Annotated in this window: 110 protein-coding genes and 2 pseudogenes (2 of these 112 running past the window's edge); 45 read left to right on the plus strand and 67 right to left on the minus strand. The window is 54.8% G+C overall.

Going from position 1 to position 114,582, the window contains the following annotated elements:
- Positions 1-1,065, plus strand: the 3' portion of a protein-coding gene (locus EKL30_RS03825) for an arsenic transporter (RefSeq protein ID WP_126705819.1). It extends 219 nt beyond the left edge of the window; the window shows 1,065 of its 1,284 coding nt (coding positions 220-1,284); the start codon falls outside the window, past its left edge; its stop codon occupies positions 1,063-1,065.
- Positions 1,066-1,101: 36 nt separating this feature from the next.
- Here the strand turns inward: EKL30_RS03825 and EKL30_RS03830 are convergent, their stop codons facing one another.
- A complete protein-coding gene (locus EKL30_RS03830) occupies positions 1,102-2,034 on the minus strand; it encodes a LysR family transcriptional regulator (protein WP_126705820.1) in 933 nt (310 codons plus the stop codon).
- A gap of 218 nt (positions 2,035-2,252) precedes the next feature.
- Here EKL30_RS03830 and EKL30_RS03835 point away from each other — a divergent pair, with 218 nt between their 5' ends.
- Positions 2,253-2,822 carry a YceI family protein gene (locus tag EKL30_RS03835; protein ID WP_126705821.1) on the plus strand — a complete coding sequence of 190 codons (570 nt, stop codon included), beginning with the start codon at positions 2,253-2,255 and terminating at the stop codon, positions 2,820-2,822.
- A 177-nt stretch (positions 2,823-2,999) separates the two neighbouring features.
- On the opposite strand, the gene EKL30_RS03840 is transcribed toward EKL30_RS03835, so the two are convergent.
- From EKL30_RS03840 to EKL30_RS03865, 6 genes are all read right to left on the minus strand, one after another.
- Complete coding sequence (locus EKL30_RS03840) at positions 3,000-3,389, minus strand: cupin domain-containing protein (protein WP_126705822.1); 390 nt, start codon at positions 3,387-3,389, stop codon at positions 3,000-3,002.
- A 133-nt stretch (positions 3,390-3,522) separates the two neighbouring features.
- Positions 3,523-4,119, minus strand: a complete 597-nt coding sequence (locus EKL30_RS03845) for a DUF1404 family protein (protein WP_233582706.1) — start codon at positions 4,117-4,119, stop codon at positions 3,523-3,525.
- A 12-nt stretch (positions 4,120-4,131) separates the two neighbouring features.
- Complete coding sequence (locus EKL30_RS03850; RefSeq protein ID WP_233582708.1) at positions 4,132-4,767, minus strand: SCO family protein; 636 nt, start codon at positions 4,765-4,767, stop codon at positions 4,132-4,134.
- Positions 4,764-5,381, minus strand: a complete 618-nt coding sequence (locus EKL30_RS03855) for a c-type cytochrome (RefSeq protein ID WP_126705824.1) — start codon at positions 5,379-5,381, stop codon at positions 4,764-4,766. The genes EKL30_RS03850 and EKL30_RS03855 overlap by 4 nt, the downstream gene beginning before the upstream one ends.
- Positions 5,359-6,060, minus strand: a complete 702-nt coding sequence (locus EKL30_RS03860; protein WP_233582709.1) for a cbb3-type cytochrome c oxidase subunit II — start codon at positions 6,058-6,060, stop codon at positions 5,359-5,361. The genes EKL30_RS03855 and EKL30_RS03860 overlap by 23 nt, the downstream gene beginning before the upstream one ends.
- 5 nt (positions 6,061-6,065) lie before the next feature.
- Positions 6,066-7,715 (minus strand): cbb3-type cytochrome c oxidase subunit I, encoded by a 1,650-nt coding sequence (locus tag EKL30_RS03865; protein WP_126705825.1) that lies wholly within the window; start codon positions 7,713-7,715, stop codon positions 6,066-6,068.
- A gap of 276 nt (positions 7,716-7,991) precedes the next feature.
- On the opposite strand from EKL30_RS03865, the gene EKL30_RS03870 reads away from it, so the two are divergent.
- Positions 7,992-9,413: a PLP-dependent aminotransferase family protein gene (locus EKL30_RS03870; RefSeq protein WP_126705826.1), complete on the plus strand. Its 1,422-nt coding sequence runs from the start codon at positions 7,992-7,994 to the stop codon at positions 9,411-9,413.
- Between the two features lie 95 nt (positions 9,414-9,508).
- On the opposite strand, the gene bioD is transcribed toward EKL30_RS03870, so the two are convergent.
- From bioD to EKL30_RS18815, 7 genes and pseudogenes are all read right to left on the minus strand, one after another.
- Complete coding sequence (bioD, locus tag EKL30_RS03875) at positions 9,509-10,216, minus strand: dethiobiotin synthase (RefSeq protein ID WP_126705827.1); 708 nt, start codon at positions 10,214-10,216, stop codon at positions 9,509-9,511.
- The gene (bioA, locus tag EKL30_RS19090; RefSeq protein WP_255414661.1) at positions 10,209-11,546 is read right to left on the minus strand and encodes an adenosylmethionine--8-amino-7-oxononanoate transaminase; all 1,338 of its coding nucleotides are present in this window, start codon (positions 11,544-11,546) and stop codon (positions 10,209-10,211) included. The genes bioD and bioA overlap by 8 nt, the downstream gene beginning before the upstream one ends.
- A gap of 60 nt (positions 11,547-11,606) precedes the next feature.
- Positions 11,607-12,824: pseudogene (gene bioF / locus EKL30_RS19095) on the minus strand (8-amino-7-oxononanoate synthase); the annotation flags it as partial.
- A 287-nt stretch (positions 12,825-13,111) separates the two neighbouring features.
- Positions 13,112-13,528 (minus strand): DUF411 domain-containing protein, encoded by a 417-nt coding sequence (locus EKL30_RS03890; RefSeq protein WP_126705830.1) that lies wholly within the window; start codon positions 13,526-13,528, stop codon positions 13,112-13,114.
- Between the two features lie 52 nt (positions 13,529-13,580).
- Positions 13,581-14,066 (minus strand): cytochrome c, encoded by a 486-nt coding sequence (locus EKL30_RS03895; RefSeq protein WP_148105828.1) that lies wholly within the window; start codon positions 14,064-14,066, stop codon positions 13,581-13,583.
- A gap of 2 nt (positions 14,067-14,068) precedes the next feature.
- Positions 14,069-14,557, minus strand: coding sequence for a plastocyanin/azurin family copper-binding protein (locus tag EKL30_RS03900; RefSeq protein WP_126705831.1), 489 nt, complete (start codon positions 14,555-14,557; stop codon positions 14,069-14,071).
- 54 nt (positions 14,558-14,611) lie between these two features.
- Positions 14,612-14,770: a hypothetical protein gene (locus EKL30_RS18815; RefSeq protein ID WP_158618388.1), complete on the minus strand. Its 159-nt coding sequence runs from the start codon at positions 14,768-14,770 to the stop codon at positions 14,612-14,614.
- A 128-nt stretch (positions 14,771-14,898) separates the two neighbouring features.
- Between EKL30_RS18815 and EKL30_RS03905 the strand changes: the two genes are divergently transcribed.
- Positions 14,899-16,200 carry a hemolysin family protein gene (locus EKL30_RS03905; protein ID WP_126705832.1) on the plus strand — a complete coding sequence of 434 codons (1,302 nt, stop codon included), beginning with the start codon at positions 14,899-14,901 and terminating at the stop codon, positions 16,198-16,200.
- Here EKL30_RS03905 and EKL30_RS18820 read toward each other — a convergent pair.
- Together EKL30_RS18820 and EKL30_RS03910 are read right to left on the minus strand one after the other, a co-directional pair.
- Positions 16,179-16,364 (minus strand): hypothetical protein, encoded by a 186-nt coding sequence (locus tag EKL30_RS18820; RefSeq protein WP_158618389.1) that lies wholly within the window; start codon positions 16,362-16,364, stop codon positions 16,179-16,181. The genes EKL30_RS03905 and EKL30_RS18820 overlap by 22 nt on opposite strands.
- Before the next feature lie 93 nt (positions 16,365-16,457).
- Positions 16,458-17,534 carry a DNA-binding protein gene (locus tag EKL30_RS03910; RefSeq protein WP_126705833.1) on the minus strand — a complete coding sequence of 359 codons (1,077 nt, stop codon included), beginning with the start codon at positions 17,532-17,534 and terminating at the stop codon, positions 16,458-16,460.
- A gap of 142 nt (positions 17,535-17,676) precedes the next feature.
- Between EKL30_RS03910 and EKL30_RS03915 the strand changes: the two genes are divergently transcribed.
- Entirely contained in the window at positions 17,677-18,870 is a 1,194-nt protein-coding gene (locus tag EKL30_RS03915; protein ID WP_126705834.1) for a tyrosine-type recombinase/integrase, read from the plus strand.
- A gap of 81 nt (positions 18,871-18,951) precedes the next feature.
- Here the strand turns inward: EKL30_RS03915 and EKL30_RS03920 are convergent, their stop codons facing one another.
- Both EKL30_RS03920 and EKL30_RS03925 read right to left on the minus strand, forming a co-directional pair.
- On the minus strand, positions 18,952-20,241 hold the full coding sequence (locus EKL30_RS03920; protein ID WP_126705835.1) for an NRAMP family divalent metal transporter: 1,290 nt from the start codon (positions 20,239-20,241) through the stop codon (positions 18,952-18,954).
- A gap of 92 nt (positions 20,242-20,333) precedes the next feature.
- Positions 20,334-21,146 carry a zinc-dependent peptidase gene (locus EKL30_RS03925; protein ID WP_126705836.1) on the minus strand — a complete coding sequence of 271 codons (813 nt, stop codon included), beginning with the start codon at positions 21,144-21,146 and terminating at the stop codon, positions 20,334-20,336.
- A gap of 138 nt (positions 21,147-21,284) precedes the next feature.
- Between EKL30_RS03925 and EKL30_RS03930 the strand changes: the two genes are divergently transcribed.
- On the plus strand, positions 21,285-22,631 hold the full coding sequence (locus EKL30_RS03930; RefSeq protein ID WP_126705837.1) for an Nramp family divalent metal transporter: 1,347 nt from the start codon (positions 21,285-21,287) through the stop codon (positions 22,629-22,631).
- A gap of 159 nt (positions 22,632-22,790) precedes the next feature.
- Here the strand turns inward: EKL30_RS03930 and EKL30_RS03935 are convergent, their stop codons facing one another.
- A complete protein-coding gene (locus EKL30_RS03935) occupies positions 22,791-24,443 on the minus strand; it encodes a long-chain-fatty-acid--CoA ligase (protein WP_126705838.1) in 1,653 nt (550 codons plus the stop codon).
- Between the two features lie 60 nt (positions 24,444-24,503).
- On the minus strand, positions 24,504-25,172 hold the full coding sequence (locus EKL30_RS03940) for a GntR family transcriptional regulator (RefSeq protein WP_158618390.1): 669 nt from the start codon (positions 25,170-25,172) through the stop codon (positions 24,504-24,506).
- Between the two features lie 291 nt (positions 25,173-25,463).
- Here EKL30_RS03940 and EKL30_RS03945 point away from each other — a divergent pair, with 291 nt between their 5' ends.
- The 8 genes from EKL30_RS03945 (at position 25,464) to EKL30_RS03980 (ending at position 34,014) form a co-directional block, all read left to right on the plus strand.
- Complete coding sequence (locus EKL30_RS03945; protein WP_126705840.1) at positions 25,464-26,492, plus strand: TRAP transporter substrate-binding protein; 1,029 nt, start codon at positions 25,464-25,466, stop codon at positions 26,490-26,492.
- 128 nt (positions 26,493-26,620) lie between these two features.
- A complete protein-coding gene (locus EKL30_RS03950) occupies positions 26,621-27,106 on the plus strand; it encodes a TRAP transporter small permease subunit (protein WP_126705841.1) in 486 nt (161 codons plus the stop codon).
- Entirely contained in the window at positions 27,096-28,409 is a 1,314-nt protein-coding gene (locus EKL30_RS03955; protein ID WP_126705842.1) for a TRAP transporter large permease subunit, read from the plus strand. The genes EKL30_RS03950 and EKL30_RS03955 overlap by 11 nt, the downstream gene beginning before the upstream one ends.
- Positions 28,410-28,444: 35 nt before the next feature.
- Complete coding sequence (locus EKL30_RS03960; protein ID WP_126705843.1) at positions 28,445-29,776, plus strand: FAD-dependent oxidoreductase; 1,332 nt, start codon at positions 28,445-28,447, stop codon at positions 29,774-29,776.
- A 21-nt stretch (positions 29,777-29,797) separates the two neighbouring features.
- Positions 29,798-30,541 (plus strand): enoyl-CoA hydratase/isomerase family protein, encoded by a 744-nt coding sequence (locus EKL30_RS03965; RefSeq protein WP_126705844.1) that lies wholly within the window; start codon positions 29,798-29,800, stop codon positions 30,539-30,541.
- Positions 30,538-32,121 carry an acyl CoA:acetate/3-ketoacid CoA transferase gene (locus EKL30_RS03970; RefSeq protein ID WP_126705845.1) on the plus strand — a complete coding sequence of 528 codons (1,584 nt, stop codon included), beginning with the start codon at positions 30,538-30,540 and terminating at the stop codon, positions 32,119-32,121. Before EKL30_RS03965 ends, EKL30_RS03970 begins: the two co-directional genes overlap by 4 nt.
- Complete coding sequence (locus tag EKL30_RS03975; RefSeq protein ID WP_126705846.1) at positions 32,114-32,878, plus strand: enoyl-CoA hydratase/isomerase family protein; 765 nt, start codon at positions 32,114-32,116, stop codon at positions 32,876-32,878. The genes EKL30_RS03970 and EKL30_RS03975 overlap by 8 nt, the downstream gene beginning before the upstream one ends.
- The gene (locus EKL30_RS03980) at positions 32,872-34,014 is read left to right on the plus strand and encodes an acyl-CoA dehydrogenase family protein (protein ID WP_126705847.1); all 1,143 of its coding nucleotides are present in this window, start codon (positions 32,872-32,874) and stop codon (positions 34,012-34,014) included. Before EKL30_RS03975 ends, EKL30_RS03980 begins: the two co-directional genes overlap by 7 nt.
- 117 nt (positions 34,015-34,131) lie before the next feature.
- Here EKL30_RS03980 and EKL30_RS03985 read toward each other — a convergent pair whose 3' ends face one another.
- Entirely contained in the window at positions 34,132-35,904 is a 1,773-nt protein-coding gene (locus tag EKL30_RS03985) for a thiamine pyrophosphate-dependent enzyme (RefSeq protein ID WP_126705848.1), read from the minus strand.
- Positions 35,905-36,046: 142 nt separating this feature from the next.
- Here EKL30_RS03985 and imuA point away from each other — a divergent pair, with 142 nt between their 5' ends.
- From imuA to EKL30_RS04020, 7 genes are all read left to right on the plus strand, one after another.
- Positions 36,047-36,757: a translesion DNA synthesis-associated protein ImuA gene (imuA, locus tag EKL30_RS03990; RefSeq protein ID WP_126705849.1), complete on the plus strand. Its 711-nt coding sequence runs from the start codon at positions 36,047-36,049 to the stop codon at positions 36,755-36,757.
- Positions 36,687-38,135 (plus strand): DNA polymerase Y family protein, encoded by a 1,449-nt coding sequence (locus EKL30_RS03995; protein ID WP_126705850.1) that lies wholly within the window; start codon positions 36,687-36,689, stop codon positions 38,133-38,135. Before imuA ends, EKL30_RS03995 begins: the two co-directional genes overlap by 71 nt.
- Positions 38,132-41,290: an error-prone DNA polymerase gene (locus EKL30_RS04000; RefSeq protein WP_126705851.1), complete on the plus strand. Its 3,159-nt coding sequence runs from the start codon at positions 38,132-38,134 to the stop codon at positions 41,288-41,290. The genes EKL30_RS03995 and EKL30_RS04000 overlap by 4 nt, the downstream gene beginning before the upstream one ends.
- A 122-nt stretch (positions 41,291-41,412) precedes the next feature.
- The gene (locus tag EKL30_RS04005) at positions 41,413-42,138 is read left to right on the plus strand and encodes an ABC transporter ATP-binding protein (protein ID WP_199748470.1); all 726 of its coding nucleotides are present in this window, start codon (positions 41,413-41,415) and stop codon (positions 42,136-42,138) included.
- Between the two features lie 2 nt (positions 42,139-42,140).
- Positions 42,141-44,660 carry an FtsX-like permease family protein gene (locus EKL30_RS04010; RefSeq protein ID WP_126705852.1) on the plus strand — a complete coding sequence of 840 codons (2,520 nt, stop codon included), beginning with the start codon at positions 42,141-42,143 and terminating at the stop codon, positions 44,658-44,660.
- Positions 44,660-45,745 (plus strand): lipocalin-like domain-containing protein, encoded by a 1,086-nt coding sequence (locus EKL30_RS04015; protein ID WP_126705853.1) that lies wholly within the window; start codon positions 44,660-44,662, stop codon positions 45,743-45,745. Before EKL30_RS04010 ends, EKL30_RS04015 begins: the two co-directional genes overlap by 1 nt.
- A 111-nt stretch (positions 45,746-45,856) precedes the next feature.
- The gene (locus EKL30_RS04020) at positions 45,857-47,086 is read left to right on the plus strand and encodes an MFS transporter (protein ID WP_126705854.1); all 1,230 of its coding nucleotides are present in this window, start codon (positions 45,857-45,859) and stop codon (positions 47,084-47,086) included.
- 1 nt (position 47,087) lies between these two features.
- On the opposite strand, the gene EKL30_RS04025 is transcribed toward EKL30_RS04020, so the two are convergent.
- Genes EKL30_RS04025 through EKL30_RS18825 form a run of 3 tightly spaced genes read right to left on the minus strand, consistent with a single transcriptional unit; the run spans position 47,088 to position 48,121 of the window.
- Positions 47,088-47,405, minus strand: a complete 318-nt coding sequence (locus tag EKL30_RS04025) for an anti-sigma factor (RefSeq protein ID WP_126705855.1) — start codon at positions 47,403-47,405, stop codon at positions 47,088-47,090.
- Positions 47,402-47,929 carry a sigma-70 family RNA polymerase sigma factor gene (locus EKL30_RS04030; RefSeq protein ID WP_126705856.1) on the minus strand — a complete coding sequence of 176 codons (528 nt, stop codon included), beginning with the start codon at positions 47,927-47,929 and terminating at the stop codon, positions 47,402-47,404. Before EKL30_RS04030 ends, EKL30_RS04025 begins: the two co-directional genes overlap by 4 nt.
- A 36-nt stretch (positions 47,930-47,965) precedes the next feature.
- The gene (locus EKL30_RS18825; RefSeq protein ID WP_158618391.1) at positions 47,966-48,121 is read right to left on the minus strand and encodes a hypothetical protein; all 156 of its coding nucleotides are present in this window, start codon (positions 48,119-48,121) and stop codon (positions 47,966-47,968) included.
- Positions 48,122-48,530: 409 nt separating this feature from the next.
- Here EKL30_RS18825 and EKL30_RS04035 point away from each other — a divergent pair, with 409 nt between their 5' ends.
- Positions 48,531-49,103: an NADPH-dependent FMN reductase gene (locus EKL30_RS04035; RefSeq protein WP_126705857.1), complete on the plus strand. Its 573-nt coding sequence runs from the start codon at positions 48,531-48,533 to the stop codon at positions 49,101-49,103.
- A gap of 5 nt (positions 49,104-49,108) precedes the next feature.
- Here the strand turns inward: EKL30_RS04035 and EKL30_RS04040 are convergent, their stop codons facing one another.
- Positions 49,109-49,585 carry a hemerythrin domain-containing protein gene (locus EKL30_RS04040; protein ID WP_126705858.1) on the minus strand — a complete coding sequence of 159 codons (477 nt, stop codon included), beginning with the start codon at positions 49,583-49,585 and terminating at the stop codon, positions 49,109-49,111.
- Between the two features lie 221 nt (positions 49,586-49,806).
- A complete protein-coding gene (locus EKL30_RS04045) occupies positions 49,807-50,736 on the minus strand; it encodes a hypothetical protein (RefSeq protein ID WP_233582712.1) in 930 nt (309 codons plus the stop codon).
- Between the two features lie 215 nt (positions 50,737-50,951).
- Here EKL30_RS04045 and EKL30_RS04050 point away from each other — a divergent pair, with 215 nt between their 5' ends.
- Positions 50,952-51,506: a thioredoxin domain-containing protein gene (locus tag EKL30_RS04050; protein WP_126705859.1), complete on the plus strand. Its 555-nt coding sequence runs from the start codon at positions 50,952-50,954 to the stop codon at positions 51,504-51,506.
- A gap of 18 nt (positions 51,507-51,524) precedes the next feature.
- Here the strand turns inward: EKL30_RS04050 and trxC are convergent, their stop codons facing one another.
- A complete protein-coding gene (gene trxC / locus EKL30_RS04055) occupies positions 51,525-51,953 on the minus strand; it encodes a thioredoxin TrxC (RefSeq protein WP_126705860.1) in 429 nt (142 codons plus the stop codon).
- Positions 51,954-52,221: 268 nt separating this feature from the next.
- Here trxC and EKL30_RS04060 point away from each other — a divergent pair, with 268 nt between their 5' ends.
- Together EKL30_RS04060 and EKL30_RS04065 are read left to right on the plus strand one after the other, a co-directional pair.
- Positions 52,222-52,425, plus strand: a complete 204-nt coding sequence (locus tag EKL30_RS04060; protein WP_126705861.1) for a hypothetical protein — start codon at positions 52,222-52,224, stop codon at positions 52,423-52,425.
- A gap of 57 nt (positions 52,426-52,482) precedes the next feature.
- Entirely contained in the window at positions 52,483-52,743 is a 261-nt protein-coding gene (locus EKL30_RS04065; protein ID WP_126705862.1) for a DUF378 domain-containing protein, read from the plus strand.
- 28 nt (positions 52,744-52,771) lie between these two features.
- Here the strand turns inward: EKL30_RS04065 and EKL30_RS04070 are convergent, their stop codons facing one another.
- From EKL30_RS04070 to EKL30_RS19100, 9 genes are read right to left on the minus strand one after another with little or no spacing between them, the layout of a single operon-like run.
- Positions 52,772-53,782: a glycosyltransferase gene (locus tag EKL30_RS04070; protein WP_233582713.1), complete on the minus strand. Its 1,011-nt coding sequence runs from the start codon at positions 53,780-53,782 to the stop codon at positions 52,772-52,774.
- Complete coding sequence (locus EKL30_RS04075; protein ID WP_126705863.1) at positions 53,766-54,839, minus strand: glycosyltransferase family 9 protein; 1,074 nt, start codon at positions 54,837-54,839, stop codon at positions 53,766-53,768. Before EKL30_RS04075 ends, EKL30_RS04070 begins: the two co-directional genes overlap by 17 nt.
- Before the next feature lie 2 nt (positions 54,840-54,841).
- Entirely contained in the window at positions 54,842-55,828 is a 987-nt protein-coding gene (locus EKL30_RS04080) for a glycosyltransferase family 2 protein (RefSeq protein ID WP_233582715.1), read from the minus strand.
- Positions 55,825-57,561, minus strand: coding sequence for a carbamoyltransferase C-terminal domain-containing protein (locus EKL30_RS04085; protein ID WP_126705864.1), 1,737 nt, complete (start codon positions 57,559-57,561; stop codon positions 55,825-55,827). Before EKL30_RS04085 ends, EKL30_RS04080 begins: the two co-directional genes overlap by 4 nt.
- Before the next feature lie 18 nt (positions 57,562-57,579).
- Positions 57,580-58,686 carry a glycosyltransferase family 9 protein gene (locus tag EKL30_RS04090; protein WP_126705865.1) on the minus strand — a complete coding sequence of 369 codons (1,107 nt, stop codon included), beginning with the start codon at positions 58,684-58,686 and terminating at the stop codon, positions 57,580-57,582.
- Complete coding sequence (locus tag EKL30_RS04095; protein ID WP_126705866.1) at positions 58,683-59,273, minus strand: HAD-IIIA family hydrolase; 591 nt, start codon at positions 59,271-59,273, stop codon at positions 58,683-58,685. Before EKL30_RS04095 ends, EKL30_RS04090 begins: the two co-directional genes overlap by 4 nt.
- Complete coding sequence (locus tag EKL30_RS04100) at positions 59,264-60,007, minus strand: SDR family oxidoreductase (protein ID WP_126705867.1); 744 nt, start codon at positions 60,005-60,007, stop codon at positions 59,264-59,266. Before EKL30_RS04100 ends, EKL30_RS04095 begins: the two co-directional genes overlap by 10 nt.
- 44 nt (positions 60,008-60,051) lie before the next feature.
- Positions 60,052-61,338, minus strand: a complete 1,287-nt coding sequence (locus tag EKL30_RS04105) for a glycosyltransferase family 1 protein (RefSeq protein WP_126705868.1) — start codon at positions 61,336-61,338, stop codon at positions 60,052-60,054.
- A 2-nt stretch (positions 61,339-61,340) separates the two neighbouring features.
- Positions 61,341-61,724: a BON domain-containing protein gene (locus EKL30_RS19100; RefSeq protein WP_370246212.1), complete on the minus strand. Its 384-nt coding sequence runs from the start codon at positions 61,722-61,724 to the stop codon at positions 61,341-61,343.
- A 42-nt stretch (positions 61,725-61,766) separates the two neighbouring features.
- Here EKL30_RS19100 and EKL30_RS19105 point away from each other — a divergent pair, with 42 nt between their 5' ends.
- Complete coding sequence (locus tag EKL30_RS19105) at positions 61,767-62,024, plus strand: hypothetical protein (RefSeq protein WP_233582805.1); 258 nt, start codon at positions 61,767-61,769, stop codon at positions 62,022-62,024.
- A 506-nt stretch (positions 62,025-62,530) separates the two neighbouring features.
- Complete coding sequence (locus EKL30_RS04115) at positions 62,531-63,934, plus strand: UDP-glucose/GDP-mannose dehydrogenase family protein (protein ID WP_158618392.1); 1,404 nt, start codon at positions 62,531-62,533, stop codon at positions 63,932-63,934.
- On the opposite strand, the gene EKL30_RS04120 is transcribed toward EKL30_RS04115, so the two are convergent.
- The 4 genes from EKL30_RS04120 to EKL30_RS04135 form a co-directional block, all read right to left on the minus strand.
- Positions 63,909-66,674 carry an ATP-binding cassette domain-containing protein gene (locus tag EKL30_RS04120; protein ID WP_126705870.1) on the minus strand — a complete coding sequence of 922 codons (2,766 nt, stop codon included), beginning with the start codon at positions 66,672-66,674 and terminating at the stop codon, positions 63,909-63,911. The genes EKL30_RS04115 and EKL30_RS04120 overlap by 26 nt on opposite strands.
- On the minus strand, positions 66,646-67,188 hold the full coding sequence (locus tag EKL30_RS04125; RefSeq protein ID WP_126706038.1) for a hypothetical protein: 543 nt from the start codon (positions 67,186-67,188) through the stop codon (positions 66,646-66,648). The genes EKL30_RS04120 and EKL30_RS04125 overlap by 29 nt, the downstream gene beginning before the upstream one ends.
- A 50-nt stretch (positions 67,189-67,238) precedes the next feature.
- On the minus strand, positions 67,239-68,258 hold the full coding sequence (locus EKL30_RS04130; protein WP_233582717.1) for a DNA topoisomerase IB: 1,020 nt from the start codon (positions 68,256-68,258) through the stop codon (positions 67,239-67,241).
- Positions 68,259-68,347: 89 nt separating this feature from the next.
- On the minus strand, positions 68,348-68,836 hold the full coding sequence (locus tag EKL30_RS04135; RefSeq protein ID WP_126705872.1) for a DUF421 domain-containing protein: 489 nt from the start codon (positions 68,834-68,836) through the stop codon (positions 68,348-68,350).
- A gap of 333 nt (positions 68,837-69,169) precedes the next feature.
- Between EKL30_RS04135 and EKL30_RS04140 the strand changes: the two genes are divergently transcribed.
- Together EKL30_RS04140 and EKL30_RS04145 are read left to right on the plus strand one after the other, a co-directional pair.
- Complete coding sequence (locus EKL30_RS04140) at positions 69,170-70,219, plus strand: metal-dependent hydrolase (protein WP_126705873.1); 1,050 nt, start codon at positions 69,170-69,172, stop codon at positions 70,217-70,219.
- 27 nt (positions 70,220-70,246) lie between these two features.
- Complete coding sequence (locus EKL30_RS04145) at positions 70,247-72,130, plus strand: monovalent cation:proton antiporter-2 (CPA2) family protein (protein WP_126705874.1); 1,884 nt, start codon at positions 70,247-70,249, stop codon at positions 72,128-72,130.
- 111 nt (positions 72,131-72,241) lie between these two features.
- Here the strand turns inward: EKL30_RS04145 and EKL30_RS04150 are convergent, their stop codons facing one another.
- Positions 72,242-73,411, minus strand: a complete 1,170-nt coding sequence (locus tag EKL30_RS04150; protein ID WP_199748485.1) for a fumarylacetoacetate hydrolase family protein — start codon at positions 73,409-73,411, stop codon at positions 72,242-72,244.
- Positions 73,411-73,680, minus strand: coding sequence for an alpha-hydroxy-acid oxidizing protein (locus tag EKL30_RS19355; protein ID WP_126706039.1), 270 nt, complete (start codon positions 73,678-73,680; stop codon positions 73,411-73,413). The genes EKL30_RS04150 and EKL30_RS19355 overlap by 1 nt, the downstream gene beginning before the upstream one ends.
- Before the next feature lie 76 nt (positions 73,681-73,756).
- Here EKL30_RS19355 and arfB point away from each other — a divergent pair.
- Positions 73,757-74,174: pseudogene (gene arfB / locus EKL30_RS04160) on the plus strand (alternative ribosome rescue aminoacyl-tRNA hydrolase ArfB).
- Positions 74,175-74,236: 62 nt separating this feature from the next.
- Complete coding sequence (locus tag EKL30_RS04165; protein ID WP_126705876.1) at positions 74,237-74,800, plus strand: DUF1415 domain-containing protein; 564 nt, start codon at positions 74,237-74,239, stop codon at positions 74,798-74,800.
- Positions 74,801-74,829: 29 nt separating this feature from the next.
- Here EKL30_RS04165 and EKL30_RS04170 read toward each other — a convergent pair whose 3' ends face one another.
- The 3 genes from EKL30_RS04170 to EKL30_RS04180 all read right to left on the minus strand — a co-directional run bounded on the left by EKL30_RS04170 (position 74,830) and on the right by EKL30_RS04180 (position 77,467).
- The gene (locus EKL30_RS04170; RefSeq protein ID WP_126705877.1) at positions 74,830-75,750 is read right to left on the minus strand and encodes a ZIP family metal transporter; all 921 of its coding nucleotides are present in this window, start codon (positions 75,748-75,750) and stop codon (positions 74,830-74,832) included.
- A gap of 72 nt (positions 75,751-75,822) precedes the next feature.
- Entirely contained in the window at positions 75,823-76,401 is a 579-nt protein-coding gene (locus EKL30_RS04175; RefSeq protein WP_126705878.1) for a YSC84-related protein, read from the minus strand.
- A 133-nt stretch (positions 76,402-76,534) separates the two neighbouring features.
- A complete protein-coding gene (locus tag EKL30_RS04180; RefSeq protein WP_126705879.1) occupies positions 76,535-77,467 on the minus strand; it encodes a glyoxylate/hydroxypyruvate reductase A in 933 nt (310 codons plus the stop codon).
- Between the two features lie 78 nt (positions 77,468-77,545).
- Between EKL30_RS04180 and EKL30_RS04185 the strand changes: the two genes are divergently transcribed.
- The 6 genes from EKL30_RS04185 to EKL30_RS04210 all read left to right on the plus strand — a co-directional run bounded on the left by EKL30_RS04185 (position 77,546) and on the right by EKL30_RS04210 (position 82,111).
- Positions 77,546-78,916, plus strand: coding sequence for an aspartate aminotransferase family protein (locus tag EKL30_RS04185; protein ID WP_126705880.1), 1,371 nt, complete (start codon positions 77,546-77,548; stop codon positions 78,914-78,916).
- On the plus strand, positions 78,909-79,586 hold the full coding sequence (locus tag EKL30_RS04190) for a GntR family transcriptional regulator (RefSeq protein WP_158618393.1): 678 nt from the start codon (positions 78,909-78,911) through the stop codon (positions 79,584-79,586). The genes EKL30_RS04185 and EKL30_RS04190 overlap by 8 nt, the downstream gene beginning before the upstream one ends.
- A 102-nt stretch (positions 79,587-79,688) precedes the next feature.
- On the plus strand, positions 79,689-80,057 hold the full coding sequence (locus EKL30_RS04195) for a hypothetical protein (protein WP_126705882.1): 369 nt from the start codon (positions 79,689-79,691) through the stop codon (positions 80,055-80,057).
- Between the two features lie 161 nt (positions 80,058-80,218).
- Positions 80,219-81,166: a DnaJ C-terminal domain-containing protein gene (locus EKL30_RS04200; RefSeq protein WP_126705883.1), complete on the plus strand. Its 948-nt coding sequence runs from the start codon at positions 80,219-80,221 to the stop codon at positions 81,164-81,166.
- On the plus strand, positions 81,163-81,486 hold the full coding sequence (locus EKL30_RS04205) for a chaperone modulator CbpM (RefSeq protein WP_126705884.1): 324 nt from the start codon (positions 81,163-81,165) through the stop codon (positions 81,484-81,486). The genes EKL30_RS04200 and EKL30_RS04205 overlap by 4 nt, the downstream gene beginning before the upstream one ends.
- Positions 81,487-81,562: 76 nt before the next feature.
- The gene (locus EKL30_RS04210; RefSeq protein WP_126705885.1) at positions 81,563-82,111 is read left to right on the plus strand and encodes an NADPH-dependent FMN reductase; all 549 of its coding nucleotides are present in this window, start codon (positions 81,563-81,565) and stop codon (positions 82,109-82,111) included.
- A gap of 84 nt (positions 82,112-82,195) precedes the next feature.
- On the opposite strand, the gene EKL30_RS04215 is transcribed toward EKL30_RS04210, so the two are convergent.
- Together EKL30_RS04215 and EKL30_RS04220 are read right to left on the minus strand one after the other, a co-directional pair.
- Positions 82,196-82,492: an acylphosphatase gene (locus tag EKL30_RS04215; RefSeq protein ID WP_126705886.1), complete on the minus strand. Its 297-nt coding sequence runs from the start codon at positions 82,490-82,492 to the stop codon at positions 82,196-82,198.
- Positions 82,493-82,539: 47 nt separating this feature from the next.
- The gene (locus tag EKL30_RS04220; RefSeq protein WP_126705887.1) at positions 82,540-84,375 is read right to left on the minus strand and encodes a glycoside hydrolase family 15 protein; all 1,836 of its coding nucleotides are present in this window, start codon (positions 84,373-84,375) and stop codon (positions 82,540-82,542) included.
- A gap of 189 nt (positions 84,376-84,564) precedes the next feature.
- Here EKL30_RS04220 and EKL30_RS04225 point away from each other — a divergent pair, with 189 nt between their 5' ends.
- Positions 84,565-84,990 (plus strand): universal stress protein, encoded by a 426-nt coding sequence (locus tag EKL30_RS04225; protein WP_126705888.1) that lies wholly within the window; start codon positions 84,565-84,567, stop codon positions 84,988-84,990.
- Between the two features lie 34 nt (positions 84,991-85,024).
- Here EKL30_RS04225 and zwf read toward each other — a convergent pair whose 3' ends face one another.
- The 8 genes from zwf to EKL30_RS04265 all read right to left on the minus strand — a co-directional run bounded on the left by zwf (position 85,025) and on the right by EKL30_RS04265 (position 94,342).
- Positions 85,025-86,425, minus strand: a complete 1,401-nt coding sequence (zwf, locus tag EKL30_RS04230) for a glucose-6-phosphate dehydrogenase (protein ID WP_233582719.1) — start codon at positions 86,423-86,425, stop codon at positions 85,025-85,027.
- Positions 86,422-87,444 (minus strand): phosphogluconate dehydrogenase (NAD(+)-dependent, decarboxylating), encoded by a 1,023-nt coding sequence (gene gnd, locus EKL30_RS04235; protein WP_126705889.1) that lies wholly within the window; start codon positions 87,442-87,444, stop codon positions 86,422-86,424. Before gnd ends, zwf begins: the two co-directional genes overlap by 4 nt.
- Before the next feature lie 64 nt (positions 87,445-87,508).
- A complete protein-coding gene (locus EKL30_RS04240) occupies positions 87,509-88,267 on the minus strand; it encodes a slipin family protein (RefSeq protein WP_126705890.1) in 759 nt (252 codons plus the stop codon).
- Between the two features lie 13 nt (positions 88,268-88,280).
- Positions 88,281-89,645 (minus strand): nodulation protein NfeD, encoded by a 1,365-nt coding sequence (locus EKL30_RS04245; protein WP_126705891.1) that lies wholly within the window; start codon positions 89,643-89,645, stop codon positions 88,281-88,283.
- 120 nt (positions 89,646-89,765) lie between these two features.
- Positions 89,766-90,149, minus strand: a complete 384-nt coding sequence (locus EKL30_RS04250; RefSeq protein WP_126705892.1) for a DUF488 domain-containing protein — start codon at positions 90,147-90,149, stop codon at positions 89,766-89,768.
- 47 nt (positions 90,150-90,196) lie between these two features.
- Complete coding sequence (fumC, locus tag EKL30_RS04255) at positions 90,197-91,594, minus strand: class II fumarate hydratase (RefSeq protein ID WP_126705893.1); 1,398 nt, start codon at positions 91,592-91,594, stop codon at positions 90,197-90,199.
- A gap of 87 nt (positions 91,595-91,681) precedes the next feature.
- Positions 91,682-92,707, minus strand: coding sequence for a type I glyceraldehyde-3-phosphate dehydrogenase (locus EKL30_RS04260; RefSeq protein WP_126705894.1), 1,026 nt, complete (start codon positions 92,705-92,707; stop codon positions 91,682-91,684).
- Between the two features lie 78 nt (positions 92,708-92,785).
- The gene (locus EKL30_RS04265; protein WP_126706041.1) at positions 92,786-94,342 is read right to left on the minus strand and encodes a CoA-acylating methylmalonate-semialdehyde dehydrogenase; all 1,557 of its coding nucleotides are present in this window, start codon (positions 94,340-94,342) and stop codon (positions 92,786-92,788) included.
- Positions 94,343-94,471: 129 nt separating this feature from the next.
- On the opposite strand from EKL30_RS04265, the gene EKL30_RS04270 reads away from it, so the two are divergent.
- Positions 94,472-95,398 (plus strand): LysR family transcriptional regulator, encoded by a 927-nt coding sequence (locus tag EKL30_RS04270; protein WP_126705895.1) that lies wholly within the window; start codon positions 94,472-94,474, stop codon positions 95,396-95,398.
- On the opposite strand, the gene EKL30_RS04275 is transcribed toward EKL30_RS04270, so the two are convergent.
- The 3 genes from EKL30_RS04275 to EKL30_RS04285 all read right to left on the minus strand — a co-directional run bounded on the left by EKL30_RS04275 (position 95,388) and on the right by EKL30_RS04285 (position 98,389).
- Entirely contained in the window at positions 95,388-96,167 is a 780-nt protein-coding gene (locus tag EKL30_RS04275) for an SDR family oxidoreductase (RefSeq protein ID WP_126705896.1), read from the minus strand. The two genes, EKL30_RS04270 and EKL30_RS04275, sit on opposite strands and share 11 nt — an antisense overlap.
- A complete protein-coding gene (locus EKL30_RS04280; protein ID WP_126705897.1) occupies positions 96,164-97,339 on the minus strand; it encodes a glycerate kinase in 1,176 nt (391 codons plus the stop codon). The genes EKL30_RS04275 and EKL30_RS04280 overlap by 4 nt, the downstream gene beginning before the upstream one ends.
- A 66-nt stretch (positions 97,340-97,405) precedes the next feature.
- Positions 97,406-98,389, minus strand: coding sequence for a D-2-hydroxyacid dehydrogenase (locus tag EKL30_RS04285; RefSeq protein ID WP_126705898.1), 984 nt, complete (start codon positions 98,387-98,389; stop codon positions 97,406-97,408).
- Positions 98,390-98,505: 116 nt separating this feature from the next.
- Here EKL30_RS04285 and EKL30_RS04290 point away from each other — a divergent pair, with 116 nt between their 5' ends.
- On the plus strand, positions 98,506-100,422 hold the full coding sequence (locus EKL30_RS04290; RefSeq protein ID WP_126705899.1) for a S9 family peptidase: 1,917 nt from the start codon (positions 98,506-98,508) through the stop codon (positions 100,420-100,422).
- A 63-nt stretch (positions 100,423-100,485) separates the two neighbouring features.
- Positions 100,486-101,094: a glutathione S-transferase family protein gene (locus EKL30_RS04295; RefSeq protein WP_126705900.1), complete on the plus strand. Its 609-nt coding sequence runs from the start codon at positions 100,486-100,488 to the stop codon at positions 101,092-101,094.
- Positions 101,095-101,254: 160 nt separating this feature from the next.
- On the opposite strand, the gene EKL30_RS04300 is transcribed toward EKL30_RS04295, so the two are convergent.
- The 6 genes from EKL30_RS04300 to proC all read right to left on the minus strand — a co-directional run bounded on the left by EKL30_RS04300 (position 101,255) and on the right by proC (position 107,234).
- The gene (locus tag EKL30_RS04300) at positions 101,255-101,956 is read right to left on the minus strand and encodes an ABC transporter ATP-binding protein (RefSeq protein ID WP_126705901.1); all 702 of its coding nucleotides are present in this window, start codon (positions 101,954-101,956) and stop codon (positions 101,255-101,257) included.
- Positions 101,957-102,724, minus strand: coding sequence for a high-affinity branched-chain amino acid ABC transporter ATP-binding protein LivG (livG, locus tag EKL30_RS04305; protein ID WP_126705902.1), 768 nt, complete (start codon positions 102,722-102,724; stop codon positions 101,957-101,959). It lies immediately after the preceding gene.
- Positions 102,721-103,950, minus strand: coding sequence for a high-affinity branched-chain amino acid ABC transporter permease LivM (locus EKL30_RS04310; protein ID WP_126705903.1), 1,230 nt, complete (start codon positions 103,948-103,950; stop codon positions 102,721-102,723). Before EKL30_RS04310 ends, livG begins: the two co-directional genes overlap by 4 nt.
- Entirely contained in the window at positions 103,950-104,876 is a 927-nt protein-coding gene (livH, locus tag EKL30_RS04315) for a high-affinity branched-chain amino acid ABC transporter permease LivH (protein WP_126705904.1), read from the minus strand. The genes EKL30_RS04310 and livH overlap by 1 nt, the downstream gene beginning before the upstream one ends.
- 103 nt (positions 104,877-104,979) lie before the next feature.
- Positions 104,980-106,101, minus strand: coding sequence for a high-affinity branched-chain amino acid ABC transporter substrate-binding protein (locus EKL30_RS04320; RefSeq protein WP_126705905.1), 1,122 nt, complete (start codon positions 106,099-106,101; stop codon positions 104,980-104,982).
- Between the two features lie 299 nt (positions 106,102-106,400).
- On the minus strand, positions 106,401-107,234 hold the full coding sequence (gene proC, locus EKL30_RS04325) for a pyrroline-5-carboxylate reductase (protein WP_126705906.1): 834 nt from the start codon (positions 107,232-107,234) through the stop codon (positions 106,401-106,403).
- 166 nt (positions 107,235-107,400) lie between these two features.
- Between proC and ugpB the strand changes: the two genes are divergently transcribed.
- The 4 genes from ugpB (at position 107,401) to EKL30_RS04345 (ending at position 111,767) form a co-directional block, all read left to right on the plus strand.
- On the plus strand, positions 107,401-108,708 hold the full coding sequence (gene ugpB, locus EKL30_RS04330) for a sn-glycerol-3-phosphate ABC transporter substrate-binding protein UgpB (protein WP_126705907.1): 1,308 nt from the start codon (positions 107,401-107,403) through the stop codon (positions 108,706-108,708).
- Between the two features lie 152 nt (positions 108,709-108,860).
- Positions 108,861-109,742, plus strand: coding sequence for a sn-glycerol-3-phosphate ABC transporter permease UgpA (gene ugpA / locus EKL30_RS04335; protein ID WP_126705908.1), 882 nt, complete (start codon positions 108,861-108,863; stop codon positions 109,740-109,742).
- A gap of 31 nt (positions 109,743-109,773) precedes the next feature.
- Complete coding sequence (gene ugpE, locus EKL30_RS04340) at positions 109,774-110,616, plus strand: sn-glycerol-3-phosphate ABC transporter permease UgpE (protein ID WP_126705909.1); 843 nt, start codon at positions 109,774-109,776, stop codon at positions 110,614-110,616.
- Between the two features lie 65 nt (positions 110,617-110,681).
- Positions 110,682-111,767 carry a sn-glycerol-3-phosphate import ATP-binding protein UgpC gene (locus EKL30_RS04345; protein WP_126705910.1) on the plus strand — a complete coding sequence of 362 codons (1,086 nt, stop codon included), beginning with the start codon at positions 110,682-110,684 and terminating at the stop codon, positions 111,765-111,767.
- Between the two features lie 78 nt (positions 111,768-111,845).
- Here EKL30_RS04345 and EKL30_RS04350 read toward each other — a convergent pair whose 3' ends face one another.
- From EKL30_RS04350 to recG, 3 genes are all read right to left on the minus strand, one after another.
- On the minus strand, positions 111,846-112,967 hold the full coding sequence (locus tag EKL30_RS04350) for a branched-chain amino acid ABC transporter substrate-binding protein (protein ID WP_126705911.1): 1,122 nt from the start codon (positions 112,965-112,967) through the stop codon (positions 111,846-111,848).
- A 242-nt stretch (positions 112,968-113,209) separates the two neighbouring features.
- Positions 113,210-114,166: a LysR substrate-binding domain-containing protein gene (locus tag EKL30_RS04355; RefSeq protein WP_126705912.1), complete on the minus strand. Its 957-nt coding sequence runs from the start codon at positions 114,164-114,166 to the stop codon at positions 113,210-113,212.
- Between the two features lie 37 nt (positions 114,167-114,203).
- Positions 114,204-114,582, minus strand: partial view of an ATP-dependent DNA helicase RecG gene (gene recG / locus EKL30_RS04360; protein WP_126706042.1) — the final stretch only. The gene runs 1,673 nt beyond the window's last position; the window shows 379 of its 2,052 coding nt (coding positions 1,674-2,052); the start codon falls outside the window, past its right edge; its stop codon occupies positions 114,204-114,206.

Genomic DNA, 114,582 nt, shown 5'->3' on the forward strand with positions numbered 1-114,582 from the left:
GGCTTTTTCGAGTGGACGGCGCTGCACGTAGCCAGATGGGGCGGCGGGCGTGGTCACCGGCTATTCGCACTCATTATCTTACTGGGGGCAGCGGTTTCCGCCTTCTTTGCCAATGATGGCGCCGCCTTGATCCTGACGCCTATCGTCATGGCTATGCTGTTAGCGTTAGGGTTCAGCCCAGCGGCAACATTGGCGTTCGTCATGGCGGCAGGCTTCATTGCCGACACGGCCAGTCTCCCACTCATTGTGTCCAACCTTGTCAATATCGTTTCCGCGGATTTTTTCAATATCAGCTTTGCGCGGTATGCCGCGGTCATGGTTCCCGTTAATCTCGTTTCAGTCGGGGCCACCTTGCTGGTTTTATCGCTGTATTTTCGCAGCAGTATTCCAGCTCGCTACGACGACAGCCAGCTGAAGCTCCCGAACTCAGCGATTCGCGACCTGTCGACCTTTCGTGCTGGCTGGGTAGTGCTGGGGCTGCTACTCATCAGCTTTTTTTCGCTCGAGGGGTTTGGCGTTCCGGTCAGCGCCATTGCCGCTCTCGGTGCGCTAGCGTTGCTCATCGTCGCAGGGCGCGGCCATGTGATTAGCACACGCAAAGTCGTACGGGAAGCACCCTGGCCTATCGTGATTTTTTCGTTAGGCATGTATCTAGTTGTCTATGGGTTACGCAACGCCGGGCTGACCGAGACCATTGCCGGCCTGCTCGACTATTTTGCTAGCCATGGTTTATGGGCGGCTGCCTTGGGAACCGGCATACTGACCGCTCTGCTTTCGTCCATCATGAATAATATGCCCACTGTCCTGGTGGGAGCACTTTCGATCGAAGCGAGCCAGGCGACCGGAGTGGTCAAGGAAGCCATGATCTATGCCAATGTCATTGGTAGCGACCTTGGACCTAAGATCACCCCGATAGGTAGTCTAGCAACACTCCTGTGGTTACACGTTCTGGCGCGAAAGGGAATGACTATCAGATGGGGGTATTACTTTCGAGTCGGTATTGTGCTGACCTTGCCCGTTTTGCTGATTACGCTCGCGGCACTTGCTGTGCGGTTGGGCCTATAAGCAGTTGTCAAAAGATGCGTTCGGTAAAATCGAGACCTAGCACGCTGCGCATGCCTCCAAGGCCTTGCTATTCTGTTCGCGAGTATGCTCAATCAAATAATCCAGGAACACACGGGATCGCTGCGGGATAAACTTTCGGCTGGGTAGCGCCGCGTACATCGCTAGTCGACCGGTGATCCACGGACTCAGCACGCGGACCAGATCACCGCGCGTGAGAAAAGGTGCCACAATGTCCATCGATATCGAGGTGATACCCGCACCGTCCAACGCGGCACGAAGCAAGGTGTCAGTATGGTTCGCGATCAGAACCGGATCGACATTGATTTCAGTCACATGATCGGGACTGTGGTCGGACCACATCCGCCAGGACCTTAGCGGCGCATCCAGTCTTTTTAGACGCAGGCACTCATGCCGGATCAAATCTTCAGGCGTCTCCAGGACACCTCTGCGCTCTAAGTAAGCCGGCGAGGCGACGAGGATGACCTCTGATTCGACGACTTTGCGCGCCACAATGTCAGCACCGAACGTCCAATCCGTGCCCACCAAAGTAATGTCGAAGTCTTCTATAGGTGGCTCTCTGTGAGTCTCGACTTCTATGTCGACCACAATGCCAGGATGGCGTTGACGAAATCCCGACAGCAAAGGGGCGATCACGTAACTTGCAAGCACGGGTTCCGTGTTGACGCGTAGACGGCCGGCAAGCAAGTTTGTATGCGCGCTGGCGAGTGCGTCCGCTTCCTCGACGTCCTGCAGAATCTCACGAACGCGAGCCAGATAAGCATCACCGGCTTCGGTTAATGATACCCGCCGGGTGGTCCGCTGGAACAAGCGCGTACCCAGATAGGACTCGAGCTCGGCAATGAGACGTGTAACCGTGGGAGGAGACATATCCATGGTTCGGGCCGCCGCGGCGAATCCGCCTTCATCCGCCACCCGTTCAAAAACTTGCATCGAAAGCAAACGATCCATACGTTCTTCCTGGAAAAATCTGATTATTCCGATTTAATGAATAGTATATGTCAACTACAGCTATTTATTCATTCGCTCGAAGCTATTAAAGTAGCCACATGGAATATGCGTAGATCTATTGCCGTCTTGAAGCGAAACGCCCGACGCAAGCGACGAGCTTAGCCTCGGCACGCATCATTTGACCAAGCTTTTCAAGTCATTAACTATATAGGACTCATATGAAAAAAACACTTATTGCCGCTCTCTTTACGTCTCTGATCGCAGGCCCCGCATTGGCTGCGCCACAGACTTATGTACTGGACCCAACTCACACATTCCCGCGCTTCTCATATGATCATATGGGCCTGTCCAAGCAGATTCTGCGCTTCAACAAGACAACTGGCTCGGTTGTTCTGGACAAGGGCGCTAAGCAGGCCCAAGTCGACGTCACAATCGACATGACGTCTATCGACACGGGCTTCGAAACCTTTGACGACCATATCCAGGCCGCCGATTTTCTAGATACCGCCACATACCCGACGGCCACCTTCAAATCGACCAAGGTAGAGTTTGATGGTGACAAACCTGTGAGCATCAAAGGCGATCTGAAAATCAAGGGCATCACCAAGCCCGTAACACTCACTGTGACTTCATTTTTTAATGGACCACATCCGATGTTAGAGAAGGACTCCATTGGCGCCAATGCCACCACGGTGATCAAGCGTAGCGAATTCAATGCTGGAAAATTTGCACCGGGAGTGGGTGATGAAGTCACGTTGGACATCGCTTTGGAAGCCATTGTCGAGTAGAACGAGTGCGCGCAACCCACATGCACTGGGCGCGTGTCCGTACCGGTGCTTTAATGCCGATGGAATCTGCGCCGCTACACGCGGGGGCTATACCAGTGGCCCGGGGCCGCTTCCACGGTCAGTTCCCCGCAAATCGAACGGCACTATTACCGTAGAGATTACAACATCCGAGTAAAGTTACTCTGTGGTCGCGCCGTCGAAATGCTCTTCCGATTCATCGGCTTTGGTGGGATGCAGGACGCCTTCGCGGTGCTCGGGCGGCCCGTATAGCGTATATAGGCGCAGCGGCTCGGCGCCCGTGTTAACGACATTGTGTCGTGCGCCGGCCGGTACGATGATGGCGTCGTCGTCCTGTACTTCATAGACGTTGTCATCGATGGTGACGCGCCCCTTACCTTCTTCGATGCGAAAGAACTGATCATGGCCTTCGTGCACTTCGGCACCGATTTCCTCGCCGGCCTGCAAGGTCATCAGAACCAGTTGCATGTGCTTGCCGGTATACAGCACTTTGCGGAAATTGTCGTTTTCGATAGTCAGTTTCTCGATGTTCTGCACAAAGCCTTTCACGCTACTACTCCTTTAAGAGACCGGTTCGATCGATGATAACATCGCCTTGGAGCAAAGAAAAACCACCGAATGCACTAGCACGCGTCGTTTAGAGCGGCTTCACCGTATTGCCAGTTGCTTAAGCATAAATACGCTAGTCTGTATGCCGAACTTTTGGTGAATCATCGCTATCGCCAAGCAGATTGCTCGACTTTATTGCCCCCGGCAGCCAAAGCAAAAACACAGCTATCGCCCAAAAAACCATGAAAGCCCCTGCGTTCCACTGATCGTCAACCAGATAGACACTGCATAATTGCTGCGGGGCTTGCTGATAAATCAGACCCACTGCAACGGTCATCCAGCACCAGTTGAAGATAAAAAACGCCTGAATTACCACGCCGGCTTGGCGCCACGAGGCGCCCATCAGCATCCCGGCGACAAGCCAATTAAGAACTTTCAATACGCCCACACCCGCATGCAGGACGGCCAGATCCAGCGCCGCGGGCACCATCCAGAACGCGGTCACCAAGGCGGTGAAAACCAGCGCAGTCAGCCCTTTCGCGTTCCAAGGCTCAATCAGTCGCGCAAACCGGCGGCCCGCGGTCGATGCGGTTAGCCAGCCGATAATAAATAAAAGCGGAAACTCGAGCCCCATATGGCGCGCCATGCTGGCTTCCAGCCACGGCTGCAGCAAAGCCGCTGCTGCGAGCAATACGCCCGGCAACCATGCCATATAGCGAGAAGTGCTCATTAAGCGCATGGCTTACCGTTCTGCCTTATTGTATAAATAGTCCGCTAACGCCAGATCCGGGCGATCGATATCGTAGGCTTTGATCAGTTTTCCGCGTTCGTCAATACGAAACAGCGCGGCATTGTGTGAATAGCCCGCCAGCCCATCAGGAATCACAACGATATCAAACACACTCAGCATGGTCTCTAAGTCTGTTTCGTGCGCGACCGTTGCGGTACGCCACAGCGACCCATCGGCCCCTAAGCCCTTTGCATATTCAGCCAATACCGCAGGCGTATCGTTGAACGGGTCAAAGCTAAGCGTTAGCAGACGCACCCGATCCTCGAGGCCCCGGCTTTGTATTTCCTGCTGCAAAAATGCCAACCCCGATGCGCTGGTGCGGCAGATGGTGAAACAGCGCGTGTAGACCAGCGTCACGAAAGTAGTATAAGGCGACGCGCCACCATAGTCGGCCAGCGACCAAGCCTTGCCCGCCTGATCGATCATGGGTAAAGCTGGCAAGGATCGCGGTGCGCGCTCCAGATCGACACGGCGCACGCCATCGGCGGTAACGGCGGCAAATCCGCGCGTTACCCCGCCCAACGCCAGCAATCCCACCGCTATTACAACAAAGATAGCCGCCAGCGTACGGGCGATGCCCTGAGTCACGAGGCTTGGGCAGCGGAAGCCGCGTCCGCGCCTGTCGCTGGAATATCGTCAACGTTTTTCCAGGGTTCTGCTTGCGAGGCGCTGGCAGCCCGGGCCTCTTTGACGGTTATTTCATCAACGGCAGGACTGGCGTTACCCCACTCGGTACGGATAAAAGTCAGGACTGCCGCAATTTGCGCGTCGTTCAATTGTGTACCGAAACCCGGCATGGCCCCGTTGTAGGTGGTGCCGGCAACTTCGATCGGCCCGGTCAGGCCGTGCAACAAGATCTGTATGGGGACATTGGCATCGCCCGTAACCCACGACGCGCCGGCCAACGGCGGGAAGACGCCGGGTAAGCCTTGTCCGGTTGCTTGGTGGCAAGCCTGGCAGGTGGTGGTGTAGATCTGACGCCCATCCACCACGCTGCCCTCACCAGCGCCGCCGCCCGCCGCGAGCGTCGCGGGAACGCGCCGATCGCCAAGCGACGCCACCCCTGTGGGGTCAGCATTGACGATGTAGAAAATTGCCCATGCGATAAGACCAATGATCAGGCCCAGAAAGACGCGCGGTACCGGGTTATATAGTTCTTTGGGATCGGCATGCTCGGAACTACGGGTTTGTTGTGGTCTCATCGGTATTTCCTGATTCGTTGGTGGCGGTCGCGTCGGCAGGCTCTTGGGGGAGGCGATCGGGAGCAAGGCGGCTGGCGGCCCATTCGGCCTCTTCCGCCGAAAGGACGGTGTAGGTTCGGTCCAGGGCCAACAAATAGGCCACCAGGTCCAGCGCCTCTGGCTTGGCAACGACTACCTTACCTTCTTCCACGGTGCCAGGCGGCAAGGTCACGACCCGTTCGCCCTTGGCCACAGAGCCGGGGTCTTTGACTTCGAACATGTAGCGATAAGCCGGCATGACGCTACCAGGAACATAGGCACGCGGTTGATACAGGTGGCCCAGTTGCCAATCGGCGCTGGGCTGGCGCGCGCCAATATTGAACAGATCCGGGCCCGTGCGCATCGTGCCGAGCAATGGCGGGCTGTCGTAATGGTAGTCGGCGGCCACCGAGGCGCGCCCCCAGCCGCGGCTTGCGTCGGCGATGCCGGCGCCGGTCGTGCTGGGCTGCTGGGTGTGACAAGATATGCAGGCGTTGGACATATATACCTGCCGGCCGCGCAGTTGCTCGCTGGTGTAAGGTTCAAGCGCCGCAGGGGCGGGTACATCTTTAAGCTGCATGAAAGGCACGACAATCATCGCCGCTGTCGCCAGGGACAGCGTCACCATCGCGCCGACTATAAGTTTACGTTCGTTTTCCATTTCTATCAGCCAGTGATCTGTTGAGGGACTGGGGCCGGGGCCGGGACCGAAGACGGTACCGAGCTGGAGCGTATGATCATCAGGGCCACGTGGTAGGCAAAGATCAGGTGCCCCAGCGTCATCATGGCACCACCGATCGAACGCCCTTTAAGCCACGGCAATGTCACGGCAACCGAATCCATGAAGGGACGCGCGGGGTCAAGTAAAACCAAGCCTTGCAAGATGCCGCCGGTGCTTAGCGTAAGGATGTACGTCGCAAAACCGGCAACCACCAGCCAGAAATGCCAGGAAATAAGCGCTGGTTTCGGCCATGGGATGTTGACCACGCGCGGCATGGCGAAATAAATACCGCCAAAAATCACCATCGACACGAAACCGTACATGCCCAAATGCGCATGTGCCACGGTGAAGTGCGTGAAGTGCGTGACCGCGTTAAGTGACCGCAGTGCTTCGAGAGAGCCCTGCACTGACGCCACGGTGTACATGCAAGCGCCAAAGAAGATAAAGCGCAATACGGGCGAGTGCTTCAGAGCCCCGAAATGCCCTTTAAGCGTCATGTGCTGGTTAACGGAGAACGCCAGCACGGGAATGATCATCATGACGCTTTGAACAATGGATAGCGTAATGAGCCATTCGGGAATTGGGCCACCGATCAGGTGATGGGCGCCAACCTGACCATAAAAGAAGGCTAAGGTCCAGAAACCCAGTAAAGACAAGTTGTACGAGCGCACAGGACGCCCAATGATTTTGGGCAGCAGGTAGTAAATAATCGCGATCGACATTGGTGTGTAGAACAATCCCAGCACATTATGTCCAAACCACCAGTTCATCGTGGCCTGCTCGACGCCGAAGTGCAGGCCCGGAATCTTGGCCACGATATATAAAATGGGGAACCAGAACAGCGCCGCCCCCATATACCAGACCGACACGTATAAATGGTGAACTTTGCGCCGTGGCAGCATGAACACCAAAGGCAATCCCATCAGCATGCCGCCAATGGCGAACAGCCCACCCACTTGCCACGGAATTTCAAGCCATTCCATGCCGGCATTAATGCCGACAGCAAGACCGCCTAAGCCAGCAATCAATCCGCCGTTCCAAAGGGCTGCGCCGAGAATTACCAGGCGCCCCCCTTGCAATGGGGTATGTAGCAAACGCGGCAGCATCCAGATCGCAAGTCCGAGCAAGCCCATAGGCGCCCAGCCGTACGCTACGCCATTCAGGTGAATGGTGCGCAGCCGGCCGAAGGTGAGCCAAGCCGTATTAGTGAGCAGATCCGGCTCATGGAGCTTAATGGAGGCAAGCAATCCCGCTGCCGACGCCACGACCAGCCAGACGGCGGCACAGGCAAAAAGCACGTAAGCGGGAAAGGCGCTTGACCGATCGGCGACCTCGCGCGCGGCGATTTCAGTCGGGGAGACACCAACTTGCGAAGTGCTGTCGCGTTCATTCGCGTCGGTGATGCCTTGCAAATCATGGCGTTGCTGAGCGCTGGCCGAGGGCTCTTCGGTCTGGCCGATTTCGCCGCGCGAGAATATCGTACGCGCACCGGTGGACTCGGCGTTGAAAAGGCCTTTGCGCAAAGACCATATGAAGCCAAATAGGCCCACCATGGACAAAATAAAAGTAGCCAGTAATAAGGCCGTCGGGTTCATGAGATTCCTTCTGTTTCGGACAAATGGCCGCGGATGATTCGGTTTTTTCAAATTGCGGCGTGTAAGAGTTTACCCTATAAGATCAGAAGGTTAAAAATCAGAAATTAATAAAAAGACCGGATCAGATGGTAAAAGCCGCGTTGAATATCGAAATAAGCATCGAGATTTACACTAGACTTGATACAGTTTGCAAAAAACACAGAGCAGTCCAAAAATACAGATCAGATGGTATCGTCTGAATCAATACCAACAATAAGATAAGTATTAGGTTCTTCCATGAAACGCTACGAAGCCTTGGCGGGTGAAATCGCCACATCGATACATACCGGCGTGCTACGAGCTGGCGATCGCCTTCCTTCGGTACGTCATACCAGCACCAGTCGTCAGGTCAGTCCGTCCACCGTCTTCAAAGCCTACTACCTCCTCGAAGCCCAGGGCCTTATACGCGCACGCGAACGATCCGGCTACTACGTCACGTCAAGCGCACGACAATTCCCGCCCGAGCCCGATATCCCGTCGCACCCTGAAGATGGCGCCGTTTCTTTGGATATCAGCGAACGCGTATTCGACGTATTCCAGTCCACGCTGTCTCACGCGGCCGTCCCACTGGGCTCAGCCTTTCCCAGCCCCATGCTTTTCCCCATGGACCGACTGGGACATCAATTGGCGTCCAGCATCCATAGAATGGACCCCTGGAGCGCGATCGATGACGTAACGCCAGGAAATGCCGATTTGCGGCGCCAGATTGCGCTGCGCTATTTGAACGAGGGCCTGCACGTCCATACCGATGAAATCATCATTACCAACGGTGCGCTCGAAGCTCTGAATTTATGCCTTGCCGCCGTGACTCGGCCTGGCGACGCGATCGTGGTTGAATCCCCTACTTTCTACCCAGCCTTGCAATCACTTGAACGACTGGGGCTGGAAGCCATCGAAGTCCAGACGCACCCCCGCGAAGGAATAGACCTTAATGCGCTCGAAAGCGCGCTCAGCCGCCATCGCCCCAAGGCGTGTTGGCTTATGACGAACTTTCAGAACCCGTTGGGCAGCCTCATGCCCGACGAGAAAAAGAAAGAGCTGGTCCAATTATTGACCCGCCACCACGTTCCGCTGATCGAAGACGATGTCTACGGCGAGCTCTTTTTCGGCGAGAAGCGGCCAGCGTCAGCCAAGTCCTTCGACACAGAAGGAATCGTTATGCATTGCTCATCGTTTTCGAAATGCCTGGCGCCCGGTTATCGCATCGGATGGGCAGCGCCAGGACGCTATGTCAAGGCGGTAGCCCGACACAAATTAATGACCACGCTTAGCACCGCAACGCCGACCCAACTGGCTATCGCGGCTTATCTGGAAAAAGGCGGTTACGAAAAACACCTTCGTAAGTTACGAAGCACGTTAGCCGGTCAGCAAGCCGTCTTTACCCAGGCACTGGGGCATTTCTTTCCTGAGGGTACGCGAGCCACGCGTCCTGCTGGAGGGTACTGTCTGTGGGTCGAATTGTCGGCCGATGCGGATGCGCTGCAAATACATAAGCAGGCAATGTCGCTGGGCATTAGCGTAGCGCCCGGCTCCATATTCTCAGCCAAGCGTGCTTTCAACAATTGCCTGCGCCTGAACTACGGCCACGCCTGGAATGAACGCACTGAGCAGGCTCTGGCCACTTTGGGCCGTCTTGCGGGCGCCCATCATCGTGACTGAAGCGACTTGACTGACGCGACTTTTCTGTAAGTGCGGTCGTCGTAAGTATGCCCACAGCACTCGTCGCTACTATCAATTTCATCCAATCATTGGAATTAGGACGGGACTGGCCATCCTGGTAAGCGTGAGAAATCCAGGCAGGCCGCCATGGATGCTAATTTAGCATCCTGCGACAGCCTTGGAATTCTGCCAAGAAAAGGTGCCGTGATTCGTGACACAAGCGCCTCTACGTTGGCATCGATGCTAAGCATATCGGCGTCCACGGTATTGGCCACCCAACCGGCGAGAGATAACCCGCGTGCAGAAATTGCCTCTACGGTCAGCAAGGCATGGCTAATGCAGCCCAGGCGCAAGCCCACTACTAGGATAACCGGCAAATCCAGCTGTTGAGCCAAATCAGCGGTATCGGTTGTTTGCGTTAATGGAACCCGAAAGCCCCCTACCCCCTCGACCACTACAACGTCGGCGCGCTGCGCAATTTGCCGGTAGCAATCCAATATATGCGACAGTACTATTGTTTTCCCTTCGAGCGCCGCAGCAATATGTGGCGCCACTGGCTGCTGTAATAAGTATGGCGTGGACAGTCGTGCAGGCACCTTCACACTTGCTTGTGCCGCCAAGGCCTCGGCATCGTCGTTGTGCCACATGCCTTCGCGCCATTCGGCCCCAGCCGCGACAGGTTTTATTCCCGCTGTGCGGATCCCGGCATGCGTCAGGGCATAAAGCAGACTGCTCGCAACCAAGGTCTTGCCGACATCCGTATCTGTTCCTGAAACAAAATACCCCAGTACCGGCTTAGCCATCTTGCATCACACTTTCGAACACCTCGGCGGTGCGTGCTGTCAGAAGATCGCATTCGGCGTCGTCAAGAATATACGGCGGCATAAGGTAAACCGTAGCGCCTATGGGTCGCAGCAGCAGTTCGCTCTCAAGTGCTTTGGCGAAAAATCGCCGTGAAAAGTCAGCAGCTGCGCCAGGATCATCCACTGCCGCATCAAACGCCCAGATCATGCCGCGCTGTCGGAAGTGACGTACTTTTGCGTGATTCGCCAGAGGCTCTAAGGCTGCCGTTATGCGTTGCGCGCGCCTGCGATTCTCAGTCAACACGTCGTCTTCCTCGAAGATTTGCAATGTCGCCAGCGCTGCACGACATGCCAGCGGATTACCGGTGTAGGAATGTGAATGCAGAAAACCGCGCCTGGTATCGGCATCGTAGAATGCCTGGTAGATGGGCTCTGTCGCCATGACCAGCGACAAGGGCAAATAACCGCCGCTAATTCCCTTCGATAGGCACACAAGATCGGGCGAGACAGGCGTTCCATCGCTGCTTATCGCCTGCTCTGAGGCGAAAAACGTCCCGCTGCGGCCGCAACCCACGGCGATTTCGTCAAAGATCAGGTGAACCTGGTACCGATCGCACAAGGCGCGCACTTCCGATAAATAGATCGGATCGTGCATCGCCATTCCTGTCGCGCACTGGACCAATGGTTCCACGATAACCGCCGCAATATGTTGGGCACGATGCTGCAACAAAGCTTCTAGTGCAGCGGCGGCGCGACGGGCCACATCGGCAGCGGTTTCGCCATCCCGGGCGTCACGTGCGTCGGGCGACATAACGACATGAGCTCGCTTAACTAATGGCGAATACGCATCACGGAACAAATCGATATCCGTGACGGCAAGCGCGCCAATGGTTTCGCCGTGATAACTGCCCTTCAAACAAACGAATTCTTCCTTGGCGGCATGACCGCCATTGCGCCATGCGTGAAAGCTCATTTTCAGCGCAATCTCGACGGCCGACGCACCATCCGAGGCATAAAAGCAATGACCAAGGACATTCCCGGTCTTTGCAGACAGTTCCTCGGACAGCCGAACCACTGGCTCATGCGTAAATCCAGCGAGCATGGCATGCTCAAGCTTGTCCAATTGGTCTTTAAGCTGAGCATTGATGCGCGGATTGGCGTGCCCAAAAAGGTTGACCCACCAAGAACTAATGGCATCAAGATAGCGTTTTCCATCGGCAGCATATAGCCATGCGCCCCTTCCGTGACTGACTGGAACCAAGGGCGTCGTAGAGTGATGCTGCATCTGGGTGCAGGGATGCCAAACACTTTTCAAACTGCGGCTCACCATATCTGACTGCCATGTAGAGGCTGCAGACTCGTGCTTTTCCGCCAGAACTTTTAGTGCAGAGATAAGTCGGTCGACCTGTTCGAAGGTATGTGCGGCCGAAAGCGATATTCGCAGTCTGGCGGTATTTGCGGGAACCGTAGGAGGTCGAATCGCAGGAACCCAGATGCCATATTCGCGCAGACCTTGCATTAAATCGAGCGCTAGCGCGTTATCGCCGACGACGAGCGCCTGTATCGCCGTTTGTGAGGGCAATAAAGGCCACGGCAAACCGGCGAGGCCCTTCTGTAGCCGACGGATCAATGCACGCAAATGTTGTTGGCGCGTATCGTCGGCCTTCAGCAGCTCCAGGGACGCTAATAATGCGCTGCCCAGCATCGGCGGACTCGCCGTGGTGAACACGTAAGTGCGGGCCCGCTGCATCAGCCAGTCTATCAACGTGGCATCACCGGCTACGAATGCGCCTGCCACGCCTGCCGCTTTACCCAGTGTGCCCATGTACAAGATACGCCGCGAGGCTAGACCGAAATGAGCCAGGGTACCGCGACCATTGGGGCCCAGCACACCGAAGCCGTGCGCGTCGTCCACCAGCAGCCAAGCGTCGTATTGTTCGCAAAGCGCTACCAGCTTGGGCAACGGTGCGATATCACCGTCCATGCTGAACACCGCATCACTAAGAATCAATTTACGGCCGCTCGTACTTTTGGCCAGCATCCCTTCCAGTTCGACCACATCGCCATGCCCATAAACGGAAACGTCGGCCTTAGATAAACGCGCCCCGTCGATGAGGCAGGCGTGGTTCAATCGGTCAGAGAATATGGCGTCTCCGGCGTTCACTAGAGCCGGAATCACGCCCATATTGGCCATATAACCGTTTGAAAAATAGAGCGCGCGGGGCATACCTACGAAGGCTGCCAAAGAGGTCTCGAGTTCCTCTATCGCACTGCTATGCCCACTGAGGAGCGCCGATGCAGCCGCGCCGACGCCAAATTGATCGAGACCGGCATGTGCGGCCGCAAGAAGGTCGCGGTGATTCGCCAGTCCTAAATAATCGTTGCTGCAGAAGGAGAGTAAAGTCTCCCCATCGACACGTAACAAAGGGCCTTGAGGACCACTAACTATACGGCGTTGGCGTAGCAACTTCTGCGCCTGTAACGACGTCAGCTCAACGTGAATATCTTCGATTAATTTATCCATGCGCCATGGTAAGGCGAATCGACGACGAACGACAAACCGAAACTTAGCACAAAGATGGCGGATGATGACAGAAGTTAGCCGCATTAAGTCCGTGTGCCGGCTTTTTGTATTGAATTTTCCGTCCAACTTCGCCGTGAACCCATTTGTAATAATTCGATACAGGCGTGGGCATCTGCCTTTGGCATGTACTTCCCTTGAAGGGGCAAACTGTACTGCGGCACGTACTGCCGCATATCTTCGTGGCACCGTACAATCGGTTCCCGTGGAAAGCAGTACTGCTGACGAGGTTTTGCGACTGGCTGCCAGCTTTGATCGAGGAAGTGCCCCCCTTCTGGCCGCAGCCGTCGTCAATGCGTCCCGCGAGCGCGCCTTTAGTCCTTCGAGAACGGCTTGCCGTTAAAGTCGACGGTAACAAGATTGCCATCCATTTGTCCCATTCCTGGCGAATTGAGCGGCATTCCGGGTGCGGAGATACCTTTCACGGACCGGTTCGCAAGCAGCTTTCGCACTGCGTTCGCGGGTACATGTCCCTCGACAATCTGGCCCGTGCCGTCCACGACCGCCGTATGGCAAGAACCCAGCTCGAGAGGGACGCCGTGTTTTTTCTTGATGCTGGCCATATCGGCTGTCTCGATAGACTTCACCTCGAAACCCGATTGGCGCATGTGCTTGACCCAGCCGGAACAGCACCCGCAATTCGGATCCTGGTATACCGTAAGGGAGGCGGTAGCGGCATGCGCTACAGCGGAGGCGGCCATCAATGCGGCGGCCATGATCCATTTTTTCATAAATACCTTTAGTTAAATCAATACAGAAAGTTCTGCGTCACGACTTTCACGACTATTGCCCAATCTGTTGCCGTGTCACTTCTTTCTGCGCGTCCAGCACTTTTGGCGGCCAACTACTTTTAATATATGCCAGTACGGCAATAATCTCGTCATCGGATAAAATATTGCCGTAAGCGGGCATGTCGCTTTCGTAGCCTGAAGGTGCTGTTCGTCCTGGCACCAGGCCGTTTTTGACGAGATCAATCAACACGGCGTCGGGGTGATGCCAGGTATGCCCAGTTTTATCGTGCGGCGGTGCGGGCAGCCGACCGTTAGACATTCGTTCACGCCAGTTGGGCTGCCCTTGCATTTGCGCACCATGACAAGACGCACAGTGATTGGCATAGATCTGCTCGCCCTGCATTACAAGGCCCTGATCCGATGGGTCGATGAATGCAAGACCGGAATCTATCCAGACGCTATAGACAAAGACGACTGCGGCAGCCACAACCGCGCCGGCCGCACCTATGCCTATCTTTGTATTGATACTACCCCCCATTTTCAGCCCACTATAACCCTACCGACCATCCCGGCTTCCAGATGTCCCGGAATCAAACAAGCAAAGTCCACCGCTCCGGTTTTATCGAACCGCCACACCAATGTACCGCGATGGCCTGGAGCAAGGGAAATCATGTTGGTTTCCATGTGGATCATACCGGGCGACTTCCTCATTTCGGCGGCATGCGCCATAAGTTCTGACACGGAGCCGATCACCATCTCGTGAGTAATCCGGCCGACATTCCTGACAGAAAACTGCACGGTTTCACCTACCTTTACGCTGATGTCGCTTGGCATAAACCGCATGGTGTCATCCATAAGGACTTCAATCGTGCGAGTCACCTTTCTGGGGTGACCGGGGTCTTCGCTGGAAGACATTGACGTTATTGCCGGATCCTTGCCTTGCACGTCGTGTCCAGCCCTATGTCCGCTATCGGCAAATACAAGAGGCGAGCATAAGCCTAGAAGCAATATGGACAGGACTTTATTCATCGTCAAAATACTCGAAAGAAAAATAACTCTACAGTAAAACTGTTGCAAACCACCTCAATAAGGGGAATAGTAAAACCAAAAACGGGCGCTCGCCAGGGCAACACCAATTTGTTTGATCCACGTTTGAGCTATGTCATCTACGGTTGAAATATTGACTTTTAAGTGGAGCTCGCGCTCAAGATACGGCAAAAAATCAGTAAGCGCATCATTCACGTTTTTTTGCCTGTGATTCCTTAGCGGATCGATTGGCTTCAGCCCTCCCGGTCTCCTCGCTCTACAGCGTTGCGCTGTCACGCGGCACTCAGAACGCGCCAGCAGTGCAAGTAAATCAAGGACTTAAAATGGAAGTTCTGATCCTTATTGGTCTTGTCGTCTTGAACGGCATCTTCGCGATGTCCGAGATCGCGTTGATTACCTCCCGCAAAGCTCGGCTGATGAAACTTGCCGCCGAAGACGATAGAGCTGCCTCCATCGCTCTCAAACTGGGCGAGAATCCGACTCAGTTTCTTTCAACTGTTCAGATTGGCATCACCTCAATTGGTATCTTGAACGGTATTGTTGGCGAGGCTGCATTGGCTGCACCGCTATCGTCATGGCTGCATTCCTTGGGCATGGCGATGGCCACCGCCAGCGCTGCAGCAACGGCCATCGTCGTAATTGCTGTCACCTATATTTCCATCGTGGTCGGAGAATTGGCGCCTAAGCGCCTTGGGCAAATCAATCCGGAACGGATTGCTCGAATTGTCGCCCGTCCTATACAGGCATTGGCGGTAATTGCTGGCCCCTTCGTGGCGCTACTAACTATCTCGACCAATGCATTACTTCGACTTATAGGCATTAAGCAAAGCTCCCAACCGAACGTGGCTGCAGAAGAGATTAGGGCAATATTGGAAGAAGGCACAGAGTCTGGCGAGATAGAACAGCAAGAGCGCGATATGGTGCGCAACGTGTTCCGTCTGGATGATCGTCGCTTAGCTTCCTTGATGATTCCTCGTTCAGACGTGGTGTTTATCGACATCAATCAACCTGCTGACGAAAACTTGCACCGCCTGATTGAATCCGAACACTCCAGGTTTCCAGTTTGTGACGGAAGCCTCGATAACATGCTGGGCGTTATTCATGCCAAACAGGCTCTCGCCCACATGGCAAAGGGGCAGACTCCCGATTTTTCCGTCAACCTGCACCCAGTACTTTACGTCCCGGAAACCTTGACCGGCATGGAGCTATTGGAACAGTTCCGCGCCAACAATATGCAGATGGCGTTCGTCATCGACGAATACGGTGAAATCGAAGGCGTCGTGACCCTGCAAGACGTCCTTGAAATCGTGACAGGTGAATTCACGACGAATAACGAAGAAGATGCATGGGCTGTCCAGCGCGAAGATAGCTCATGGTTACTCGACGGAACCATTCCAATTCCGGAACTCAAGGACCACCTACAACTTAAGTCGGTGCCTGAAGAGCAAAAGGGGCGATATCACACGCTTAGTGGGATGATCATGTTGCTGCTGGGCCGAATCCCGTCTGCCGGGGACCAGGTGAGCTGGCAAGGCTGGAGGTTCGAAGTGGTGGACATGGACCAGAAACGTATCGATAAGGTTCTCGCTATACCGCTACTGAATTACGAGACCAGCGCATCGTAAATTCGCTTGGCGATTTCTTTATCGTCTAGATAACCCGAAATTCCGTGACGATTTTCCTTTTTTTTGCGTACGTCTCGCTTATTTTCGGTCGAAGGATCGGCCGGTCCCAACGGAAAATGACGGTCATCCAAGGGATAGAGAGCAATGACGTCCCGTTCTTCCATGCAGAAAGACGAGCTGGCGAGTCATAAAAGCTCCGTAGTGTGGGTTACGGCTTACGACCTCTTTGCCCTTAAGATTAACGAGACCGTAGTATTCTAGGTGGACGGCACCGCTCGAGGTCGCTGCGCATTCTTGCCAACTTTTTTTGGCGTCGAAAGAAGCTGTTGTTGCAGTTCCTGCGATTTGCGACGCCATTCATCTGCTTGCGCTTGGAACACCGCTGCTTGGGCGCCGACGTCATTCAGGCGGCCTTGCAGATGGTTGATTTCGCTCATTGCGAGGTCGCGCTCAGCGCCAACGGCTTGCAGCTTACCTTCAAGCTGACCCCTCGTCTGCCTAAGTTCGCCTAACTGACCCTGGATAGCAGCTAGTTCGATGCGATAGCGTTCAGCAATTTTTGATGATTCAATTTTATGCAGCTCGAGCTCTTTATGTATCCTGGTTGCGGCAACCCGTTCGCGATCGGCATCGAGCAATGCACGTTTCTCGGCTGACCTCGAACGTTCGTCGGCGAGTTCCATCGCGGCGCGAAGCTTGTCGATCTGGGCAGAGAATTTCTGATGGCCATCATTCAGTTGCTGCACAAGTGCCGTGTTTTCTTTCCTGGCTTCTTCCAGCGACGTTTCCAAGGAAGCACGGGACCTATCCGCAGCTAATGACTTCTCTTCAAGCGATGCGACATGCAGCCGCGTTCGATTCAATTCTTCTTTAATCGACTCGAGAGTCATGTAAGCCAGTTTGCGATCTGAATTGGCAGCGTCTACCTTTGCCTGACTTTGAACTACTTGAGCATGGGCTTGCTCGACCTGCACCCGGGCCTCAGCCCTATACACGCCCAACGATTCATCGGCTGTAACTTGCGCTTTGCCCCAAAGGTCTGCGATAAGGTCGCCGGCAGCAGTTTTTAAGGCTTCAGGCAGATCGGGATGTTCGATGCGCGTACGGCTCTTTTCCCTTAGATCTTCCCAAAATTTAGTCAACGCATCGGCCGGGGCGCTCATGCTGCCCTTTCGTACCAATTGATAAAGCTTGTTTGCCGTGGGCGTAATGCCGTATCGGAAAAACAGCAGCGCACAAACTTCGCGGTAGAGCGCTTGCGTGTGGGTAAACCGCTCGCGGAGCTGCTCAATGTCCTGTGCAAGCCCCGCCTCGTTGACTATATCAGTAGCCATAATGCCAATCCTAAAGTATTTATAAAATAATACTATGTATTACGTTGCAAACCCAACATCACATTCCAATTAATTTGACATTATCCTTATAATGTCAAAATTAACTACAATAGAGCATCAGAAAAGACCCGGATAAAGCGCCATGCCTGACAGTCTCAAAAAGAAGTCTGAAATCGAACTCGCCCAATCCATTCCGGCCGTGAATCGGCTGGTACTCGAGGGCCGTTCTGGCATTAATCGCGCCATCGGAAACCGGCCGCAAATCGCCGCGGAAACTGACATCGAGGCCATAAAGGTATGGCTTGCACGTTTTGTTGATACCCCCACCACCTTCAGCAATTACCGTAAGGAAGCCGAGCGGCTAATGCTCTGGTCCACCCTTGCTCTGGATAAGCCAATATCGTCTTTGACACACGAAGATTTGCTTGTGTATCAGCATTTTCTAGCCGATCCACAGCCGGCAGAACAATGGGTAATGCCGCGCGGACGAAAAGTGGCACGAGCCCATCCCGACTGGCGCCCGTTTGCCGGACCCTTAGCGCCAACAAGCCGTCGCCAGGCCATTATTATTTTGAACACCATGTTTGCCTGGCTCGTAACGGCCGGCTATCTGGCAGGCAATCCCCTGTCGCTATCTCGTCAACGTAGCCGTAAGGCCAAACCTCGCGTTACCCGTTATCTTGACGATGGTTCCTGGACGGAAGTGAAGCTTGCCATCGAAGCGATGCCTCGAGATACGCCCCGGGAACAGGAACGCTATTTTCGCTTGCGGTGGTTATTTTCCTTGTTGTACTTGTGCGGATTGCGCATTTCCGAAGTCACGCAAAACAATATGGGCGGTTTCTTCTGCCGGCGTGATAACAGCGGGCAAGATCGCTGGTGGCTGGAAATTACCGGTAAAGGCGAAAAAATCCGAATGGTGCCGGCGACAAGTGAACTTATGGACGAACTGGCCAGCTACCGTCGTGAAAATGGTTTTCCGCCTTTCCCTTCCCAGGAAGACACCACTCCCCTTCTGCTGCCAATTGGGCGCCGGCCCCGTAGCCTTAGCCGTGCCGCAGTGCATTCGATGGTGAAAGAGGTATTCAAAGCCGCAGCGGCACGTCTTCGTGCACGCGGACTTCCATTTGAGGCCCAAGCCCAACGCTTGGAGCAAGCGTCGGCTCATTGGTTGCGCCACACTGCAGGATCCAGCATGGCCAATAACGAGGTAGATTTACGCTACGTGCGCGATAACCTCGGGCACGAGTCCATCAGCACTACCAATACCTACCTGCACTCATCGGATGACGCCCGGCATCGCGCCACGGAAGAAAAGCACAAAATTGACTGGTGACGCAGCAAGGAACCCTGCTTCTGTTTATCTGAAGGGACGCTTAGACTCTATGCGAGACAAGCAAAGTCACATCGTTAGATGTTAAATCCCCATAGTCACAAACATCGCCACTACGGCAGATGCCATGACCCCTGTGCAGAGCCAACCCAATACCTTTAACCTAAGGCTGATAACGAACTGCCCCATAATATCGGAACGCCTCGCAATCAGCATCATCACGACCAGGATAGGAACCGAAATAACGCCGTTAATGACGGCGCTCCAATACAAGGCTTTAATGGGATCAATCGGCGCGAAGCAAATCGCTACGCCGACTAGCGTCGAAATAGCGATGATGCTGTAGAACTTTTTGGCTAAGGCCGGACTTAATCCCAGACTGCTCTTCCAGTTGAAGGCTCCCGCCACGGCATACGCGGCAGAACCCGCCAACACCGGCACGGCAAGCAGGCCAGTGCCAATGATACCGGCGCTGAATAGCCAGAAAGCCAACTCGCCCGCAATGGGACGCAATGCTGACGCAGCCTGCGCAGACGTTTGAATATCGGTGACGCCATGCGCATTTAATGTCACTGCAGTGGTCAGGATAATGAAATAGGCAACAGCATTGGAGAACCCCATACCGATAAACGTGTCGATTCTAATGCGCCGGAAGTTGGCGGACGCTTGCTCGGGAGCATACTTAAGCGGAGCTGCCTTGGCATTCGCACGCTGTTCCTCTACCTCTTCGGACGCTTGCCAGAAAAATAAATATGGACTAATAGTGGTACCGAATACAGCTACGACTGTCGTGACGAACTCGGTTTTCCACGCAAGGTGAGGCATCAAAGTATTTGTCATTACCTGTGCCCAAGGCATATGTACGACGAATGCGGTGCCGACATACGCTAGCAGCGCAAGAGTGAGCCATTTCAGAATGCGGACGTAACGCTTGTAAGGAACAATAATCTGTAATAACAATGAAGCCGCCCCGAACCCGACAGCATAAAAATGGGTCGGCCCACCAAGCAACAAATTTAGGGCCGCGGCCATTGCAGCAAGATCGGCACCGATATTGATGGTATTCGCCACCAGCAAGAGCCCGACAATGAAATAGAGCAGCCATCCAGAATAATGTCGGCGAATACTGGTGGCAAGACCGTGTCCGGTGACCCTCCCTATTTTGGCGCTTATAACCTGAACCCCGACCATCAAGGGATAGGTCAGGAAGATCGTCCACAACATGTTAAAGCCAAACTGCGCCCCAGCTTGCGAATAGGTGGCGATGCCACTTGGGTCGTCGTCGGCCGCACCGGTAATCAGCCCCGGCCCAAGCTTATTCAGCCATAAAGCTGCCGACACTTCAGGCGTTTCTCTGGGCGTTAAAGTTGGCATCTTTTCTTCATGAAAGAGGGTCGGTTATTTCTGTATATACGGCATACGAAATGACAGCCATTGAGTCATGGGAATCTCCCGAAATAAGCCTGCTATTGCCATGCTCGGGGGTCGACCCGGTAGTAACTCTCAAGTTCGCCAAACAGCTCGGGATGATGCTCAGCCAACTCCACCGGCATCTCGAAAAACGTTTCTGTTACGACCGCAAAGAACTCGGCCGGATTCGTTGCCCCATAGGGGTCCAGGAACGTTTCGTCGCGATGAAAAGCACTTGACTGCAATGCAGCATACTCGCGAGAGAACACAGCAGCCCAGCTTTGGTAGCTGGCCCGTTTTCCCAGAATGGGGACACCGTCGGCACTCCCCGTTTCATCATCCAGCTGATGTGCAAATTCATGCAAGACGACGTTATGCCCGTCCGAAAAATCGCTGGCATCTTCCTTGACTTCGTCCCAGGCCAGGACCACTCGACCGTCACCCCATGATTCGCCCAGCAGTCCCTCTTCATGGTATGTCACCACCCCGCCCGGCTCGATCTCGGTCCTTGGTGCAACGAAGGCAGAGGGATAAACAAGAACCGAGGTTAATTGAGGGTAAACATGAGACTTTCGATTCAACAGTAATAAACACGCTATGCCGGCAATCGTCACCTTTATTTCGTCGTTTATCGCCAGGCCGCCACAGCCGTAGAAAGTCTTCTGATGTAAGAACTGCTTGATCAAGTGCTGCAACTGCTGCTGAAGCTCGACCGTCATTTTCGAATAGACCGGAACGTTCGTTTCAAGAATTGCTACGAAACGATCGGGAAACGGAGCTCGAATTGCCTCTCTCAAGCGATACTTTGGCAGCCAAGCCCACAGCCCAGTCACCAAAAGTGTAATAGCCGAAACTAACAAGATACCCATACCATTTAGCCTAGTCGCTTGATATTCAAACAGCAAGCCCGGCGTAAGCAGTAACAAGCACATAGGTTTGCCATTGCAGAGTGGCGCATGCATACTTTCAAGGTGTATTCTTGCTTCTGTTCCTCGTGAGCCTGTCGCATGAAAGACTCAGCCCTTTGCACTGATCTACAGCAGCAGTCAGCCGGACAAGAGTTGCGCTTAAGTCTAGGTAAGCTCAACGGCAGCGTACCGGTTCCCAAGCATGGCCATTGGCTGCGCCGCTTATTAGCATTTTTGGGGCCTGGCTACCTGGTAGCGGTCGGATATATGGACCCGGGTAACTGGGCGACCGATCTGGCAGGTGGATCAAAGTTCGGCTACACATTGTTATCCATCATACTGTTATCCAACCTGATGGCCATAGTCCTCCAAGGATTGGCAGCGCGGCTGGGTATCGTAACGGACCGCGATCTTGCGCAGGCGTGCCGCGAACAGTATTCCAGGCCGGTGGGGATCGTGTTGTGGCTGGCCTGTGAAATTGCAATCATTGCCTGCGATTTGGCCGAGGTCATAGGCACAGCTATTGCGCTTAATCTGCTATTTGGTATTCCGCTGGTTTGGGGCGCCACCATCACGGCTGGCGATGTGTTCCTTGTTCTGCTGCTGATGCGCTTCGGCTTTCGCTGGCTGGAGGCCTTCGTCATTGCCCTGCTCGCCGTTATTTTCTGCTGTTTCGCTATCCAGATCGTTTTGGCCCGACCCGATATGGGCGAACTACTTCGCGGCTTTCTACCGCAGGCGCAAGTCGTTATGGACCCCGCCGCGCTCTATCTGGCTATCGGAATCATCGGCGCCACTGTCATGCCCCATAATTTGTATCTTCACTCATCCATCGTACAGACACGCGCCTATCCGCGAACGGAGCAAGGTCGTCGTCAAGGCATCATTTGGGCAGTCACGGACAGCACCATCGCCCTTATGCTGGCCTTATTTATCAATGCGGCTATCCTGATCACCGCGGCGTCGGTTTTTCATAAGGCCGGACGAACAGACGTCGAGGAAATCGAGCAAGCCTATCACTTGCTTTCGCCCATGCTGGGTGTCGGCTTTGCCTCGGTCCTATTCGCGGTGGCGCTACTTGCCTCAGGAATCAACTCAACGGTGACGGCCACGCTGGCCGGCCAGATTATTATGGAAGGCTTTTTGAACCTGCGCCTTCCGCCGTGGGCACGCCGCTTGTTAACGCGTGGCCTGGCCATCATTCCTGTCATCGTCGTCACCAGCTTATATGGCGAGAGCGGAACAGCCAAGCTATTGATATTCAGTCAGGTCGTCTTATCAATGCAGCTGCCCTTTGCCGTCATTCCGTTAGTGAGTTTTGTGTCTGACCGGAAGCTAATGGGCAACCTTGTGATCGGGCGCGGCATTTCCACCCTGGCTTGGTGTATTGCGCTACTTATCGTTGTCCTGAATGTCAAATTGCTGGTGGATGTTTTTCGCGCTTAGTATCACTGCGGTGCGGACTTGCGCGATGAGGCAGAGCTGCTTGGCATCCTCCCCGCCCTCCAGGCCGGGGAGGATGCCAAGCAGCTCTGGCCACGATCAGAAAGATGATTTGCAGCGTCAAAAGCAGGATGTGGGGCCCGCGTCTGCGCCCCACGTGAGCTACATCAGCACAACCCGCTCACCCCCTATTGAGCAGGATGCCGCTGTCATCCGTCCTGACCAGTCGGCATACTCTTCACGCAGCTGACGGCGTGCGATCTTGCCGACGGCAGTACGTGGAATGCTAGCGACCGCAACGAACGCCTGGGGGAGCTGCCACTTGGCAAACCGCCCAAGCAGATGCAACCGCAGTGCTTCGTCTTCGACGGTGGCGCCTTGCGCCAAAACCATCAATGCGAGGGGGCGTTCTCCCCATTTTTCATGGGGAATGGCGATCACGGTGCACTCAATGACCTCAGGCAACTCAAGAAGCGCATCCTCCAGGTCTTGAGGAGCGATCCATTCGCCGCCCGATTTGATTAGGTCCTCCTTTCTTTCCAATACCTTTAGGTTGCCGCTCGGGTCGATGTGACCGATATCGCCCGTGCACAGCCACCCATCCTCAGTCCAGCGGCTAGGCAAGTCGAGCTCAAAGTACTTGTCTGTCACGCATACGCCTCGCACCTGCACTTCGCCAATCGAGTGTCCGTCATGCGGGAGCACTTTACCCTCGGACATGATCCGAATGTCGACGATGGCCATAGGCTTACCCTGGCTTAAGCGCCAGTCGCCACTCACCTGGTCTGCCGCCTTGGTGTGCTTGGGCTGAGGCCGGCTCACCGTGATGACGCTTGCTGTTTCCGTCATGCCCCATCCTTGAAGTAGCGTGATACCGAAACGCGCCAAGCGGTCAAATAGGTGCTGCGGGGGCGCGGCACCGCCCGTTATGATGGTCATCGGACAGAGCTCGGCGTGCGATCCAGCGCTTTCCTCCAGGCGGCTTGCAAGCTCCTGCCAGACCGTAGGCACCCCGGCCGAAAACGTGACTTCCTCGGCGTGCATGAGTTCCAGCAAGCTCTGAGGGTCAACTTTAGGACCGGGTAACACCAACTTGGCCCCGGTCAGGGCGGCCGAAAAGGGAAGCCCCCAGCCATTGCCGTGAAACATGGGGACCACGGCAAGCACCGTGTCGTTTCGGCTCACGCCGTACCCATCGACCATGGCCTGCGAGAAGGCATGCATGACGAGTCCGCGGTGCGAATACACGACCCCTTTGGGGCGACCGGTGGAGCCACCGGTGTAGCAGATGCTTGCCGGCGAATCCTCTCGTACCTCGGGCAGCGTCACGCCAGAGGGAACGGGTTCGTGCAGCCACGCCTCGTAGGTGGCAAAATCGGAGGCGTCTTCCAGCCCGCTATATTGGTTGACAATGACCTTTTCTACCGTTGTGAGGCGGGGCAGTATTTCGCGAACCTGAGGCAGCAACACATCATCGACGATGAGAATTTTATCCCCGGCATGATTGATGATGAAGACTTGATCCTCGGGCGACAAGCGGTGGTTGATCGTGTGCAGCACGCCCCCGGCGGCCGGCACACCAAAGTACGCTTCCAGATGGACGTGATGGTTCCACATCAAGGTGCCCACGGTTTCGCCTGGCTGCAGATTCTCAGCGGCTAGGCGACGCGCCAAGCGCTGGCTTCGCGCTGCGATTTGCGCGTAGCAATGCCGGCGTATTCCCCCATCGGGCATCCTTGTCACGACCTCAGTCGTACCGTACATTCGTTCCGCTAGACGGCGTAGCCAATTTAACGTCAGGGGGAAATGCATCATAAAAAGTCTCCGTTACACAGGTTCCAGGACCCGCTTATCGATGTTGCGACTATTGAAAGTTCAGTGCTTGCCGTATGGCGCGATGGTGGAGCGGCAAAACTGCTCCAGGTAATCCACTAGGTGTTCGGCATTCTGTACGGCAGCCCCTTCGTCTCCCAGTGAGATGCTGCGCATCAAGTTGCCATGCGCAGCGCCGGCCACGGTGAGGTCGCCCCAACGCTCATAATGGGCATACCAAAAACGCCGCGAACGCGCATGGACCAGGGACATCACGTTTTGGATTAGCTCGTTGCCTGAGGCTGCTTCTACGGCAGCGTGGTTGCGGCGCGTGGCCTGAAGGAACTCGTCGCCGTCCCCCGCCTTGGCGCTCGCCTCAATCGCTAAGGCCAGCTCTAGCATGGCGGCGCGTTGGCGCGCGTTGGCGCGTAGTGCGGCGCAACTTGCCACCAGTTTCTCGAGGGGGCGTCGAATCTCCAGTACTTGCAACTGCATGGCGATGGTGACGTCCACCACCATGATCCCGCGCCGAGGTAAGACAGCAACCAAACCGACTTGCGCCAACTGCTGCAGCGCCTCTCGTACCGGCGTACGGCCCAGGTCGATTTGCCGTGCCAGTTCTGCTTCGGAGTGCATGCTGCCGCCCCGAATACGACCTCGGATGATCATGTCTTCGAGCGCTTCGTAGGCGACGTCCTTCAAAGGTTTTTCTTGCAATGCGTGTGTATTCATGCGCGCCGTCCGTTGTTTAGATCTTGCCAGCATACCGCTGCCGAGTGACAAACTCATTCCTAATATATCACTAGAACACAAGCGCTACTGCCAGGCTAAGGGCTACAGCGTGGATCTGTTGGGGAAAACCCGGAGATGCGGCTTTGCTGATATGTCAGTTACTTAATATCTGATATATTAACATTCATGAATTGATATCCCAGATGGATGTGATGGTTTTTTAAAGTTGTCACGTCGTCTCCCATTTACAAATAAGACAAGCAGTATTGATTTCCCCGAGGAGAGGCTTAGATGAAGTTATTTTCACGTCACACTTATGCGGCACTGGCCGTCGCACTGGCTGCAGCGCTACCCACACACGCCGCCGCCGATAAACCCCAGACCTGGCGTGTCCAGAGCCTGTGGCAGTCTGGAACGGTCACGCAGCTAGCCTTCGAGCGCTGGGCTAAAGACGTCGCGACGAAGACCAATGGGAAGATCAAGGTCACAGCCTTGCCAACTGGCGCTGTTGTCGGTCCAAACGAAACATTCGATGCCGTAGCCCGTGGCATCCTCAATGGCCAGCATCCTGCCACCGTTTACTGGAGCGGAAAGAATCCCGCGTTTGCCGTACTGGGCGACTTGAGCGCTGCGTACGATGATCCAAAACTTGCCCATGAGTATTTTTATGAGCACGGTGGGCTGGAACTGTTGCGCGAAGCGTACAAGCCCTATGGCCTGTATCCCATAGGTGCCGTATGGTGGGGCGCAGAAGCTTTGCCCACGACACGAAAAGTGGCGTCCCCCGAACAACTGGCCGGCTTAAAAATTCGTCTTCCGCAGGGCATGTCCTCAGACCTCTTTGCAAGCTTTAAAGCGGTTCCCATCAATCTACCTGGCTCCGAAGTCTTTAGCGCACTCGATAGCGGGACCATCGAATCGACCGACTGGGGCACGCTCAGCATGAACGATGAGCTGGGTTTTCACGACATTGCCAAGTACGTGATCTACCCGGGCATTCACTCCACCCCTACGGGCGACGTATCGATTCCGTTGAAAGTGTGGAACAAGCTAGACGCCGAGACGCAAAAAATACTTGAGCAGTCAGTCAAGGAGTTTGGTGCGGATCTGGCCAAGGTGCTCCAAGAAGCCGATGGCGCCGTCGCCCAAAAGCTTGCCGCGCGCGGCGTGCAGATTGTTGACTGGAGTCAAGAAGATCGCAAAAAGTTCCGTACCGCCGCCATTAAGGTCTGGCACAAATATGGCGAGCAAAATGACCTCTCGCGCCGCGCCGTCGAAGGGCAGGTCGCATTCCTTCGCAGCAAGGGTCTCATTGACTGACCTGGCCTGCTGACACATAGCGGTGGCTTCACGTTAGCCGCCGCGACTCCACGCATTCACTCGATAAGCCACGCTCGCTCTTTACTGAGCCTAAGCGCGGGAACTCGCGCACTCTGGAACAAGCAAACATGCGATTCATCAGCAACCTGAACCAAAAGATCGGCGACTACGCAAGCGCCATCTACTTCGTGGTCTTCGTTGTCATGATCTACGACGTCGCCGTCCGTTATATCTGGCATACGCCCACCATGTGGGCACTCGAATTCGTCATCATGGTGGTCGGAATCCACTACGTGATCTCCGGCGCCCATGCCATCAAGAACAATACCCATGTGCGCATCGACGTCATCTACAACATGCTGCCGCCACATGCGCGCCGCTGGATGGACGTCATGGCGCATCTGATGGCCATCGTTTACCTATCGATCATCGTTTATTACGGCTTCGAACAAGCGCTGCCCGCCATTGAAATGGGAGAACGCTCCGGTGGCGGATGGAATTCCCTCGCCCCCACCTACATGAAGATCGCGATTCCCGTTGGTGCCGCACTAATGGTCCTACAAAGCGTCGTTTCCCTCATCGATTCTGTAAAGGGTATTTGTAATGAGCAGTGAAATCGTTAGTCTCGCAACCGTAGGCATCCTGCTGTTGCTTCTTTTCACCGGCATGCCCCTCGCCTTCGCGACCGGGATGACGGCCGTCATCCTGACGCTTTGGCTTTTCGGACCGGAAACACTGTATTTCATCCCCAGCCGGATCTTCACCTTGATGAACAACTACGCACTGATTTCGGTGCCGCTGTTCGTCATGATGGGTTGCATCCTGGAGAAGGCGGGCGTCGTCGAACGACTCTTTTATGCCTTGCATATTTGGTCCGGACGCCTGCGTGGTGGGTTAGCCGTCGGTTGCTTACTGGCCGCAACGGTTCTGGCCGCCATGGTCGGCGTGATCGGCGCAGAGATCGTCGTCCTGGGCATGGTATGCCTGCCCACCATGCTGGCGCGTGGCTATAACAAGCAAATGTCGGTCGGTGTCATTTGTGCCGGTGGGTCGCTTGGCACCATGCTACCCCCCAGTATCGTGCTGATCGTCTACGGCCTGGTGTCCCAAACGTCCATTGGAACCCTGTTCGTCGCAGCCGTACTGCCCGGGTTCCTGCTCGTTGGCCTCTATCTGGCCTATGTGCTCATACGCTGCTACTTGAATCCATCCATGGGACCCTTAGCGCCGCCTGAAGAGCTTGAGATGCCGATTATGGAAAAGATTGCACTCGGTCGCGTGCTGATCTTACCGGTAGCCTTGATATTGATGGTGCTGGGCTCGCTTTACAGCGGCATTGCAACTCCCACCGAAACTGCAGCTATCGGCGTGTTGGGCTCGCTGATTGTGGCGGGTGTCAACCGTAAATTGAGCTTGGATACCATCTGGGACTCGCTCAAGCGTACGGGCAGTACCGTCGCCATGCTCACGTGGATTTTCTTTGGCGCCTCCGCCCTGGTGTCGGTCTACACGTTGGCAGGCGGTACCGCCTTCTTGCAGGACTTAATCACGGGCTTGCCCATTCCACCCTTGGCGACCATTGCGCTAATGATGTTGATCCTCATGATCCTGGGCTGCTTCATCGACTGGATCGGAATCGTGCTGCTCACGATGCCCATCTTTGTGCCGGTTATCAAGGCATTGGGCTTTGATCCGATTTGGTTCGGGATCCTGTTTTGCATGAACATGCAGATTTCCTACCTCGCCCCACCCTTTGCCCCGGCCGCGTTTTACCTCAAAGCCGTGGCGCCGCCCGATGTGTCGCTTGGCGACATCTTTAAAGGCGTAGCCCCCTTTATCGGGCTGCAGATCATCGCATTGACGCTGGTGATGTTCTTCCCGCAGATTGCGATGTGGTTACCGAGCTTTATGCGCTAACGCGAGCCTCGGTATCTTAAAGATTGGAGAAAGAAATGATAGATAAACGTCAAGGGTTTGCGCTGGACGCGGACGTGCTGGTGATTGGCGGAGGCGCCGCAGGGGTGGCCGCCGCCGTCACAGCGGCGCGTCAAAACCTAAAGGTCATCCTGCTTGAGCGCTATGGTTTTGCGGGCGGGGGCGCAGTCGCGGGATTATCGGGTACGATTTGCGGCCTCTTTGAGGCCCGCGAAGACCCCAAGGCGGCACCGGCGCGCCTGGTGTACGGCTTTGCCGAGGAGTTCGTCCAGCGCATGCAGGCTAGAGGAGGCCTATCTGGTCCAACCCTCTATGGCAAGACCTATACCTTGGTCCACGATCCCATGGTGTGGCGTGAGGTGGGGGATGACCTTCTGGCCGAAAGCGGCGTGCAGGTGCTTTATCACACCGTTGTCAGCGACGTGCTGATGGATGGCGGCGAGCGCGTGGCAGGGGTCGTCGCCTACAACAAACAAGGGAAATTGCGCGTCACCGCAAAGATTACGATTGACGCCAGTGGCGATGCAGACGTGACCGCGATGGCCGGCCTGCAGACCTATCGCAGTCTAAACGGTGTGATCCAGAACCCAACCATGATCTTTCGCATCAGTGGCGTAGACGTGAAACGGTTTCTGGCCACGTACGGTGACAACAGCGTGCTCCTGGGTCCGGTTGTTGAGATGATCCAGGAGGCCAAGGCCTCCGGCAAATATGCTTTGCCACGCGAAAAAATCTTTCTATTCCCAACGACACGACCCAATGAGTTGCTGTGTAACTGCACGCGCATCTTGGGCGAAGACGGCCGCGACTTGGACCCCTTAAATGCCGCTGACCTCACCGACGCGGAAGTTCAGGGGCGCAAGCAGGTGCGCGAGTATGAGCGTTTTTTCCGCGACTACCTCGTCGGGTGCGAAAACGCCTATGTCAACGATACCGGCGTGCAAGTGGGCATTCGCCAAAGTCGCCAAGCCATGGGTGTGGCAACCCTTGCCAACAGCGACGTCGTTGCGGGCACCAAGTTTCGCTCCGGGATCGCGCGTTCCGCGTGGCCCATCGAGCAGCACGCCGGCGCCGTACCGAAACTCGAGTGGCTGTTTAACGACTACTACGAGATCCCGTACGAATGTTTCGTGCCGTCCACAGGGGAATCGCTCCTGGTGGCCGGCCGATGCCTGTCGGCCGAAGCCGAAGCCATGGCCTCGGCCCGGGTGACGGCGCAGTGCTTTTCCTACGGCCACGCGATCGGCCACGCTGCAGCCCTTGCGGTACACGAAAACGTGCAGCCCAGGCAGATTGATCCGATTGCCGTGCGCGAAGCGGTAAACCGCGACGGTGCGCAACTTGACTGAACTTAAGAGGAGACCTAAAGAATGATTAAAGTCGAAAACAATGGCAACGTGGCGATAGTGACCCTGGACCGCGCCAACCGGCGTAACGCGCTTGCGAGCGCCATGGTCGAAGAGCTCGAACACCGATTTGCCGAATTGGATCGCAATGCGTCCGTTGGCGCCATCGTGCTGACAGGTGCGCAGCCTAGCTTTTGCGCCGGTAGCGACCTCAAGGAGCTGGGCACGATGAACCTGGCAGAGATGGCAGAGCACGAGGCCATCACCGCAGCCGTTGCGCGCAAGATCAACTTTCTGGACACCCCGGTCATCGCCGCCGTGGAGGGGTATGCCATTGGCGGAGGCTTCATTCTCGCTTGCTCGTGCGACCTGATCGTCACCAGTGCTACAGCGCGCTGGAACCTGGCCGAAGTGCCCAACGGATGGTTACCACCCTGGGGCTTGCAAGCGCTCTTGTCGCGCGTGGGCCCGGTCGCGGCCAAGCGGCTTACCTTCGGGCATGAGATCCTAAGTGGCAACGATGTGTTTCGCCTTGGTCTGGCCGACTACGTGATCGACGAAGGTAAATCACTGGAAGAAGCAACAAGGATCGCCCGCCTCATCGCCGACATGCCACAACCCGCGGTGGCATCCACCAAGCAGTTCTTCGCACCCTTCGTTGCCGGCACAAGCGAAGCGCTTGACGCGAGCGCCAACCGTACTTTCATCGATAACTGCAAGCATGATCGCGCTAAGGCGACGCTGGCTCGCTTTGGAGCAAAGGCATGAACAAAATTTGTACTGCGGCCGAGGCGGTCGCTCACATTCAGGATGGTGATGTCGTGGCCAGCGTTGGCGTCATCGGTTGGATCACCCCTGACACCGTACTGGGCGCCTTGCGTCAACGTTTTGACGACACACAAAGCCCACGCAATTTAACGTTTTACTTTCCCTGCGGCACGGGCGACGCGGTAGACATTCCCGGTATGGATCATGTCGCCGCTGAAGGTCTCATGAAGCGCATCGTCTCAGGTTCGTACATCAACCCGACCCACCCGAAGACGGGCGCTCGCCCCGCCCTGATGACCCTCATCCAGGAAAACCGGATCGAAGCCTACAGTTGGCCCATAGGCGCGAGCATGCAATGGCTGCGCGAAGTGGCGCGCAAGAGCCCGGGCTACTTTACCCGAGTGGGTCTAGGCACCTATATCGATCCCGATGAGACGGGCGGTCGCCTGACGACGCTTGCCACCGAAGAATTGGTTCGAAAAGTAGAGTTTGAGGGCGAGCAATTGCTCTTTTATCCCACCTGGAAGCTCGACACCGCCATCATTCGTGCGACCGCCTCAGACGACCTTGGCAATCTGTCATTCGAAGAGGATCCGCTTCTGTCGTCCAACATTGCCCTGGCACTGGCGGTGAAGGCGTGCGGAGGCAAAGTCATTGCGCAGGTCAAACGCATCGTCGCACGCGGTACGCGTCTGGCCAGCGCCTCGCGTATCCCCGCGGCCCTCGTGGATCACATCGTGGTCGACCCTGAGCAGATGATGGTCACGGGCATCCAAACCGACCCCGCCTACCTGGGCAACCAGAACGCGCCGCTTAGCTCCTTAAAGAAGCTTCCCCAAACACCGGCGAAGATCATCGCCAGGCGAGCGGCGCGCGAAGTCAAGCAGCATGAGCTGACGATTTTTGGCTTTGGTGCGTCCTCGGATGTACCGCTGGTCATGGTCGAAGATGGCCTAATCACCGAGTCAAACATCGACGACTATTGGTTCACGACCGAACACGGCTCCTTTGGCGGCATCGTCATGAACGGCTGGCAGTTCTCGGGCAACCTTAACCCGCGCGCCAATATGGACGGCGTTACCCAGTTTGACCTCATTGACGGGGGCCTCTGCAAATTCGCCGCCCTGGCCTTTGCGCAGTTTGACGCGCACGGCACCGTGAACGTCAGTCGCTTTGGCAAGGCGAACCCGGGGGCGGGAGGCTTTATTGACATCGCCCAAAACGCCGAGCGACTCGTCTTTACCGGCACATTCACCACCGGCGGCTTAAAGGTTTCTTATAGCGACGAGGCGGGCTTAACGATTGAGCGAGAGGGCAAATCACGTAAGTTCGTCAAGCAAGCGGACCACGTCACCTACCGCCTGCGGGACGGCGTGGCAAAGGGCCAAAAGGCACTGCTCATTACCGAGCGCGCGGTGTTTTCCGTGACACCCGAAGGTCTCTTTTTGGAAGAAATCGCCCCCGGCATTGACTTGCAACGCGAGCTGCTCGACTTGATGGACTTCCCGCTTGTCGGCATAGCGGAACCCCTGGTCACCATGGATCGGGCGCTGTTTGTCGAGGAGAGCGTTCATGCCTGAGACGCAAGAGGTAGTAGGGGTCAAGGCTTACGGCGCCGTGACGGTGCTCACCATCCAGCGCGGCTTTCGCCGCAACGCCATGGACCAGGCGCTCATCGATGAGCTCAAGGCGCAACTGCTACGGCTGGATCGCGATCCATCGGTGGGCGCTATCGTCTTGCAGGGCGAAAACAACGGCTTTTGCTCAGGCAGCGACTTAAAGTTCATCAGTCAGCTGAGCATGGAAGATATGGCGCGATTCGAACAAGAAACAGGCGACATGGCGCGCCTCTTTGCGTTCGTAAAGAAACCGGTGGTCGCCGCGGTGGAAGGCTTTGCGATTGGGGGCGGCTTTATCCTGGCCATCTCCTGCGACGTGGTCGTTGCCGGCGAAAAATCACGCTGGAGCCTGCCCGAGGTACCGCACGGATGGCTCACTCCCTGGGGGCTAAATGCCTTAATTGAGCGGGTCGGACGAGTGCGCGCCCGTAACCTTTGCTTTTGCCTGGACGAACTGAGCGGCCAAGACATGCTGGGGATGGGCGCCGCCGATTACACGGCACCCGATGGGCAGGTGCTGGATAAAGCACTGGACATTGCTACGCGACTCGCTGCCCTGCCGCGCGCTGCCGTGGCCAGCACCAAACGCTTTTTTGCCAACCAGATGATGCCGCGCGCCGAAGTGATGGACTATGAGGCGAACCACTTCTTCGTCGAAAACTGTACCCATCCGGATGCCGCAAACACCTTGACTAAATACTGGACACCAACATGCTGATTGACTTCAATGATGACGAGAGAATGCTCACGGATGCGGTGCGCCGCTTTGCCCAAGAGCAACTCGCCCCCGCGATGCCCGAGCACCTATCCAAGCATGAATTTCCGACCAAGCTTGTCAAAGCCTTTGGTGAGCTGGGTTTTATGGGTACGTCCTACGACCCTGAGTACGCCGGTGGCGGCCTGGGCACCTGTGGCGCAGCACTCGTGGCTGAGCTGCTTGCCCGCGTGGAGCCCTCCTTCGCGGCGATCTTCCTATGCAATAGCGCCCCCGCCTCCTTGGTCGCCCGCTACGGCAACGACGCCCAAAAGCGCGAATGGCTGCAAGCCATCAACGAAGGCAAGATGATCGCCTCCTTCGGTGTCACCGAGCCCCAAGGCGGCTCGGACGTCGCAAGCGTGAAAACCACTGCGGTCTTAGAGGGAGATCACTACGTCATCAACGGCCAGAAGATGTTCTCGACTAACGCCGGCACGCCGCTGCACGGCTTTTCCACCGTCGTCGCCGTCACCGACCCGGCTGCCGGATCAAAGCGCCTGTCATCCTTTATCGTGCCGGTGGGCACGCCCGGCTTTTCGGTCGGCAAGCGCGCAAACAAGATTGGCTGGCGATTCGCCGACTCCGTTGAGCTCTACTTCGATAACGTGCGCATCCCGAAAGAAAATCTCATCGGCCAACGTGGCGATGGGCTAAAGCAAGTGCTCACGGTATTGAGTGTGGGGCGCATCCTGGTCGGGGCAACGGGCCTGGGGCTCGCTCGGCGCGCCATCGACCTGGCGAAATCCTATGGTCGCGACCGCAAAGTCTTTGGCAAGTCGATCCTGGAGCATCAGGGACTATCCTTTCCGCTTGCCGATATATTGACCAAAATCCACGCTGCGGAGCTCATGGTTCGTAATTCGGCCACCTTGGTCGACGAGGGGCGCCCGTTTCGTAACGAGACCAGCATGACCAAGCTTTTTGCCAGCGAGCTGGCCGTCGAAGCTGCATTAAAGGCCATCCAGGTCCATGGCGCCTACGGCGTGTTCGAGGAGTATCCGGTGTCGGGCCTATTGGGCGAGGCCAAGGTTCTGGAGATCGTCGAAGGGACAAGCGAAATTCAGCGCTTGGTGATTGCGCGAGAATTGCTCGATTAAATAGGTCGCAATGATCAGTAGTGATATATCCAGCTCATGTTGTGCGATGGTGCTTGGGGCAAGGTCCTTGCGACAGGCAGGAATCAAGGAGGTGGTCCCAACACTCTATCGGCGGCTTTACATGGGCGCAGTGCCGGGGCCACCCATCAACGTTTGAAGCGGCTCTTGCTCTACATTCGCCTGAATGCGCTCATGCCCCGGAGTCTGGGGCAAGGCGTCTTTAAAATGGGCCAGGTAGTCAGCTGGCATTTTTGGCGGCATCATGGGCTCGTAAGGGTCCACGACGGCCTCGATAATAACTGGACCCTTAACGGCAAATGCTTTATCCAGCACAGCCTCTACATCTTCGGGACGCTCGACGGTAAATCCGTGTCCCCCCATGGCCTCGGCAGCCATGGCAAAGTCAATAGGCTGGAGTTCGCAACCGAACTGAGGATTACCCAAAAACATCATTTGTTCCCACGCAATTTGATTGAGCATGCTATTTTTGATAACCAGCACCTTAAGCGCGATACCGTAGCGCACGGCAGTAGAAAATTCACCTAATTGCATTGCCAGACCGCCATCACCGACAATGGCAAAAATCGGCCTGCCTGGGAAAGCAATGCCGGCCGCAATGGCATACGGTAAGCCGCAAGCCATAGACGCCAGAGTTCCCGAAACGCCAAAAGCCTGGCCGTCGCGCATGTCAATGTGGCGCGCACCCAATTCCGTGTTCTGTCCCGAGTCAGTCACCAGCACCGCATTATCGGGAAAACGGCGTCCGAATGCCTTCGTTATCAACTGCGGCTTAAGCGGAGTCTGGTCTTTTGTTTCGGACAGATTCATCAATTTACGCCAGCGCGCCATTCCAGCTTGCGCCTGTTGCAGGAAGCTTCGATCCTGTTTGCGTATGAGGCGCTCGTTTAGCAAACGCAAGGTTTCAGCAGCATCGCCCACCAGACCTGCCTCGATCGGGTATCGCAACCCGATGCGTTGGCCATCGCGATCAATTTGCACTCCGCGCGCCTGACCTGGCTTGGGATAGTATTCAATGTAGGGAAATGACGAGCCGACGATCAGCAATGCATCACATTGTTCCATTGCTGTTTGTGAAGGCAGCGTACCAAGAATCCCTATTCCCCCCGTAGAATAAGGATGATCGTCTGGCAACGCAGCCTTGCCAAGCAAGGCTTTAGCGACAGGTGCTGCCAGTAGGTCCGCCGTACGTTCAAGCTCCGCGCGTGCAGCCAGTGCTCCACGACCGACCAATATGGCGACTTTGGACGCTCCGTTCAATATCTCGATGGCCTTGGCAAGCTCGGCATCGCCAGGAAGACGACGGCCTTCGAACCACTCATTAGGTTGATGCCCGGGCTTATTGCGCTTCGAGCGGGCAGCCTGATCGATATTCTGCTCTTGCACGTCGTTGGCCACCGATAGATGCGCAACGCCACGTCGGGATAAGGCTGATCGGCAAGCCAGGCCCGCCATGTTTTCCATATGCGCGCCATCAGTCACTTGGGCATTAAAAACAGCGACATCGTTAAATACCCGCGTCAGATCAATATCCTGTTGTGTGAAGGTTGCGGCCAGATCGTGATATTGCATTCCTGTAATCGCCAGCACTGGCGCCTGATCCAGCTTGGCATCGTACAAACCCGTTAGCAGGTTGGTGCCCCCCGGTCCAGACGTTGCAAGGCACACACCAAGTTTGCCGGTCCATTTTGCATAGGCGCATGCCATAAAGGCGGCAGACTGCTCATGACGGACCTGAATGAAACGAATCTGATCCTGTCGCGTGCGCAGGGATTCCATAAAGCCATTGATACCGTCGCCGGGGAGCCCGAAGACAAATTTCACGTCCCAATCAATCAAGGTTTCAATAAGAATATCCGCTGTCGTAGGCATTCGTTGGCTCCGTTGAGATAGGTAGTGCGGCATAAGGCGGCTGACGGCACAGCAACTTATGTGCCTTTGCACAGAATCCCGCAATTCTTCTGGACGCTATATACTGTTTATTTATACAGTATCGTACTGGAGGGATTCCACCATGCACGCCACCACCTCCGAACCAGAACGCATTCATCCTGCGCTCTGGCGGGCTTCACAGCTTTCCCGTTCGCCGGGGCACTATATCGACACAGGTTACGCCGCAGTATCTGCCGAATTACCCGGCGGCGGATGGCCCCTGGGTAACCTGATCGACATCCTTATACAACAACCGGGGATAGGCGAGCTCCAGTTGCTGCGCCCCGCTCTGCTCCGCCTTGGTGAGCGGCCGGTGGTATTCGTACACCCCCCGTTTTTGCCTCAGGCATCCGCATGGTCCAGCTGGGGCGGCCTTCTTTCATGCCTGCTCTGGGCGCGGCCCGGACGAACTGCCGACGCCTTATGGACAGCGGAACAGGTCTTACGCAGCGGTGCATTTGCTGCCGTGCTGCTGTGGCAGGATGCCGTACGCAATCAGTCACTGCGCCGCCTGCAACTGGCTGCCCAGGAGGGAAACACCTTATTTGTCTTGATGCGTCCCTTGGCTGCGGCTCAGCAAACCTCGCCTGCACCATTGCGTCTGGCACTACAGCCCGCCCCCCTGGGGCTGAACGTTTCAATTCTGAAACGTCGTGGTGGCACGCACGAAGGTCCTATCCAGCTGCAGCTTTATCCCGAAACCCGTTTTTCCGAGTTTGACCATGCAATTATGGATAGGCGTGCATCTGTCGCACGTAAGTCTCGACATGCTGTGCCCGAACTGGCGCACTGAAGCAGCGGTCATCCTCGATCGCGACCAGGTCAGGATATGTTCGCCTGCCGCCGCAAGGGCTGGCGTACAGGTGGGCATGCGTAGCGGTGGCGTAAACACCTTATGCCCTCACGCCACCATTGCCCAGCACGATGCTCATGCCGACGCCCGCGCCGTCAGTGACATCGCGCTAGCGCTGCTGCAATACACCCCTGAAGTGGCGCTCGCTGACGACGACACGTTATTGCTGGACGTCTCAGCCAGCCTGAGCCTGTTTGGCGGAATCCGGCCTCTGTTTCGAAAAGTTCAGGTAACGCTCGACGCCCTGGCATTCGCCAACTGCATATCAATGGCTCCAACGGCTACAGGTGCCTGGTTGCTTGCCACCTGCCAGTCAAGCCGCAAGCGCCGAATTTTGCGCCTTTCAAAGCTGGCCCGGCAGCTAGACCGCCTGCCCTGCGCAGCCCTGCCTGCAGCCCGGCCTTATCTCGACTGGCTAAAAGGGATAGGCGGCAGCACATTAGGTTCCCTGCGTGCACTGCCTCGCGCAGGTCTGCAACGACGCACGCACAAATCCCTACTTCAGGCTCTGGATGCCGCCTATGGACAAGCACCAGAGCTTCTCGAATGGGTCGTTCCGCCGCCGGAATTCGCCGGACGCATCGAACTGATGGAACGACTGGAATATGCTGAGGCCGTGCTATTTGTAGCCCGCCGTCTGATTGAACAGCTTTGCGGTTGGCTGAGCGCTCACCGCCGGGCGGTGAGCCGTGTCGTGTTAACACTCGAGCACGAACGCGGCCGCCACGCCCGCCCGCCTACCGAACTGGAGCTGGCATTGGGCGCCCCCACCTGGGAACCCGGCCACCTTCTGCGACTGCTTAAAGAGCGTTTGCATAATCTGGAACTCGCTGCACCGATCATTGCTGTAGCCCTGCATGCAGCCGACACCGAAACCATGGCGCCTGCGCCCAAAGATCTATTTCCCGAGCCGGGTGGCAGCCCTTCGGATCGGGAACGCGTACTTGAACTATTGGTGGCACGCCTGGGACGCGAAAACGTGCTGCATCCCAGTCCGGTTGCCGACTATCGCCCTGAGGTCGCCAATTGCTGGGTGCCCATCGACAAAAAGCCTGCGGCCATACCCTGCCTACACGGTGCCGAACGGCCATTTTGGCTATTGGCCACACCAATTCCCTTACCGCTAAAAAACCACCGGCCCTTCTACGGGTCGCCGCTACGCATTGTGCGAGGCCCCGAACGTATTGAAGATGGTTGGTGGAACGGTCTGGCTGTGCGCGACTATTTTGTTGCACAAGCACAAGATGGCAGCCGTTATTGGCTGTACCAGGAACGCGGCACCCACAGCGGATGGTTTTTGCATGGTCTATTTGCATGAAAGACATGTATAGCGTTGGCGAACTACCCCCTTATGTCGAGCTTCATTGCCTGACCAACTATAGCTTCTTGCGTGGGGCATCCCACCCTGAAGAATTTATCGCCCGGGCCACCGAATTGGGCTATGCCGCTATTGCCATCACTGACGAATGCTCTGTAGCTGGCGTCGTGCGAGCACATGTTGAAGCCAAAAACCAAAAATTGCCGCTCTTGATCGGTTCCAGCTTCACCTTGCGTAACGCCGATGGCAAGCCTGCCGTATCGCTCGTAGCCCTGGCTCAAACGCGGCGCGGTTACGGCAATTTGTGCGAACTCATCACTCTGGGGCGACGCCGTGCCCCCAAAGGGGAATATCGCCTTTCGCCTCGCGACCTCGACAGCCCCAGCGACCCCCATGTGACGCATCTGCAAGGCCTACCCGAATGCGTCATGCTGCTTGTGCCTGAATACGGAGCGTCGTTCGAACACCTGCTGGCGCAAGCGGAATGGGCGGCAGCAACGTTTCCAGGCCGATGCTGGGTCTCGCTGACCCTGCTGCATCGCACCCAGGACGACCGCCATAAAGCCGCTGTGCTGGCCGCCGCACGCTATGTGAACCTGCCGGTGGTTGCTACGGGCCAGGTCGAAATGCACGTTCGGTCACGCAAGCCGCTGCACGACACCTTGGCCGCCATTCGCCTGCGCACCTCCGTACAGGAATGCGGATTCGAACGCGCGCCCAATGCCGAACATCATTTGCGTAGCCGGCTTCGGCTGGCCAATCTCTATCCTCGTGAAACACTTGAAGAAACCCTGGAAGTCGCAACACAATGCCCCTTCAGCCTCGATGAACTGAAGTACGAATACCCTGATGAAATCTGCCCACAGGGCTTGAACCCCACCGCTTTTCTGCGTCAGGAAACCTATATCGGCGCGCATCGGCGCTTCCCTGAAGGCATTCCCCTGACTGTCCAGGAGCAGATCGAGCATGAACTCGAGCTGATCGCCGACTTAAAGTACGAACCGTATTTTCTTACTGTGTACGACATTGTGAAGTTCGCACGCAGCCACCGAATACTCTGCCAAGGTCGCGGCTCGGCTGCCAACAGTGCAGTATGCTATTGCCTCGGAATCACCGAAGTCGACCCTGCGCGTGGCAACAGCCTTTTCGAACGCTTCATCAGTAAAGAACGCAACGAGCCACCCGACATCGACGTAGATTTCGAACATCAACGACGCGAAGAGGTCATCCAGTACATCTATAACAAGTATGGCCGGGATCGCGCTGCCCTAACAGCCGTCGTCATCACTTACCGGGTCAAGAGCACGCTGCGCGATACCGGTAAGGCATTGGGCATTGACCCCATGATCGTCGAAGCGGTGGCCAAGTCCTATCACTACTGGGACGGGCGGGCCAATCTGATCGCACGTTTTGCCGAGTGCGGTCTTGACCCTGACTCTCCTGCCGCCCAACAATGGATCAGCCTGGCCGAGCGATTAATGGGATTCCCCCGGCACCTGTCGCAACACCCGGGCGGCTTCGTTATCTCGCGCGGGCCCCTTTGCCGCCTGGTGCCCATCGAAAATGCGGCCATGGCCGATCGCAGCGTCGTGCAATGGGACAAAGACGATCTTGATGCCTTGGGATTATTAAAAGTCGACATCCTGGCCCTGGGCATGCTAAGCGTCATACGGCGGGCACTCGAATATGTCTCGCAACAGCGCGAGGAACCCTTCGAACTGCAGGACATCCCTGCCGAAGACGAAAGCACTTACGACATGATTTGCCAAGCCGATACCATCGGCACTTTCCAAATCGAATCGCGCGCGCAAATGTCCATGCTGCCCCGCATGCGCCCTCGCCAGTTCTATGACTTGGTTATTGAAGTAGCCATCGTGCGGCCCGGCCCCATTCAGGGCGGCATGGTGCATCCTTACCTGCGCCGCCGGCAAAAGCTTGAAGAGGTTTCCTACCCCAGCCCTGAAGTACGTAAAGCGTTAGAGCGGACTCTGGGCGTACCCATTTTCCAAGAACAAGTCATGCAGATTGCCATGTTGGCCGCAGGCTTCACTGCAGGCGAAGCTGATCAATTGCGCCGCTCGATGGCTGCCTGGCGGCGAAAAGGCGGATTGGGAAAGTTCTACGACAAGATCATTGACGGCATGACGAGTCGCGGCTACGAGCGCGAATTTGCCGAACAGATATTCAAACAGATCCAGGGCTTTGGGGAATATGGTTTTCCGGAAAGCCATGCTGCCAGCTTTGCCCTGTTGTCCTATGCCAGTTGTTGGCTCAAGCGGCACGAACCCGAAGCCTTCCTGACAGCCCTGCTTAATAGTCAGCCCATGGGGTTTTATTCCCCATCGGTGTTGGTGCAAGACGCCAGGCGTCACGGCGTGGTCGTCACGCCAGTCGATGTCAGGCTCAGCAATTGGGAAGCACAGCTCGAGTCCTCCGATCAGTCGCGCCCGGCGGTACGCCTGGGCTTGAATCAGCTTAAAGGGATGCAAAAGGAAAGCGCCTGGCGCATAGAAGAAGCCCGTTCCATACGGCCATTTGCTTCTGTAGCTGATCTGGCCAGGCGCGCTAACCTGACACGCCATGACATGAATGCGCTGGCGGCAGGCAATGCTTTGCAAGCTCTTGTCGGCCATCGGCGTCATGCCCTATGGGAAGCCGTAGTCAGCACACCCGAACGCGGCCTGCTAAAAGAAGCCGATATCCACGAAAGCGACACTCCCGACTTACCCGCACTTAACGAAGGGGAAACTCTGGTCGCCGATTATCAATCCCTGGGCCTGAGTCTGGGGCGCCACCCCCTTGCCTTGCTGCGGACCAAACTTGCAAGCATGCGATTCCTGTCTTCAGCGCAATTGCGTGACCAACCAGATCGCCGATTGGTGCGCGCCTGCGGCATTGTGACCGTACGGCAGCGTCCGGGAACATCCAAAGGTGTGGTGTTCGTAACCCTGGAAGACGAAGCGGGTCAGATCAATCTTATCCTGCGGCCTGATATCGTCGAACGCCAGCGCCGGGAACTACTGACTTCACGATTACTTGGTGCCTACGGCATGTGGCAATCCCACAGCGGCGTACAGCATCTTGTCGTCGGCCACCTCGTTGACCTGACATCCTTTTTAGGCGCCCTTACTACCGAAAGCCGAGACTTTCATTGATGGCCAAGGTGCTCTGCGCTGCTGTGCTGCATTGACCTGCCGATGCTGGTATATAGACAATTAGGGCACTAGTCCTTCCATAGCAATTCGACTACAGTAGTCCTAATGCAGCTCGAGATCCTATGGAAAAAAACGTGCTGGCACTCGATTCGGTAAGCAAATCCTTTCACGGAGCTCACTCGCGGCTGGTATTGCGCGACATCAGCCTTGCGATTCGAGGCGGGGAATACGTTGCCATTATGGGCGAATCCGGCGTCGGCAAATCGACCCTGCTGAACCTCATTAGCGGCCTCGATCGGCCCGACACAGGCACCATAATATTCGACGGCCAGAACCTGGGCAGCCTTAATGACGACCAGGCAACCCGGCTGCGACGACGGGCAATCGGCTTCGTCTTTCAGGCTTTCCATGTTCTTGCCCATTTAAGCGTTGCCCAAAATGTGGCGCTTCCGCTTTTATTGAATGGCATCGCGCACCAGCAAGCACTGGTGGCGGCCAAAGCAATGCTCGTAGAAGTGGGGCTGCCCGGCCGCGATGACAGCTTCCCGCGCGAACTCTCGGGTGGCGAAATGCAAAAAGTGGCTATCGCGCGCGCACTGGTCCACCGTCCACGACTATTACTGGCAGACGAACCCACGGGCAATCTTGACGCAGAGAACGCTACGCAAATCCTACGCCTGCTGCGCGCACAGATTAAAACAAGCGCTGCCATGGGTTCGGCTGGATTACTCGTAACACATTCGGCGTTAGCCGCTGCAACAGCCGACCGCGTTTTGCTCCTTACCGCTGACGGACTCGTGCCGCAGCATCAGCCCACACTCCCCGACGCCGCCCGGCCGGCAATCTGACGATGCGGACCCTATCGTCCGTTTTACCGTTATTGCTGGGCACAGAGTTACGCACGCATACCGGTCGTGTGCTGATCAATATCATTGCCATCGCGATCGGTGTCGCCATGGGATATGCAGTGTTCCTCGTCAACCATACTGCCTTGGCCGAATTCTCGAAGGCGACACGCTTATTGGTGGGTCAGGCTGATCTTGAAATTCGCGGCCCCAGAAACGGCTTCGACGAAACGATATATGAACGCTTGGCCCACTTGCCGCAAGTGGCAGCAGCAAGTCCCATGGTTGAAGTCGAAGCCTATCTACCGACACGCCGCGAGTCGCTCAGACTACTTGGTATCGACGCATTCCAGGCCGCCAAAGTGACGCCGGGCTTGATCGGACGCCCTGCAAATAACCAAACGAAGAATCTCATCTATCTGGACCCTTCAGCCGTCTTTCTCTCGCCAGCCGCCATGGCATGGCTCGATTTGAAGCCCGACGACACATTGGCAGTGCAAGTGGGTAGCAACACGCTCGATTTACGAGTCGCCGGGACTCTGCCAGTGACAAATGAAGCATTGCGACTGGGCGTGATGGACATCGGCGCGGCACAATGGCGCTTGAACCTTCTGGGCTCCCTGCAAAGCATTAATCTGAAACTTCAACCAGGCGTTGAGCTCCACACGTTTCAGCAAGACCTTGAACCCCTGTTGCCGCCGGGAGTCGTTGCGCTAACACCTGAAGACAGCCAGCGCGTCACCGCCGGCTTGTCGCGAGCTTACCGTGTCAATCTTGGTGTACTGGCCTTGATGGCGCTATTTACCGGCGCGTTTTTAATATTCTCTGCACAGGCTGCGTCGGTTATCCGGAGGCGCACACAGATCGCACTCTTGCGTGCGCTTGGCATGACCAAAGGCAATGTTCTTCGCCTGGTGTTGGCTGAAGGCCTGGTTCAAGGGCTACTTGGTGCTCTTGGCGGCATCGTGCTGGGGTGGCTCATCGCTGCTGCGGTCCTGCATTATGCGGGCGGCGACTTGGGCGGGGGCTACTTTCCAGGGGTACAAGCTGCCCTGCGCTCCGATGCCGTGGTGGCTGCCGTCTTCGTTGCACTGGGTCTAGGAGCCTCGCTGCTGGGAAGCCTGGCGCCGGCTTGGGAAGCGTCGCGCGCACAGCCGGCGCAAGCGCTTAAAGCAGGCGACGAAGAAACCGCCCTTAAGCGACTGGCGTCCCCCTGGCCAGCCCTGGCAATGATTTTGTCGGGCGCAGCACTTACCCAGGCTCCACCTGTAAACGGCCTGCCTATCATGGCGTATGTGGCCATCGGCTTGCTGCTTGTTGGGACCATTATGTCAATGCCACGTCTGACCCACTGGATACTAAGCTTGCTGCCACGGGGACGCAAGGCGGTGTCATTCCTTGCACTGGCTCAGCTAAGTCAAGCTCCCGGCCGCGCGGCAATCGGCATGGCCGGCATCCTGGTGAGCTTCAGCTTGATGGCCGCGATGGCGATTATGGTAACCAGTTTTCGCGTCTCTCTTGAACAATGGCTGGATATCGTGCTTCCCGCGGAACTTTATCTTGAACCTTCATCCAGCGGCAATACTGGCTATTTCTCCGTAGCCGATCAGCAATCCATTACGGCTGTGCCGGGAATCGCCCGCGTAGAATTCATGAGTACAACCAAGATTCTTCTGGATCCACGCTTGCCTGCGGTGGCATTGATCGCCAAGCCAGTTGATAAAATGCGCCCGGAAGCCAGCTTGGCGCTGATCGAGCCATCGACTCAGCGCGGTACAGTCGACGCACCGCCAATCTGGATCAGTGAAGCCATGACCGACTTATACGCAATGCACCTGGGGCAGCGTATCAGCCTTCCCATCGAGGGACGTATGCTTCCGTTCACCATAGGCGGTATCTGGCGCGATTACACCCGCCAATACGGCGCGATCGTGATTGACTTGAACGATTTCGCCCGTTTAAGCGGCAGGCACCGCATTACCAGTGCGGCCTTGTGGCTTTCATCCGGCGCTAACGTAAGCGCTGTCCAGCAAACGCTGCAGCAACGTCTGCGTGGCGATGTCCAGATACGCGAGGCCGGCGAAATGCGCGAAAGCGGCCTGCGTGTTTTCGATCGTAGTTTCGCCGTGACTTACTTGTTAGAGGTAATCACAATTTTGATTGGCTTGTCAGGCATCGGCGTCAGCTTTAGCGCCCAAGCCATGGCGCGTGCGCGCGAATTCGGCATGCTAAGGCATATAGGCTTTACGCGTGCTCAGATTGGTTCCATGCTGGCCCTTGAAGGAGCCTTGCTGGGATTGCTTGGAATGGCAGCCGGTCTCGCGCTCGGATGCGCCATAGCGCTTGTTTTGATCCATGTGGTCAACCCTCAGTCCTTCCACTGGACAATCAGTTTGCATATGCCATGGGGGCTTCTGGTTGGCGTGGCATTTTCCCTGGTTGCCGGCGCTTCTCTGGTAGCGTTAATCAGTGGTCGACGGGTTATGTCGGCCGAGGCGGTGCGTTCCGTACGCGAGGATTGGTGATGCGTCGGTGGTTGATATTTCTCGCCTTTCTTTTAGGAACGCTTTGGACTGCGGTCGTCCGCACTGAAGGCACGCTGCCGGATTATCCTGCCGTGGTATCGGGCAAGACCCTGAACTTTCCGTCCGACCATGGTGCTCACCCCGATTTCCGCACCGAGTGGTGGTACGTAACCGGCTGGATAAAGACAAAGGCAGGAGAACCACTAGGGTTTCAGATCACGTTCTTCCGCTCACGTCCAGCCTTGGATGAGTCCAATCCCAGCCGCTTCGCGCCCAAGCAGTTGTTATTCGCTCATGCCGCACTGTCCGACCCTGCAAGAGGCCGCCTGATGCATGACCAACGAGCCGTACGTACGGGTTTCGGGGTCGCGGATGCTGCCGTCGATGACACCGAGGTCCATATCGGCACGTGGTCGCTTCAACGAGATGCGGCCGGGATTTATCACGGCCGAGTACAGGCCAACGAGTTTTCGCTCGATCTGGCGCTTGAACCGTCCCAGCCCGTGCTGTTACAAGGTGAGTCAGGTTACAGCAGGAAAGGGCCACGCTCGGCGCAGGCAAGTTACTACTATAGCCAGCCGCAGCTTCGTGTGTCGGGCAGCATAGTGCGCCAGGGCAATCAGGAAGTGGTCAGCGGTTCAGCATGGCTGGATCACGAATGGTCCTCCGCTGTCCTGGCTCAAGAGGCCGTCGGCTGGGACTGGACGGGCATCAATCTCGATGATGGGGGTTCCTTTATGGCGTTTCGGATCCGCGACAAATCGGGTGAAAAATTTTGGGCCGGCGGCACGCTGCGCCGGGCGGACGGTAGCCATGAAAGCCTGTCTGCTTCCCAGGTCCAGTTTTTGCCACAGCGGCACTGGCGTTCTCCACGCACAGGAACCCTTTACCCCGTGGCCATGCAGGTTCAGGCGGCAGACCTGACACTAGAACTCGCCCCCCTGATGGACGACCAGGAGCTCGATAGCCAAGCCACGACCGGCGCAGTTTACTGGGAGGGCGCGGTTACCGCCAAACGCGATGGACAGAAAATCGGGCAAGGTTACCTCGAGCTTACCGGCTATTTTCAAAAACTTGATTTCTAAATAAGGCCTATTTCGGGTCGCTGGCAGTCGTGAGCCCGAAGAGCTGCATTCTCAAGTTAGAGTACAGTCTCTTTATCCCCTCCCGCAAAAAAAAGATATAAGAGACGATCAATGACAATGGCAGCGCCGAGCTGGCTTATTCCCGTCACCGCAATTTTCATTCTTCAAACCACTACGGCATTTTTGATGCGGTTTATCCCCATCATTTCCCCAGGCCTTTCTGATGAATTCGGATGGAGCGGCAGTTCAATCGGTTATTTGACTGCGGTCAACTCTCTGGGCGGGCTCGTCGTTTTGTTGTGCGGCTCTAGTTTGCTTCGCCAGATTGGCGGGATCCGGGCCTTGCAGATCAGTTTGCTGGTGGGAGCAGCGAGCATGGCATTCTTCTTGAACGCCAGCCTGGGGGTAGCGCTTTTTGCGTGTTTTGTAATGGGATTGAGCAACGGCGCAGCCACCCCGGCAGGCAGCGAAGTGCTACAGCGGTTTTCGCCACCGGAAATGCGCAACCTTGTATTTTCAATCAAGCAGGCCGGCGTCCCGCTGGGGGGAGTGATTGCGGGGCTCGCCATTCCGGCCATTGTTATGCTTGCAGGTTGGCGTGTAGCGCTCCTCGCAGGCGCGCTGATCGTGATTATTCCGACCTTACTTACCTGGCGCATGAGCAATGGCATAGACGAACCGGTCAGGCCAACGGTCATCCGGATTCCACGCTTACGTTCACTCCGAGCGCTGACCGTGCCATTGCGATCACTGACGCAAGACGCCGAACTATTCAAAATGTCTTTGGTCGGCAGTTTGTTCGCCGTCGCTCAAAGTTGTTGGTTCACGTTTACCGTTATCTATCTTATCGATGGACTGGGCTTTTCACTCGGTCTGGCGGGCGCCATCTTTGCAGTAATGCAGGCTGGCGGTGTTATGGGGCGCATTGCGCTAGGATGGCTCGCCGACCACATGCGGTCTGCCACGACTACACTGGCCATCGCTGCCGTCATCTCGGCAGCTACGACGCTACTATTAGGCTTGAGCACCCCCAATTGGCCCTTATGGACCATTACCCTGCTCGCTTTTGTTGCTGGATGCTCAGTATCGAGCTGGAATGGGGTACAGATTGCAGAGATAGCGCGCCTTTCACCGCCCGAGCTAATTTCTGAAACCGCCGCCGGATCCAGTATATTAGTCAATATCACGAACATGGCTGCCCCCGCATTATTTGCAGTTTTTGTCGCAGCGAGTGGTCGCTATGACTATGCTTTCGCTTGCGCGGGCATTTGCAGCCTTCTCGTAATCATAGTGCTGCCACGTCATGAATCGTCCGCGAAGCGGCAAACGCCCCGACGATGAGTCAACGGCAATGAACCACTCCCAATAAAAACCCAATGGCCACCCAGGTAGCCGCTACCCGGGTTCGCTGTTTCCATGGCAAGCGCTCAGGGATACTTATACGCGGCGTATTCCCGCGACGTAAGGGAAACAGCGCTTGCAAGGCGGCGTTCTGCGCATGGTAACGAGCAATCCTTTCTGCCGCTTTAGGATCGTTCGCTGCAAGCTGTATCAGCGCCGCGCGTACGCTTGGGGAAACTTCATTGTCTGCCATTGCAGATAACGCTTCGTGATACGCTTCATCGAAATCAAATTTTTTGAAAGCTGAACGGTCGCTCATCGGGGTCTCCTTACAACCCTGAGCACTCGACCCTGCTGATGCCTGCAATCGTCGGCATGCATCAAAAAATGCATGTGCTCTCGTGCTCGGAACAAACGCGACATGACTGTACCCAGCGGAATTTGCAATACGCTGGATGCTTCTTGATAACTAAGTTGTTCTAATCCGACGAGCAGCAGCACTTCACGCTGATCGATCGGCAATTGGTACAATGCGCGCTGTACATCGCGCAAAAAAAGACCGTCTACTTTCCCTTCAGTTGCTCCGGCCGACAGCCAGTCTGTTTCCACACTTTTAGTCGCAATTTCGTGTCGTTTACGTAGTTGATCGATATAGATGTGCCGTAGTATTGTCAATAACCAGGCACGTACGTTACTGTGTGAGCGCCATCGTCCCCATCGACATAAGGCTCGTTCAACCGTGTCCTGAACCAGGTCATCGGCCCAAGCCGCATCGCCGGTGAGCGCAACAGCATACCGCCGCAGAACGGGCAAGAGAATCACGACCTCGGATTCGAAGCTCATAGGCTGGCTCTCGTTGCCGCTGCGATACAGCCTTAGTTAGTTTCCATTACCGGTCTCAGGGTAACTAGCCATTGAACTGGAGTTATAGGTACCGTTAGCGCTGGTGTTATAGGCGCTGTCGGCGGACTTGCACCCGGTCAGGCCCAACGCAATTAGCATCAATAAAGCCGAAACAATTCTGGTAACACTCATGGCAATCTCCTGTAGGCGCGACATCCGCGCGTTACGAGTTAAGGTTAGCGTGCGCTTTGTTCGGTAGGTCTCCTGTCTTTATCTCCTTAAAAGTCACTCGCGGCTTACCTCTATAGCGAAATGCATGAAGAGCCCGCGTGGCGATCCCGATGGTTAAACGTTTGGCGTAGGGCTTTTATTCCATCTAAATGGACTATTTTTTTCCGCCCTTCGGTTTTACCGCCCTTGGGCCGTCACACCGGCTCGATTGATAAATCGCTCGGCACCAAATGAACAAATTTGCCGTTTTTGCACGAGAATCCAGCCCCGGGGCATGCTCGCAAGCGGGGCGTTTGACTTACCTCATTGGTGCTAAGCTGCATATTCCGCTCCTGACCTTCAGGATGGTTGCAACTTAAAGGAAGATTACATGTCGCTCAAGCTTCAGATCATTATTTGCAGCACACGACCGGGCCGGGTCGGCCCCTCGGTGGCTCACTGGTTCCAGGAATTCGCCACGAAACATTCAAAATTCGACTCCCGGCTTATCGATCTGGCCGATTTCAATTTACCGCTGTATAACGAACCTCACCATCCCCGATTGCAGCAATACGAGCACGATGCCACTAAACTATGGAGCGCAAGCGTATCAGAGGCAGATGCCTATGTGTTTGTCACTCCGGAATACAACTATTGCCCGCCCCCAGCCTTCGGAAATTCGCTCAACTACTTATACAAGGAGTGGAATTACAAACCTTGCGGCTTTGTAAGTTATGGAGGCGTTTCAGGCGGCATACGTGCCGTGCAGCTCGAGAAGCAATTGGTGACTACGCTGAAAATGATGCCGATGGTTGAGGGGGTGGCAATACCAATGGTCGCCACCCTACTGGACGACAGTAAAAACTTTCATTCCAACGCCCTTATCGACAACTCAGCTCAGGTCATGCTCGATGAAATGTCTAAGTGGGCTAAGGCATTGCAGCCCATGCGGACAACAACCTAGCGGCTTTACCCTAGTTCTTGGGCCAACATCTCTTCTTTCATCTGCTTCATTGCAGGCAACAGCTCTCGTAGATCCACTTTTTTAGAAATCACCTTGGGGAAAAGCTCGTCCTCTTCTTCGGTCACGTGGTGGTTGACGTATTCCCCAAGCACCGTGAATTTCGCGTCGTATAAATCGTCCTCGGGGTTCATGTCGAGCAGCTGAGCGATGAGATCCTTGGCACTTGCATGTTCTACCAGCGCCTCATCCAGCAAGTCGCCAAACGCGTCGGTGTTTTGATCACGTAAAAAGGGGTAGAAAAGCTGCTCCTCAATTTGCGCATGTACCGTCAATTCGGTACAGGCCTCCTTAACTATGGCGTCCTTCTTCGCCGAGTCAGCCTGGGATTCAAAATCTTTAAAAAGTTTCTTCACCTTACGGTGGTCATCAAGCAACAGACTTAAGACTTCTTTTTGTGCGGTCGGTATTTGAGATTTGTTCATATCATAATTCCTGTCTTAATGATGGAGTTGCACGGAAAGCAGCCGAGCCATGACTGCAGCAAACAGTGTGCCTTACTGTTCTATTACACTTTCCGTGCGTATTTGCATTCAGTTCAAGAGCGCGATGAGGATGATGATAGGGATAGGGATGCCTAGCAAAAAAAGTAGAATCGAGCGCATATCGGCCTCCTAATTTCGATTAACGGGCAAGAGCAGTAGATTTATGCAACGGCTGAGTCGCGCCGCCGGCCACCCCAGACGGCCGCCAGACTGGCGAAGAAGGCGCCACAAAGAAGGGCGACAAATGCCCACAACGCAGTTGCTGCCGCTGCTTTGCGCGCCTCATCGGCCAGCTCTCGCGCTTTAGTCGCGGTTTCTTCAACCGTTCGCTGTGCTTGTGCGAATAAATCATCGATCCGCTTCTCCGCGTCAGGCTGCGATAAGCCGGTACGCTGCGCAACCAATCTGCCCAGATATATCTTGTCATTGGGCTCTAGCGTACCGGTGCTCATGCTGCGTAAAAAAATCGTCGTAGCTTCGGCTTGTGCTCGGGCGGGACTTTCTTGTGTCGGAGGGTTCTCCGACCGGAACAGTGAATCCACAAAGTAACTGACAGGCCCACTTCCACCGCCCTCTTGTTCTCCCATCTTTCCCATCGCACTTTGTGCAAGCGGTGCGGCGGTGGATGCCATCGTTCCCGCGGCTTGGGCTCCTCCACTCGCGATTCCCGACACAGCGGAACCCAGAAAGGCTGCAGTCACCAGGGTAGCGACGGCCCAGCTGAGCATTCCATGTGCGGTATCCCGAAAATAAACTTCGTCGCTCTGCACATCAGTCCAGCGAACCCGCAACCTACCGGCCAAATACCCACCCAGGCCCGACGCTAGAATCTGTGTCAACGCAAGCCATATCGCTGTCGATATGCTAATGGTGGTGGCACTAGCTCCGCTTGATGGCCATGGAGAAACGGCGGAAAATCCAAGGCCGAAACCCAGAATAACGAGAATCAGCGAGAGAGCGGCCGCGGCCGCAGCGCCTGAGAAAATAGCGGCCCATGAGACGCCGCTAACATTTTCTTCCGTTGCTTTAGCGGATGATATTGGCACGGTAGCAGAATAGGCTTTGGATTGCCTCGCTTGGTCATCTTGCATTTTTTACTCCTTGTGCGACGCTGCCCAGGCAAGCGTCTGAAATGAATGGGCAGTCGGTTTTAGCAAACGACGTGCCCACCATTTGGAGGCATCGCAATGAATCTAGCGCGGTGCAGCCACGCAGTCAGCGGAAAGCAGCGCTTGACGCCACAGAATTTCCGGAGCAGTCTAAAGGCGAGTTTGTTGGCATATATCTGAATAATCAGGGAGACCATATGGCCATTCATCCTTCCTCGTCACATACCCTGGTACCCGCCTTGGGCCAATGGGACCACGTTATTGGATCGCCGGCGCACCGTATCCATGTGGTCCAATATGGCGACTTCGAGTGTCCCTCATGCGCACAGGCATACCCTTCTGTCAAAATACTGCTGAAGAACTTTGGCGAACATCTCTGCTTTGCCTTTCGACATTTTCCGCTCATCGAAGCCCACCCTCACGCTGAGCTCGCCGCCGAAGCGGCCGAAACGGCGGGCGCGCAAGGAAAGTTCTGGCCTATGCATGACTGGCTCTTTGAAAACCGCGATCATTTGAAGGCTAAATCATTACGGCAATATGCTGCTGCGCTTGACCTTGACATGCTGCGCTATGACGCCGAAATGGCCGACCATTTTTACTTGCAACGCATACGCGAGAATATTGCAAGCGGACGTGCCAGCGGTGTGCAGGGTTCGCCTGCCTTCTTTATTAACGGCAGCATTATTGATGTGTCTTTTGGAATCCATCACCTGTTCGAAGCCATAACCGCGCGTATCCAGCACCGGGGCTAGGCACAGGGTTGAACGGGGTTAAGCAAGTTCTTTTAGTTGGTTGACTATTTTTTCCAATTCCGTAGGCGGCAAAGCACCTGATTTTCGGAACAGCTCTTTTCCCCGAAAGAATGCGGCTAGAGTGGGGATCGATCGTATATTGAAACGTTGCCCGAGATCTTGATGCAGTTCAGTATCAACCTTGGCGAAAACGATAGACCCATTTTGTCTTGTTGCTTCGTTTTCGAAGATGGGGGCGAACGCGCGGCAAGGCCCGCACCATGGCGCCCAAAAATCGACCAAGACCGGAATGGCACTATCCGAAATCAATTCGGTAAGCACCGGTGAGTCAGCGACCACGGGACTGCTCAACAAAGGGCGATGACACTTGCCGCAGCTGACAATACTGTCCAATTTTCTTGCTGGAGCGCGATTACGTTGGCCACAATGCGGGCATTTTATTTCCATGAATTACCCCTATAGCGATAGTGTTGAGCAATGTTGAGAAACGATAGCACTTTACCAGCCTGGCCTAGCTGCATGCCATCACAAGGGGGCCGTTCAATCCCTCATTGCCACAAAGCCCGGCCATCGGCGCACGCGGCGGGCATAATATTTGCTTAACCTGACAGAATTGCTCCTTGCGGAGCACGTCGCCGATGCCGCACAGAATTACTGACGCTTTACTGCTGCGGTTGATCTTGATTGACTGAACTATCCAGCTTAGGTGAAGACGATGACACGAGCCATAAAAACTGATGAACAATCTGCCGATCAGGAAAACTCGAGAAAAGAAAAGCCTGCACAACCGCCTGACAAAGAACCGAAAAAGGGCACTGATCAGAATACGAATCCTCCAGACAGTATTCCTAATCCTATGCCGGGGGTCGATCCGCAGCAGACGCCCGGGGTGGATCACCCGCCAGCAGAAAGAAACTAGGCCGTCACGCCATTCCGCGATACGAATGGTGAAGCCTGTGAACCTCAAGGAGTAACCATGAAGCCCTCAGACTCGCCTGTAAATGACCTTGACACCGTTGTGCCAATAACAACCGTATCGGTATTGGACTGGATTGCGCTTGCTATTTTAATAGTGGGAGGCCTGAATTGGGGGTTGGTTGGGGTGATGAACTTCGACCTGGTTGCCGCTATATTCGGCAACGGAAGCTTCGCCTCGCATGTGGTTTACACCTTGGTCGGTCTTGCCGCTTTGTATTGCATCTACTTTGCCTTGCGGCTGTCACGCCCACGCCGATAAGCACTACCGGACGACAAATTCCCAACGATTATTGGCGCCGATTGATTGCGCTTAATGACAGAAGCAGGTCGTTCCAGTCGCGAACAAAGCGATCAATCGAGAAGCGCGATCTCGCGATTTGCCGGGATGCCTCACCCCATTGGCGGGCAAGCTCGGGTTCACTGATCAATTGGTGCATGCATTCAAGCAACCGTTCCCGCCTGGTATCGACATAGCCATTGACCCCATTCGTAATGACCATAGGTAGCTCAGTGGCAGCGATGCCGACTATGGGCATGCCCGCCATCATGGCTTCGACGAGTGAAAGCCCTAAACTCGCATAGCGTATTGGCGTGAAGAAAAACCGGTATCTGGCCATATAGGCCGGCACCTCCATGTTGGGAATTTCACCAAGGCCGCCCATCGTTTCTGATTGCATGCCAATCAAATCGAGAGGGACACGGCTTGCGGCCCATTCAAAAACATCCGCTCCCACCCGACGGCCCCGGCGTTGCAGATGGTTAATCGCCGAAATTCCCCGCGCCAGTTCCCCACTATAGGTCGCCGCTGGTAGCGCCACAACACCATGCTCGATGATCCGGGTAGCCACATTCGGCGAGTGCCACATCAGATCGTTATAAGGCGTCACATGGATGAGCACCCCGTTTTCATGCTCAAAAAAGTGTTTCGTGTCAGTAGGGTGCGGTTCAGGCGGGTTGTGTTCAATATAGGCGCAAGGCAGTGCTCTTTGTCCGGCGGTTAGCAGATCGAATCGGTCCCGTTCAAATACGGGACGCGACTGGAACACTACGCAATCAAACTCTTCGTTTTTCAACTGACCGGCAGGTAGTTGGCGGACATTCTTCCCCCACGGTATTTTCGGACCTAAGGCTCCGTAACCAGAGCGATTGTCCGGCATGACAGGCACGATGAAATCGTGCGACGCCTGTGTCAACGAATAGAGATAATTGCCATGGACGTGCCACGTCAGAACTCGCAAGCGCCCATTGTGACCGACTGATTGTTCCGTGATAGAACCTGGATCAGCAATTCTGTTCACATGCAGCTCCTTGGGCAAGATAGGCCCTGATAGGTTCTAGAACATCATTGCAAGTCACCCTTAGTGCGCAGGGATGGCCCAGCGGACAAACCGGGTAGGAACATGGCCGGCAAGACATATCGGCATGCAGGACTGTGTGCAACGCCGAGTCAAGGGGCGCCCATCTCGCCACATCGCTACCGCAGGCGATGACGACACTGCGCAAGCCAATGGCTGCAGCAATGTGTGAAACCCCTGTATCGTTGCAAATAAGTAGGCGCCCGCGCTGCAAAAGACTTGCAAGCGCCCCCAGAGTCGTCTGGCCAGATATATCGACAGCCGCCTTCCCAATACTGGTGGCCAACCCGCTTGCAAGCGAGTGCTCTTCTGTAGTCCCTGTTATCGCGAGCTGCCAGCCTTGGAGAGCGAGTTGGCGGCCTACCTCAGCAAAGCGCTCTGCCGGCCAGCGGCGAGATTCCAGTTTTGCGCCGGGATGGATAAATATCGTTCTTGCCAGCTCAAGATTCGCCTTTTCGGCAACATCATCCGCCTCTTTTCTGTCTACCTCATCAATTGGGAATTCCAATGCTACGCCCTGGTCTTGTAAGCCTAGATGCGAAAGCAAGGAGATATAGCGCACGACTTCCGGTTGATTATCGGGCCATGCCATTAATCTGCGCGGCTCTTCTTGCTCGATCAGGGGAACGAAACCGGCCCACTGGCGAGCACCTAGAGCGCTGACAATCGAATTCGATAATAAGCCGTTACCATGCATTTGAAGCGCCAAGTCGAACCGCCGAAGCCTCATCGCATCGTAAAAATCACTAAGCTCCGACTCCCGCGCAGGCTGTTCTGGGAATTTCGGGTGGCCTGGAAAGACAACGAGTTCGTCGAGATAATGACTGAAGCGTTTTACAACAGGACGTGCGCTTTCCAATCCGATCAGGGTGATCCGGGCCTTTGGCAGTGCTAGGCGAAGGGCCCGCAATGCCGGCATCGCGCATAACAGATCGCCGAGACACAGTGCGCGAAATACAGCGACGCTTGCGGGTGTCCGATCCCATAGCTGAGAAGCCATATTCAAGGCACTCCCCAGCCAAACCGAACCACCCCGGCCGCCCTCCAGAATATGGAAAGCGGCGGGATGAAAATCGAGGTCACGAACAGTTCGACAACATTCCTGACGGTAAATGAGCTATCCATTAAGCGACGCAGGAAAAAAAACAGGCTCAGGCCTCCCCACGCCATAGCGCTGGCGAGTGCGAGCGTATACCAACCAGAAAGCAACGCAGCGACGGTCGTTACTAAACATGCCGAAACGGAGAGGTAAAACCACGGCGCTCCGGAGCGAATGCGCTGTCGGTACAGATCGGGATGCTTGCGATACAGCAACACATCGAACATCACCTTGCGCTGCATCGCTATCCCGGCGGCAAATCTTGCTGGCCGCAAGGGGTGCACAACGACAGCCTCAGGAACCTTGACGATGGTATAGCCCTTCTTCAGCAGCGAGAAATGCAAATCGGAGTCTTCGCGCCACGCACTGGTATACCGCTCGTCAAAACCGCCCACGGCTTCTAATGCATCGCGTCGTACGAAGCAGTTCGCAGTGGCAAATTCGGCGTCTTGCAAACGCGCTGCATCTTTCTGGTAATCGGAAGGATTTTCGGGAAGTGGCATGACGATGCGACCCACTGCGGCATCGGCGGGTACCGCCATCGCCAGGGCACCCGACTGCAGCCATCCCGGGTCGGGAACTGTGTCGTCGTCGGTGAACGCAATAATCGGTGCCATCGCTGCCCGCCAGCCAGCATTGCGCGCCCCCGCCGGGCCTTGGGTGGCCGTCACGGCTATATACCTGACTAGCGGTCGTCCGCCGCTAGTCAGCGGCAATGATTTCACCACGCGTTGCGCAGACAAACTTGGGCCGTCGTCGCACACAATAATTTCATACGCTTCAGGCGCCATTGTTTGCCGCAACAGCGCGTTCATGCAGCGCTCCAGTAAATCGGGGCGCTGATAGGTCGGAACGACTACCGACATCAGCAAAGAAGAGGAATCGGTCATGGTTTTTCAACCAGAAAGCTGCCGATCACCAGCGCATCCAGTGGAGAGGTCCAGAAGCACTCAAGGGCGTCGCGCGGAGTGCAGACTATGGGTTCCCCGCGCGTGTTGAAAGATGTGTTCACCAACACCGGGACTCCGGTCAGCCTTTTGAACGCTGATAGCAGGTCGTAAAGAAGCGGATGTTGTTCGCTGGAAACTGTCTGTACTCTTGCCGTGCCATCAATATGGCGAACAGCTGGAATTCGTGCAGCCTGATGCGCCAATACGTCGAAGACAAACAACATGAACGGCGCGTCAATTGAGTCGCTTCCCTTGGAATCAAACCATTCATGCGCCTCTTCCTGAATGACGACGGGCGCCACGGGCCTGAAATCTTCCCTGTCCTTGATCTCGTTCAGACGCGCCTGCATCAGCGGATCTCGAGGAGAAGCCAGAATTGAACGGGCACCGAGGGCGCGCGGACCGAACTCCATTCGACCTTGAAACCAGCCTACAATTTTCTCGGCAGACAGCAATTCAGCAGTGGTCAGCGCAATGTCCGCCAGTCTTCGATAACGAATCCCTGAGCGCTGCAAGAATTCTTCTATCTCCTCATCGCCGTAGCCAGGCCCCAGATAGGCATGATTCATGTGCCAGTCCCGGCCACTGACATCGCGTGAGTAAAAGTCCATCCATAACGCGGCACCCAACGATGTGCCGGCATCCCCCGCTGCGGGTTGGATCCAGATTCTGCGAAAAGGTCCTTGCTCTCCCAACTTGGCGTTCATTACACAGTTAAGCGCGACCCCCCCTGCCATGCAAAGGTAATCCGCATGAGTTTTATTGAATAACCATTGAGTCATCTCGAGAACCACTTCCTCGAGCACTTGCTGTAAGGAATGCGCAATATCCATATGCCGCGGTTCGAGGACCTCCCCCCGAATCCGGGGCCGCCCTAATAATTCTTCGAGGCGACCCGGAGAAAGCAAGTAGCCCCCATTGCCATCGATTCGCAATATCTCTCGAAACTCGTTAACGAATGATGGCTTACCGAAAGAAGCGAGGGCCATTACCTTGTACTCATCCGAAGAATGCAAAAAGCCCAGATAGCGCGTCACGTCTTCGTACAACAGTCCAAGCGAATGCGGCAGGTTGATTTGTTTAATGCGATCGTACTTGCCGGCAGCAAAGTGACCGTAGCTGGTCGAGGCCCGCTCCCCGCGGCCATCCATCGTCAACACCGCGGCCTCGTCATAAGGAGAAGCCAGGTAAGCGCTAGCTTCATGGCTAAGATGGTGCTCCACGAATTGCCAGCGCTCCAGAATGTGGTCCAGCGTATCGCTGACGAATCGCTTCTGCAAATGATGAGGAACTCCCCCGGCAAGTTGCCGCGGTGCGTTTACCAGGTAAGCCAAAAACAATGGATCCCATGGAGATGAACCACTACTGGCCTGCCAACCAGCAGAGGGCTCTAAAGGCAATACCACCTTGCGCTCGGGCGCCAGCTCTTGTTGAAGAAGACCAGGATCAAACGAATAGGCGATGTGGTTGACATCGCGCAGCTCGCACGCTGCTTCACTCAAGCAATAGTCAATCGCATGATAAGGCAATTGCCAGGTGGAAAAAGGAACAGGCCGTTTACCATGCTTGATACGCGTAAATCGCTCTTCCTCGGCCGCAGCGATTACGATACCGTCGCGCACCAACGCTGCAGAACAATCATGAAAGGCGGCATTGATTCCCAAGGTCAGCATAAAGTTCCCTTTATTGATTCAGGCCACCGCGGCAGACTTCCGAGTGACGCCTGAATGCCCTGCAAGCAACTCCAGTGCCGCTTGCACGACTTCCTCGGGTTCCACTCCCTCCAGGCAGCCATTATGGCCTTCCGAACAAATGCTGCGATAACAATATTTACATGGAACATCGTGGTATAAGAGCCGATGCGGCACTTGCCACGGAGTATGTTGCGGGTTGGTCAATGCGTACAGGTCAACTACCGGCGTTTGCACCGCTGCAGCGATATGGACGGGCCCCGTGTTGTTGGAAATAAGAAGATCGGCGTCTTCGATCAGGCAGGCCAGTTCGCCTAGGCTTAATCGGCCCGAAAGATCAACGATATGGCCCGTATTTCCGCAGCGACTGGCTATATATTCGACCAGCGCCTTTTCTTCGGTACTCCCGGTTAGCAAAATCGACCGGCCGCTAGCTGCCAGTAAGGAAAATACCTTGGCATAACGATCAGGACTATACCGGCGCGAGGCAGCGGTCGCTCCGCAATGAGCCACGATCCAACCTTTGTCCGGATCAACCTGAGTCGTAAACAATACTTGTCGCATCGAGCTGCGGTCAGCAGGCGTCGTGGAAAATGAGAGCCGGTGGTCGTCACATCGGGCACCTATTGTGGCAACAAGATCCAGCTGACGTTGCACTTCATGTCGGACCACCTGTGTCGGTTCGCCGTCTTTTACCCAGTGACTGAGCAGACGGTAGGGATTCTCGCGGCAATGGCCCAATACCAGCGGAATTCCCGCAAGATGGCACATCAGGGCCGCCGGTAAGGCACTCTGGCTGTAAACCGTAAATATCACCGCGGCATCAAAGTGGCGCCGTTCCAGGTCTTTTAATATCGCATGGTCATACGCGCGATGGGTGTTGTTGTTCTTTACCCACGCGGCGGCGTACGTAATGATGTTATCGACCTCTGTTAAGTAGGGTCCCAACGCGGCGCCGGATCTCGATGCCAACAGGCTTATCGTGCGACCGGAGACCGATGTTTTCAAGGCCCGGATGGCGGGCGTCGTCATCAGGACATCGCCCATATTATCCAGGCGCACGCATAGAACGCGACGCGCGTGATTCCAATCGGAGGCCACACTCATACCGTCACCTCTGAATGATGTTCGGCGAATTGCGCGGCAATCCACCGGCTGGCCGCTTCAAGGTCAGCGTCGATTCGATTCGGCTGCCGGGAAGGACTGCACAACCATTCGGTCTCGTGGCCATTATTCAACAACACCGTGTTGCAACCTGCCAAATTTCCGGCCTCGACGTCATCGAGAATATCGCCAATAAACCACGACCGGCCCAAGTCAATATTGTGGCGGCGTGCCGCCATACGAAGCAGGCCAGGAGCAGGCTTACGGCAGTCGCAAGCTATCGCAAATCGCGGCTCGATGCCGTCCGGATGATGCGGGCAGTAATAGAAGCCATCAAGCGTCGCACCGACTTGCCGAAACATGTCTTTTAGCTGGTTGCGCATTGGCCCTATATCGCGAGCCCGGAATTTTCCCAACGCGACTCCAGGCTGATTACTGATAACAATCAAAGGCAGATGCAATTCGCCCAGACGAGCCAGCCCTTGACGTGCGCCTGGAGCGAAGCGCATGCGATGTGGATCTATATTGTAGGGAACATCCTCCAGGACGGTACCGTCCTTGTCCAGGAAGATTGCCGGCCTCAGGGCCATGATGTCTCCTTCATCGGCAATACCATGACCTCGGGAATCACGGTTTCAGGTGGCTGCGTCAGCACAAATTTAACCGCTCGAGCCACATTGGCGGGATCCTGCAATACCTCGATGTCAATATCAGGAAATCGGTCCAACAAGAACGGCGTGCGCATGCCTCCTGCAATAACGGCCGAAACCTTCACGCCCTCGGAGCGCAATTCCGAATGAAGAGCATGACTAAGCCCCATCAAGCCCCATTTACTGGCGTGATAGACACTTGCATTTGGCCACGCCCGTCTTGCCGCCGTTGAGGCAATATTGACAATATGGCCACCAGGGCCTAAGTGCTCAAGACTATATTTGGCAAGCAGAAAAGGGCCCGTCAGATTGGTGCGTATCACCCTATCCCAATCGGCAACCGTTAGATCACGAATGCCGACAGTGACGTCTATGCCGGCATTGTTGATCACCGCATCCAACCGACCGAAGCGCTCCACCGCCAGATCCAGCGCTTGCTGCACTTGTGCTTCGTCACCGACATCCAGCGTTGTGCCGAACGCCTTGCCGAACCCGGAGGGCCCTGCGTTGATGTCACGGGCTGTTGCCTCGGCTGAAGCCTGATCGATATCTGCCACAACGACCAATGCGCCTTCCTCGCCTAGCATGGCGCAGATCGCGGCACCTAGACCTCGGCCTCCGCCGGTTACCAGCACGACACGTCCAACGAGTTTATCGAAATCGTATGAGGCCATGACTCCCCCAGCGGTTAATTTACCGGCGACGCGGAAGAGACGCATCAGGCCGCAAGTCGAGAGCTTGATTTCACCTTGGAATCAAGCAATGACGAAGTCCGTGCTGACTGCAGCGTTTCGAATAACTGTGTTAGGTCGCAACCCACCCGATCCCAAGTAAACCACTCGTTCGCCCGGCGAGCGCCGGCCAAACCCATTCGCTGCGCCTTGTCAGGATCATTGGCCAAATCCGCAAGCCGAGCGGCCAGCGCTTTAGGACTCTTGGAAGGTACGAGGTAACCCGTCTCGCCATCAATGACGGTGTAACGAATTCCTCCGGTGTCCGATCCGATAACGGGGCGCGCACAAGCCATTGCCTCTACTGGCGTAATTCCGAACGGTTCGTACCACGGGGTAGTCACGAATACGTCGGCGGCACAGTAGTAGCGTCGCAACTGGTTTCGCGGGCGTCGGCCTTCAAATTGAACGAAATTCTCGATCCCTTCTTGTATGGCCAGCGCCTTCAGTCTTCCAAATTCTGGCGTACTTTGCACCGAAGGCGTTGCGGAGTCGCCCCCCACGACGCACAGCCGCGCGTCGAGGCCATAAGTGGAACGCAGACGGGCGAGGCCCTTGATCACATTGTCTATTCCCTTGCGTGGAACGATACGGCCCAGTTGCAATACATAGAACACGTCAGGATCCCAGCCCAGCAGCGCCCGCGCTGCGCTTTTGTCCATCGGCGCCATTTCGTTCGAATCGAAGCCACACGGCACCATCGAAATTCGCTCGGGATCGGCACCGTAAAGCTGGATCAGGTCCTCCCTGTCTTGGGGACACTCTGCAATAATGCAGTCAGCGTTCTGCACAATTTTGTCTTCTATGTCGAAGCGGCAGTCGGGAAAGCAATCTGCTTCTGCTTGATATTGCCGTCGGACTCTTCCCAGTGCATGAAATGTTACGGCAAGCGGAATGCCGGCACGCCTCGCGACGGGCAGCGCTGCCAAGGCAGACATAAAGAAATTGGCGTGAATCAAGTCATACGGCTCTTCTTGAGCATCGAAGTACGTCTGCATAAAGCGGCTGAAGTCGCCCATATAGGGCAGTAAGGCCTCCTTGGGGAGATAACGCGCAGGGCCAGCAGGCACATGGACAACGTTGACGTTCGGCGCCAATTTGAGTTCCGGTGGCAGACTGGCGCAGTCAAGCCGAGTGAATATATCGACTTGACTGCCTTGCGCTGCCAATTGCAAGGCCACATTGGCCACGTAAACGTTCTGCCCTCCGCTATCTATACCTCCGGGTTGGGCCAAGGGCGACGCGTGCTCACTTACGATAGCTATCCGAGGCATGTTTATTCTCCAGGTTTAGTGTTGGTCTCCGGGTCCGATCCTTCGCCCCCAGCCCCTTTGCCCGATACCGAATCCATCGTGTCTCTTCCGCCCTGCCCCGGGCGTTGAACCTTGATGCGATTATCGATCTCTTGAACGCCCATACAATCGTCGACAAAATCTTCAATGGCATGTTTAACAGGCCGCGCATTAACGGTGCCGTCGAGCGTCACCCGACCTTCAGCCACCTCGACGGAAACGTCACCGACCGGCAAGCCGCTATGGCTGAACCTCTCGCAAATGTCCTCGCGGATACGCTCGTCAGACCGCGTATAGCCCTTCGGATAGACCCGATGCGCGGTTTGAGCACGATATTGCTGTCGCTGAAAGCGCGTATCTTCATTCATGAATCCGCCATAACTGCTTTGCCCGGGGTCGGCGCTGCGACTGTGAACATCCTCATTGGACGCCGTACGTCGAGTACCTGGATTCGCGTCGCCGACATCGCGCTCTTGTCGAATCCGCTCGTTACCACGTCCGAAATCATCCGTTTCTGTGTATCGCCCGAAATCATCCCTGGCGTTATCCCGGTCATCACTACGCTGGTGAGTGCGGCCATACTCGCCGGCACGGCCGTACTGATACCCTATTCCGGCCGATCGGCGATCAAAACCTTGTCCCTTACCCTCCCCCTGTTCAGTGTTTGACACCGAGTCGCCTTCTCCTTGCCAATGGCGCGGTCTACCCCCGACACCAGGCTGGGTATTGCGTTGGTCATTGAACGAATTTTTTTCGTCACCCTGCCACATCACTGAGGGGCTACGGTCGGATTCCGAATCGGGCTTGCTGGTGCCCCGATCCTCAGAGCTTGGATTTGAATCCTTGTGCGACTGGCTGTACCCTGATTTCCGATTTTTTCCCATCTATTTCTCCTGACATGACAGCTATTCATCCATCTGCGTTATGCGCCGTCGTCGTGTAGAAGTGTCTAAGCAAGCCATGTGCCACTCCTTGGCCCGCTGGAAAGAGATTGCCGGTTTAAATTCGCTCGCCGGCCAGTGGCGGCGTGGTGCGAGAAGCACTTCTTACATGGGTCGGTAAATACGAGGCATAGCCTCATTCATGCCGCGGCTGGGGCGTGGACAGTCAATGGGCATGCGGCATGCAGGCATATAAACTGCAGCGGACGGCCGGAAATACGGGGAGTCGATTTATGAATGTCACCATCATTGGAACGGGTTATGTTGGCCTGGTCACGGCAGCCTGTCTCGCAGAAGTCGGCAACACGGTAATTTGCGTCGACAAAGATGCGAAGAAAATCGCTCAGTTGACCGCCGGCGAACTGCCCTTCTACGAGCCGGAGCTAAGCGAATTAGTGCGTCGCGGTGTGCATGATGGCCGTATTTCATTCACATGTGATCTGGCCGATAGCGTTTCCAATGCCCACGTCGTCTTCATTGCTATCGGAACGCCAGCAACGCAAGATGGGCATGCCAACGTGGACGATATCTTCGACTGTGCAGCCCGTCTGCAGAAAATCCTCGTTACCGATGTCGTTCTCGCGATCAAATCGACGGTGCCGGTGGGCACCTGCGAGCAGATACAGACTGTGTTCGACCGTTCGCATGCGACCATTGCCGTAGTTTCGAACCCCGAGTTCCTGGCAGAAGGCCGTGCGATACAGGATTTCCGGATGCCGGAACGCATTGTCATTGGAGGAAAAAGTCGTACTGCTCACGACTTGCTAAAACGCCTGTATGGTCCCTTTGATCCGGATGGAACACGGCTGTTGTGGATGGATATACGCAGTGCCGAATTTTCAAAATATGCCTGCAACGCAATGTTAGCGGCACGAATTTCGATGATCAATGAGCTGGCGTGCATTGCTGGACAGGTCGATGCCGACATTCTTTCAGTCTGTAAGGTGCTCAGTACGGATTCTCGTATTGGCCCCCACTATATGCGCCCTGGCGCCGGCTACGGTGGGTCGTGCCTGCCTAAAGACTTACGTGCGCTCATCGGTCTGGCACAAGAGCATAATGAACCGGCGCAGTTGCTGCGCAGCGTTGAAAGCGTCAATGCACGTCAGGGACAGTTAATATTGCAGTCCCTCACGGATCACTTCGCCGGCTTACTTGAAGATAAATGCATTGCAGTGTGGGGCTTGTCCTTTAAACCAGGTACCGACGACCTCAGGGCTGCCCCAAGCTTGACCTTGATCGACGCTTTGCTTGCCGCTGGCGCCACAGTGCAAGCCTACGATCCGGTGGCTATGAACGCCGCAAAAAAGTTAATCAAGGACAGCCGACTTACCCTGATGCCTTCGGCCGAATCGGCGTGCGTTGGGGCGGATGCTCTTGTTGTGATGACCGAATGGGAGCAATTCAAGAACCCGGATCTTGCCTTTTTAGCGCGCAGCCTTAGCACTGGGGCAGTATTTGACGGACGTCACCTTTACCGAAGCGAAGTTCTGGCGACGCACCAGTTACTACATTATCGGCTCGGCTCTAAGGCTGCCGTGACTGCAACGCCCAGCAAAGGCTCAAATAAGGACGCGAAGTATTTCCGGAAAGAGGGCGACAAGCGCCCTGCTACATTGTCGGCAGCGCCTTGGTGAAATGGGCTCGGGGCGGACGAGTCACCGCCAGCACAGTTGCCACCAGCTCGCCGGGGTCGGCGGGTTTGATCATATATACCTGAAAGCCCGCGAGCAAGGCGCGCAACCTATTCTCGCGGCCCGTATAAGCTGACAAGGCAATCACCGGCAGGCGCCCTGCCAAAGATACCTGCCGGTCCGCTTCCATTCTGCGAATCTGGTCAATTACCGCATAGCTGTCCGGGTCGCCAAGTGAAAGGTCGCACAACAGCACGTCGGGCCACTCATTTCTATCGCTTGCCGATAGTCGAGCCAGCAATGGCCTGCCAGAATCGAATACATCAACCAGGGCACCATAATCCTTCAACGCGTCATGCAAAAGTGTGCGGGCCTCCTCCTGACCATCGACTACGAAAATACGCATTTCCCGCAAGGCGTCAGCCAGGGCCGAATCGGACGGAGTCGGAGGCGACAAACTGGCCACAGCGCGTAGCGGAAACTCGAGAATGACTTTCAAGCCGGATAGTTCATGGGCTGGCTCATACGCGAACGTTCCACCCATTTCCTGAACCAGGGCGTTCAGCCGGTCAGGGTCAGGCGGGACATGCAGCACCGTTGACTGCCATGAATCATCCCTGGGCATCTCAGCCGCCTCTGAGGGAGGAGGACGACCGTCCAGCAATGAAAGGTGCGCCACTCCGGCGTCTCGATTCACTTGCAACTGGATACGACCATTAGGAGGCGTGACAAAAATCGCATTGATGCAAAGCTCCCAGATTACTTGTTGCAGCGCACTTGGATCGGTCGTCACGCGCACTGTGTCGTCGCCTATAAGGGTATATAAATTAATGCTTTTCTCGGCGATCATTGGACGAACAGCATCTAATACTCCTGCCACCAACGCGACCACATTCACCGGTTGCGCACTCAGTTTTGCACCTTCATCATGAATACGGTTTTGTTGGCGTTGCAATTGCCACATTCGAGTGTACAGACCGTTGGCCTGCATCAACGAATCGTGCGTGCCGCGCTCCACAATACGCCCTTGCTCCATGACCAATATGGTGTCTGCCCCAACTATCGTTGAAAGCCGGTGTGCGATGATCAGCGTGGTTCTGTTTCTTGCTATTTCGTCCAGCTGTGCTTGTATGGCCCGCTCGGTGCGGCTATCGAGCGCCGAAGTCGCTTCGTCAAAAATCAAGAGCGGTGGATTTTTCAAAATGGCGCGCGCGATAGCAATCCGCTGACGTTCGCCGCCAGACAGCTTGACGCCACGTTCGCCGACCATGGTTTCGTAACGGGCTGGCAAGCTCTGAATAAAATCATGAACGCTGGCGTTCATGGCCGCCTGGATAATTTCTTCCTGCTTGGCACCCGGTCGTCCGTAAGCGATGTTAAAGCCTATGGTGTTATTGAACAGCAATGTGTCTTGCGGCACGATACCTATTGCGTAGCGTAAGCTTTCCTGGCTGACGGAACGCAAGTCCTGCCCATCTATCGACACACTTCCGCCGTCGACGTCGTAGAACCGCAAAAGTAGTCGGGCCAAGGTCGACTTTCCCGACCCGCTGCCACCGACCACTGCGACAGTCTTTCCGGCGCCAATCTCGAAATCGACGTCGTGCAATATCGGTCTTCCAGGATCATAGGAGAAGCTGACATTGGAAAACTCGACCGCGCCCTGAGTGATGTGAAGTGGCGGAAGCGGCGCGCTTGGGTCCGATTCGGAGGGGTATCTTAGTAAATCGGCCATTTTTTCAGCGTTTACCAATGCCTCGCGAGATTGACGGAATATTACCCCCAAGGTATTTAGCGGCAAGCAAATTTGAATAATGTAAGCATTGACCAAAACCAGATCGCCTACAGACATCGTGTGCTTAACCACTTCTTGTCCAGCAAGCAGCATTACCGCCCCGACGCCGAAGGCAATAATTCCACTCTGACCGATATGCAGCAACGACAAGGCCTTTTGGTTCTCGAGCCCGAAACCGATCCAGCCATTCATAATGTTGCGCATTCGGCCGGACTCTAGCCTGGAGCTCGTATAAAACTTGACCGATTCGTAGTTCAGTAAACTATCGACTAACTGCCCGCTTGCTTGTGAGTCCAGATCATTTAGCCGGCGCTGAAAGAAGATACGTTTCTCGGTAAACCGTACCGTAAATATTCCGTAAGCGGCAAAAGTAATTGCGACGATGCCCGCGAAACCCGGCCGATAGCCTGCGGTAAGAATAATCAGGACAGTGACTATTTCGACAATGGTCGGAAGTAGCGTGAATAGCGCCGTGCCCAGCAGGAAGCCGACACCTGCAGTACCTCGTTCTATGTCGCGCGACAAGGCACCCGTTTGGCGATTAACATGAAAACGTACGCTAAGGCTATGCAGATGTTCGAACAGCTTGACGGTGAAATCCGCGACTGTGGTCTGCGTTACGCGCGAAAAAACCAGGTCTCGCAGCTCTGTGAATAAACCACCACTGAATCGTAAAGCGGCGTAACCCAACAATAGGAATGAAGGCAAAACCAGCGGACCCTGGGGATTACTCAGGTCATCCACAATATTTTTTAAGGCAACCGGCACGGCTACCGTCAATAATTTGGCGGTGACCAGTAAGCCAAATGCGGCTAATGCACGCCAGCGAAATCGCCACAAGGCGCTTCCTAGCGTGCGAAGGATTTCTCGCCTGGCGTTCGCCGACGATGAAAGTTCTCCGTTAGCGCCGTTTACAGTGTTAGAGGCGGTGCCGTTTATCGGAAGCATTATGTTGCTCGGTGCCACTTAACAAAAACGGCGCTTCAGGCTCGGCTAAGGCACGCTCCTTTACAATCGCTTTAAAACAATGCGCAACACAAGCGGCAATCGCTTCGTCGTACCACGGGAAGCCGCCACTGACTCCCACCACAATCCCCTCAATGCACACGCTTCCCCAGATTCCGGAGTCATCGTCGCGCAATAAATGGGGCGAGCCCACGCGCACGCTGTGTCCGTCGCGGCCCGTACGCCAGCTGATACGCGCCTTGCTCCGTGCGAATGAGGCGTAGTCGGCGTCCCACTTGTCCGGGTCGCCCAAAGCGTGTTCATAAAGTATGGAAGATTCGAAATCATCAATTGCGCTGTTGGAGCTTGGATCCATCATCACAATATATAAGAAGCCACTATCGCCCGTTTTCTCTTGCTGCATGCCTTGCAACATCAAGGGGATCACCATCTCGACAGCCTGCGTAGCGGCCGCTTGGTCTGCAAAACATGCTTTGGGCTTATGCCTGTCTGTCATCATGGCCTGTCCTCTTTGAAAATCGTAGCGATCAATGCACACAGCAGACCTTATGCCCGAGGGGTTTCTTGCTCTTCATCCTCGCTGACCCTGGCCAGGGCATCGACGGATTGAAGAAATGCAAAGAAACGCCGCTCGTCGGCATTGAGACCTTTCGGCGTGCGAACGCTTTCGAGAGCGGGTAGCGTTCCCTCAAGATAAGTTTGTAGGACCGCCGGATGGATATAGCATTCACGGCACACCGATGGAGTGTTCCCGAGCAGCTTGGCGGTTGACTTCACGACCTCATTCAGCATTCGCCGTGCAGAGGTTGGTGAGTCGGCCCGGCATTGCTGTAACTGATTCATCGCAAAAACCGATGCTGCCCAGGTTCGATAATGTTTCGCAGTGAAGTCGCCTCCTCCGGCCTCTTTCAAATAGTCATTTACGGCACCGGAGTCCACCGTTTCTATGGACCCGTCCGAATTCTGATACTGAAACAACTCTTGGCCAGGAATCTCCATGCAACGTCTGATCATGCTTGCAACCCTGCGGTCGTTCACGGTGACATCATGAGGAACTCCGCTCTTGCCCTTGAATCGAAAACGTACCCGGCTGCCCTCGATCGTTGTATGCCGACGGCGCAGGGTAGTAAGACCATAAGACTTATTCGATTGGACATATCTGCGGCTCCCGACGCGAATAAGCGTTACTTCAAGCAAGTAAACCACCACGGCCACGACTTTTTCGGAACTGATGCCCTTACACGACATGTCGCGCTCAACGCGGCGCCGTATGCGCGGAAGCGCCTTTCCAAATTCGACAAGACGGTCATATTTGCTCGCATCGCGCAGGTCTTTCCACTGGCTGTGGTAACGGTACTGCTTTCGGCCGCGAGCATCTCGCGCGGTTGCCTGGATATGACCCATTTCATGTGGACAAATCCACACCGACTCGTATGCTGGAGGAATCGCCAGAGCATTGATCCGCTGGATGACACGCGGATCGGTGATCCGCCGTCCGTCAGTATCCAGATACTCGAAACCATCCCCTGACCGCCGCCGAGTGATTCCAGGACCGTCGTCCGCCACATATATCAATCCCGGTACAGGACATGGAACCTCGTCTGGATGCTCTCCAAGATCCGTCCCCGATTGGCCGGATAGCTGCGCTGACATTGTCAGTCTTTCGCTCTAAGAACGCTGATGCGGCCGGTCGACTCCATATATGCGCGCCGCACGTCGCCCAAGTTGTCTATGCCTTGTTCACGCAGTTCGGCCATCAATTCATCACGGGTGATATATTCGCGCCGCATTCCACGTCGTTGCAATACGCCGTCTTTTACAAGACAAATCCGTCCCGGTTCCAGGAGCTTGTTCGCAGCAGGCCAAAAGTAGCACACCCGGTCTATCAGGACGCTCCAGAAAATCAGGCTTCCCACCAGCACCATACCTTCGGCAACGGTTTTGTATTCGGCAGACATGGCGTTTTGTGCCGCGTCCGAAATCAGAACGAGCAACAACACATCGGCCGATCCAATTGACCCAAAATCCCGGCGCCCCGCCATTCGCAGCAAAATATAAATAAACCAATACATCAGGGTGCCGCGTACGGCGAGCGCCCACGGCGAGACGCCAAACTCGAAAAGCTCCGCCCATTCCAGGTCCATACAATGCCCTTACTACCGGTCTACACTCGTTCTTCAGGAGGGACTTCCCTGGGTGGTAGGTCAATACCGTGATCCGGCTCTACGGGAGGCGGGACATCATCGGGCCTGGGTGGCTCTGTTTCAGGCGGTCTTTCGGGTGGAGTAATATCCGGCATATCGGGCGGTCGCGATGGTACATGAGCTCGTAGATAGCCGGTTTCAGAACTGCAATACGTCGACAACATATTGGCCCCTTAATTTCAATACGCTTCAGTACGGCTTTGCTAGCAATCCACGTTCCCGGGAATAAATTCCGCCTCCGAGATAACGGCTCAACCTTCAATAGCTAAAACCATGGATTCATTGACTCAAGCAGTATTAGGCGCGGGCATTTCGGGCTCCATGCTCGGACATCGACATGGCCGGAAGGCGTTGATTGCAGGCGCGTTGCTTGCTACCCTGCCCGATCTTGATGTCTTTATAGACTATGGCGACCCGCTTGCCGCCATGATCAACCATCGGGGATTCTCGCATTCCTTACTCGTTCTAACGGCCCTGACTGCCTTGATTGGGTGGGGCGCAAAGCGATGTCAATCGGCGCACGGATACAAGGATGAACGTCTTTACCTGACGATTTGGCTGGTATTGATCACACATCCTTTGCTTGACGCCTTCACCAGCTATGGCACTCAACTATGGTGGCCATGGAAGCCAACTCCCAGCAGTTGGTCGAGCATTTTCGTCATAGATCCTTTTTTTACCTTGCCCTTGTCATGTGCCGTATTAGCAAGCTTGATCTGGGGTCCACACGCGCGGTTGCGGCGCGTTCTGGCCTGCACCCTGGCCTTTTGCGCCTTATATCTGGCTATCTCTGTGGCGGTTAAATCACATATTGAATCAAGGATCTATAAGCAGTTAGCCGAGAACGGGGTAAAAACACAAAATATGTTCTCAACGCCAGAGCCATTCAATATTTTTTTATGGCGCGTTGTAGCCAAGACTACAGACGATCATTACTATGAAACAATCGCGAGCCTGTTTGACCGCGGCCCTGCCGAGACTATCTTGTTGCCTCTGAATTCCGATCTCATTGAAACCATGTCAGCCAACGCCTCGCTAAACGGGCTTAAGTGGTTCACAGGCAATTGGCTACGCTTTGACGAAATCAACGGCCAACTCGTCGTCAGTGATTTGCGCATGGGGTTGGGTACGGGTTTCTACGCTTTTCGATTCCTTCTTGCTGAACGAACCGAGCCCGATGGCGCTTGGCAGCCCCTAAAGCCAAGATATTGGTTACCCGACCGCGACACATCTGAACTTTGGACCACCATCAAGCGTATCTGGAGTCAGACGCCACCCATTCCATTGAATAAATGGGAACAACGCATGCATATACCCCATTAGTGCAGGACTCCTGTAAGGAGCACATCGATGGAAAATCAAGGGCTGTTATGGCTCGCTTTGGTGTACCTGGCAGCTGGCGTAATAGCCGTGCCAATAGCGAAGCGTCTCGGACTTGGCGCAGTGTTGGGCTATCTGATTGCCGGAGTTGCCATCGGCCCTTTCGCACTGCGCCTCGTGGGCGATCAAACCGACGTCATGCATTTTGCGGAGTTCGGGGTCGTGATCATGCTTTTTCTGATCGGCCTGGAAGTTCGTCCGACCGTTTTATGGAAAATGCGTGGTGTATTTTTTGGGCTGGGAGGCGCCCAGATAATGGTTACCGGGCTAGTACTGGCGGGGACCGGCATCGCCTTCGGACTTGGATGGCGAGCTGCTTTGGCCCTTGGCTTTATCCTGTCGATTTCTTCCACGGCCATCGTACTCCAGACTTTCCAGGAAAAGAACCTCATGCAGACGGCGGCGGGCACTGCTTCGTTTGGCATTCTTTTATTTCAGGACGTCTCGACCATTCCGATGTTCGCTGCACTGCCTTTGCTGGCGGCGGGCAATATTGTTCCTCCAGAATCGGCGCATGGAGTGGTGGCCGGTCTTCCGGCCTGGTCACAGGCAATCGCGGTATTGGCCGCCGTTCTTCTGATTATCGTTGCAGGCCGGTACTTCACGCGACCGGTATTTCGTTTTATTGCAGCGACCCGCTCGCGAGAAATCTTCACGGCTTCTGCTCTTTTGCTGGTAATTGCCGTGGCACTACTGATGCAAGCGGTGGGACTATCGCCCGCACTTGGGGCTTTCCTTGCCGGCGTCGTACTGGCAGACAGTGAGTTCAGGCGCGAGCTTGAAGGTGATATAGAACCCTTCCGTGGACTCCTTCTAGGGCTGTTCTTTATCTCAGTAGGCGCTGGCATTGATTTGCACCTTGTGTCAGCGCAACCTCTGCAATTGACCGCTGGCGTTCTTGCGCTGATGGCGATCAAAGCAATGGTCATCTTCTTGATTGCTCGAGCCTTCCGGATTGAAGGGCGGGCAGCAGCGCTGACCGGCGTCGCGCTGGCCCAAGGAGGCGAGTTCAGTTTCGTACTGCTTGGCATTGCGGCGGCTCTGGGAATTATCACTCCAAGCATCTCTAGCATGGCTACAGCGGTGGTAGCCATATCCATGGCGCTCACCCCGCTGACGTTGATCGGATACCGTCGTTGGTTCGCAGCGCGCCTCTCGTCAGCACCACAGCCCGAGAACGACGCCTTTGACTCTCGCCCAGACGCTATCGTCGCAGGGTTTGGCCGCTTCGGACAAATTGCGGCACGTCTTCTCATCGTTAATGGGTTCAAAACGTCAACCCTGGACTCCAGCATCGAACAGGTCGACCTTGTTCGGCGGTTCGGGCGGCGCATATATTATGGCGACGCTACCAGACTGGATCTACTTCACGCTGCCGGTGCTGCCGATGCAAAGCTATTGATCGTTGCTATTGACGACAGAGATCAGGCAGAAAAGCTCGTCGAGACTGCGGTCATGCATTTCCCGAATCTTAGAGTACTTGCACGTGCCTATGACAGGCGTCATGCCTACCGACTCTTGGATAAAGGCGCCCATGTCGTTGAAAGGGAAACCTTTGAGGCTGGTTTGACGTTGGGCGCGGAGGCTCTGAAAACGCTAGGCTTCAAAGAAGTTCAAGCGGCACGCGCGGCTAGACTATTCCGCCGCCACGACGAGGATATGTTTCAGGCCCTGGCCCAAGTTTGGGGTGATGAAGAGCGCTTCATCGTTGCCTCGAAGGAAACCAGCGCGCGCATGAATGAATTGTTGGCTAGTGATATTCAACAAATGCTCAACGAGACTGAGCATGAGGCTAGCCACGGCAGGTCTGAAGACCACACTGGACTCGGGGCGCAGGTCGTGAGCAAGCATTAAGCAGACTGTTACTACATCGTCTATCCCGACTCCAGGCCGGAAGACGCGCTCATCAAGACATTCGTGGACTGGGTCCAGTCTTGGGATGCCGACGCCGATCAGCACCCCGCTTTAAAAAAGGCCTCGCTGCTGCAGGCTGTGCATCAATTGGCGAATGCCAAAGGTCCACGGAGGCAGCGCCTCGGAGTGGCGTACGGTGTTGATCAGTGCCCCCAGCGCCGGCGTCGAAATCGAGACGCGATCGCCCAGCTTGTGCGTAAACCCCTGCCCCTTGGCGCCGCGGTCGTCCGTAGGCGCGAATAATGTTCCAGTAAACAGCATTACACCGTCAGGATATTGGTGATGGTGTCCTATGGTCTGGCGCACCAAGTCTAGAAGGTCGCGGCTTATCTCGCTTAAGGAACTGGACCCTTCAAGAAGGTAACCGTCTTCGCCGCGTATAGATAGGGAAATTTCCAAAGCGCGGGCATCCTCGATGGTGAAGTGATCATCCAAGACACGGATGAAGGGCCCCATGGCGCACGATCCGTTATTGTCCTTTGCTTTACCGAGCAACAGCGCGCTGCGGCCCTCAATGTCACGCAAATTCACATCATTACCCAGCGTAGCGCCTTTGACCCGGCCTTGCGAGTCGACGGCCAGGACCAGTTCGGGCTCAGGATTGTTCCATTCCGACTTCCGCAGGATACCTATTTCTTCCCCCGATCCAACGGATGAAAGCACAGGCGCTTTGGTGAACACTTCGGCATCAGGGCCTATGCCAACTTCCAGATACTGCGACCATAAGCCGTTGGACTGAAGGAAGTCCTTGACTCTGGCCGCTTCTGGCGAGCCTGGGCGGACTTTTTGAATTGCAGTCCCGACGATCTCACTGATACTGGAACGAATTTGGTCTGCCTTGAGGGGATCCCCCGCTGCCTTTTCCTCGATAACGCGCTCCAGCATGCTGCCCACGAAAGTGACTCCACAGGCTTTGATAACCTGCAGGTCGCATGGAGCAATGAAACGAACAGCGTCCTTTTGCTGAGCCAGTGTGTTCTCCACCACTTGCTTCAGCTGCCATTCATGCCGACCGGTTTGCATGCGCAGAAACCGTGCCAGGTCATCGTGCTCGAGCAAACCACTAACCGTGGATGCCACGTGTGTGATGTCGATGACTTTGCCGTCACGCACGACCACCACGCAAGGGGCACCCTCGTGTTCCGGATCGGCGATACGCCCGACCAATGTTGCACGAAGAAGATCTTGAGGCAAAAAATGTTCAATATCCGACCATGTCATCATGATTTCTCTGCAAATCTCAAAGGATTATCGAGGCACTGCATGTCGATGTCATTGACGTCCTTGAGTCCCATCAATGTCGTGGATGTTTCCATTTCATTCTTGAGTATCGTAAACAGTTTTTCTGAACCATTCCGTCCTCCGCAGGCCAGGCTGGAAACGGTACACCTTACCCCATCCAACTGGCGACCGCCATGATTGAATACCACGATGGCATCGCAGCCGCTATCGATCGCCTTACGAGCATCTTCAGAAGTAAGAATGACAATAGCGTCGCTCTAGCTGGTGAGCGTGGCGTTGCTTACGTCTGGATAAGACAGGGTTTATCCAGTACTATTGCTTCCCATGTACCATGTATACGACGCCGTTTTTCTTGATGAACGCGAGATCGAGTTTTCCATGATTCGCACAAGGCTCTGGCGGCCAGAATGTGAATAAGGTCTCGAGTGCAGTTCACCTGCGCTTCGATATCCGCAAATCTTCGTTGCCCGAAGAATGCAAAGCCTCTTTAATGGCTATACCCGATCGGCGCCTGTCTAAAGATGGCATCATCGTCATTAAAGCGCAGTCTTTCCGGAGCCAGGAAAAGAACCGATCACAAGCATCTGAGCGCCTTATCGAGATGATCCGCGCAGCGGTACATCAACAGGCGTTGCGCAAGCCAACGCGCCCTACCCGCGCTTCGCAACGTCGACGGGTACAACACAAGACATTACACGGTGAAGTCAAGCGGCTGCGCGCTAAAGTGGGCGATTTCCACTAATAGCCACCGCCTCACGACCCATGCAATGACCCACCACGCAACAGCAGAAAGCAGGATAACCAATGACTGCAGAACAGAGTGACGACACCGTTTTAGAGGCGACCCGGCAATGGCTGCTTCGTGCAGTCATAGGACTGAACTTATGCCCTTTTGCGAAAAGCGTCTATATAAAAGAACAGATCCGATATGTAGTCAGCCACGCAAACACGGAAGACGACTTGATGACGCAATTGGAAACGGAATTGCTATACCTATTCGATGCCGACCCTTCTCAGGTGGACACCACCTTGCTTATTGCTCCGTTCGCTCTTGACGACTTTCTTGACTACAACGATTTTCTGCGACGTGCCAATCATTTATTGAAACGTATGCGACTGAAAGGTGAACTCCAGATCGCCAGCTTCCATCCTCAGTATCAGTTCAGCGATAGCGAGCCCGGAGCCATAGAAAATTACACTAATCGCGCCCCGTATCCGACGTTGCATCTGCTTCGTGAAACTAGCATCACGCGTGCCGTCGAATCCTTTCCCGATCCCGCATCGATTTACGAACGCAATCAGGAAACCCTGCGACAGCTGGGGATCGAAGGGTGGCACGCGATTCTCCACCCGCCCCGCCAAGACTAAGGTTTTATTGTTGCCCGGTCATGGCACATTTATCCCAGCGCGGTATCCAGGAACATCATCACGCAAAAGCCCGCCATCAAACCAATCGTGGCGGGAGTTTGATGGCCATTGCGATGAGTCTCCGGAATGACTTCATGGGACACGACAAAGATCATTGCTCCTGCCGCGAGGCCCAGGCTAATGGGATAGCCCAGTGCAAGACCACTGGATATACCGATTCCGACCAGTGCTCCGATAGGTTCCATCACGCCCGAAGCCATCGCAATCAAAATGGCCCGCGTGGTGGATAAGCCCCCGGCACGTAAGGCCAATGCCACCGCGAGCCCTTCAGGGATATCCTGAATTGCAATAGCGGCGGTCAAAGGCAGGCCGACGTCCATGTCGCCTTTGGAAAAGCTTACCCCTATCGCCATGCCCTCCGGCAGATTATGCAGGACTATGGCAAGCACAAATAGCCAAACGCCGTTGAGCCGATCTGTGGCGGGTCCGCGCGGGCCCGTACTTTCATGCCTGTGCGGAGTGAAGTAGTCCAGACCCAGCATAAGCAGCACGCCAAGAGTCAATCCTAATACGACCACAAGTGCGCCACCGGGACCACTATTAGTCAATGTTTTACCCGCATCAAGTCCGGGTAAAATCAAGGAAAACGAGCTGGCTGCGAGCATCATGCCAGCCGCGAAACCTAGCATCGTGTCTTGGGTACGAACCGAGATGTTTCGCAGCCCGCTGGCCAATAAGGCCCCCAATGCTGTTGCCCCGAAACCGGCCGCGCCGCCCAGGGCCGCATAGTGCAGGTTGGTATGGTCTACGCTGGCCAAGGCATTGTATCCACCTGCCAGTACAAGCCAGACCATGCCCACCGTGGCCGCGCCTAGGCCCAATGCCACGAAGGGAGTCTTCCGTGCCTGGGCAATCCATGCACGGCGTAACGTTTGCGTCGCTGTCTGCATATTATCCCGGTGATCTTATGTAGCGGAACAAGACACTGGAGTATATGACAGACTGAATTCCTGAATTGGTCTCTATTCTAATTTAGTGATTTTAGTGCCCTCAAGATTCAGATTGGCCATCAGCCCTTGATTTGTCATGACAAAAACGCTTACGGGTTGTGTGGCAGTATTGAAATCCACCATCCCGTTGGCGCCCACCTTGATTAGGGCAACGGAAGCGTCAACGCCGACGGTCCATCCTTGGCTCGCCCTGAACTTATCCAAAGCTTCTTGCGTCATGAATAAGAAAATAATAGCCTTCGATTGCGCGCCTATCTGAAATCCGAACGAACCGGTCACAGTACTGTAGTAGCCGACTGTTTTTTCGTGAACCCGCAAAGCGCCCTCGCCATACTGCCCACCCACGATAAATCCGGCTGCCAATACCGATGGAAATACCAGTACGCCGCGAGCTTTATTGACCAGTTCACGCGACCCTCCTACCGTGTTGAAAAGGCGTTCCAGCGTGATGTTCACATCGCCATCAATTTTCTGCTGCTTGGCGGCGCCTTTTGGCGTGGTAGACGTCGGGGTCGTAGTGCAACCTGACAATAGCAACGCTGTCGCGCCCAATGACAACGCTGATCCGAATAAGAATTCCCTTTTTTTCATATGGTTCTCCGTAACATCGATAAAACGTTATTGACGATAGGCTCCGCTAAAAGCGGCCGGCGTACTCAGCTCGGTCTGCTTACGTCAGGCTCTACAGCAAGCTTTGTGCCTATAGAGCCAGGAGAACATAGGCTCAATAGCCTTTGCTGCGTGCCACAACACCAGTCAGCGGTTCGCCGCGCAAATAACGATTTATTTTTTCGGCCACCTGCTCGATGGATTCTTCGCGCAGACTCGCTGCGGCCACATGAGGCGTAAGGGTTATACGGGGGTGTCTCCAGAACGGATGGTCTTGCGGCAGAGGTTCTTGCCGGAAAACATCTAATGTTGCGCCCTGAATATGACCCGAATCCAGAAGTGCCAAAAGGTCCTCTTCGATTAAATGCTCACCGCGCCCCACGTTGACGATATGCGCATGCGGCTGCAATTCAAGCAAATTCTGACGCGACAATATGCCGCGCGTTTCGTCGGTGAGCGGTAAGGTATTGATCAGTACCCTGGTGCGACCCAGAAATGCGCTCAGCTGATGCCGGCCGACAAATTGCGCGATGCCTGGCAGGTCGTTGCCACTACGCGACCACCCCGCAACAGGATAATTGAACGAGGCTAACGTCTGGGCAACCCGAGCGCCCATAACCCCCATCCCCATAACGCCTACGGGCCATTTTCTTCTATCGATATCAGGTTGCGGAGTCCAGAATTGGGTATTCTGCAATGCTTCGTAAGCGTCGAACTGGCGCGAGGCGCGCAGTAAGGCGTACGCAGCGTACTCGGCCATTTGAACGGCCATGCCGGCATCTTCCAAGCGCACGATAGGCGTATCGTCTTTTAGCCCAGGCAAGCGGAACAGCGCATCTACACCCGCACCCAAATTAAAAATTGCCTCGAGCTTGGATTCGCGTAGAAAAATATCGGCTGGTGGATTCCACACAACAGCAAGCTGGGCTCCAATGGTTGGGCCGTGCTCGTCCCAGTTTTGAAATTCGGCAGTCGGAACCAGTGCCTGCAAAGGCTTTATCCATGGTTCAGAATCGGTGTCGTGCGCAGAGGCAAAAATAATCTTCACTTCGAGTGGCCAGTATAAGAGTCAAATAAGGGCTTTCAATATATGATATATCAAACTTTTTCCACTTGCGGGATTCCTATGCCGACGACACTATCACCTGCCCAAAGCCGCGATATTAATTATCAGCTGCATTCGTATACGAACGCTGTTACCCATCAGAAAATCGGGCCGCGCATTATCGAGCGTGGCGAAGGTATCTACATTTTCGACGACCAGGGAAATAAATACCTTGAGGCGATGGCGGGGCTTTGGAGCGTGGCAGTGGGATTCGGCGAACCGAGGCTAGTCGAAGCGGCGACCCGGCAAATGCAGAAACTGCCTTATTACCACACCTTCACGCACAAGTCGCACTCTCCTTCTATCGAACTTGCCGAAAAGCTCGTCGAATACACACAGGGCCGGATGTCGACCGCGTTTTTTACGAACTCGGGCTCCGAAGCAAACGATACCGTTGTCAAACTGGTGTGGTACTACAACAATGCTCAGCAACGCCCGAATAAGAAAAAAATCATCTCGCGCAAACGTGGCTACCACGGCGTAACGGTTGCGTCTGCCAGTATGACGGGGTTGCCAGGCAATCATCGTGATTTCGACCTGCCCTTACCCCAAATGAAACACACGAGTTGCCCTCATTTCTATCGAGAGGGGCTCCCGGGTGAATCCGAAGAAGACTTTGCCACTCGAATGGCGGCCGACCTCGAAGCACTTATCCTTCAAGAGGGTCCGGAAACCGTCGCGGCTTTTATCGGCGAACCCGTCATGGGTGCTGGCGGCGTCATTATGCCGCCGCGCAGTTATTGGTCCAAGATTCAGGCCGTTTGCCGAAAATACGACCTTCTGATCATTGCAGACGAAGTTATTACCGGGTTCGGACGCCTAGGCACGCTGTTCGGGTCGGACGCATTCGACATCGAACCCGACATCATGGTCCTCTCCAAACAAATAACCTCGTCGTATCAGCCACTGGCTGCCGTTTTACTTAGCCCTCCGGTGGCATCCATCATTGCCAGCCATAGCGGAACATTAGGCACCTTCGGCCATGGCTATACGACCAGCGGCCATCCGGTGGCAGCAGCAGTGGCCATCGAGAATCTGAATATCATTGAAGAGCGTAACCTGATCGAAAATGCGGCCAGCACCGGCCTTATCATGCAGAAAGCCTTGCGCGAACTTGCTGATCATCCGCTAGTCGGCGAGGTTCGCGGTATGGGTCTTATTGCGGGAGTCGAACTGGTCGCCGATAAGCAAAGCCGACAGCCTTTTGAACCGTTAGGAAAAGTGGGCGCGGCCGTTTACGAGCAAGCTCATAACAATGGTTTGATCATCCGCGCCATTCAGGACACCATCGCTTTCTGTCCTCCACTTATCATCACCCCTGCACAGGTCGGCGATATGGTCGAGCGTTTTCACAAGACCCTGGACGATGTACAACGGACACACGTTGCCTGATAAGACCGTAGCAGCCATGGTCAATGACCAGTTCGCAAGTCTGGATACCCCTGCTCTATTGCAGGAACAGGTATACCGGCAAATAACAGAAAAGCTGATCACCGGGGAGTTGCGCCCAGGTGAACCCCTGGTAATACGCAAGTTATCTGAAGCCATGGGCACCAGTCCCATGCCGGTACGGGATGCATTGCAGCGCCTGGCCGCTCTAGGCGTTCTGGTCGGCAAACGGACTTTATGCGTTCCGCACCTATCGACACGCGAGCTTGCCGATATCCGAGATATCCGGCTAACGCTCGAAGGGTTGGCGCTCGTCCGAGCAGTGCAATATGCAGATGACGCCAGTATTGCCGGTCTTGGTGTACATTTTCGGAAAATGGAAAAAGCTGCTCGTCAGAACAACCTTCATCACTTCTTGCGAGCCAATGCCTACTTCCACCTGCACATCGTGCACTTGGCTGCGTCGCCTGTCCTTACAGGCATCATCGAGCCCTTGTGGTTGCGCCTCGGGCCAGCCATTAAACTGACTTCCCAAGAACTACAGCAACTTCATCTGACTCTTCCTGTCCATCGCAAAATACTCGACGCGCTCATCGCCCGTGATTTGGCAGCAGCTCAACAAGCGTTAGCTGAAGACATTCTCGATAGTTTCGGCTCGCTTGTCGACCTGTAAAAGCCATAGCAGGCACACCAGTTGCTGAAGCTGATATGCCTCCGACGCAGTTACACATTCGTCAAGCGCGTCCGGACGCTTAAGCCACTTCAGGAGATGTAAATGAGAAAATTCGCACCGATATTCAGCGCCCTTGCACTTTGTGCCGCTGTGGTCTCAGTTCAGGCGCAAACCGCCGGCACACCAGCGATGACCAAAGAACAAATCAACGCAAGATACGATGCCGACATGAAGCGTTGCGATAGTATGAAAGGCAACGATAAAGATGTGTGCCAGAAACAGGCCAAGGCAACGCGAGAGGAACAAAAGGCTGATGCCAAACAAGCCAAAGAGAATGCAGAGAGCCGCCACGATGCCAATAAAGAAAAAATGGAAGCCGAATATAAAGTCGCAAAGGAAAAGTGCGATGCATTGTCCGGCGATGCGAAGGATCAATGTGTAGCAAACGCGAAAACACGCTACAACCAATAAAATTTCGGCATACCTACTTCATTGGTTCATGGAATCCGCCGCCGGCGCGTTATGCGAGAGCATAGCTGCGCCGGCGGCGCCCACAAAGGTTCTATTGACAGAACGCACAGGCTCATTGACACTCTGACTGGTGTGGGTAATTAGGCTTTTTCAGGAAACTGATGAAATACGTTGATTACTACAAAGTTCTGGGTGTTGAACGCAACGCCTCACTCGCGGACATAAAGAAGGCCTACCGCAAACTGGCCCATAAGTATCACCCTGACGTCTCCAAAGGGGATAATTCTGAAGAAAAATTCAAGGATATCGCTGAGGCCTATGCAACGCTCAAAGACCCCGAGAAGCGTGCTGCATACGATGAACTAGGTCGCCACTCCCAAGGCGAAGAATTTGTTCCGCCGCGCCAATGGCAACAACATTTTCACGAAAACGCTGCTGATTTTTCAGATGTCGACCTTTCTGACTTACTCGCAGCGTTTGCTGCAGCGCAACACGCGGAACGGCGTGGGCGAGCGCCGCCCCCTACTAAGGGCCCTGATTATGAAGTCCAGGTTACGGTAACGCTCGAGCAGATATATCGCGGCGCCGAAACCGAAATCACCGTATCGGTACCCGAGTACGATGTAAATGGGCTCCTGCACCGAGGCCCAAGAACCTTCCGGATTCACATCCCTAAAGGCGCCTCTGACGGACAGCGCTTACGCTTACCAGAAAAGGGCGGATCCGGCTTGCGCGGAGGCAAGTCTGGCGACCTGTATATTGTTATGAGCATAGAGCCTCACAAGCTTTACCGAGTAAGTGGCAATGATCTGTACATAGACTTACCGCTCACGCCTTGGGAGGCGGCATTGGGCGCCAAAGTAAAAATACCCACGCTTGGCGGCCCGGTAGAGATGACGATACCGCCCGGTACCGTCTCGGACCGGAAACTACGGCTGAACAAACGTGGCCTTCCCGCGGCGAACGGCGTCCAGGGCGATCTGTATGCGGTTGTGCGCATAGAAGTGCCAAAGACACTGACCGCACGTGAACGTGAATTGTTCTCAGAACTTGCCAAAGCATCAAAATTCGATCCTCGCGCACGCCTGTACGCAGGAGCTGTCTCATGATTATTCATATCACGGAAAGCGTATGGCTGGATGCGAACGACATGTGTTCGTTTGAGCATCTGGTGCAGGTCTCCGGCCTGACCAATGATAATCTGTTAGATCTCATCGATGCCGGCGTCATCAAGCCCGCTAACGACGACCCGGCCAATTATTCCTTTCCTGTAAGCTGCATTGTGCTGGCTCGAACGGCGCGCCGACTGCGGGACGACTTCGAACTCGACTCGGAAGGCCTTGCATTAGCAGTCAATCTATTGCAGCGAATAGAAGCGCTACAGTCCGAGCTACATGAATTGCGGGCAAAATTCGCCAAGAACCCATGAAGTTTCAGATCGACCGTCGCTGTTATAGGGTCGATCCGCCCTACCCTTGCCATCCTAATTTTCTCCGGAGCCAACTATGAGCCAATACCAAATTGCAGTGATTATCGGCAGCCTTCGTAAAGATTCGTATAACCGCAAGTTAGCTAACGCCTTAGTCAAGCTGGCACCGCCCGAGTTCTCCTTCAAACAATTGGAGATTGGCGATTTGCCCCTGTATAACCAGGACGACGATGCCAATCAGGCCCCATCGGTTCAACGGCTCAAAAGCGAAATCTCGGCATCGCAAGGCCTCCTATTTGTCACGCCAGAATACAACCGCTCCATTCCCGGCGTATTGAAGAACGCGCTTGACAATGCATCCCGACCTTATGGCCATAGCGCTTGGGCAGGCAAACCAGCCGGCGTCATTGGCGCATCGGTCGGAACTATTGGCACTGCTGTGGCACAACAAAACCTGCGCACCATCCTTGCCTATCTTGACGTTCCCACACTGGGGCAGCCTGAAGCATTCATCCATGCGAAGGAAGGTTTGTTTGACGATGCCGGAAACATTGGTGGCGGTAGCAGAGAATTTCTGCAGGGCTGGATGGATGCGTATGTTGCCTGGGTACAAAAGCATGCATAAGATTTTCAAGTCGGCAACTGCACTCGCCCGGAGGTTGCATCCAAGTAAAGTCGGCTAACGCCGGCGCCAGTTACACGATCAACATCAAAACTGTTCAAAGTGATCAAAATACCGCTCCGTGATCTCTTCATGGCTGGTCACATCACGAACGCGGGCGCCCGGCGGCCCCACATGCAACCATGACAGCATTCTATCCACCTGGTCGTGGGGACCTTGAAGCAACGCTTCGACGGACCCGTCGTCGGCATTACGGACCCAACCCGTCACGCCTATCAGGTGAGCATGGCGCACGGTGGCAATGCGAAAGCCCACTCCCTGCACGCGGCCCGTTATTTTTACCCGGATCGTGTCCATGTGCTTATCGCGATGTAGCTTTTTCATAGGTATGAACCCGTTATTAGCGACCGTAATTATGGCACGTACACTGCTCAGGAATTATTGTTGAACAGGCTGGCTTGAGCCGCAGGTTCTGGGTGAGCACGTTTTTGTGCCGGGGCTTTTGTACGATAGAGGTTAAGTGCGGTATTAATGATACCCACATGGCTGAACGCCTGGGGAAAGTTGCCCAGCATGCGACGCTCATGTGGATCGTATTGCTCGGCCAGCAAACCGACATCGTTGCACAAACTGGCCAGGCGTTCGAATAGCGCGCGCGCATCGTCGTCGCGTCCCAACAGCACGTATACGTCCGCCAACCAGAAAGAACATACCAGAAAGGTCCCTTCCCCTGGAGGCAGGCCATCCAGTCGCGCCTCGCTGTCGTAACGCAATAGCAAACCGTCGCGCATAAGGCGTTTTTCAATCGCTGCCACGGTTCCCAATACGCGTGGGTCTTCGGGAGGCAAGAACCCTGTTAAGGCTATTTGCAATAGACTCGCGTCCAGACATGTAGAACCGTAATGCTGCACAAAGCTGCCCAGTTCCGCATTGAATCCCTGGGCGCAAACCTCGGCATGAATCTCATCGGCAATGCGTCGGCAATTGTCTGAAAACTCGCGGCCGTTTTTCATTGATCCTGCCACAATGGATATACGGTCAAATGCGACCCAAGCCATCACCTTTGAATGAGTAAAATGCTGTTTGGCCGCACGAATTTCCCAGATTCCTTCATCGGGTTCCCGCCAGGCTTTTTCAAGAAATGGAACGATAACCTCGGCGATGGCTTCGATGCGTGGATGGGGTGGCAAATGGCCCTCAATTGCCTGTGCCATGGCGTCGGCCACCTCGCCATATACGTCGAGCTGGGTCTGTTTCGCCGCAGCGTTTCCTATGCGGACTGGCTGCGAATTTTCGTAACCCGGCAGCCAAGGCAGTTCGTATTCCGGTAATCGGCGTTCCCCGCCCAGACCGTACATGATTTGCATTTGATCTGCATTGCCCGCCACAGATCTTGAAAGCCAGTCCCGCCACGACCGCGCCTCTTCGAAATAGCCCAGGCTCATGAACGCGAGCAAGGTCATGGTCGCATCGCGCAGCCAACAATAGCGATAATCCCAGTTGCGTTGGCCGCCCAATTTTTCAGGCAGCGAGGTGGTTACTGCGGCCACAATACCGCCCGTAGGCAGATAGGTGAGCGCCTTCAGGGTCAGAAGCGATCGCTTTACCAGCCCGGACCATCGGCCGACATCTGGACATCGACTGGAGAATTCGTGCCAGAAGTATTCGGTTTCAGCGAGTGCCGCCGCAGCATCGAAAGGGTCCGCCACCCTTTCATGTGAGGGTTGGTGCGAAAGCGTAAAGAGCTGATGCTCGCCTTCCGTCACCGTGAAGCTGGAGGTGGTTTTCTCGCCGTGTCCTTCAAGGGGAGTCGCGCAGCGCAATACCAACAGTTCGGGTCCCGCCACGGCGGTCAATGTTTGGGTGTGATGCGTTTCTACCCAAGGAACGCTGCGCCCGTAGTCGAAACGAATAAGCAGGTCCATATCGAAACGCACCACCCCCTTTAGCCCCACCACCATCCGGACCACGCTTGAATGGGTAAAAGTGGAAGGCATGAAATCGATAAGGGTCGCAACGCCATCGTCAGTGGTGAACGTCGTTTCAAGGATCAACGTGCCGTCACGATACGCCCGGGTAATATTGCGCACTGGTGCAGCAGGGGCTATTTGCCAGCGACCATTCTCAGGAGTCCCCAACAACGCGGCAAAACAGGCACCGGCATCGAAGCGGGGAAAACACAGCCAGTCTATAGAACCTTCTTTAGAGACCAGCGCGGCCGTTCGACAATTTCCTATCAAGGCGTAGTCTTCGATCCGGGTTGCCATAACTATCCATGTAAAATGACGCTGCCCTGAGTAGCAGGGTTTCTGAACAGCTAAATCGCCAGGTTGACCGTGTTTCTTGATTTAGATCAAGCCACGTATTACTGTGTCTTCTAATATAAAGCAGCCGCCTCTGTTATGCCACTCATGCAGCACAGACGCGTTGCTCAAATAACTCCCAATGAGGCATCCATGAGAACAATACTTATACCGGTAGACGGGTCTGAATCATCCACTCGCGCTGTCAAAGCTGCCATCAACGCTACCAACGAATTCGGTGGTGCCACTTTGCATTTGCTGACGGTGCATCCCCCTATCGTTTCGGGGAACGTCAAACGCTTCTTTTCTCCTGAAGCCCTCAATGATTACTATCAGGACGAAGGCCGCAACGCACTGCTTCCCGCCAAGGCCCTGCTAGACGAAGCTGGCCTGCCGTATACCGAGGAAGTCGCAGTGGGCCATGTGGCGCCAACCATTGCCGAGTACGCAAAGAAGAAAGAATGCGACTTCATCATCATGGGTACGCGCGGCCTTGGTTCAGTTGCCGGATTCGTCGTAGGATCTGTCGCCACCAAGGTTCTTAGCCTGGTCGACATACCTGTAACGTTGATCAAATAAGCAATATCCCAGCGTTGGTCTGCTGAATGCGCAGTCAGGCCGGTGCGGGGTTATGCCAACCGCCATAGTCGGCGACAAGGTCATCCGCCTTGCCTGGACCCCAGCTGCCCGGCCGGTATGGCACCGTTTTATGGTGATCGCGCAATACCGCATCAAGCACGGTCCAGGCGGCCTCAATCGCTTTTTCACTGGTAAACAATGCTCTGTCTCCGGTCAGGGCGTCTGCCAGCAAACGGCTATAGGGCATATCGTCAGTCCCTTCCACATCAAGAAGGAACAGCTCGCGTTGCTCGCCAACGAACTCCTTGCCAGAACGCTTGACCCTCGCCGCCAAGGCCACCGCCGATCTAGGCGACAAGCGAAAACGAATATAGTTTGCCCGTTCGTCAACGGGTCTGGAATCAGTGAATAGCTGCTGTGGCGGCGCTTTAAGCTGCACCAGCACCTCGGCAGCATCTTGAGCCAGGTATTTACCTGAGCGCAATAACCACGGCACACCCGCCCACCGCCACGAATCAATAAACAAACGCAGCGCACAATAGGTCTCCACATCCGAGCTCTGACTCACATGCGGTTCATGCCGATATCCCTCGTATTGCCCACGCACAAGGTCGTCCGCCTGGACTTGCCGCATGGCTTGAAAGACCTTGGCTTTTTCGGCATGAACCGCTGCATATCCTTGATAAGCAGGCGGCTCCATCGCCAGCAAGGCGACGATCTGAAATAAATGGTTCTGTATAACGTCGCGCAAGCATCCTGCACTTTCGTAGAATGCCCCGCGATTGCCCACGCCAAACGTTTCAGATAGCGTGATTTGCACACTCTCCACATGGTCTCGATTCCAGATGGGCTCGAGAAACGAATTGGCAAAGCGGAAATAAAGAATGTTCATGATCGCTTCCTTGCCCAGAAAGTGATCGATGCGAAAGATAGCGTCTTCAGGAAAAACCGAGCAGGCTATCGCGTTAAGCTGGCGTGCCGACGCCAAGTCGCGGCCAAAGGGTTTCTCGACTATTACCCGTGCGCCAGAGGCCAGCCCGGAAGCGGACAGACTCTGAATGACGGTGGAAAACAAGGACGGAGGTATGGCCAGGTAATGCACCGGGTGAAGTGCCCCGCCCAGGGCCTGCTTTAAACGGGCGTAGGTCTGAGGATCGGTATAGTCGCCACTTACATAGCGGGTAAGTTCGAGTAAACGATCGAATGCGGATTTGTCGTCGATCTTCCCGGCTTGGCAGATGCTTTGAGCTATACGTTTTCGCAATTGCGCCCTTGTCAACTCCGATGAAGCTACGCCCACGACCGGAACCCTGAGCGTACCGTTTTTGACCATGTCATACAGTGATGGAAAGATTTTCCGGTAAGCGAGATCACCGGTCATGCCAAACAACACCAAAGCATCCGATTTGGCCGGGTTCGGGTCGGTTTGCGTCACGCTATGGCGCCTCCTTTTGGTTTCTCGATGTGGCCGCCGAATTGTTTTCTCATGGCCGACAAAACACGATTGGCGTAGTCCGCATTCCCACGAGACTCGAACCGTGAAAAGAGCGCAGCACTGAGCACCGGTGTGGGAACACCTTGATCGACTGCGGCAGCCAAGGCCCAGCGCCCTTCTCCTGAATCGGACACATGGCCGGTATAGTTGTCGAGCTCAGGATTTCCCTGCAACGCTTGTGCGGTCAAATCCAGAAGCCATGAACCAATTACGCTACCGCGCCGCCATAGTTCGGTAATTTCGGGCACATCAAGGTCGTATTGATAATGCTCAGGGTTGCGCAACGGCGTGGTTTCAGCATCGGCGCTGCGACTGTGCTGGCCAATATTGGCCTTATGCAAAATATTAAGGCCCTCTGCGTAGGCGGCCATAATTCCGTACTCGATACCGTTATGTATCATTTTGACGAAATGGCCAGCGCCATGTGCGCCACAGTGCAGGTAACCGAGATCTGCCGTGCTAGCGGTTCGTCCATAGGTAAGAGGCGCTGTATCGGGCCCCGGAGCCAAGGCGGCAAAAATAGGCTCAAGATACGTAAAGGTATCGTGCTCGCCACCTATCATCAAACAATACCCGCGCTCAAGGCCCGCTACGCCGCCGCTGGTTCCAATATCAAGGTAGTGTATGCCTTTTGTTTCGAGGACCCGAGCACGGCGAATATCATCGTGGTACGACGAATTGCCGCCATCAATCACGATATCGCCCTCGTCAAGCAAGGGCGCGAGATTGTCCAATACACCGTCAACCACTGCGGCCGGTACCATCAGCCATATGGCCCTTGGCTGGGGCAGGCTCGCCACTAGGTCTTCGAGCTTCGCGCAGGCGATGGCGCCCATGTCAGTCAGCGTCTCGGCTGCCGCCGCATGGCTGTCGTATACCGCGCACTGATGCCCTTTTTTCAATAAGCGCTGCACCATATTACTGCCCATTCGACCCAAACCCACCATCCCGATCTGCATTACATTTCTCCAAAAGCTGAAACCTTACCCTATAAGGCGCCGCAACAATCTGCTGTCTTGGGGATTACGTCTTCTTGCCCATCAACGACGACAATAAATCGACCGGTATAGGAAATACCAGCGTCGAGCTTTTATCGCCCGCCACCTGCGTCAAGGTTTGCAAGTAACGCAGCTGCATTGCCGACGGTTGCGTCGCTAGGATTTCAGCAGCCTCCATGAGTGATTGTGCAGCTTGCTTTTCACCTTCGGCATGAATCACTTTGGCACGACGCTCACGTTCGGCCTCAGCTTGCCGTGCAATGGCACGAACCATATTTTCGTTCAGGTCTATGTGCTTGATCTCGACATTCGTGACTTTGATTCCCCACGAATCCGTTTGAGCATCGAGAATTTGTTGTATATCGAGATTCAGCTTCTCACGTTCTGACAGCATTTCATCCAATTCATGCTTGCCAAGCACAGCACGCAAAGTCGTCTGCGCCAACTGGCTTGTGGCTTCAAGGTAGCGTTCGACCTGGATAATGGCCTTATCAGGTGCGACCACACGAAAATAGAGCACAGCGTTAACCTTTACCGACACGTTATCGCGCGATATAACGTCCTGGCTGGGGACGTCCATGGTTACGACGCGAAGATCCACGCGCACCATTTGCTGGATGACTGGAATCACAAATATCAAGCCCGGACCCTTTACCTTGGTGAATCTACCAAGTGTGAAGATAACTCCTCGCTGATATTCGCGCAGAATCTTGATGGCATTGAATACCACCAGAAACAACACAACCAGAATAACGCCCAGGACAATATTGAAGCTGTAAAACATGGTGAGCCCCCCATTAATATCGCGTGATAGCAGCCGGCCCGCTGCGGGTTACCTGCAAAATCAGACCGTCCATAGCGACGACGCGTATGCGGTCCCCGGGCGACAACGGTTCGTTGCACCGAACGCGCCAGCTTTCACCATGCATCTCTGCGTATATCATTCCGTCGACAACGCTGCTGACAACGCCGTCCATGCCCAGCATCTCTTCGCGCCCGCTAACCACTTTATGTTTATGGGCACGAGCCGCCACTGTGCCTATCAACATAATAAGAAGCGCGCTGGAAATGGCAAAACCAATCAGAAAAGGAATCGACAAGTCGAACTGCGGTATGCCGGTGTCCGTGAGGAATAGCCCGCCCAAGATAAAGGCAATGACGCCGCCTATGCCGAGCATGCCGAAACTGGGCAGGAATGCTTCGGCGATCATCATGCCGGTGCCCGCCGCCATAAGCGCCACGCCTGCCCAATTGACGGGCAGTAGTTGAAAAGCGTACAGGCCCAGTAACAGACAAATCAACCCCGCTACACCTGGCAAAGCGATCCCGGGGCTCGTCAGTTCAAAAAATAAACCATAAATTCCGATCATCATCAAGACGATTGCCACCTGCGGATTGGCCAATAGGGCTAGGATTTCGGTACGCCAGTCCGGCACAATCTGGACGATCTCTGAGTTAGCGGTATTCAAGCTAACCGTTGTGCCGTTGTCCAGCCGAACCGATCGGCCGTCCAGTTTCTGTAGCAGTTCATCGATATTCACCGCAATGATATCAATGGCACCAGCTTTCAGTGCTTCGTTAGCGGACAGACTAGTGGCCTCCAGGACCGCTTTCTCGGCAAACTCCGCATTTCGTCCTCGCAGTTGGGCGAGGCTACGAATGTAAGCCGCTGCGTCGTTCGTGACTTTCTGGGTCATGGTGTCGCCTGCGGCTTTCTTGCCGGAATCCGAGTCTGGTTTATCGGTTGGGTCTCGTATCCCTATCGAAACGGGCGATGCAGCCCCCAGATTACTAGCTGGGGTCATGGCTGCTATATGGCTGGCATAAAGAATAAATGTCCCGGCACTTGCTGCGCGCGCGCCTCCCGGGCTGACAAAGGTCGCAACAGGAACGGGAGACGCCAATATTTGCCTGATAATGGAACGCATTGAAGTATCCAGGCCGCCAGGAGTATCCAGCTGAATGATCACCAGGCCGGCGTCTTGTTCAGCGGCCTGCTTCAGACTTCGGGTCAGAAAATCAGAAGTCGCTGGACTGATGATGCCATCGACTTCCACGACGATGACCTTTGAAGTTGCAGCGATCGCCGGACTGAAGGGTTGCACCAAACAACATAAGAAGCCCAGAAGTACGCTGTAAGCGAACCATCCTGCTTTGGTCATGTCGGCCTCCTTTGACAGAACGCCCCCGTAACAGCGCCCGAGTTTGCCTTTTAGCGTGCATGCATAAGCCATCCGGAGCCAACTTTTAAGGCCGCGGTCACGCTACGCTGCACATAAAGTTCAGTATAGGCCGTTTATTTCCTCTGCCAAGATCAAGGCATGATTATGATCCGGATCTTTAGCAGCATAGATAAGGGTAATGGGTTGCCCTTGAGCCGCTTCAATCAGTTCCATCATGCGCCGTCTTTGTTCCGGCGTGCTGAGTTCTACCTGATAGCTCTCGCGAAATTTTTTCCAATTCTCTGCCTTGTGCCCGAACCATTTGCGCAAAGGCGGACTCGGCGCAAGGTCTTTACTCCACTCGTCGAAGGTCAATTCGTTCTTTGCTATCCCGCGCGGCCACAACCTGTCAACGAAGACCCGATAGCCGTCGCCTGCATCGGCTTTTTCGTATGCACGCTTGGTACGTACATCTCTCGGCCTGGATTTAGGATGTGGACTCATGGCGATCCTCCGAGCTTGCTTAAAAGACTGTCGGTGCTGCGGGCCGATTATGCGGGATGCGTCATATCAATCGGGACAATCCAGGCGTCATATTCTTCGGGAGTGACGTATCCCAGAGCCAGGGCCGCCACCCGCAAACTGGTTTGTTCTTTCTGAGCCTTTTTCGCAATGGCAGCTGCTTTGTCGTAACCAATATGGCGATTCAAGGCAGTGACCAGCATTAGATTCTTGTCCAGGTTCTCCGCGATTCGCGAGGTGTTCGGTTCTATCCCCGCAGCACAATGGTCGTTGAAGGCCAGGCATGCATCGCTTAGTAGCTCGATACTCTCGAGCACATTGTGAACCATCACAGGCTTATAAACATTCAGCTGAAAGTTTCCTTGTGTACCGGCGAATGCCGTAGCGGCATCGTTACCGAACACCTGCACACATACCATGGTCAGCGCCTCGCATTGGGTAGGATTCACCTTGCCAGGCATGATGGACGAGCCCGGTTCGTTGTCGGGTATGGTTAACTCTCCGATGCCACAACGCGGCCCGCTGGCCAGCCATCTGACATCGTTGGCCATCTTCATAAGCGCGCCGGCGAGGGTGCGCAGCGAGGCCGATAAATTAACCAGCGCATCATGAGCAGATAAGGCAAAAAATTTGTTTTCAGCGGATCTGAACGGTAAACCGGTAATCTGCGCAATACGTGCCGCAGCAATCTCGCCAAATCGCGGATGCGAATTCAACCCGGTGCCCACAGCTGTGCCGCCGATGGCAAGGTCGTATATTCCCGGCAGGTCGGCCTGAATTCCATCCAGCGCAAAATCAATCTGGGCCACCCAAGATCCTATCTCCTGACCCAGCGTAATAGGAGTGGCGTCCTGCAAATGGGTGCGGCCGGTTTTGACAACATCGGCAAACTTTTCGGCCTTATCGGCCAAGGTGATTCGCAACTGGCCCACCGAGGGAAACAGCTTTCGCGAAAGCTGTTGCGCCACCGCAATGTGCATGGCGGTGGGAAAGGTGTCGTTAGAAGATTGGCTACGATTGACATGATCGTTGGGATGCACTGGTGTCTTGCTGCCCAGCGTGCCACCAGCCAGCTCGATGGCTCGGTTGGCAATCACCTCGTTCGCATTCATGTTTGATTGAGTGCCGGATCCGGTCTGGAAAACCACCAGGGGAAACTCATCGTCAAGTTTGCCGTCAATTACTTCGTCGGCCGCTTCAGCGATAAGCAGAGCGATATTGTCAGGCAGTTCGTCGAGCTCACTATTTGCCAGCGCAGCAGCTTTCTTTAAGATGCCCAGGGCACTGATCATGGGCGGCTGCCACTTGAAACGCGAGACTCCGATAGGAAAGTTCTGGATCGAACGCTGGGTTTGCGCCCCCCAATAACGCGAGGCTGGAACATCGATTTCGCCCATGGAATCGGACTCGATGCGGGTCTCCGCCATAACTCACTCCTTAAGCGTGCTTCATGAAAAGCAAAGTCAGGACTTGAACCACAACTATACGCCCGTCGGTGACGGCGGGCATAGGTGCTAAAAACGTGACGACCACACTTTGGCGACGTCCAGCATGCGATTGGCAAAGCCCCACTCGTTATCAAACCACACAAACAAGTTAGCGAAACCATCTCCATTGGTGCGCGTCTGGCTGCCATCGATAATGGCGGAATGCGGATTATGGTTGAAGTCTACCGACGCATGGGGATTATTTGAATAGGCGAGTAAGCCGGGATAGCGATTGGTGGACTCGATCAGCAATGCGTTTAATTCTTTTACCGCCACATCCTGCCCCAGCTTAACCATAAGATCGATGGCTGAAACATTCAGTATAGGCACCCGTATCGCTTTGGCCTGGATCTTACCCGCTAGTTCTGGCATCAGCCGTTCCACGCCTTGAGCCAACCCCGTAGCCACGGGTACGATCGACTGCATCGCCGACCGGGTCCGGCGTAAATCGGCATGATGATAGCCATCGATCAGCGGTTGGTCGTTCATGACCGAATGCAGTGTGGTCAGGAATGCATGTTCTATGCCATAGGCCTCGTGCAGGGCGGTCAATACTGGAATAATGGCATTTGTTGTGCATGACGCGTTCGAGACAATCAGTTCCCTGCCCGAAATACCGACATCGTTTATGCCAAACACCACCGTGAAATCAACATCTTGTGCGCTATTTCCCGGTTGCGAAACCAGAACCCTTGGGCAGCCGGCAGCAATGAAACGCTGGATATCTTCCCGTGCACTATATTGGCCCGAACATTCAAGCAATATGTCGAGGTTCAGGCTCGTCCAGTCAACCTCCTCGGGATTGCGCGCGTGGCTGACTTGAATTGTTTTGCCATTCACAAGTAGACAATCGGCGCCCTGCTCGACTTTGCCGGGGAAAATCCCATGTGTAGAATCGAACTGCGAAAGATAGGCCATCGTCGCAAGGTCGGCAGGTTCATTGATAGCTACTATCTGGAAATGGTCCTTCAGGGGAGACTCGTAGAGGGCCCGCAAGACACAACGGCCGATGCGGCCATAGCCGTTGATGGCAAGACGAATCGGACGGCTCATGTAACGCACTCAATCAGTAAAAGGAATCATCCATAACTGTACTACGTTCTATGATGCCGACCGCTGGAAAAACGAAGACTACATAGTGGGCATGATGAACTCATTGCCCTTGCTGATGTTCTCAGGCCAACGCTGCATGATGGATTTCTGCCTGGTGTAAAAGCGCACCCCCTCTTCCCCATATGAATGCATATCGCCAAACAAGCTGCGCTTCCAACCCCCAAACCCATGCCAGGACATTGGCACCGGTATAGGCACGTTCACGCCGACCATACCAACTTGTATCCGGCGCGCGAACTCCCGCGCCGTATGACCGTCGCTGGTAAAACACGATACGCCATTGCCAAACTCATGACGGTTGACCAGGTCGACCGCCGCACCCAAATGATTAACATGAACGCATACCAGGACCGGACCAAAAATTTCCTCTTTATAGATCGTCATATCCGGCGAAACCTTGTCGAAAAGCGTTCCTCCTATGTAGTATCCATTTTCATGCCCATCGACCTTATAACCCCGGCCGTCTACCAATAGTTCTGCGCCCTGTTCGACGCCGCTGGCAATGTAGTTCTCGATGCGTGCCAAGGCATCCTTGGTAACCACCGGCCCCATTTCAGCACCCAGATTCATGCCATCCTTGATCTTCAGCGCACGGGTGCGCTGCTCCAGCAAGGGGATAATTTTCTTGCCGACGTCGCCCACCAGGACCGCCACTGAAATTGCCATGCACCGTTCGCCGGCCGAGCCGTAAGCGGCACCCACCAGCGCATCCACCGTGCGTTCAATATCGGCATCTGGCATGATGATCATATGGTTCTTCGCCCCTCCAAGGGCTTGAACACGTTTACCAAAGTGAGCGCCGCGCTCGTAAATATACTGCGCGATCGGGGTCGATCCGACAAAGCTCAGTGCCGCAACGTCGGGGTGCTCAAGCAGCCTGTCCACCACGACTTTGTCGCCCTGCACCACGTTGAAAATGCCGTCGGGCAAGCCAGCCTGTTTGAACAACTGCGCGAGAAGGATAGATACACTGGGGTCGCGTTCGCTGGGCTTTAGGATAAAGCTATTCCCGGCAGCAATGGCAACCGGAAACATCCAGCATGGCACCATGCATGGAAAGTTGAATGGTGTGATTCCCGCGACAACGCCCAACGGCTGGCGCATGGTCCAGTTGTCGATGCCGTTTGCGACCTGCTCGGTGTAATCACCTTTCAACAACGAAGGAATGCCGCAGGCAAACTCGATGATATCTATACCGCGGGCAACTTCGCCTTGGGCATCGGTGAAAACCTTTCCGTGTTCAGCGGTGATCATAGCGGCCAAGGTATCGGCGTTCTCGTTCATCAAGCGCAGAAACTGGTTCATGATACGTGCGCGGCGTATTGGCGCTGTATCAGCCCATGCCTGCGACGCCGCCTTGGCTGACGCCACCGCGGCGTCTACATCTTGTGCATTCGACAAAATAACTTGCCGCGCCACTTGACCCGTGGACGGATTGAATACGTCCTGGCGACGTTGACCGCTAGAAGCGACCACCTGGCCGTTAATGAAGTTGGCGACATCTGCGTTATCGATATAGGCCGCCTGTGTACTGCCCGCGCCTTCAGTGAAGCTTCCGCTATTTTGGTCTTTCATCATTATCTCTTTCAATATGGAGGTGAATGAAAAAAGTATAGGCAGTAGCGCGATACCCTACAAGAACGGGCCGCTCGATACATTGTTTAATATAATAAACAATCCAGGTTTTAATAAGGGGCGCCACCGATGAACGATTTCAAGAAAGAACTGATGTGGTCGCATATTTTCTGGCTTGGCATGCTGGGCGACAGCGGCAGCTACACTGCAGCCGCACGACGGCTTGGCGTCAGCAAAGGAGCCGTAAGCCTGCGCATCGCTGAACTCGAACACGTTTGCGGAATCGCTTTAGTCCAGCGCACAACCCGCAGCGTGCGCCTTACAGAAGCCGGTAGAACTCTCGTCGATAGCACCCGGCACGCCTTTGCCGCTATTGAGCAAGGCTTTGAAAGCATACGCGATTTGGCTGAAGTTCCCCGAGGCGCGGTTCGCGTGACGGCTCCTGTCGCGTTGGGGCGCCAGAAGATCATTCCCTTGATCGGCAAATTTCTGGTCGAATGTCCCGATGTTCGAGTGGAAATCGAGCTATCGGATCATTTGAGCTCGCTGGCGCAAGAAGGATTCGACCTTGCAATAAGGCATACCACCAATGTCCCCGAAACCCACGTTGCCTGGCTGCTGCGTCCATCGCGCACGCTACTGGTGGCGACTCCGTCTTATCTTGAAAAACACGGCACCCCCCACACCCCAGACGACCTTGCCCGGCATAATTGCCTTTACTACTTGCGGTCAGCGGCTGCGCCGGCCTGGAGCTTTACACCACTCAAGCGTGACAGTGAACGATATAGCGTCGCCATAAAGGGAAATTTCAGCGCCAATAATAGCGAGGCATTGCGCGAGCTGGTCATGGCTGACCAAGGAATAGCATTGCTCCCGGATTTCACTGCACACGACGATGTCGACGCCGGACACTTAAGCCAATTATTACCAAACTGGACACCGGTAGGGGCATTCGGGAATGCCATTTACGCGATTCGACCCTATAGCGCATATGTACCACGATCGGTCAGGGCATTTGTCGAGCACCTGAAAGTCGAACTCAGGCTTAAAACGTAATCGAGAACCCGCCATCAACCACGAGAATATGGCCATTCACATACGAGGCCGAAGGTGACGCCAGAAAGACTGCGGCCCCCGAGATTTCGTCTGGTTTAGCCCAACGCCCCAAGGGATTTCGCCCGATGACAATAGGGCCTTTGATTGGGTCGCTCGCCAGCGCAGCGTTGGTTTCAGTGGCGAAGGTTCCGGGCGCTATGCCATTGCTGGTAATGCCGCAGGGGCCGTACTCGACAGCCAGTGCCCGTATCATGCCGCTCAGACCTTGCTTGGCGATTGGATAAATAGCGTCGCCCGGCCTGGCCAGCTCCCCCGCTATGGAGGTAATGGCGATAAGACGCCCCTTTATTTTAGAGCGAATCATTGCGCGGGCGGCCAACTTGGACATCTGGACCGCCGCAATCAAGTCCACGTTCATCAGTTCCAGAATGTCATCCAGCGTTGCTTCAGCAAGCGTCTTGCGTATGCGTATTCCAACGTTATTAACAATAATGTCCGGCGTTCCTACTTCCTGACACAGCTTTTCAAATGCTGCTTCTTGGTCTTTAAGCCGGCCTATATCCTGCACGTAGGAATAAGCGCTGTGTCCTTGGTTTTCTACTATTTTCACCGCCCTCGCGACACGATCCGAATCCCGACCATTGATTATCACCCGGGCTCCGCTGGCGGCGTAGGCCTGTGCAATCGTCCACCCCAAGCCTTGGGTTGAACCGGTAATAAGTGCCAGTTTGCCCTTCAGCGAAAAATCAGGTGCGGCATATGAATTCATGAATAATCGGCTTCTATCGAGGACGTCGTCAACGGATTTACTGGCCTGCCCGACAGCCATAGACGGCAACAATCACTGGCGCGTTGGCGCAGATACTCAGGTGTCTTTTCATAGGCCTGCTCAAGCGTCAAAGGACCGGGGACCAAACTAAATGCAGCCGTAATACCTGCGTTATATAAGGCCTGATATCCGTCGCCCAGCGACCCGACTATAGCGATAACCGGAATTTCGTATCGAGCGGCACAGCGGGCCACGCCGGCCGGCGTCTTTCCCAACAAGGTTTGAGCATCCATGCGGCCTTCTCCGGTAAATACCAGTTCAGCCGCTTTCATGGCGTCCGCCAGCCCGGAGAGCTCAGCGATGAGATCGACACCGGGGCGAAATCTGGCATTCATGCATGTTTTCACCGCAAATCCCAAACCGCCGGCGGCCCCCATGCCTGGTGTTTCTTTTTCATCTTTATGCAGCTGCTCGGCGCAAACCTGAGCGAATCGTGCAAGAGCGGCATCCAACAGCGTTACCTCGTGGGGTGACGCGCCTTTTTGCGGGCCAAAGATAGCTGAAGCTCCACGAGGCCCACACAAAGGATTATCGACATCGACAGCAATTTCAAACTGAACGTCATTCACCCGAGTGTCGAGATTATCGAGCGATATACGTGCCAACTGCGCGAGCGCTGCCCCGCCTAAGGGCAGCTCGTTGCCATCAGCATCGCGCAAATTCGCTCCGAGCGCCTGGATCAAGCCAGCGCCTGCATCGTTGGTTGCGCTGCCGCCCAGCCCCAGTACGATATGGTTAGCGCCTGCATCCAAAGCCTGGGAAATCAGTTGGCCTACGCCGTAGCTGGTGGCCTGCAATGGTTTCCGCGAAGCCGGAGGGATTTGTTCCAAGCCTGCTGCCTCAGCCATTTCTATGAATGCCTTGCCATCACCGAGCCAGGCCCAACTAGCTTCGCAAGCTTGGTTGTTGGCGTTTTGCACACGAGCCACGCGTCGCTCGCCACCGGTTGCGGCCAGGACTGCATCAAGCGAACCTTCACCGCCATCCGCCATCGGCACACAAACAATATCAGCATCTGGAATGACATCGCGAACTCCGCAAGCGATCGCTGCGGCAACATCCGACGCACTGAGACTTTCTTTAAATGAATCCGGAGCAATAACGATACGCATAGTTCAACAACCTCGATACACAGGAAATAAGTAAGCTGGAGACGTTTAAAGCTTTTTCGTTGGCACCTATTCGGCATTCCGGGCGGCCACGACGTTACGTGGCGAACCGCTGTAGTAGGCCTCGATATTGTCGATTAACTGATCGGCGAGCCCTTGCACCGCCTCGTCACTGGCCCAAGCTACATGGGGCGTCAAGATGAAGTTCGGCATATCCAGTAGCTGCACCAATGGATGGTTATTGTCAGGCGGTTCTGGTGTCGTTACATCGAAGCCGGCTCCGCCTATCTGGCCTGACCGTAAAGCCTGGGCCAGCGCCGCTTCATTCACCAGTCCACCCCGAGCAGTATTAATCAGGATTGGCTTACGCTTCATTTGTGCGAATTCGTGTGTGCTGATCAAATCGCGAGTTTGCTCGTTCAACGGGCAATGCATAGTAATGACATCGCTTGTAGCCAAGAGTTGTTCAAAGGGCGTATAAGGATCACCAGGAAGAGCTTCGCCTTTACGACCCGCAAATAACACCTTCATTCCCAAGGCACGACCGATTGCTCCCACCGCTTGTCCCAACGTCCCGCGGCCGACAATCCCCAAGGTGGATCCGGCCAGATCCTTGATCGGAAAATCGAAATAGCAAAATTGTTGCGCGTCATACCAGCGTCCAGCCTTGACGGATTCTCGGTACGCCACAATATTTCGGCGCAAAGCGAAGATAAGTGCGAATACGTGTTCCGGCACGGTGGTGACGGCATAGCCCTGTATATTCGAGACCACGATTCCCTTTTTTGCACACGCTGACAAATCGACGTTATCGGTGCCGGTAGCCGCCACCGCCACCATTTTCAATTGAGCGGCATGGTCGAGGGCTTCTTGCCGCAATGGCACCTTATTCGTAACAACAATATCGGCATCGGCGATGCGTGCTGCGACCTGATCCCGGCTGGTACGACCGTACACGCTCAGCTCATGCTCGAACGACAGCGAGGGCAAAGCGGTCTGTGGAGAAATGGTTTCGCGATCCAGAAATACCACTTGCAACGGGCGTGCAGCCATAAGACATCCTTAAAATTCTATTGAAGATTCAGTGGAACGATGTATCCGATATAGTAATAGGATTCCTTGCCTTGAACGAATAATCTGACGCAGTTCGCCCTACAGGATTTTCATCTATGTTGATAGACCGATTGAAGCGCTTCATTCCGCACTCGCTGCATCTTAACCACCCTGCCGCAAGCGCCAGTGTATTGCCCAAAAAATACCCGGTAAGCGACTTCTTTCGTAACCCCGACCGCGGCTTTTTCCGCCTATCTGACGACGGGGCCATGTTGGGATTCATGGAACCCGTCAGTATCAACGGACAAGCGGCGCGCATGAATGTGTTCGTGCAGGCATTGGAAGGCAGTACCCCTGTTGGCCAGGCCAAGCGCCTTACTGAAGAAACGGAAAGGGATATCAGCCAGTTCTTTTGGAAAGGCTCAAATTCCATCATTTATGAAAAAGATTTCAAGGGCGACGAAAACTTTCATGTCCTGACAGTCAATGCGGCAACGGGTCGGCTTACGGACCTGACTCCATTTTCAGAGGTACGCGCCAGCATCGAAGATGACCTGCCCGATGATCCCGACCACATACTGATCAGTCATAACCAGCGTAACCCCGAAGTCTTTGACGTCTACCGGGCGAATATTCATACCGGAGACCTGTCGCTTGTGGCCGAAAACCCGGGCAATATTGTCGGTTGGCAAACCGATCACCAAGGCCACGTACGTGCCGCCATAGCGAGCGACGGGCTGCACACCACGCTGCTGTTTCGCGAGACTGAAAACGATGACTTCCGCCCCCTGATTACCACCGATTTCCGCACGGTGGTTAGCCCCGAATTTTTCACCTTCGATAACCGCTCTATCTACGCGTTAAGCAATCGAGGGCGAGATTGCCTGGCCCTTGTCACAATTGATCCTGACGAGCCTGAAGTCGAAAAGCTGGTGTACAACGTCGATAGAATAGATTTGGATGGTGCAGGATATTCGCGCTTGCGTAAGGTCTTGACCGTAGCGGTATTCCAGACCGAAAAGCCCAAATACCATTTTTTTGATAAGGTCAGCGCCGATCGTTTTGAGCGTCTGAACGAAAAGCTGCCCGGCTATGAAATTTCTTTGCAAAGCCACACTCGTGATGAAACGAAGTTTATCGTTGCTGCCTACAACGACCGCACACCGGGCACTCGTTATATTTATGATGCGGTCAACAATACGTTGGATAAGCTGGCTGACATTAATCCCGCGCTACGGGAAGATGACATGGCTTTTGTGCAACCCATTCAATATCAGTCCCGCGACGGATTAACCATCAACGGCTACCTAACGCTACCGCTGGCCCGCAGCCCCGTAAACTTGCCATGCATTGTGAACCCTCACGGCGGGCCGTGGCTGCGAGACAGTTGGGGGTTTAATCCTGAAGCCCAATTTCTGGCCAATCGGGGCTATTGTGTTCTGCAGATGAATTTCCGCGGCTCTACGGGTTATGGCCGGAAATTTTGGGAGGCAAGTTTCGGCCAATGGGGTCTGGACATGCAGAACGACATTACTGACGGAGTTACATGGCTCATTGAACAAGGCATCGCCGATCCTGACCGAATTGCCATTTACGGCGGAAGTTACGGGGGCTACGCTGCCCTGGCCGGCATTGCTTACACACCGGATCTCTATGCGGCCGCAGTAGACTATGTAGGGGTATCCAATTTGCTTACGTTTATGAACACGATCCCCCCTTACTGGAAGCCCATGCTTACCAAGATGTACACGATGGTCGGGGATCCTTCGGTCGATAACGAAAGGCTCGTGGCCACATCCCCGGCTTTGCATGCCGACAAGATAAAAGCTCCATTATTTATTGCCCAAGGGGCGAATGACCCCCGCGTCAACAAAGCTGAAAGCGATCAGATGGTAGCCGCTCTACGATCGCGCGGTGTCGACGTAGAATATATGGTCAAGGATGACGAAGGGCATGGCTTTCATAACGACGAAAACAAACTTGAATTCTACGAACGCACCGAGGCTTTCCTTAGCCAGCATCTTCGACCTTGAGCCCTTGTTTCTATCGGTATTTGCGGCGAGATCCGCCATCTTATGTTCACGGAGAGATAAACAATGAAGTTATATTATTTGCCCGGCGCCTGCCCGCTAGCTTCACACATCGTCCTGGAATGGACGGCCACACCTTACGAACTTCAACAGGTCAGCCGTACCGAGCTTAAAGAACCGGCCTTTCTGGCAATGAATCCGCTTGGTGCCGTGCCGGTCCTGATCGACGGGGACCTCACCCTCACACAAAGCGCTGCCATTCTCGAGTACCTGGCGGAAACACATCCAGACGCCAAGTTGCTGCCTGAAACGCCGCGCGAACGAGCCGAAGTTCGCCGCTGGCTTGGGTTCTGCAATGCCGATCTCCACCGCACTTTCGGGATGTTATTCAGCGTGGGCTACTACACCGACAATGCCGAATTTCAGGGGCAGCTGGTGTCGAAGGCAGCCGCAAAACTGGTGCAAATGTTCGATATCGCCGACAAGCAACTTGAGGGCAAAGAATGGATCGCAGGGGCACGCTCTATCGTCGATCCTTACCTCTATACCCTGTTGCGCTGGGCAAAGGCCAAAAAACTTGACATTGCTTCCATGAAGAACCTGGAGGCTTTTTTTATTCGTATGGAGGCTGATCCAGGGGTACAAGCGGCCGTTAAGGCGCAGGGACTTTCCTGACCCATATTGCAGTCGCCCTGCCCAGGTCCCCACTACCAAAAAAAGACCACCCAGTCCATTCTGAACCGCAGCTCATAAGTTGGGCACCTGTCCAACTTCTTGGCGTCAGTTCATTCGTCGGTGGTCTTTTTTTTCGGGCAAGCTAAAGCCAATACTTGGTTCAGGCACCCAAGTAAGCTTTGCGCACCTGGTCGTTGATCAAAAGGTTGGCCCCGGTATCGGCCAGAACAACCTTACCGGTTTCCAATACATAGCCGCGATCCGCCACCTGAAGGGCCTTATTAGCGTTCTGTTCTACCAGGAAAACCGTGACACCTTGTTCGCGGATTGTTCGGATAATTTCAAAGATTTGCGTAATGATTAGCGGCGCCAGACCCAGCGTGGGCTCATCAAGCAATAGCAGCTTTGGCTTGGTCATTAACGCGCGCCCAATAGCGAGCATTTGCTGCTCGCCTCCCGACATGGTGCCCGCACGCTGGTTTGAACGTTCCTTCAAACGGGGAAATAAGGTATACACGTGGTCGAGCGCGTCATCGATTTCCCGTGCACTTAGGAAAAAGCCGCCCATCTTCAGATTTTCGACCACAGTCAGTTCAGGAAAGACACGACGACCTTCTGGCGAAATTGCAATTCCCCGACGCATGATGGTGTGCGTTACTTCGTGGGTAATGTCTTCACCCTCGAAAGATACAGTTCCACTCCGAGCACGCGGCGACCCGCAGACTGTCATGAGCAATGTGGTTTTCCCTGCACCGTTGGCGCCGATCAGCGTAACGATTTCCCCTTTGTTGACCTCGACAGAAACATCATTAAGCGCTTCTATAGCACCATAAAAAGTATGAATATTTTGGAGCTTAAGCACTTATTCTTCCCCCAGATAAGCTTTAATGACACGAGGGTCGACACGAACTTCCGCCGGCAGTCCAGTAGTAATGGGTTTGCCGTGCTCCATAACCAGAATGCGATCTGAAACCCCCATCACCAGGCTCATATCATGTTCAATCAACAATACTGCGACGTCGAATTCCTTTCGCAGTTGGTCAATTAACTTTTGCAAATCGCGCTTTTCCTGGGGATTAAGCCCTGCGGCGGGTTCGTCAAGCATCAACAGGCGCGGTCGCGTGATCATGCACCGAGCAATTTCAAGACGGCGCTGGTGACCGTAAGCCAGGTTACCCGCTTCGCGGTTGGCATACTGGCGAATACCCATGAAGTCCAGCCAATCGGCGGCACGCTGCAACGCTTCCTGCTCTGATTTACGGTACGACGGAACCTTGAATAAGCCTTGCAATAAACCGGTTTCAATATGGGTATGCTGAGCCACCAGCAGATTTTCGAGAACCGTAAGATTCTTAAACAACCTTACGTTCTGAAAGGTGCGTACCAGCCCCTGTTGAGCAACCTTATGACTTGGCATGCCATTGATCGGCTTGCCGTCCATAACAATGCCGCCGGATGAGGGCTTATAAAAGCCGCCGACACAGTTGAAGACAGTCGTCTTGCCGGCGCCGTTAGGCCCGATAATGGCGAAGACTTCATCGCGCTTCACATCGAAGGTAACGTTGTCTACCGCCAGCAACCCCCCAAACCGCATTGTAAGATCGGACACCTTCAGCAATACCGCGCTCATGCCTTCAACTCCACCTGAGGACGTTTAACAGGCAATAATCCTTGCGGCCGCCACATCATCATTAACACCATCACCAATCCAAAGATCAACATCCTATATTCGGCGAATTCGCGCGCGATTTCTGGCACGACGGTCAAGATAATGGCAGCCAGAATCACACCCACCTGCGAGCCCATTCCGCCCAGTACAACAATGGCCAGAATCAGTGCGGACTCCATGAAGGTAAAGGATTCGGGATTTACCAAACCCTGCCTGGCGGCAAAGAATGCCCCGCCCAGGCCAGCGAACATGGCCCCCATGGTAAAGGCAGACAATTTAATTCGGGTCGGATTCAACCCCAACGAGCGACAAGCGATTTCATCTTCGCGCAAGGCTTCCCAGGCACGGCCTATGGGCATGCGAATGACACGGTTCGAGACATACAAAGCCAATATCGCCAGGCATAGCGCCATCAAGTACAGGAAAACAATGACGTCCTGGTTGGAAAATTCCCAACCCACCAGTTGGTGGAACGTTGTTTGACCTTCGGGCGCACGCCTTAGCATGGGAAAGCCAAATACCGTTGGCTTGGGTATTCCAGATATGCCGTCAGGACCGTTCGTTAGAAAGGACATGTTAATAAGCAGCAGGCGAATAATTTCACCAAACCCCAGGGTAACGATGGCCAGATAATCGCCCCGCAAGCGTAAAACAGGGAACCCCAGAACAAAACCGAACAATGCCGACATGGCACCAGCCAAAGGCAGCGCCTGCCAAAAACCCCAACCTGCCCAGTAATACAGTAAGGCGTAGGTATAGGCGCCCACCGCGTAAAAGCCCACAAATCCGAGATCCAGCAGGCCCGCAAAACCGACCACAATATTCAGGCCCAGGCCCAGCATGACGTAGATAAGTACAAGAGTGGCGATATCGACTTGCCCGCGCCCGATAAAAAAAGGAAAAATCAACGCTATCGCGATCAACAGGAAAATAAGCGCCCGCCGAACAGGGTCAGTAAGGACCGGCAAGGCGCGTTTGGTTCGTTGGCCAGCAAACATCCGGGCGAACAACGGCCTGATGAAAGCCTGGAAAATGAATACGATGGCCATGCCGCCAATAATCATGTCCCATTCCGGCTCGAGATGGGTGACCATCCCCTGGCGCACAATTTGTAAACCGAATATCGGCGCGATAATTACCCCAGCCATGAAGGCTGCGATAAGCGCGTTTTTTACGGTGGTGCCCATTAGACTTTTTCCACTTCAGGTTTGCCAAGCAGGCCAGTCGGGCGGAACAACAAAATAAACACCAACAGGCCGAATGCGACGATGTCCTTGTATTGCGACGAAATATAGGCGGCCGCAAACGTTTCGGCCAAACCCAGCAGTACCCCGCCGAGCATCGCGCCGGGTATGCTGCCTATGCCGCCAAGCACGGCGGCCGTAAACGCCTTGATGCCGGCGAGAAAACCGATGAATGGATTTAGCTTTCCAATGGCCAAAGCAATGAGCACGCCCCCTACCGCCGCCAACATGGCGCCAATAATAAAAGTGAAAGAAATGATCCGATTGGTATCAATACCCAATAGATTCGCCATTCGCAGATCTTGGGAACATGCGCGTGAAGCACGCCCGAGGCGGGAATACTTGATAAACAAGGTAAGCGCGATCATCAGCAACACCGTTACTACGATGATCATGATGCGGGAGTATGGGGCGGTTACTACGAAATCGGTGCCAAGCTTAAACTGGAATGAACCTGTCACCAAAGCCGGCACCGCCATATCGCGGGCACCTTGACCTATGGCGACCCAGTTCTGCAGGAATATAGACATGCCGATCGCTGAAATTAGCGGCACTAAGCGCGGCCCGCCGCGCAATGGGGCGTACGCCACTTTCTCGGTTGCATAGCCGTAAACACCCGTGACCAGCACCGCAACAAGCAGCATGATCAGTATGATTACCGGTAAAGGCAAACCACTGTTTACCCCAATGGCTGATAAGGTGACAAGGCCAACATAAGCCCCAATCATGTAAATTTCACCGTGCGCGAAATTGATCATGCCGATGATTCCATAGACCATCGTGTAACCAATAGCTATGAGCGCATAGATCGCACCCAGCGACAGACCGTTGAAAAGCTGTTGCGTAAGTTGGGGTAAGAGCTCAGACATAAAACGGGTGTTCCGGTTGGCCAGCCTGGGCAACGCACACAAACCGACCGTGGAAGAGAAAGAAGTGCTCTAACCAGTTAAGGCTAGAGCACAGTGGGAGCTGTCAGTTCGATAGTTGCACTGTGTTGCCAGCCTTATCCCATTTGAAGACGGCAAATTCAAACTCTTTCAGATCACCCTTGGCGTCGTATTCGACTTTGCCGATCGCAGTATTAAACGGATTGGCGTGCATGTATTCGGCGACTTTGGCAGGGTCTGTGCCAACAGCGGTAATGCTGTCGGCCAGGATTTGCACTGCGGCATACGCGGTAAGCGTAAATGCACCATCGGGGCTGCGTTTCGATTTCTTGAAGTTCTCGAGAACCTTTTCATTCCCAGGTAGCTTTGTAAAATCGGAAGGCAAGGTAACAAGCAGATCCGCGATGGCCGAACCGGCAATCGCGAATAAATCTTTATTCGCCACGCCTTCAGGACCCATGAATTGGGTCGCCAGCCCTTGTTCGCGCGCCTGACGCAATAGCAAGCCCAGTTCCGCGTGGTACCCGCCAAAGTAAATCAGGTCTGGATTGAGCGATTTAAGTTTGGTAATAACGGCCGAATAGTCGCTATCACCCACGTTGATCCCTTCGTACAAGGCGGTATTGATGTTTTGCTTGGCGAGGCTGTCGCGAACTTGTGTTGCAACGCCAGAACCATAGGTTTGCTTGTCGTGCAGGATGGCAACTTTTTTGGGTTTGAGCTTTTCCGCAATATACGTCGCGGCGTATGGACCCTGCTGGTCGTCGCGCCCGATAGTGCGAAAGAAGTAATGCGGCTTGATGGTGTCGGTAACCAACGGCGAGGTTGCGCCCGGGGTGATTGCAACGATGCCTTCTTGTTCATATACGTTCACAGCGGGAATCGTGGTGCCTGAGCACGCGTGTGCCACCGCGAATTTGGCGCCCGAGTTAATAACGCGGTTAGCCGCAGGCACGGCCTGCTTAGGTTCGCAGCCGTCGTCGATAAGCAGAGGCTCCAGCTTTTGCCCTTTGACGCCGCCGGCAGCATTGATCGCTTCGATGGCCGTAAGCGCGCCCGCCTGGATTTGGTCACCGTATTGAGTAGCAGGCCCGGTCATGGGCTGAGGGATACCGATTTTGATATTAGTGGCGGCATAAATATTGCCCGCAAAGGCCATCGCGCTGATGGCTAATACCAAGGGTGAGACTTTTTTTATGAGCTTCATGCCTGCATATCTCCCGGTGAAGCCCGCCGCAACCAAAACCATATTCCAGATTCCGATACGTTATACAGCGAGCCATGATGTTGAGCTTCCGCCTCGAACGGCTACCGTATTCTGACGACACTGCAAGGCGCTGTCACTACGGATAAGCCCTTACCGGGGCCATTTCGCTCACGCATAAACCGGGACGGTCAGGATCGAGGCCCCCTCGTCCTGCAGGTCGGGCCAGATTCCACATCAACGCACAGCGAGGGCAAATTGCCATCGAGTCATGGCGTCAAAGCGCGTAGGGGAAGTACGACTCATGTTGAAAACTGGTCGGAGAGTTCAGCCGCGCGGTTGGCAGCAGCCTTCATCGCCACTTGAACGATAGATGAGAACTGCTTATCTTCAAAAACGGCCAGTGCTGCAGCAGTGGTACCACCTTTCGATGTGACGCGTTCGCGCAAAACGGGCAAACTTTCTGAAGACAATGCGGCAAGCTGAGTTGCACCTGTTACCGTGGCCAAAGCGAGTGCGCGCGCCTGCTGTGGGGAAAGCCCTTGGGTGACTGCGCCCTGAATCAATGCCTCAAGGAACAAGAACACATAGGCTGGGCCACTGCCAGACAAAGACGTCACGATATCGATCTCGTGGTCGTTATCGACCCATACGACTTCGCCTACTGCCTTTAACAATTGTTGACCCACCGCCTTGTCATCTTGAGTAGCACCGTCCATGGCCATGAGGGCGCTGGCTCCAGCCCCTATAAGCGCCGGCGTATTCGGCATACAGCGAATAAGTCGTGTCCAGGGATGTTCAGTAGTGCCCAGCCACCTGGCCACGGCACTGCTGGGAATGCCGGCGGCTATGCTGATCACCAGTGTATCTTCCTGGAGGAACGGGCGGCAGCTTTCAACAACCTCTTTAAGGTATTGGGGCTTGACGGCAAATATCCAGACGCGACGCTGAGCCAATGTGTCGTCAGGTTCCGGCGCAACGGATGTACCTTGCTGTGCCCAACCCTCGCGCACAGAGTCGTTGACATCGATGACATGCACGTCGTGAGCGCCACAACGCTTGCCAATAAGGCCAGCCCCCAAGGCGGCGGCCATATTGCCGCCACCAATGAATGCGATAGTGAGTTCTTTAGTCATAGGGTCGTTATTGTAAAGTCTTCGGACGGCGCCGGGGGTATATTTGAATTGACCATAACGAGTGATTGTCGTTACAGTCACGCCAAAGTAATAAACATGTCATAGACTACCCACCGCACTTGGCCCTCAGTATCCATCAGGCCGGGAAATTACAGGAGAAAAACTTATGCGAGCAAAGCTTTTTGCATTATCTCTTGCGGGCGTTATTGCCAGCATGGGCAACGCCAGCGCAGCGACCGACATTAATTTCTGGCATTCGATGGAAGGCGCGCTGGGCGAACGCGTTAACTCCTTGGTCGCCGACTTCAATAAAAGTCAGTCGGACTACGTCGTCAAAGCGGTTTACAAAGGCGCTTACGGTGAATCCATGAACGCCGGCATCGCGGCATTCCGCGGCGGCAATGCCCCCGATATCTTACAAGTGTTCGAAGTCGGCACGGCCACCATGATGTATGCCAAAGGCGCGATTCAGCCTGTTCAGGAAATGTCTGAAAAAGTCGGTGATCCAATCAACCCTGCCGACTTCCTGGGGGCCGTGGCCAGCTATTATTCCGCGCCTGACGGCAAGTTGGTATCGATGCCGTTCAACAGTTCGACGCCTGTTTTCTATTACAACAAAGATGCCTTCAAAAAGGCTGGCCTCGACCCAGAAAAACCGCCTAAAACGTGGGAAGAAGTTGCCGAAGCAGGCAAGAAAGTCCGGGCTGCGGGTCTTGAGTGCGGCTACACGACCTCCTGGCCAGCATGGATTCAGCTTGAAACTTTCGGCGCGTGGCACAACACGCCCTATGCGTCCAAAGACAATGGCTTCGGCGGGCTCGATGCTCGTCTCGAGGTCACCAAGCCATTATTTGTTCGCCACATGACGTTCCTCGCTGGTATGTCGAAGGACGGCTCTTTCACATATGGCGGCCGTGGCGATGCACCAAACTCCTTGTTTACCACCGGCAAATGTGCCATGTTTACCGGCTCGAGCGGTAATCGCGCCAACATCATCAAAACTGGAAAATTCGAATTCGGCACCTCTACCCTGCCGTATTACTCGGATGTAAAGGGCGCACCCCAAAATTCGATTATCGGCGGCGCTTCGTTGTGGGTTTTTGCTAAAAAATCGCCGGAAGTCTATAAGGGCGTAACAAAATTCTTCAAGTACATTTCCAGCCCGGAAAAAGCAGCGGAATGGCACCAGGGCACTGGCTACGTCCCCGTCACGAAGGCAGGTTACGACCTGACCGAAAAGTCAGGCTTCTACGCTAAAAATCCCGGATCTGATGTGGCCGTCAAACAGCTGGACGCCACTACTACCGAAAATTCGCGCGGCATACGCTTGGGCTATTTACCCCAGATTCGCGAAATCGAAGACGGCGAAATGGAGAAAATCTTTTCAGGCAATGTAACACCTGAAGTGGGGCTTGCAAACATGGTCAAGCGCGGAAATGAACTTCTGGAACGTTTCGAAAAAAGCGTTAAGTAAAGCACTGTACTAAAATCGCCACCGTGAGCAGTGCCCTTCTACATGGGCTCTCCTCGCGGTTTTCGCGTATGTAGCAATTCCGACCCTTTTTCAATAAAGTCATCGACCGCGATTCATCACCGGCCAGATTGGCAATACAAAACTGTCCATCCATGGAAAAACGCGTTGTTTTCAGCCATAAAGTGCTCCCGTATTTACTACTGGCGCCCCAACTGGCCATCACCATAGTGTTTTTCTTTTTACCCGCGGGTCAGGCCGTATGGCAGTCCTTCCGGATTGAAGACCCATTTGGCTTATCTTCCCAGTTTGTAGGTTTGGATAACTTCACCGAGCTGTTCGCAAACGCGGACTATCTCAACTCGTTTAAAGTCACTTCTCTGTTTTCAGTGTTGGTCGCCGGTATTGGCCTGGTCGTTTCGCTCTTGCTCGCCGTTATGGCCAATCGTGTCATTCGCGGCGCTCAATTCTACAAAACGCTGTTGATCTGGCCTTATGCGGTCGCCACAGCGGTAGCCGGTGTACTTTGGCTTTTTTTATTTTCACCATCGGTCGGCATAATTGCCGTTTACCTGGTTCGATCCGGCATCGGATGGAACCCAAGATTGGATGGCAACGATGCCATGCTGCTCGTTGTCATGGCATCAGTGTGGAAACAGATTTCCTATAACTTCCTTTTCTTTCTTGCGGGTTTGCAGTCCATCCCGCGATCGCTGATTGAAGCCGCTGCGATCGACGGCGCCAGTCCGTCGCGCCGTTTCTGGACTATCGTGTTTCCGCTGCTCTCGCCCACGACCTTCTTCCTGCTTGTCGTAAATGTCATCTATGCATTCTTCGACACCTTCGCCATTATCGACATCATGACGCAGGGCGGACCCGGAAACACTACATCAATTCTTGTTTACAAGGTGTACAACGCCGGATTCAAAGGTCTTGATATCGGGTCGTCAGCTGCCCAGTCAGTAATCCTTATGGTAATCGTTGTCGTCCTTACGGTTGTGCAGTTCCGCTACGTCGACCGCAAGGTCAATTACTGACGCACTCCGTCCACATCTGGCAAGGCCACACATGATCGAACGCCGTCCCTATCTGGATATTTTCTGCCACATCGTTCTGCTGATTGGGGTGGCGGTCATCGCCTTTCCGCTGTATGTCACGGTGGTCGCGTCTACTCAAACCGCCCAAGAGGTTGCCCAGGCCCCGATGTCGTTGCTGCCGGGCAGTCACTTCCTCGAAAACTATAGTGCCGTGTTATTCGGCGATGGCGCAAATACCCCGCCGGTTGCCCGCATGATGTGGGTCAGTACGGTGATGGCGCTGGTAATTGCGATTGGCAAAATCGCGATCTCCATGCTTTCGGCATTTGCCGTGGTGTATTTCCGCTTTCGTTTCCGGATGTTTTTTTTCTGGATGATTTTTGTCACGCTGATGCTGCCTGTTGAAGTGCGTATAGCGCCCACGTATAAGGTCGTCGCTGACCTTGGAATGTTGAACTCCTATGCTGGCCTGACGTTGCCCTTGATCGCTTCCGCAACCGCAACCTTTCTGTTTCGGCAGTTCTTCCTGACCATACCGGACGAACTTATTGAAGCCGCCCGAATTGACGGCGCAGGGCCCATGCGGTTCTTCAAAGATGTTTTGCTGCCGCTGTCGCGCACCAGTATTGCCGCCCTTTTCGTCATCCAATTTATTTACGGATGGAATCAGTATCTGTGGCCGCTGATCATGACCACCCAGGAAAACATGTACCCGATCGTCATCGGCATCAAACGCATGATCGCAGGTGGAGACAGCGTGACTGAATGGAACCTGGTGATGGCGACCGCTTTATTAGCCATGGTCCCGCCCGCCGCTGTGGTTATCTTCATGCAGAAATGGTTTGTGAAAGGCCTCGTCGATGCTGAAAAATAGCTGCCACGCGCAGCCAGGCACCAAAAAACCTTTACGACCGGCACATTGATTTTGGAATCCAATATATGGCTACTCTCAGTTTTCGCAACGTAAGCAAGACCTACCCCGGCGATATTGCCGTTATACATGGCATGAGCATGGACGTTGCGGACGGCGAGTTCATTGTTATCGTCGGCCCGTCGGGCTGCGGAAAGTCTACCCTGATGCGCATGGTTGCCGGACTGGAAAGCATCACTGACGGCGAAATCAGGATCGGTGACAACGTCGTCAATAAGCTGGAACCCGCTGAACGGGATATCGCCATGGTTTTTCAAAACTATGCGTTGTATCCCCACATGACCGTCTTTCAAAATATGGCCTACGGCCTGAAAATCCGAAAATTCGACAAGCAGGAAATTCAAACCCGAGTCGACAAGGCAGCCAAAATACTAGAGCTTTCCATGTTGCTCGACCGACGCCCGCGCCAACTTTCAGGTGGCCAACGCCAGCGGGTCGCCATGGGCCGCGCCATTGTGCGGGATCCCAAGGTATTCCTTTTCGATGAACCATTATCAAATCTTGATGCCAAACTGCGCGTACAAATGCGACTCGAAATTCAAAGATTGCATCATCGGCTGAAGACCACGAGCCTGTACGTTACTCATGATCAGGTTGAAGCCATGACATTGGCGCAGCGCATGGTGGTCATGAATAAAGGCAATGCCGAGCAAATTGGCACACCCATCGAAGTATTCGAAAAACCGGCCTCTATTTTTGTCGCAAGTTTTATCGGCTCGCCCCCCATGAATCTTCTGCGTGTACAGATAGACGAAAACCGCCAAGTCAAGGGCATGGACGGTTCAGCCCTTCAAATCGACGCCAAACTGATCCCGCCTGCCTTGGTGAATCAGGAAGTAATCATGGGAGTGCGCCCCGAGCACATGAAACTGCATGCCCCAGGCATCGCAATAGACATTGAAATGGTTGAAATCTTAGGTTCGGAGCAACTGATACATGGGCGCCATGGCGACGCGCCGGTCGTCCTTAGATGCCCGGTTGGACTGACCAAGGATTTCCCGCTACAACTGGGTGAGACTGTGCAAGTAGGGTCGGACGACATTCATCCGCTTCACTGGTTTGATGCCGTCACGGGCAGGCGCCTGTTTGACTAGCGATGGACGATATTACGACTGCAACGCGCTAAAACAGTGATGTGCAGGCGCCTTTCACAGACGCCTGCTGCATCGCCATCACTTATAAACAGTCTTTGAACCGTCTTTATGCCAGGTGAACACATCAAACTTGAAATTGTTAAGGTCTCCCTGCTTGTTCCAGGAAAGCTTTCCAATAGGACTTTCAATGGTGTTTGAATGCAGGAACGCTGCCACCTTGGCCGGATCGTCTGCCCCGACACCTTTGATTCCGTCGGCAATCGCTTTGGTTGCAGAATAGGCGGTCAACTGAAAGGCACCGCCTGGATCCCGCTTTTTATCTTTGAAGGCCTTAACGATCGCGGCGTTCGAAGGATCTTGTGTGAAATCTGCCGGCAAGGTCAACAACAAGCCTTCCACCGATGCACCTGCAATGGCGTTGATGTCGGGGTTGCCCACGCCCTCGGGCCCCATGAATTTAGTTTTCAAACCCTGTTCTGCGCCTTGTCGAAGCAATAAACCCATTTCAGGGTGGTAACCGCCGAAGTAGACAAAATCGGCGCCGGTCGTCTTGAGCTTCGTTATTACTGCCGAATAGTCGGTATCGCCAGCATTAATCCCTTCAAAAAGCACCACCTTTATCCCGGCCTTTTCAAGCTCGCCCTTGACCGAAGCGGCAATGCCTTGGCCATACGATTGCTTGTCGTGCAGGATCGCTACCTTTTGCGGCTTGATCTTTTCTGTAATGAATTTCGCTGCTGCCGGCCCTTGCTGATCATCCCGGCCGATAGTACGGAATATCGTTTCGTAATTCTTGCCGTCTGTGACCGCCGGCGCGGTGGCGGAAGGTGTGACCATGACCACGCCTTCACTGTCATAAATATTCGTTGCCGCAATGGTTGCGCCGGAACAAACGTGCCCGACGACGTAGTGAATTTTGTCGTTTACCACACGATTGGCAACAACCGGCCCTTGCTTGGGTTCGCAGCCGTCGTCAATAGTGACCGCTTCGAGCTGCTTACCGAGGACTCCACCGGCCGCATTGATTTGTTCAATGGCAGTGTCGACACCTTGTTTTACCATGGTGCCATATTGCGTAACCGGCCCAGTGAAGGGACCGGCAACGGCAATTTTTATGGTTTGGGCAGCAGCGCCCGACGACAAGAGCATGCCAGCAGCAAAACCAAGAGCGGCCGCTACGGGAGTGAAATGTATTTTCATAAGGCCTCCGGAAGGTACGCAACAAAGCATACACCGAAAGTCTGCGCCTCAGGCATCGCTCGCCACAGGGTTTTCTCTATGGTCAATTACAAAAGAGCCCCGAAAAAACGGGGCGTACAACGTTGGACCATTTATTGCAGCAAGATGGGCAGCATCAAGACATTCTTCTCGTGAATTGACTCGAGATTATCGGTACCGGATGACCATGCAATCTATTAGCCAGAAGCCGTCATTATCCTTTTCTATGCCTCGGCCAGAGCAGCGGCCGGAGTGCTACCGAGGTAGTTCACCCCCGGTAAATTGCAAGCGCGTATCGCTCCGATCAATGCGTCGATGGCGGCCGGTCTGGGGAAACTTTTTCGCCAGACCAACACCACACGTCTGTCAGGAGCCGGCTTTTTGAACGGAATATAGGCTAGCAGATTGTTTTCCAGGCCCGGCATGGATAGAGAGCTTGTCGGCAATACCGTCACCCCGATACCCGCTGCGACCATGTGTCGTATCGTTTCGAGTGAAGACCCTTCGAAAGTACGCTGAATTCCCTCGCTCGACGCGGAAAAGCGCGACAGCTCAGGACAAACTTCAAGCACCTGATCTCGGAAACAATGACCAGAACCCAATAAAAGCATGGTCTCGTCTTTCAGCGAAGTTGCATCGATCTCCTTTAGTTTGGTCCACGGATGGTTTTTCTGAACCGCAACAAGAAAAGGCTCATCGTATAAAGGGTGCACCATCAAGCCCGACTCGGGCAACGGTAAAGCGACGATCGCGCAATCGATTTCTCCCTGGCGCAGCAGTTCCAAGAGGCGGCTAGTAAAATTCTCCTGCAGTAATAACGGCATTTGGGGCGTTGCAGCGATTTGTGTGGGTACCAGTCGGGGAAGCAAGTATGGGCCGATTGTGTGTATGACGCCCACACGCAACGGACCAGCAAGGGGATCATGGCCTTGGCGGGCGATTTCTCGTAGATTAGCGCCTTCTTCCAGTACCCTTTGGGCCTGAGCAACGACTCGCAGGCCAATCGGGGTAATACCCACCTCGGTGCCTCCACGCTCGAACAACACTACGCCCAGCTCTTCTTCGAGTTTGCGTATAGCGACCGACAACGTGGGCTGGCTGACAAAACAGGCTTCCGCAGCACGGCCAAAATGCCTCTCGCGCGCCACTGCGACGATATACTTCAGTTCGGTCAAAGTCATGACATGTCTCGTAATTAAAATAATATCCCCACGAGCCTTAGCTGCGCAGAAAATCCTGTTTGCCACGCATCCAGCGCTGTAAATGGGCACGCGCGTGTTCCGGATAGCGGTCGCGCAGCTCGCGAGCTGCATCTTGGGCGCGCTCTACCAACAATGCATCTGTCTCGATACTGGCGAAACGTAACAACTCCTGACCCGACTGGCGCACGCCCAGGAATTCGCCAGGCCCCCGCTGCTCCAGATCGCGCCGGGCGATCTCAAAACCGTCAGCGGTTTCATACATGGCACGCAGCCGATGACGCGCTACCGCCGACAATGGCGGCTGGAACATCAGCACACATATAGACTGTTGGCTCCCACGCCCTACCCGTCCGCGCAACTGGTGAAGTTGCGCTAGACCAAACCGTTCGGCGTGC

The sequence above is a fragment of the Candidimonas sp. SYP-B2681 genome, from assembly GCF_003971065.1.
Taxonomy (GTDB): domain Bacteria; phylum Pseudomonadota; class Gammaproteobacteria; order Burkholderiales; family Burkholderiaceae_B; genus Pollutimonas.

Bases quoted from the DNA above. Each gene is read 5' to 3' on its own strand.
- EKL30_RS04020 (WP_126705854.1), top strand. From the start codon at position 45,857: ATGACAATGGCAGCGCCGAGCTGGCTTATTCCCGTCACCGCAATTTTC.
- EKL30_RS04245 (WP_126705891.1), bottom strand. From the start codon at position 89,645: ATGACCAAAGCAGGATGGTTCGCTTACAGCGTACTTCTGGGCTTCTTA.
- EKL30_RS04280 (WP_126705897.1), bottom strand. From the start codon at position 97,339: ATGCGTATCGTTATTGCTCCGGATTCATTTAAAGAAAGTCTCAGTGCG.
- EKL30_RS04175 (WP_126705878.1), bottom strand. From the start codon at position 76,401: ATGAAAAAAAGGGAATTCTTATTCGGATCAGCGTTGTCATTGGGCGCG.
- EKL30_RS03920 (WP_126705835.1), bottom strand. From the start codon at position 20,241: ATGCCAACTTTAACGCCCAGAGAAACGCCTGAAGTGTCGGCAGCTTTA.
- EKL30_RS04260 (WP_126705894.1), bottom strand. From the start codon at position 92,707: ATGAGCCGTCCGATTCGTCTTGCCATCAACGGCTATGGCCGCATCGGC.
- EKL30_RS18820 (WP_158618389.1), bottom strand. From the start codon at position 16,364: ATGGAAGAACGGGACGTCATTGCTCTCTATCCCTTGGATGACCGTCAT.
- EKL30_RS04290 (WP_126705899.1), top strand. From the start codon at position 98,506: ATGTTGATAGACCGATTGAAGCGCTTCATTCCGCACTCGCTGCATCTT.
- EKL30_RS04225 (WP_126705888.1), top strand. From the start codon at position 84,565: ATGAGAACAATACTTATACCGGTAGACGGGTCTGAATCATCCACTCGC.
- EKL30_RS04270 (WP_126705895.1), top strand. From the start codon at position 94,472: ATGAACGATTTCAAGAAAGAACTGATGTGGTCGCATATTTTCTGGCTT.
- EKL30_RS03975 (WP_126705846.1), top strand. From the start codon at position 32,114: ATGCCTGAGACGCAAGAGGTAGTAGGGGTCAAGGCTTACGGCGCCGTG.
- EKL30_RS04345 (WP_126705910.1), top strand. From the start codon at position 110,682: ATGGCTACTCTCAGTTTTCGCAACGTAAGCAAGACCTACCCCGGCGAT.
- EKL30_RS04005 (WP_199748470.1), top strand. From the start codon at position 41,413: ATGGAAAAAAACGTGCTGGCACTCGATTCGGTAAGCAAATCCTTTCAC.
- EKL30_RS03985 (WP_126705848.1), bottom strand. From the start codon at position 35,904: ATGCCTACGACAGCGGATATTCTTATTGAAACCTTGATTGATTGGGAC.
- ugpA (WP_126705908.1), top strand. From the start codon at position 108,861: ATGGAAAAACGCGTTGTTTTCAGCCATAAAGTGCTCCCGTATTTACTA.
- EKL30_RS04355 (WP_126705912.1), bottom strand. From the start codon at position 114,166: ATGACTTTGACCGAACTGAAGTATATCGTCGCAGTGGCGCGCGAGAGG.
- bioD (WP_126705827.1), bottom strand. From the start codon at position 10,216: ATGGCTAAGCCGGTACTGGGGTATTTTGTTTCAGGAACAGATACGGAT.
- EKL30_RS03970 (WP_126705845.1), top strand. From the start codon at position 30,538: ATGAACAAAATTTGTACTGCGGCCGAGGCGGTCGCTCACATTCAGGAT.
- EKL30_RS04145 (WP_126705874.1), top strand. From the start codon at position 70,247: ATGGAAAATCAAGGGCTGTTATGGCTCGCTTTGGTGTACCTGGCAGCT.
- EKL30_RS03910 (WP_126705833.1), bottom strand. From the start codon at position 17,534: ATGGCTACTGATATAGTCAACGAGGCGGGGCTTGCACAGGACATTGAG.
- EKL30_RS04350 (WP_126705911.1), bottom strand. From the start codon at position 112,967: ATGAAAATACATTTCACTCCCGTAGCGGCCGCTCTTGGTTTTGCTGCT.
- EKL30_RS04295 (WP_126705900.1), top strand. From the start codon at position 100,486: ATGAAGTTATATTATTTGCCCGGCGCCTGCCCGCTAGCTTCACACATC.
- EKL30_RS03945 (WP_126705840.1), top strand. From the start codon at position 25,464: ATGAAGTTATTTTCACGTCACACTTATGCGGCACTGGCCGTCGCACTG.
- EKL30_RS03845 (WP_233582706.1), bottom strand. From the start codon at position 4,119: ATGAGCACTTCTCGCTATATGGCATGGTTGCCGGGCGTATTGCTCGCA.
- livH (WP_126705904.1), bottom strand. From the start codon at position 104,876: ATGTCTGAGCTCTTACCCCAACTTACGCAACAGCTTTTCAACGGTCTG.
- EKL30_RS04310 (WP_126705903.1), bottom strand. From the start codon at position 103,950: ATGGGCACCACCGTAAAAAACGCGCTTATCGCAGCCTTCATGGCTGGG.
- EKL30_RS19100 (WP_370246212.1), bottom strand. From the start codon at position 61,724: ATGAATGAAGATACGCGCTTTCAGCGACAGCAATATCGTGCTCAAACC.
- EKL30_RS04210 (WP_126705885.1), top strand. From the start codon at position 81,563: ATGAGCCAATACCAAATTGCAGTGATTATCGGCAGCCTTCGTAAAGAT.
- EKL30_RS04215 (WP_126705886.1), bottom strand. From the start codon at position 82,492: ATGAAAAAGCTACATCGCGATAAGCACATGGACACGATCCGGGTAAAA.
- EKL30_RS04065 (WP_126705862.1), top strand. From the start codon at position 52,483: ATGAAGCCCTCAGACTCGCCTGTAAATGACCTTGACACCGTTGTGCCA.
- EKL30_RS04040 (WP_126705858.1), bottom strand. From the start codon at position 49,585: ATGAACAAATCTCAAATACCGACCGCACAAAAAGAAGTCTTAAGTCTG.
- EKL30_RS04195 (WP_126705882.1), top strand. From the start codon at position 79,689: ATGAGAAAATTCGCACCGATATTCAGCGCCCTTGCACTTTGTGCCGCT.
- EKL30_RS04100 (WP_126705867.1), bottom strand. From the start codon at position 60,007: ATGGCCTCATACGATTTCGATAAACTCGTTGGACGTGTCGTGCTGGTA.
- EKL30_RS03925 (WP_126705836.1), bottom strand. From the start codon at position 21,146: ATGGGTATCTTGTTAGTTTCGGCTATTACACTTTTGGTGACTGGGCTG.
- EKL30_RS04125 (WP_126706038.1), bottom strand. From the start codon at position 67,188: ATGACAGACAGGCATAAGCCCAAAGCATGTTTTGCAGACCAAGCGGCC.
- EKL30_RS04265 (WP_126706041.1), bottom strand. From the start codon at position 94,342: ATGAAAGACCAAAATAGCGGAAGCTTCACTGAAGGCGCGGGCAGTACA.
- EKL30_RS04320 (WP_126705905.1), bottom strand. From the start codon at position 106,101: ATGAAGCTCATAAAAAAAGTCTCACCCTTGGTATTAGCCATCAGCGCG.
- EKL30_RS04250 (WP_126705892.1), bottom strand. From the start codon at position 90,149: ATGAGTCCACATCCTAAATCCAGGCCGAGAGATGTACGTACCAAGCGT.
- ugpB (WP_126705907.1), top strand. From the start codon at position 107,401: ATGCGAGCAAAGCTTTTTGCATTATCTCTTGCGGGCGTTATTGCCAGC.
- EKL30_RS04035 (WP_126705857.1), top strand. From the start codon at position 48,531: ATGTCGCTCAAGCTTCAGATCATTATTTGCAGCACACGACCGGGCCGG.
- EKL30_RS04050 (WP_126705859.1), top strand. From the start codon at position 50,952: ATGGCCATTCATCCTTCCTCGTCACATACCCTGGTACCCGCCTTGGGC.
- EKL30_RS04140 (WP_126705873.1), top strand. From the start codon at position 69,170: ATGGATTCATTGACTCAAGCAGTATTAGGCGCGGGCATTTCGGGCTCC.
- EKL30_RS03965 (WP_126705844.1), top strand. From the start codon at position 29,798: ATGATTAAAGTCGAAAACAATGGCAACGTGGCGATAGTGACCCTGGAC.
- EKL30_RS04045 (WP_233582712.1), bottom strand. From the start codon at position 50,736: ATGCAAGATGACCAAGCGAGGCAATCCAAAGCCTATTCTGCTACCGTG.
- EKL30_RS03890 (WP_126705830.1), bottom strand. From the start codon at position 13,528: ATGAAAAAATGGATCATGGCCGCCGCATTGATGGCCGCCTCCGCTGTA.
- EKL30_RS04105 (WP_126705868.1), bottom strand. From the start codon at position 61,338: ATGCCTCGGATAGCTATCGTAAGTGAGCACGCGTCGCCCTTGGCCCAA.
- EKL30_RS04185 (WP_126705880.1), top strand. From the start codon at position 77,546: ATGCCGACGACACTATCACCTGCCCAAAGCCGCGATATTAATTATCAG.
- EKL30_RS04200 (WP_126705883.1), top strand. From the start codon at position 80,219: ATGAAATACGTTGATTACTACAAAGTTCTGGGTGTTGAACGCAACGCC.
- livG (WP_126705902.1), bottom strand. From the start codon at position 102,724: ATGAGCGCGGTATTGCTGAAGGTGTCCGATCTTACAATGCGGTTTGGG.
- EKL30_RS03935 (WP_126705838.1), bottom strand. From the start codon at position 24,443: ATGATGCATTTCCCCCTGACGTTAAATTGGCTACGCCGTCTAGCGGAA.
- EKL30_RS03860 (WP_233582709.1), bottom strand. From the start codon at position 6,060: ATGGAAAACGAACGTAAACTTATAGTCGGCGCGATGGTGACGCTGTCC.
- EKL30_RS04220 (WP_126705887.1), bottom strand. From the start codon at position 84,375: ATGGCAACCCGGATCGAAGACTACGCCTTGATAGGAAATTGTCGAACG.
- trxC (WP_126705860.1), bottom strand. From the start codon at position 51,953: ATGGAAATAAAATGCCCGCATTGTGGCCAACGTAATCGCGCTCCAGCA.
- EKL30_RS03870 (WP_126705826.1), top strand. From the start codon at position 7,992: ATGAAACGCTACGAAGCCTTGGCGGGTGAAATCGCCACATCGATACAT.
- EKL30_RS04085 (WP_126705864.1), bottom strand. From the start codon at position 57,561: ATGCTGACCTTGGGAATCAATGCCGCCTTTCATGATTGTTCTGCAGCG.
- EKL30_RS03930 (WP_126705837.1), top strand. From the start codon at position 21,285: ATGAAAGACTCAGCCCTTTGCACTGATCTACAGCAGCAGTCAGCCGGA.
- EKL30_RS03865 (WP_126705825.1), bottom strand. From the start codon at position 7,715: ATGAACCCGACGGCCTTATTACTGGCTACTTTTATTTTGTCCATGGTG.
- EKL30_RS04240 (WP_126705890.1), bottom strand. From the start codon at position 88,267: ATGTTTTACAGCTTCAATATTGTCCTGGGCGTTATTCTGGTTGTGTTG.
- EKL30_RS03960 (WP_126705843.1), top strand. From the start codon at position 28,445: ATGATAGATAAACGTCAAGGGTTTGCGCTGGACGCGGACGTGCTGGTG.
- EKL30_RS03940 (WP_158618390.1), bottom strand. From the start codon at position 25,172: ATGAATACACACGCATTGCAAGAAAAACCTTTGAAGGACGTCGCCTAC.
- bioA (WP_255414661.1), bottom strand. From the start codon at position 11,546: ATGGTGAGCCGCAGTTTGAAAAGTGTTTGGCATCCCTGCACCCAGATG.
- EKL30_RS18825 (WP_158618391.1), bottom strand. From the start codon at position 48,121: ATGAGTGTTACCAGAATTGTTTCGGCTTTATTGATGCTAATTGCGTTG.
- EKL30_RS04150 (WP_199748485.1), bottom strand. From the start codon at position 73,411: ATGACATGGTCGGATATTGAACATTTTTTGCCTCAAGATCTTCTTCGT.
- EKL30_RS03895 (WP_148105828.1), bottom strand. From the start codon at position 14,066: ATGGGGGGTAGTATCAATACAAAGATAGGCATAGGTGCGGCCGGCGCG.
- EKL30_RS04060 (WP_126705861.1), top strand. From the start codon at position 52,222: ATGACACGAGCCATAAAAACTGATGAACAATCTGCCGATCAGGAAAAC.
- EKL30_RS04275 (WP_126705896.1), bottom strand. From the start codon at position 96,167: ATGAATTCATATGCCGCACCTGATTTTTCGCTGAAGGGCAAACTGGCA.
- fumC (WP_126705893.1), bottom strand. From the start codon at position 91,594: ATGGCGGAGACCCGCATCGAGTCCGATTCCATGGGCGAAATCGATGTT.
- EKL30_RS03950 (WP_126705841.1), top strand. From the start codon at position 26,621: ATGCGATTCATCAGCAACCTGAACCAAAAGATCGGCGACTACGCAAGC.
- EKL30_RS04170 (WP_126705877.1), bottom strand. From the start codon at position 75,750: ATGCAGACAGCGACGCAAACGTTACGCCGTGCATGGATTGCCCAGGCA.
- EKL30_RS04010 (WP_126705852.1), top strand. From the start codon at position 42,141: ATGCGGACCCTATCGTCCGTTTTACCGTTATTGCTGGGCACAGAGTTA.
- EKL30_RS03980 (WP_126705847.1), top strand. From the start codon at position 32,872: ATGCTGATTGACTTCAATGATGACGAGAGAATGCTCACGGATGCGGTG.
- EKL30_RS04120 (WP_126705870.1), bottom strand. From the start codon at position 66,674: ATGCTTCCGATAAACGGCACCGCCTCTAACACTGTAAACGGCGCTAAC.
- EKL30_RS04025 (WP_126705855.1), bottom strand. From the start codon at position 47,405: ATGAGCGACCGTTCAGCTTTCAAAAAATTTGATTTCGATGAAGCGTAT.
- EKL30_RS04075 (WP_126705863.1), bottom strand. From the start codon at position 54,839: ATGGCTTCTCAGCTATGGGATCGGACACCCGCAAGCGTCGCTGTATTT.
- EKL30_RS04135 (WP_126705872.1), bottom strand. From the start codon at position 68,836: ATGGACCTGGAATGGGCGGAGCTTTTCGAGTTTGGCGTCTCGCCGTGG.
- EKL30_RS04030 (WP_126705856.1), bottom strand. From the start codon at position 47,929: ATGAGCTTCGAATCCGAGGTCGTGATTCTCTTGCCCGTTCTGCGGCGG.
- ugpE (WP_126705909.1), top strand. From the start codon at position 109,774: ATGATCGAACGCCGTCCCTATCTGGATATTTTCTGCCACATCGTTCTG.
- EKL30_RS03835 (WP_126705821.1), top strand. From the start codon at position 2,253: ATGAAAAAAACACTTATTGCCGCTCTCTTTACGTCTCTGATCGCAGGC.
- EKL30_RS03900 (WP_126705831.1), bottom strand. From the start codon at position 14,557: ATGAATAAAGTCCTGTCCATATTGCTTCTAGGCTTATGCTCGCCTCTT.
- EKL30_RS04015 (WP_126705853.1), top strand. From the start codon at position 44,660: ATGCGTCGGTGGTTGATATTTCTCGCCTTTCTTTTAGGAACGCTTTGG.
- EKL30_RS04205 (WP_126705884.1), top strand. From the start codon at position 81,163: ATGATTATTCATATCACGGAAAGCGTATGGCTGGATGCGAACGACATG.
- EKL30_RS04285 (WP_126705898.1), bottom strand. From the start codon at position 98,389: ATGGCTGCACGCCCGTTGCAAGTGGTATTTCTGGATCGCGAAACCATT.
- proC (WP_126705906.1), bottom strand. From the start codon at position 107,234: ATGACTAAAGAACTCACTATCGCATTCATTGGTGGCGGCAATATGGCC.
- EKL30_RS04095 (WP_126705866.1), bottom strand. From the start codon at position 59,273: ATGGCCCTGAGGCCGGCAATCTTCCTGGACAAGGACGGTACCGTCCTG.
- EKL30_RS04080 (WP_233582715.1), bottom strand. From the start codon at position 55,828: ATGACCGATTCCTCTTCTTTGCTGATGTCGGTAGTCGTTCCGACCTAT.
- EKL30_RS03955 (WP_126705842.1), top strand. From the start codon at position 27,096: ATGAGCAGTGAAATCGTTAGTCTCGCAACCGTAGGCATCCTGCTGTTG.
- EKL30_RS03830 (WP_126705820.1), bottom strand. From the start codon at position 2,034: ATGGATCGTTTGCTTTCGATGCAAGTTTTTGAACGGGTGGCGGATGAA.
- imuA (WP_126705849.1), top strand. From the start codon at position 36,047: ATGCACGCCACCACCTCCGAACCAGAACGCATTCATCCTGCGCTCTGG.
- EKL30_RS04115 (WP_158618392.1), top strand. From the start codon at position 62,531: ATGAATGTCACCATCATTGGAACGGGTTATGTTGGCCTGGTCACGGCA.
- EKL30_RS03995 (WP_126705850.1), top strand. From the start codon at position 36,687: ATGCAATTATGGATAGGCGTGCATCTGTCGCACGTAAGTCTCGACATG.
- EKL30_RS04090 (WP_126705865.1), bottom strand. From the start codon at position 58,686: ATGAGTGTGGCCTCCGATTGGAATCACGCGCGTCGCGTTCTATGCGTG.
- EKL30_RS03855 (WP_126705824.1), bottom strand. From the start codon at position 5,381: ATGAGACCACAACAAACCCGTAGTTCCGAGCATGCCGATCCCAAAGAA.
- gnd (WP_126705889.1), bottom strand. From the start codon at position 87,444: ATGCAGATCGGGATGGTGGGTTTGGGTCGAATGGGCAGTAATATGGTG.
- EKL30_RS04000 (WP_126705851.1), top strand. From the start codon at position 38,132: ATGAAAGACATGTATAGCGTTGGCGAACTACCCCCTTATGTCGAGCTT.
- EKL30_RS03915 (WP_126705834.1), top strand. From the start codon at position 17,677: ATGCCTGACAGTCTCAAAAAGAAGTCTGAAATCGAACTCGCCCAATCC.
- EKL30_RS04165 (WP_126705876.1), top strand. From the start codon at position 74,237: ATGACTGCAGAACAGAGTGACGACACCGTTTTAGAGGCGACCCGGCAA.
- EKL30_RS03905 (WP_126705832.1), top strand. From the start codon at position 14,899: ATGGAAGTTCTGATCCTTATTGGTCTTGTCGTCTTGAACGGCATCTTC.